Annotated in this window: 113 protein-coding genes and 1 riboswitch (2 of these 114 cut by a window edge); of the genes, 56 read left to right on the top strand and 57 right to left on the bottom strand. The window is 61.3% G+C overall.

The window, feature by feature from the left end; all coding sequences use genetic code 11:
- The 4 genes from FAA97_RS11360 to modC all read left to right on the top strand — a co-directional run.
- Positions 1 to 1951 carry the 3' portion of a DUF1217 domain-containing protein gene (locus FAA97_RS11360; RefSeq protein ID WP_136598639.1) on the top strand. The gene continues 236 nt to the left of window position 1, outside the view, so only the last 1951 of its 2187 coding nucleotides appear in the window; its start codon lies beyond the left edge, outside the window; the stop codon is at positions 1949 to 1951.
- A 95-nt stretch (positions 1952 to 2046) separates the two neighbouring features.
- Complete coding sequence (gene modA / locus FAA97_RS11355; protein ID WP_136598638.1) at positions 2047 to 2835, top strand: molybdate ABC transporter substrate-binding protein; 789 nt, start codon at positions 2047 to 2049, stop codon at positions 2833 to 2835.
- Between the two features lie 34 nt (positions 2836 to 2869).
- Positions 2870 to 3562 (top strand): molybdate ABC transporter permease subunit, encoded by a 693-nt coding sequence (gene modB, locus FAA97_RS11350; RefSeq protein WP_136598637.1) that lies wholly within the window; start codon positions 2870 to 2872, stop codon positions 3560 to 3562.
- Positions 3562 to 4656, top strand: a complete 1095-nt coding sequence (modC, locus tag FAA97_RS11345; RefSeq protein WP_136598636.1) for a molybdenum ABC transporter ATP-binding protein — start codon at positions 3562 to 3564, stop codon at positions 4654 to 4656. Before modB ends, modC begins: the two co-directional genes overlap by 1 nt.
- A gap of 7 nt (positions 4657 to 4663) precedes the next feature.
- Here modC and FAA97_RS11340 read toward each other — a convergent pair whose 3' ends face one another.
- The 3 genes from FAA97_RS11340 to FAA97_RS11330 are packed head-to-tail and all read right to left on the bottom strand — an operon-like array spanning position 4664 to position 7516.
- Complete coding sequence (locus FAA97_RS11340) at positions 4664 to 5056, bottom strand: winged helix-turn-helix domain-containing protein (RefSeq protein ID WP_136598635.1); 393 nt, start codon at positions 5054 to 5056, stop codon at positions 4664 to 4666.
- Positions 5057 to 5060: 4 nt separating this feature from the next.
- Complete coding sequence (locus tag FAA97_RS11335) at positions 5061 to 6500, bottom strand: FAD-binding oxidoreductase (protein WP_136598634.1); 1440 nt, start codon at positions 6498 to 6500, stop codon at positions 5061 to 5063.
- A complete protein-coding gene (locus tag FAA97_RS11330; RefSeq protein WP_136598633.1) occupies positions 6497 to 7516 on the bottom strand; it encodes an L-threonylcarbamoyladenylate synthase in 1020 nt (339 codons plus the stop codon). Before FAA97_RS11330 ends, FAA97_RS11335 begins: the two co-directional genes overlap by 4 nt.
- 211 nt (positions 7517 to 7727) lie before the next feature.
- Between FAA97_RS11330 and FAA97_RS11325 the strand changes: the two genes are divergently transcribed.
- Positions 7728 to 8807 carry a GGDEF domain-containing protein gene (locus FAA97_RS11325; protein WP_136598632.1) on the top strand — a complete coding sequence of 360 codons (1080 nt, stop codon included), beginning with the start codon at positions 7728 to 7730 and terminating at the stop codon, positions 8805 to 8807.
- A 17-nt stretch (positions 8808 to 8824) separates the two neighbouring features.
- Here FAA97_RS11325 and FAA97_RS11320 read toward each other — a convergent pair whose 3' ends face one another.
- Positions 8825 to 9427: a DUF6656 family protein gene (locus FAA97_RS11320; RefSeq protein WP_136598631.1), complete on the bottom strand. Its 603-nt coding sequence runs from the start codon at positions 9425 to 9427 to the stop codon at positions 8825 to 8827.
- Positions 9428 to 9728: 301 nt separating this feature from the next.
- A riboswitch (cobalamin riboswitch) is annotated at positions 9729 to 9932 on the top strand.
- Between the two features lie 103 nt (positions 9933 to 10035).
- Between FAA97_RS11320 and FAA97_RS11315 the strand changes: the two genes are divergently transcribed.
- The 6 genes from FAA97_RS11315 to minE all read left to right on the top strand — a co-directional run bounded on the left by FAA97_RS11315 (position 10036) and on the right by minE (position 15174).
- Positions 10036 to 11280, top strand: a complete 1245-nt coding sequence (locus tag FAA97_RS11315; protein WP_136598630.1) for an aromatic ring-hydroxylating oxygenase subunit alpha — start codon at positions 10036 to 10038, stop codon at positions 11278 to 11280.
- Between the two features lie 2 nt (positions 11281 to 11282).
- Positions 11283 to 12368 carry an FAD-binding oxidoreductase gene (locus FAA97_RS11310; protein WP_136598629.1) on the top strand — a complete coding sequence of 362 codons (1086 nt, stop codon included), beginning with the start codon at positions 11283 to 11285 and terminating at the stop codon, positions 12366 to 12368.
- Positions 12369 to 12651: 283 nt separating this feature from the next.
- Positions 12652 to 13122 carry a BA14K family protein gene (locus FAA97_RS11305; RefSeq protein ID WP_136598628.1) on the top strand — a complete coding sequence of 157 codons (471 nt, stop codon included), beginning with the start codon at positions 12652 to 12654 and terminating at the stop codon, positions 13120 to 13122.
- Between the two features lie 185 nt (positions 13123 to 13307).
- Complete coding sequence (gene minC, locus FAA97_RS11300; RefSeq protein WP_136598627.1) at positions 13308 to 14072, top strand: septum site-determining protein MinC; 765 nt, start codon at positions 13308 to 13310, stop codon at positions 14070 to 14072.
- A gap of 29 nt (positions 14073 to 14101) precedes the next feature.
- Entirely contained in the window at positions 14102 to 14917 is an 816-nt protein-coding gene (minD, locus tag FAA97_RS11295; protein WP_136598626.1) for a septum site-determining protein MinD, read from the top strand.
- A complete protein-coding gene (gene minE, locus FAA97_RS11290; RefSeq protein ID WP_136598625.1) occupies positions 14914 to 15174 on the top strand; it encodes a cell division topological specificity factor MinE in 261 nt (86 codons plus the stop codon). The genes minD and minE overlap by 4 nt, the downstream gene beginning before the upstream one ends.
- A gap of 97 nt (positions 15175 to 15271) precedes the next feature.
- On the opposite strand, the gene FAA97_RS11285 is transcribed toward minE, so the two are convergent.
- The 3 genes from FAA97_RS11285 to FAA97_RS11275 form a co-directional block, all read right to left on the bottom strand.
- The gene (locus tag FAA97_RS11285; protein WP_136598624.1) at positions 15272 to 17185 is read right to left on the bottom strand and encodes a PhoX family protein; all 1914 of its coding nucleotides are present in this window, start codon (positions 17183 to 17185) and stop codon (positions 15272 to 15274) included.
- Positions 17186 to 17259: 74 nt separating this feature from the next.
- Positions 17260 to 18333: a ligand-gated ion channel gene (locus FAA97_RS11280; protein ID WP_246041433.1), complete on the bottom strand. Its 1074-nt coding sequence runs from the start codon at positions 18331 to 18333 to the stop codon at positions 17260 to 17262.
- Positions 18333 to 19451, bottom strand: coding sequence for a cache domain-containing protein (locus FAA97_RS11275; RefSeq protein ID WP_136598622.1), 1119 nt, complete (start codon positions 19449 to 19451; stop codon positions 18333 to 18335). Before FAA97_RS11275 ends, FAA97_RS11280 begins: the two co-directional genes overlap by 1 nt.
- A 268-nt stretch (positions 19452 to 19719) precedes the next feature.
- On the opposite strand from FAA97_RS11275, the gene FAA97_RS11270 reads away from it, so the two are divergent.
- From FAA97_RS11270 to FAA97_RS11255, 4 genes are all read left to right on the top strand, one after another.
- Positions 19720 to 21498, top strand: a complete 1779-nt coding sequence (locus FAA97_RS11270; protein WP_136598867.1) for an acyl-CoA dehydrogenase family protein — start codon at positions 19720 to 19722, stop codon at positions 21496 to 21498.
- A gap of 213 nt (positions 21499 to 21711) precedes the next feature.
- On the top strand, positions 21712 to 22473 hold the full coding sequence (locus tag FAA97_RS11265) for a crotonase/enoyl-CoA hydratase family protein (protein WP_136598621.1): 762 nt from the start codon (positions 21712 to 21714) through the stop codon (positions 22471 to 22473).
- A 208-nt stretch (positions 22474 to 22681) separates the two neighbouring features.
- On the top strand, positions 22682 to 24766 hold the full coding sequence (mcpU, locus tag FAA97_RS11260) for a methyl-accepting chemotaxis protein McpU (RefSeq protein WP_136598620.1): 2085 nt from the start codon (positions 22682 to 22684) through the stop codon (positions 24764 to 24766).
- 164 nt (positions 24767 to 24930) lie between these two features.
- Positions 24931 to 25233 (top strand): hypothetical protein, encoded by a 303-nt coding sequence (locus FAA97_RS11255; RefSeq protein WP_136598619.1) that lies wholly within the window; start codon positions 24931 to 24933, stop codon positions 25231 to 25233.
- Positions 25234 to 25263: 30 nt separating this feature from the next.
- Here FAA97_RS11255 and FAA97_RS11250 read toward each other — a convergent pair whose 3' ends face one another.
- Positions 25264 to 26514: a class I SAM-dependent RNA methyltransferase gene (locus tag FAA97_RS11250; protein ID WP_136598618.1), complete on the bottom strand. Its 1251-nt coding sequence runs from the start codon at positions 26512 to 26514 to the stop codon at positions 25264 to 25266.
- Complete coding sequence (locus FAA97_RS11245; protein WP_136598617.1) at positions 26511 to 27311, bottom strand: TlyA family RNA methyltransferase; 801 nt, start codon at positions 27309 to 27311, stop codon at positions 26511 to 26513. Before FAA97_RS11245 ends, FAA97_RS11250 begins: the two co-directional genes overlap by 4 nt.
- 416 nt (positions 27312 to 27727) lie before the next feature.
- On the opposite strand from FAA97_RS11245, the gene FAA97_RS11240 reads away from it, so the two are divergent.
- The 3 genes from FAA97_RS11240 to FAA97_RS11230 all read left to right on the top strand — a co-directional run bounded on the left by FAA97_RS11240 (position 27728) and on the right by FAA97_RS11230 (position 32891).
- A complete protein-coding gene (locus FAA97_RS11240) occupies positions 27728 to 28738 on the top strand; it encodes a DUF4424 domain-containing protein (RefSeq protein ID WP_246041418.1) in 1011 nt (336 codons plus the stop codon).
- 268 nt (positions 28739 to 29006) lie between these two features.
- Positions 29007 to 30833 (top strand): methyl-accepting chemotaxis protein, encoded by a 1827-nt coding sequence (locus FAA97_RS11235; protein ID WP_136598616.1) that lies wholly within the window; start codon positions 29007 to 29009, stop codon positions 30831 to 30833.
- 216 nt (positions 30834 to 31049) lie between these two features.
- Positions 31050 to 32891 carry a methyl-accepting chemotaxis protein gene (locus FAA97_RS11230; protein ID WP_136598615.1) on the top strand — a complete coding sequence of 614 codons (1842 nt, stop codon included), beginning with the start codon at positions 31050 to 31052 and terminating at the stop codon, positions 32889 to 32891.
- A gap of 86 nt (positions 32892 to 32977) precedes the next feature.
- Here the strand turns inward: FAA97_RS11230 and FAA97_RS11225 are convergent, their stop codons facing one another.
- The 3 genes from FAA97_RS11225 to FAA97_RS11215 form a co-directional block, all read right to left on the bottom strand.
- Entirely contained in the window at positions 32978 to 33235 is a 258-nt protein-coding gene (locus FAA97_RS11225; RefSeq protein WP_136598614.1) for a DUF2188 domain-containing protein, read from the bottom strand.
- Positions 33236 to 33241: 6 nt separating this feature from the next.
- On the bottom strand, positions 33242 to 33571 hold the full coding sequence (locus FAA97_RS11220) for a hypothetical protein (RefSeq protein WP_136598613.1): 330 nt from the start codon (positions 33569 to 33571) through the stop codon (positions 33242 to 33244).
- Between the two features lie 160 nt (positions 33572 to 33731).
- A complete protein-coding gene (locus tag FAA97_RS11215; RefSeq protein ID WP_136598612.1) occupies positions 33732 to 34334 on the bottom strand; it encodes a superoxide dismutase in 603 nt (200 codons plus the stop codon).
- 194 nt (positions 34335 to 34528) lie between these two features.
- Between FAA97_RS11215 and FAA97_RS11210 the strand changes: the two genes are divergently transcribed.
- Positions 34529 to 34864: a hypothetical protein gene (locus FAA97_RS11210; protein WP_168800982.1), complete on the top strand. Its 336-nt coding sequence runs from the start codon at positions 34529 to 34531 to the stop codon at positions 34862 to 34864.
- Between the two features lie 2 nt (positions 34865 to 34866).
- Here the strand turns inward: FAA97_RS11210 and FAA97_RS11205 are convergent, their stop codons facing one another.
- Both FAA97_RS11205 and FAA97_RS11200 read right to left on the bottom strand, forming a co-directional pair.
- Positions 34867 to 35208 (bottom strand): YkgJ family cysteine cluster protein, encoded by a 342-nt coding sequence (locus FAA97_RS11205; protein WP_136598864.1) that lies wholly within the window; start codon positions 35206 to 35208, stop codon positions 34867 to 34869.
- A 5-nt stretch (positions 35209 to 35213) separates the two neighbouring features.
- Positions 35214 to 36401, bottom strand: coding sequence for an MFS transporter (locus FAA97_RS11200; protein WP_136598611.1), 1188 nt, complete (start codon positions 36399 to 36401; stop codon positions 35214 to 35216).
- A 151-nt stretch (positions 36402 to 36552) separates the two neighbouring features.
- On the opposite strand from FAA97_RS11200, the gene FAA97_RS11195 reads away from it, so the two are divergent.
- Complete coding sequence (locus FAA97_RS11195; RefSeq protein WP_136598610.1) at positions 36553 to 36894, top strand: type II toxin-antitoxin system RelE/ParE family toxin; 342 nt, start codon at positions 36553 to 36555, stop codon at positions 36892 to 36894.
- On the opposite strand, the gene FAA97_RS11190 is transcribed toward FAA97_RS11195, so the two are convergent.
- From FAA97_RS11190 to FAA97_RS11155, 8 genes are all read right to left on the bottom strand, one after another.
- The gene (locus tag FAA97_RS11190; protein ID WP_136598609.1) at positions 36891 to 37202 is read right to left on the bottom strand and encodes a helix-turn-helix domain-containing protein; all 312 of its coding nucleotides are present in this window, start codon (positions 37200 to 37202) and stop codon (positions 36891 to 36893) included. The genes FAA97_RS11195 and FAA97_RS11190 overlap by 4 nt on opposite strands.
- Before the next feature lie 68 nt (positions 37203 to 37270).
- The gene (gene dxs / locus FAA97_RS11185) at positions 37271 to 39190 is read right to left on the bottom strand and encodes a 1-deoxy-D-xylulose-5-phosphate synthase (RefSeq protein ID WP_136598608.1); all 1920 of its coding nucleotides are present in this window, start codon (positions 39188 to 39190) and stop codon (positions 37271 to 37273) included.
- 90 nt (positions 39191 to 39280) lie between these two features.
- On the bottom strand, positions 39281 to 40207 hold the full coding sequence (locus tag FAA97_RS11180; RefSeq protein WP_136598607.1) for a pirin family protein: 927 nt from the start codon (positions 40205 to 40207) through the stop codon (positions 39281 to 39283).
- A gap of 80 nt (positions 40208 to 40287) precedes the next feature.
- The gene (locus FAA97_RS11175; RefSeq protein ID WP_136598606.1) at positions 40288 to 40695 is read right to left on the bottom strand and encodes a DUF1850 domain-containing protein; all 408 of its coding nucleotides are present in this window, start codon (positions 40693 to 40695) and stop codon (positions 40288 to 40290) included.
- Positions 40692 to 42803 carry a TRAP transporter permease gene (locus FAA97_RS11170; protein WP_136598605.1) on the bottom strand — a complete coding sequence of 704 codons (2112 nt, stop codon included), beginning with the start codon at positions 42801 to 42803 and terminating at the stop codon, positions 40692 to 40694. Before FAA97_RS11170 ends, FAA97_RS11175 begins: the two co-directional genes overlap by 4 nt.
- A 173-nt stretch (positions 42804 to 42976) precedes the next feature.
- Complete coding sequence (locus tag FAA97_RS11165) at positions 42977 to 43933, bottom strand: TAXI family TRAP transporter solute-binding subunit (RefSeq protein ID WP_425467419.1); 957 nt, start codon at positions 43931 to 43933, stop codon at positions 42977 to 42979.
- Between the two features lie 101 nt (positions 43934 to 44034).
- The gene (locus FAA97_RS11160) at positions 44035 to 44289 is read right to left on the bottom strand and encodes an exodeoxyribonuclease VII small subunit (RefSeq protein WP_136598603.1); all 255 of its coding nucleotides are present in this window, start codon (positions 44287 to 44289) and stop codon (positions 44035 to 44037) included.
- 2 nt (positions 44290 to 44291) lie between these two features.
- A complete protein-coding gene (locus FAA97_RS11155; protein WP_136598602.1) occupies positions 44292 to 45227 on the bottom strand; it encodes a histone deacetylase family protein in 936 nt (311 codons plus the stop codon).
- 172 nt (positions 45228 to 45399) lie between these two features.
- Here FAA97_RS11155 and FAA97_RS11150 point away from each other — a divergent pair, with 172 nt between their 5' ends.
- On the top strand, positions 45400 to 45801 hold the full coding sequence (locus FAA97_RS11150) for an acyl-CoA thioesterase (protein ID WP_136598601.1): 402 nt from the start codon (positions 45400 to 45402) through the stop codon (positions 45799 to 45801).
- Positions 45802 to 45838: 37 nt separating this feature from the next.
- Here FAA97_RS11150 and FAA97_RS11145 read toward each other — a convergent pair whose 3' ends face one another.
- From FAA97_RS11145 to FAA97_RS11130, 4 genes are all read right to left on the bottom strand, one after another.
- The gene (locus FAA97_RS11145; protein ID WP_136598600.1) at positions 45839 to 47563 is read right to left on the bottom strand and encodes a methyl-accepting chemotaxis protein; all 1725 of its coding nucleotides are present in this window, start codon (positions 47561 to 47563) and stop codon (positions 45839 to 45841) included.
- Positions 47564 to 47700: 137 nt separating this feature from the next.
- Entirely contained in the window at positions 47701 to 48267 is a 567-nt protein-coding gene (locus FAA97_RS11140; RefSeq protein WP_136598599.1) for a biotin transporter BioY, read from the bottom strand.
- 27 nt (positions 48268 to 48294) lie between these two features.
- On the bottom strand, positions 48295 to 48900 hold the full coding sequence (locus FAA97_RS11135; protein ID WP_136598598.1) for an energy-coupling factor transporter transmembrane component T family protein: 606 nt from the start codon (positions 48898 to 48900) through the stop codon (positions 48295 to 48297).
- Entirely contained in the window at positions 48894 to 49574 is a 681-nt protein-coding gene (locus FAA97_RS11130; RefSeq protein WP_136598597.1) for an energy-coupling factor ABC transporter ATP-binding protein, read from the bottom strand. The genes FAA97_RS11135 and FAA97_RS11130 overlap by 7 nt, the downstream gene beginning before the upstream one ends.
- Positions 49575 to 49742: 168 nt before the next feature.
- Here FAA97_RS11130 and FAA97_RS11125 point away from each other — a divergent pair, with 168 nt between their 5' ends.
- The 4 genes from FAA97_RS11125 (at position 49743) to FAA97_RS11110 (ending at position 52592) form a co-directional block, all read left to right on the top strand.
- Positions 49743 to 50948, top strand: a complete 1206-nt coding sequence (locus FAA97_RS11125) for a winged helix-turn-helix domain-containing protein (RefSeq protein WP_136598596.1) — start codon at positions 49743 to 49745, stop codon at positions 50946 to 50948.
- A gap of 13 nt (positions 50949 to 50961) precedes the next feature.
- A complete protein-coding gene (locus tag FAA97_RS11120; RefSeq protein WP_136598595.1) occupies positions 50962 to 51393 on the top strand; it encodes a GNAT family N-acetyltransferase in 432 nt (143 codons plus the stop codon).
- A 71-nt stretch (positions 51394 to 51464) separates the two neighbouring features.
- Positions 51465 to 51896 (top strand): antitoxin Xre-like helix-turn-helix domain-containing protein, encoded by a 432-nt coding sequence (locus FAA97_RS11115; protein WP_136598594.1) that lies wholly within the window; start codon positions 51465 to 51467, stop codon positions 51894 to 51896.
- Positions 51897 to 52592 carry an RES family NAD+ phosphorylase gene (locus FAA97_RS11110; RefSeq protein WP_136598593.1) on the top strand — a complete coding sequence of 232 codons (696 nt, stop codon included), beginning with the start codon at positions 51897 to 51899 and terminating at the stop codon, positions 52590 to 52592. It begins immediately after the preceding gene.
- Between the two features lie 17 nt (positions 52593 to 52609).
- Here FAA97_RS11110 and ribB read toward each other — a convergent pair whose 3' ends face one another.
- The 3 genes from ribB to FAA97_RS11095 form a co-directional block, all read right to left on the bottom strand.
- Positions 52610 to 53710 carry a 3,4-dihydroxy-2-butanone-4-phosphate synthase gene (gene ribB / locus FAA97_RS11105; protein WP_136598592.1) on the bottom strand — a complete coding sequence of 367 codons (1101 nt, stop codon included), beginning with the start codon at positions 53708 to 53710 and terminating at the stop codon, positions 52610 to 52612.
- A gap of 13 nt (positions 53711 to 53723) precedes the next feature.
- Positions 53724 to 54818: a chorismate synthase gene (gene aroC, locus FAA97_RS11100; protein ID WP_136598591.1), complete on the bottom strand. Its 1095-nt coding sequence runs from the start codon at positions 54816 to 54818 to the stop codon at positions 53724 to 53726.
- A 166-nt stretch (positions 54819 to 54984) separates the two neighbouring features.
- Positions 54985 to 57942: a bifunctional diguanylate cyclase/phosphodiesterase gene (locus FAA97_RS11095; protein ID WP_136598863.1), complete on the bottom strand. Its 2958-nt coding sequence runs from the start codon at positions 57940 to 57942 to the stop codon at positions 54985 to 54987.
- Positions 57943 to 58313: 371 nt separating this feature from the next.
- On the opposite strand from FAA97_RS11095, the gene FAA97_RS11090 reads away from it, so the two are divergent.
- Positions 58314 to 58574, top strand: a complete 261-nt coding sequence (locus tag FAA97_RS11090) for a DUF1344 domain-containing protein (RefSeq protein ID WP_136598590.1) — start codon at positions 58314 to 58316, stop codon at positions 58572 to 58574.
- A gap of 22 nt (positions 58575 to 58596) precedes the next feature.
- Here FAA97_RS11090 and FAA97_RS11085 read toward each other — a convergent pair whose 3' ends face one another.
- From FAA97_RS11085 to FAA97_RS11070, 4 genes are all read right to left on the bottom strand, one after another.
- Positions 58597 to 59187, bottom strand: coding sequence for a histidine phosphatase family protein (locus tag FAA97_RS11085; protein WP_136598589.1), 591 nt, complete (start codon positions 59185 to 59187; stop codon positions 58597 to 58599).
- Between the two features lie 15 nt (positions 59188 to 59202).
- Positions 59203 to 60021, bottom strand: a complete 819-nt coding sequence (gene fabI / locus FAA97_RS11080) for an enoyl-ACP reductase FabI (protein WP_136598588.1) — start codon at positions 60019 to 60021, stop codon at positions 59203 to 59205.
- 258 nt (positions 60022 to 60279) lie between these two features.
- Positions 60280 to 61554 carry a DnaJ C-terminal domain-containing protein gene (locus FAA97_RS11075; protein ID WP_136598587.1) on the bottom strand — a complete coding sequence of 425 codons (1275 nt, stop codon included), beginning with the start codon at positions 61552 to 61554 and terminating at the stop codon, positions 60280 to 60282.
- A 216-nt stretch (positions 61555 to 61770) separates the two neighbouring features.
- On the bottom strand, positions 61771 to 62226 hold the full coding sequence (locus FAA97_RS11070; protein WP_425467417.1) for an RT0821/Lpp0805 family surface protein: 456 nt from the start codon (positions 62224 to 62226) through the stop codon (positions 61771 to 61773).
- Between the two features lie 65 nt (positions 62227 to 62291).
- Here FAA97_RS11070 and pdxH point away from each other — a divergent pair, with 65 nt between their 5' ends.
- On the top strand, positions 62292 to 62906 hold the full coding sequence (pdxH, locus tag FAA97_RS11065) for a pyridoxamine 5'-phosphate oxidase (protein WP_136598585.1): 615 nt from the start codon (positions 62292 to 62294) through the stop codon (positions 62904 to 62906).
- A 13-nt stretch (positions 62907 to 62919) separates the two neighbouring features.
- On the opposite strand, the gene FAA97_RS11060 is transcribed toward pdxH, so the two are convergent.
- The gene (locus tag FAA97_RS11060) at positions 62920 to 63966 is read right to left on the bottom strand and encodes a polysaccharide deacetylase family protein (RefSeq protein ID WP_136598584.1); all 1047 of its coding nucleotides are present in this window, start codon (positions 63964 to 63966) and stop codon (positions 62920 to 62922) included.
- A gap of 45 nt (positions 63967 to 64011) precedes the next feature.
- Positions 64012 to 64236 carry a hypothetical protein gene (locus FAA97_RS11055; protein ID WP_136598583.1) on the bottom strand — a complete coding sequence of 75 codons (225 nt, stop codon included), beginning with the start codon at positions 64234 to 64236 and terminating at the stop codon, positions 64012 to 64014.
- 322 nt (positions 64237 to 64558) lie between these two features.
- On the opposite strand from FAA97_RS11055, the gene FAA97_RS11050 reads away from it, so the two are divergent.
- Entirely contained in the window at positions 64559 to 65866 is a 1308-nt protein-coding gene (locus FAA97_RS11050; protein ID WP_136598582.1) for a D-alanyl-D-alanine carboxypeptidase family protein, read from the top strand.
- 55 nt (positions 65867 to 65921) lie between these two features.
- Here FAA97_RS11050 and FAA97_RS11045 read toward each other — a convergent pair whose 3' ends face one another.
- The 3 genes from FAA97_RS11045 to FAA97_RS11035 form a co-directional block, all read right to left on the bottom strand.
- Positions 65922 to 66338 (bottom strand): bleomycin resistance protein, encoded by a 417-nt coding sequence (locus FAA97_RS11045; protein WP_136598581.1) that lies wholly within the window; start codon positions 66336 to 66338, stop codon positions 65922 to 65924.
- Positions 66335 to 67750, bottom strand: a complete 1416-nt coding sequence (tldD, locus tag FAA97_RS11040; RefSeq protein WP_136598580.1) for a metalloprotease TldD — start codon at positions 67748 to 67750, stop codon at positions 66335 to 66337. Before tldD ends, FAA97_RS11045 begins: the two co-directional genes overlap by 4 nt.
- 122 nt (positions 67751 to 67872) lie before the next feature.
- A complete protein-coding gene (locus FAA97_RS11035; protein ID WP_136598579.1) occupies positions 67873 to 68409 on the bottom strand; it encodes an invasion associated locus B family protein in 537 nt (178 codons plus the stop codon).
- Between the two features lie 328 nt (positions 68410 to 68737).
- Here FAA97_RS11035 and coxB point away from each other — a divergent pair, with 328 nt between their 5' ends.
- The 10 genes from coxB (at position 68738) to ispH (ending at position 76770) form a co-directional block, all read left to right on the top strand.
- On the top strand, positions 68738 to 69622 hold the full coding sequence (gene coxB, locus FAA97_RS11030) for a cytochrome c oxidase subunit II (RefSeq protein ID WP_136598578.1): 885 nt from the start codon (positions 68738 to 68740) through the stop codon (positions 69620 to 69622).
- Between the two features lie 14 nt (positions 69623 to 69636).
- Positions 69637 to 71304, top strand: coding sequence for a cytochrome c oxidase subunit I (gene ctaD, locus FAA97_RS11025; protein WP_136598577.1), 1668 nt, complete (start codon positions 69637 to 69639; stop codon positions 71302 to 71304).
- A gap of 103 nt (positions 71305 to 71407) precedes the next feature.
- Complete coding sequence (locus tag FAA97_RS11020) at positions 71408 to 72364, top strand: heme o synthase (protein ID WP_136598576.1); 957 nt, start codon at positions 71408 to 71410, stop codon at positions 72362 to 72364.
- On the top strand, positions 72364 to 72498 hold the full coding sequence (locus FAA97_RS21385; protein ID WP_136598575.1) for a hypothetical protein: 135 nt from the start codon (positions 72364 to 72366) through the stop codon (positions 72496 to 72498). Before FAA97_RS11020 ends, FAA97_RS21385 begins: the two co-directional genes overlap by 1 nt.
- 13 nt (positions 72499 to 72511) lie before the next feature.
- The gene (locus FAA97_RS11010) at positions 72512 to 73120 is read left to right on the top strand and encodes a cytochrome c oxidase assembly protein (protein ID WP_136598574.1); all 609 of its coding nucleotides are present in this window, start codon (positions 72512 to 72514) and stop codon (positions 73118 to 73120) included.
- Positions 73121 to 73178: 58 nt separating this feature from the next.
- On the top strand, positions 73179 to 74054 hold the full coding sequence (locus tag FAA97_RS11005; RefSeq protein WP_136598573.1) for a cytochrome c oxidase subunit 3: 876 nt from the start codon (positions 73179 to 73181) through the stop codon (positions 74052 to 74054).
- A 136-nt stretch (positions 74055 to 74190) separates the two neighbouring features.
- A complete protein-coding gene (locus tag FAA97_RS11000; RefSeq protein WP_136598572.1) occupies positions 74191 to 74574 on the top strand; it encodes a DUF983 domain-containing protein in 384 nt (127 codons plus the stop codon).
- Between the two features lie 49 nt (positions 74575 to 74623).
- The gene (locus FAA97_RS10995; RefSeq protein WP_246041429.1) at positions 74624 to 75325 is read left to right on the top strand and encodes an SURF1 family protein; all 702 of its coding nucleotides are present in this window, start codon (positions 74624 to 74626) and stop codon (positions 75323 to 75325) included.
- A gap of 70 nt (positions 75326 to 75395) precedes the next feature.
- On the top strand, positions 75396 to 75761 hold the full coding sequence (locus FAA97_RS10990) for a DUF1304 domain-containing protein (protein WP_136598570.1): 366 nt from the start codon (positions 75396 to 75398) through the stop codon (positions 75759 to 75761).
- 4 nt (positions 75762 to 75765) lie between these two features.
- Positions 75766 to 76770 (top strand): 4-hydroxy-3-methylbut-2-enyl diphosphate reductase, encoded by a 1005-nt coding sequence (ispH, locus tag FAA97_RS10985; RefSeq protein ID WP_136598569.1) that lies wholly within the window; start codon positions 75766 to 75768, stop codon positions 76768 to 76770.
- 25 nt (positions 76771 to 76795) lie between these two features.
- Here the strand turns inward: ispH and FAA97_RS10980 are convergent, their stop codons facing one another.
- The gene (locus tag FAA97_RS10980) at positions 76796 to 78505 is read right to left on the bottom strand and encodes a putative bifunctional diguanylate cyclase/phosphodiesterase (protein WP_246041417.1); all 1710 of its coding nucleotides are present in this window, start codon (positions 78503 to 78505) and stop codon (positions 76796 to 76798) included.
- Between the two features lie 227 nt (positions 78506 to 78732).
- On the opposite strand from FAA97_RS10980, the gene FAA97_RS10975 reads away from it, so the two are divergent.
- From FAA97_RS10975 to FAA97_RS10965, 3 genes are all read left to right on the top strand, one after another.
- Positions 78733 to 79698 carry a homoserine kinase gene (locus FAA97_RS10975; protein ID WP_136598568.1) on the top strand — a complete coding sequence of 322 codons (966 nt, stop codon included), beginning with the start codon at positions 78733 to 78735 and terminating at the stop codon, positions 79696 to 79698.
- Positions 79695 to 80162, top strand: a complete 468-nt coding sequence (gene rnhA / locus FAA97_RS10970; RefSeq protein WP_136598567.1) for a ribonuclease HI — start codon at positions 79695 to 79697, stop codon at positions 80160 to 80162. Before FAA97_RS10975 ends, rnhA begins: the two co-directional genes overlap by 4 nt.
- A gap of 99 nt (positions 80163 to 80261) precedes the next feature.
- Positions 80262 to 80570 (top strand): Dabb family protein, encoded by a 309-nt coding sequence (locus tag FAA97_RS10965; protein ID WP_136598566.1) that lies wholly within the window; start codon positions 80262 to 80264, stop codon positions 80568 to 80570.
- Between the two features lie 62 nt (positions 80571 to 80632).
- Here FAA97_RS10965 and FAA97_RS10960 read toward each other — a convergent pair whose 3' ends face one another.
- Both FAA97_RS10960 and FAA97_RS10955 read right to left on the bottom strand, forming a co-directional pair.
- A complete protein-coding gene (locus FAA97_RS10960) occupies positions 80633 to 81118 on the bottom strand; it encodes a peroxiredoxin (RefSeq protein ID WP_136598565.1) in 486 nt (161 codons plus the stop codon).
- A gap of 69 nt (positions 81119 to 81187) precedes the next feature.
- Positions 81188 to 82000: a protein-disulfide reductase DsbD domain-containing protein gene (locus tag FAA97_RS10955; RefSeq protein ID WP_136598564.1), complete on the bottom strand. Its 813-nt coding sequence runs from the start codon at positions 81998 to 82000 to the stop codon at positions 81188 to 81190.
- Between the two features lie 187 nt (positions 82001 to 82187).
- On the opposite strand from FAA97_RS10955, the gene FAA97_RS10950 reads away from it, so the two are divergent.
- Positions 82188 to 82787, top strand: coding sequence for a YqgE/AlgH family protein (locus FAA97_RS10950; RefSeq protein ID WP_246041416.1), 600 nt, complete (start codon positions 82188 to 82190; stop codon positions 82785 to 82787).
- 84 nt (positions 82788 to 82871) lie between these two features.
- On the opposite strand, the gene FAA97_RS10945 is transcribed toward FAA97_RS10950, so the two are convergent.
- The 4 genes from FAA97_RS10945 to thrC form a co-directional block, all read right to left on the bottom strand.
- Positions 82872 to 85754, bottom strand: a complete 2883-nt coding sequence (locus tag FAA97_RS10945; protein ID WP_425467416.1) for an EAL domain-containing protein — start codon at positions 85752 to 85754, stop codon at positions 82872 to 82874.
- A gap of 29 nt (positions 85755 to 85783) precedes the next feature.
- Positions 85784 to 86392, bottom strand: coding sequence for a GNAT family N-acetyltransferase (locus FAA97_RS10940; RefSeq protein ID WP_136598562.1), 609 nt, complete (start codon positions 86390 to 86392; stop codon positions 85784 to 85786).
- Positions 86393 to 86453: 61 nt separating this feature from the next.
- Positions 86454 to 87752, bottom strand: coding sequence for a M16 family metallopeptidase (locus FAA97_RS10935; RefSeq protein WP_136598561.1), 1299 nt, complete (start codon positions 87750 to 87752; stop codon positions 86454 to 86456).
- Between the two features lie 17 nt (positions 87753 to 87769).
- A complete protein-coding gene (thrC, locus tag FAA97_RS10930; RefSeq protein WP_136598560.1) occupies positions 87770 to 89167 on the bottom strand; it encodes a threonine synthase in 1398 nt (465 codons plus the stop codon).
- A gap of 300 nt (positions 89168 to 89467) precedes the next feature.
- Between thrC and FAA97_RS10925 the strand changes: the two genes are divergently transcribed.
- Positions 89468 to 90034 (top strand): hypothetical protein, encoded by a 567-nt coding sequence (locus FAA97_RS10925; RefSeq protein ID WP_136598559.1) that lies wholly within the window; start codon positions 89468 to 89470, stop codon positions 90032 to 90034.
- Positions 90035 to 90143: 109 nt separating this feature from the next.
- Positions 90144 to 91061, top strand: coding sequence for a diacylglycerol/lipid kinase family protein (locus tag FAA97_RS10920; protein ID WP_136598558.1), 918 nt, complete (start codon positions 90144 to 90146; stop codon positions 91059 to 91061).
- A gap of 57 nt (positions 91062 to 91118) precedes the next feature.
- On the opposite strand, the gene FAA97_RS10915 is transcribed toward FAA97_RS10920, so the two are convergent.
- The 4 genes from FAA97_RS10915 to FAA97_RS10900 all read right to left on the bottom strand — a co-directional run bounded on the left by FAA97_RS10915 (position 91119) and on the right by FAA97_RS10900 (position 93629).
- Entirely contained in the window at positions 91119 to 91808 is a 690-nt protein-coding gene (locus tag FAA97_RS10915) for an HAD family hydrolase (protein WP_136598557.1), read from the bottom strand.
- 114 nt (positions 91809 to 91922) lie between these two features.
- Complete coding sequence (locus tag FAA97_RS10910) at positions 91923 to 92513, bottom strand: TetR/AcrR family transcriptional regulator (protein ID WP_136598556.1); 591 nt, start codon at positions 92511 to 92513, stop codon at positions 91923 to 91925.
- Positions 92513 to 92857: a DMT family transporter gene (locus FAA97_RS10905; protein WP_136598555.1), complete on the bottom strand. Its 345-nt coding sequence runs from the start codon at positions 92855 to 92857 to the stop codon at positions 92513 to 92515. Before FAA97_RS10905 ends, FAA97_RS10910 begins: the two co-directional genes overlap by 1 nt.
- Before the next feature lie 85 nt (positions 92858 to 92942).
- Positions 92943 to 93629, bottom strand: coding sequence for an ArsR/SmtB family transcription factor (locus FAA97_RS10900; protein WP_136598554.1), 687 nt, complete (start codon positions 93627 to 93629; stop codon positions 92943 to 92945).
- Between the two features lie 184 nt (positions 93630 to 93813).
- Here FAA97_RS10900 and FAA97_RS10895 point away from each other — a divergent pair, with 184 nt between their 5' ends.
- The 6 genes from FAA97_RS10895 to FAA97_RS21080 are packed head-to-tail and all read left to right on the top strand — an operon-like array spanning position 93814 to position 95778.
- Positions 93814 to 94143: an NIPSNAP family protein gene (locus FAA97_RS10895; RefSeq protein ID WP_136598553.1), complete on the top strand. Its 330-nt coding sequence runs from the start codon at positions 93814 to 93816 to the stop codon at positions 94141 to 94143.
- Positions 94140 to 94484: an antibiotic biosynthesis monooxygenase family protein gene (locus FAA97_RS10890; protein WP_136598552.1), complete on the top strand. Its 345-nt coding sequence runs from the start codon at positions 94140 to 94142 to the stop codon at positions 94482 to 94484. The genes FAA97_RS10895 and FAA97_RS10890 overlap by 4 nt, the downstream gene beginning before the upstream one ends.
- Positions 94485 to 94539: 55 nt before the next feature.
- Positions 94540 to 94785: a type II toxin-antitoxin system ParD family antitoxin gene (locus FAA97_RS10885; protein ID WP_136598551.1), complete on the top strand. Its 246-nt coding sequence runs from the start codon at positions 94540 to 94542 to the stop codon at positions 94783 to 94785.
- A complete protein-coding gene (locus FAA97_RS10880) occupies positions 94772 to 95086 on the top strand; it encodes a type II toxin-antitoxin system RelE/ParE family toxin (protein WP_136598550.1) in 315 nt (104 codons plus the stop codon). Before FAA97_RS10885 ends, FAA97_RS10880 begins: the two co-directional genes overlap by 14 nt.
- A 60-nt stretch (positions 95087 to 95146) precedes the next feature.
- A complete protein-coding gene (locus FAA97_RS10875; protein WP_136598549.1) occupies positions 95147 to 95569 on the top strand; it encodes a DUF1284 domain-containing protein in 423 nt (140 codons plus the stop codon).
- 59 nt (positions 95570 to 95628) lie between these two features.
- Positions 95629 to 95778 (top strand): hypothetical protein, encoded by a 150-nt coding sequence (locus FAA97_RS21080; RefSeq protein WP_168800966.1) that lies wholly within the window; start codon positions 95629 to 95631, stop codon positions 95776 to 95778.
- Positions 95779 to 96611: 833 nt separating this feature from the next.
- Here the strand turns inward: FAA97_RS21080 and FAA97_RS10865 are convergent.
- Complete coding sequence (locus tag FAA97_RS10865; protein ID WP_136598547.1) at positions 96612 to 97658, bottom strand: IS110 family RNA-guided transposase; 1047 nt, start codon at positions 97656 to 97658, stop codon at positions 96612 to 96614.
- Positions 97659 to 97778: 120 nt separating this feature from the next.
- Here FAA97_RS10865 and FAA97_RS10860 point away from each other — a divergent pair, with 120 nt between their 5' ends.
- A complete protein-coding gene (locus tag FAA97_RS10860; protein WP_246041415.1) occupies positions 97779 to 98018 on the top strand; it encodes a hypothetical protein in 240 nt (79 codons plus the stop codon).
- 53 nt (positions 98019 to 98071) lie between these two features.
- Here the strand turns inward: FAA97_RS10860 and FAA97_RS10855 are convergent, their stop codons facing one another.
- Together FAA97_RS10855 and FAA97_RS10850 are read right to left on the bottom strand one after the other, a co-directional pair.
- Positions 98072 to 98362, bottom strand: coding sequence for a type II toxin-antitoxin system RelE/ParE family toxin (locus FAA97_RS10855; protein ID WP_136598546.1), 291 nt, complete (start codon positions 98360 to 98362; stop codon positions 98072 to 98074).
- Positions 98355 to 98612, bottom strand: coding sequence for a type II toxin-antitoxin system ParD family antitoxin (locus FAA97_RS10850; protein WP_136598545.1), 258 nt, complete (start codon positions 98610 to 98612; stop codon positions 98355 to 98357). Before FAA97_RS10850 ends, FAA97_RS10855 begins: the two co-directional genes overlap by 8 nt.
- A 184-nt stretch (positions 98613 to 98796) precedes the next feature.
- On the opposite strand from FAA97_RS10850, the gene FAA97_RS10845 reads away from it, so the two are divergent.
- Positions 98797 to 99927 carry a site-specific DNA-methyltransferase gene (locus FAA97_RS10845; protein ID WP_136598544.1) on the top strand — a complete coding sequence of 377 codons (1131 nt, stop codon included), beginning with the start codon at positions 98797 to 98799 and terminating at the stop codon, positions 99925 to 99927.
- Between the two features lie 230 nt (positions 99928 to 100157).
- Here the strand turns inward: FAA97_RS10845 and FAA97_RS10840 are convergent, their stop codons facing one another.
- On the bottom strand, positions 100158 to 100769 hold the full coding sequence (locus FAA97_RS10840; protein ID WP_136598543.1) for an HAD family hydrolase: 612 nt from the start codon (positions 100767 to 100769) through the stop codon (positions 100158 to 100160).
- 11 nt (positions 100770 to 100780) lie between these two features.
- The gene (gene mutY / locus FAA97_RS10835; RefSeq protein ID WP_136598860.1) at positions 100781 to 101866 is read right to left on the bottom strand and encodes an A/G-specific adenine glycosylase; all 1086 of its coding nucleotides are present in this window, start codon (positions 101864 to 101866) and stop codon (positions 100781 to 100783) included.
- Between the two features lie 65 nt (positions 101867 to 101931).
- Here mutY and FAA97_RS10830 point away from each other — a divergent pair, with 65 nt between their 5' ends.
- Complete coding sequence (locus tag FAA97_RS10830) at positions 101932 to 103131, top strand: O-antigen ligase family protein (RefSeq protein ID WP_168800980.1); 1200 nt, start codon at positions 101932 to 101934, stop codon at positions 103129 to 103131.
- Positions 103115 to 103618, top strand: a complete 504-nt coding sequence (locus FAA97_RS10825; RefSeq protein WP_136598541.1) for a DUF721 domain-containing protein — start codon at positions 103115 to 103117, stop codon at positions 103616 to 103618. The genes FAA97_RS10830 and FAA97_RS10825 overlap by 17 nt, the downstream gene beginning before the upstream one ends.
- A gap of 45 nt (positions 103619 to 103663) precedes the next feature.
- On the opposite strand, the gene FAA97_RS10820 is transcribed toward FAA97_RS10825, so the two are convergent.
- The 3 genes from FAA97_RS10820 to FAA97_RS10810 are packed head-to-tail and all read right to left on the bottom strand — an operon-like array spanning position 103664 to position 109820.
- Complete coding sequence (locus FAA97_RS10820) at positions 103664 to 105877, bottom strand: CHASE2 domain-containing protein (RefSeq protein ID WP_136598540.1); 2214 nt, start codon at positions 105875 to 105877, stop codon at positions 103664 to 103666.
- On the bottom strand, positions 105877 to 108420 hold the full coding sequence (locus FAA97_RS10815) for a FecR family protein (protein WP_136598539.1): 2544 nt from the start codon (positions 108418 to 108420) through the stop codon (positions 105877 to 105879). Before FAA97_RS10815 ends, FAA97_RS10820 begins: the two co-directional genes overlap by 1 nt.
- Before the next feature lie 11 nt (positions 108421 to 108431).
- Complete coding sequence (locus FAA97_RS10810; RefSeq protein ID WP_136598538.1) at positions 108432 to 109820, bottom strand: tetratricopeptide repeat protein; 1389 nt, start codon at positions 109818 to 109820, stop codon at positions 108432 to 108434.
- 515 nt (positions 109821 to 110335) lie between these two features.
- Between FAA97_RS10810 and FAA97_RS10805 the strand changes: the two genes are divergently transcribed.
- Both FAA97_RS10805 and FAA97_RS10795 read left to right on the top strand, forming a co-directional pair.
- A complete protein-coding gene (locus tag FAA97_RS10805; RefSeq protein WP_136598537.1) occupies positions 110336 to 111016 on the top strand; it encodes a DsbA family protein in 681 nt (226 codons plus the stop codon).
- A gap of 360 nt (positions 111017 to 111376) precedes the next feature.
- Positions 111377 to 111479, top strand: partial view of a chromosome segregation SMC family protein gene (locus tag FAA97_RS10795; RefSeq protein WP_136598536.1) — the start only. Its footprint extends 3362 nt past the window's final position; the window shows 103 of its 3465 coding nt (coding positions 1-103); it begins with the start codon at positions 111377 to 111379; its stop codon lies beyond the right edge, outside the window.

Genomic DNA, 111479 nt, shown 5'->3' with positions numbered 1-111479 from the left:
AAGCGATCTTTCCGACGACAAGAGCTTCGCCAACCAGCTGACCGACGAGCGCTACAAGACCTTTGCACAGGCCTTTCAGTTCAGCCCGGCGGAAGCGGACGCGCAGTCAAAAGTCCAGGAGACTGCCTTTCTCAAGCAGTATGATGGCGCGCTTGCCGCCCAAAGCGATGCGCTGAAGACGGAAAGCAACTTCTACAGCGCGGCGATTGACAATGTCACCAGTGTCAGTGGCATCGTCAACAACAGCCGCATGCGTGACTACGTTCTCAGTGCCTTTGGCATCGACGGTACCTATTACACGAAGGATCATCTGACCAAGGTGCTGACCAGCGATGTGTCGGACCCGAACAGCTACGTCAAGCAACTGGTCGCCAAGGGATCGAAGGACGCGGTCGCCTTCTACAAGATGGCCGAAGCCTTCAATTTCAACGCCGATGGCAGCCTTTCCGCTGCGACCGCCCAGACCGCTGCGCAAAAGGATGCCACGATCAGCCTCTATGTCGAGGAGGAGCAGACTTACGTTACCGACTTCTATCGGCAGCGCGAGCAGGCCTATTACGAGCAGAAGATGGCGACCGTGACGAAGGTCAGCGACATCACCTCGGACTCGCGCCTGTTCAACTATGTCAAGGCGGCCTTCGAGCTGGATTCCACCGTCACGGCGTCGAAATTTGCGGAAATCGTCAAGAGTGACACCAGCCAGTCGGGAAATTTTGCCGAGGTCAATGGCGGTGCTGCCTGGGTCAATGTGGCGGATGCCTTCAACTTCGCCAGCGATGGCACGGTTGCCGCCGGCTCTGCACAAAACACTGCGCAACTTGCACTCACCACCAACCGCTATTCCACGCGCTATGATGATGCGGATGAAAGCAAGAAGACGGCACTCACCGATCTCTACATCGCCAAGATGGCCAAGGTCGAGAAGGTCGACGACATCCTCAAGGATTCGTCCCTGATGCTTCTGTTGCAGAGGACGATCGGTTTCGAAGCCGGCGAGTTCAGCAAGGACGAGCTGACGAAGGCGTTGACCAGCGATTTCACCGACCCGGCAAGCTATGCCAATCGGTCTCGGGATGATCGTCTCGTGCAGCTTTCAAGGATGTTCAACTTCGACGCCGAGGGCAAGTCGTCGGCCCCCTTGCAGGCGCATGACACTCTGACGGCGACGACGATTGCCAAGCAGTATGTCATCAATGAAATCCGCTTCCTGGAAGGGGATGAAAGGACAGCCGCGAAAGACAAGGCCACGGCAGAGGCTGCGAAATATCAGGAAAAGATCCAGTCGATCGACAGCGTAGCGGCGCTTCTGAAGGACCGCGAGATCCTGGATGTTGTCATCAAGGGCTTCGGGCTCGACGCAGAGGCGGCGACCGATGATTTCCTCAAGCAGATCTTCACCTCGGACCTCGCCGATCCCAAGAGCTTTGTCTTCGAGCAGAAGGACAATCGCTGGGCCGAAATGGTCGCTTCCTTCAACTTCGACAGCGAAGGCAAGCTCGCCCGTGCAGGTGGGACAGGCATCCAGCAGCGCGGCGAAGTGATGGAGACCGTCAACAAGTATCTGCGCCAGACACTCGAGGAAACCGAAGGCGAGAGCAATCAGGCTGTGCGCCTCGCCCTCTATTTCCAGCGGGCAGCACCCAACATTACGGACGCCTACGGCATGATTGCCGACGACGCGCTGATGGAAGTGTTCCGCGTGACCTTCGGTTATTCCAGCGACTTCTCCAGTATGGATGTCGATATGCAGGCCAAGGTCATCAAGGATAAGCTCAACCTTGCCGATCTGCAGGATCCGAAGAAATTGGAGCGCCTGCTGCAGCGCTTTACAGCGATGTACGACATTGAGAACACCAGCTATGCGGGGTCCGCTCTGACCGTCCTTACCGGCGGCGGTGGAGCAGGTGTCTCTGCCGATCTCTTGATCAGCCTTGCCCAGTTGAAGGCCTGATCGGACCTGAACCATATGCATCCGCCGCTCTTGCTGGCGGATGTTTTTTTGACTATCGATATATCCCAGTGAATATATCGATAGGGAGAGGTCGTATGCGTCGCATTGGAACCATTGCCAATGTCCTGCTGGGACTGTGCGCGCTGCTTTTCCTTGGCACGCCGCAATCCCGGGCTGGTGAACAGATCACCGTCTTTGCCGCCGCAAGCCTCAAGGAGAGCGCCGAAGCCGTGGCCGAAAAATGGGAGGCCGAGACCGGCAATGCGGTCACCTTGTCTTTTGCCGGCAGTTCGACACTGGCCAAGCAGATCGAGGCCGGCGCGCCGGCTGATCTCTTTCTCTCGGCCGACCAGCGCTGGATGGATTACCTCTCCGAAAAGGGCCTCATCGACCCGGAAAGCCGCATCGATCTCCTGCGCAACCGGCTGGTTCTGGTGGCGCCGAAGGCGGACGCAAAGCCTGCCGATATCGCGCCAGGCTTTCCGCTCGCAACCCTCCTCGGCGAAAACCGGCTTGCCATGGCCAATGTCGATGCGGTGCCAGCCGGCACCTACGGCAAGGCGGCGCTGGAGAGCCTTGGCCTCTGGGACGGCGTGAAGGACAGGGTGGCCCAGGCGGAAAACGTGCGCGCAGCGCTTCTCCTCGTATCGCGCGGCGAAGCGCCTTACGGCATCGTCTATGAAACGGATGCAAAAATCGATCCATCGGTCGCCATCGTCGGGCGCTTCCCGGCAGCCAGCCATCCGCCGATCATCTATCCGGCAGCCCGCCTGCTGTCGTCGAAAACACCGGCGTCGGCGTCCTTCCTCACCTACTTGCAGGGGCCGGAGGCGCATGCAATCTTCATTGGTGCCGGCTTCAGCGTGATGGCGAAAACCGAATGAAAACAGGGCTGTTGCAGCGTCGGGAGATGACGGATTGAGCCTGACCGATGAGGAACTGACCGCGCTTTTGCTCAGTCTCAAGGTAGCAGGGGTCGCGGTCGTGTTTTCGCTGCCCGTCGGCCTGGCGGTCGCGTGGCTCCTGTCGCGGCGCGATTTCCCTGGCAAGACGGTGCTGAACGGCCTCGTGCATCTGCCGCTCATCCTGCCGCCTGTGGTCACCGGTTATCTGCTCCTCCTGTCCTTCGGCCGCAAAGGGCTGATCGGCGGTTTCCTGGAACAAAGCCTCGGTCTGGTCTTCTCCTTTCGCTGGACGGGCGCAGCGCTTGCCGCAGCCGTGATGGGCTTCCCGCTTCTGGTCCGCTCGATCCGCCTGTCGCTCGACGCCGTCGACGTCAGGCTGGAAGACGCAGCGTCCACGCTTGGCGCAAGTCCGGTCCGGGTGTTTCTCACCATCACGCTGCCGCTCATCCTGCCCGGCATGCTGGCCGGCTCCATCCTTGCCTTCGCCAAGGCAATGGGAGAGTTCGGCGCAACGATCACTTTCGTCTCCAACATTCCAGGCGAAACACAGACCCTTGCCTCCGCCATCTACACCTACACGCAGGTTCCAGGCGGCGATCTTGCCGCCATGCGCTTGACCCTGCTCTCCATCGCCGTTTCGCTGCTTGCGCTCATCGCATCGGAGGTTTTTGCCCGCAGGCTTGCCGCACGGATGGGGACGACCTGATGCTTTCCGTGTCCGTCCGCCACGTCCAGGGCGCCTTCACCCTCCATGCCGATCTTCAGCTCGACGGCGGCCTTGTCGCGCTGTTTGGTCCCTCGGGCTCGGGCAAGACGACGCTTGTCAACATCCTGGCCGGTTTGATCCGGCCGAGCCATGGCAAGATCGTCTTCGCTGGCGAAACATGGGTCGATACCGATCGGAAGCTTGTCATCCCGCCGCACCACCGCCGCATCGGCTATGTCTTCCAGGAGGGGCGGCTTTTCCCGCATCTCACTGTCCGGCAGAATCTGCGCTATGGCGAGATGCTGCTTGCGAGAGAGGCACGGCGTGAGAACCTTGACCGCGTGGTCGAGATGCTCGGGCTCTCGGCGCTTCTTCCCCGTTTGCCCTCGGCGCTTTCTGGCGGGGAAAAACAGCGCGTGGCCTTGGGGCGTGCGCTCATGGCAAGCCCAAGGCTGTTACTGATGGATGAGCCGCTCTCGGCCCTGGACGATGCATTGAAGCAGCAGATTCTCCCTTACATCGAGCGCATCCGCGATGAAGTGGGTGTTCCCATTCTCTATGTCAGCCATGCCAGAGATGAGGTCGCCCGGCTTGCCACCGGCCTCGTTCTCTTCGAGGCGGGCAGGGCAACCGCCATCGGCGCGCCGGGCGCCATTCTGGAAACCGTGGCAAGGCCTATGGCTGGCCTGCCCGCCGGCAATTTCATCGAAGGCGTCATCTGTCGCCATCATGAAGACGATGGTTTGACGGAGGCGCGCTCGCCCGGCGGCCCGCTTTTCCTGCGCAAGACGGATTTGCCCGAGGGCACACGCGTGCGGGTCTTTGTGCCGGTCTCCGATATCGTCGTTGCAACAGGTCCTGCCGAGGGATTGTCGACGTTGAACCGGATGCAGGGGCCGATCGTGGAATGCAGCGAGGAGGGCGACGGTATGCGGCTGCGCGTCAATTGCCAGGGTCAACTCATGATCGCCGATGTCACGCGCCGCTCGGCGCAGCATCTGGGGCTTGGGGCAGGGCGCCAGGTGACGCTGCTGTTCAAGACGGTATCAATCGCGCCGCAGGGTGTCTTCCATAAGGCGCAAGGCGAAAGCTGAAGCCTGCCTAGTCCGGCTTGTCCTTGCCGGTCGGCTTCTTTGCTGGGGCAAGAGCGGATACCGTGTGCGCCGAGAGCCAGTCGAGCTCAACCGACAAGGCCTTACGGCTCACCTCATCCATCCGCATGCAGCAGGCCAGCAAGTCCTGGCCAAACGGGGTCAGCGCCGCACCGCCGCCGGATTTGCCGCCATGCTGTGTTGCGATGGAGGGTTCCGTGAACATGCGGTTGATTTCATCGGCCAACAGCCAAGCACGCCGATAGGACATGCCCATCGCCGCTCCCGCCGCCCGGATCGAGCCGTGTTCCTCAATCAGCGCCAGAAGCTTCGCCTTGCCCGGTCCCAGCCGCGCGCCGTTCGCAAGGTCAATCCGCAGCGAAAGGCGAGGGGAGCCGGCCATGGTCTCAGCCGATCACCTTGCCAGGGTTCATGATCCCTGAGGGGTCGAAAGCCTGCTTGATCCGCCGCATCAGCTCCGTCTCGATGGCAGGCCGGCTTGCGGCAAGCTCGTCGCGCTTCAGCTGGCCAACCCCATGCTCTGCCGAAATCGAACCCTGGTGCCTATGCACCACCGCATGCACCACGGCATTGACCTCGCGCCAGCGGGCAATGAAGGCGGCCTTGTCGGCGCCAACGGGCTGGCTGATATTGTAGTGGATGTTGCCGTCGCCGAGATGGCCGAAAGCGCAGATACGCGCATCCGGCATCAGCGCATGGACCGCGGCGTCAGCCTCTTGGAGAAAGGAAGGCACGCGCGAGACCGGCACCGAAACATCGTGCTTGATCGAGCCACCCTCCGGCTTCTGCGCCTCCGACATACTTTCGCGCAGGTGCCAGAAGGCATCCTGCTGGGCAAGCGAGGCTGCAATCGCTGCGTCGTCAACCAGTCCCGCCTCGAACGCCTCTTCGAGCAGGCCATGCATCATGGCTTCGGCCGTCTCGGCGGAATCCGAGGTCGAAATATCGATGAGTGCGTACCAGGGATGAACTGAAGTCAGCGGATCGCGAACGCCCGGAATATGGCGGGTGGTGAATTCCACTCCGATCCGCGGCATCAGCTCGAAGCCGGTGAGGGCGGAGCCGCAGCGTTGGGCCGCCTTATCGAAAAGGGCAAGCGCCGCATCAGGAGAGGCAAGGCCGGCATAGGCCACCTGCCGCCCGCGCGGCCGCGGCACCATTTTCAAGACGGCACCGGTGATCACGCCAAGCGTGCCTTCCGCACCGATGAAAAGGTCGCGCAGGTCGTAGCCGCTATTATCCTTCTTCAGCCGTCGCAACCCGTCCCAGATTTCGCCGGTCGGCAGAACGACTTCCAGCCCCAGGCAAAGCTGGCGCATGTTGCCATAGGCAAGCACGGCAGTGCCGCCCGCATTGGTGGCGAGATTGCCGCCGATGCGGCAGGAGCCTTCCGAGCCAAGCGACAGCGGAAAGAGCCGGTCGACTGCTTCTGCGGCCTTCTGCACATCGGCGAGGATCGCCCCGCCATCGACGATCATCACGTCGGCCACGGCATCGACTTCGCGAACGCGGTTCATCCGCTCCAGTGAAAGCAGAATGTCCCGGCCGTCCTCACGCGGCACCTGACCGCCCACAAGCCCGGTCCGCCCGCTGACGGGAACGACGGGGGTTCCGGTCTCGCTTGCAAGCTTGAGAATGGCAGACACTTCCTGCGTGGACGCAGGCTTCAGCACCAGCGAGGAGCGACCGTGGTAAAGCCCACGGTTCTCGGTCAGATAGGGCGCGATATCGCCGTCTGTGGTCAGAGCATTGGCCGGGCCGACGATCTCTGTGAACGCGGAAATCACCTCGGAAATCGGTGCGGAGGAGAGCGTGGCAATTGTCATGGATCTGATCCTTCTTCTCGAGGGTCCCCACCCCGGGGCGCTGCCGCCCGCACCAGCCGGTCGTTGATCGCTTCGCCCAGACCCTCGTCGGGAATGGGTGTCACGGCAATCGCGGATGCGCCGCTTTGATCTGCCTGCTTGAGATAGGCAAAGAGGTTGCTCGCGGCTTCTGCGAGATCGCCCGTTGGGCTGAGGTCGAGCACGAGCGTGGCCTCTCCGATGCCTTCCACCGCTTCACCAGCGAAACGCAGCACTGCTTCGCCAGGTGCGACGCTTCGCTGATTGAGCCTCACCGGGCAGTCGGGTGCATAATGCGAGGCCAGCATGCCCGGCGCCTCGATCGCTGCCGTGCCCGAAGGCTTGAGGCGCTCGACGCTGAGACCCGTCACTCGCTCGATCGCTTCGACGGGAATGCCGCCCGGCCTGAGCAGCCGTATGCGGCCCTCCTCCACCTTGAGGATGGTCGATTCCACACCGACGGGGCAGGCGCCGCCATCGACCACCAGATCGATGCGGGAGCCGATGTCTGCTGCCACGTGATCGGCGGTCGTCGGGCTGATACGGCCAGAGGAATTGGCGCTTGGTGCTGCCAGCGGGCGGCCATAGGCGCGGATGAGTTCGCCGGTAAAACCACGCGGCACACGGATGCCAACGCTGTCGAGACCGGCGGTTGCGAGCGGATGGATCGTCGAGCCCGCTGCAAGCGGCAGAACGAGGGTAAGCGGTCCCGGCCAGAAGCTTTCAGCCAGCAAGCGGGAGATCGGGTCGAAGACGGCATAGCGCTCGGCCATGGCGAGATCCGACATATGGCAGATCAGCGGATTGAAGCGAGGACGCCCCTTGGTCTCGTAGATGCTGGTGATCGCCTTGGCATCGCACGCGTCGGCGGCAAGGCCATAGACGGTTTCCGTCGGCACCGCGACAGGGCGGGCACGGCTGAGAACCGAAACAGCTCTCGCAATTGCGTGCTTCCGATCTGCGCTGGCATCGCTGCCAATTGCTACCCTGTCTGCCATCAAGCCGGTCCGCGTTTGTTTCTCCGTCCTTAGCGCGTTCAAACCACAGGGATCAAACGGGATTTTGTCTCAATCGCGTCGCGTGGGATACTTTCGGTCACAAGCGGCGGGCTATCCTTAAAATTTTAACCAGCCCCGTAACTGAAAGAAAGAAAACTTCTGTCAGTTTTGCAAACAAGGGAAACTTTGCCACAAGCCGGGAACCTCATAGATGCAGCCAGTCAAAAACCCAGCCGCCAGCATTGCACTTCGCGTGGCAACCGCCATGCACCAGATGGGCATAGACGGCCTGCCGCGCAACTACGAGCTGGTCTACGAGGCCTATTCCGGCAACAATCCCGAACTCGTCCGTGATTTCATCGCACTCGGCAAGGTGAAGACGCAGGAAGCGCTGGATGAGCTGGGGCGCAAATATCTGCCGCACCACCACGAAGATGGCATTCTCGCCCGTCAGAATGGCCAGGTTCGCGCCGAAATGAGCAGTTTCATCAGCCTCCTGAATGAGGAAAAGATCTCGCTCACCGATTATGGCCGCGTCATTGGCCACGCCTCGCAGACCATCATGACGGAGGCCGATCTGGAGGGCACTCCGCTCGGCCAGTCGATCAAGATGCTGAAAGCCGCCACCGAAAAGCGTGCCTACCAGAACAGCAACGTCGTGCGCGCCGTCGTCGACAAGACCGCATCGCTTGCCGACATGCAGCGCGAAGCGGATGATGCCGAAGCCGCGAAGTTCGTTGATCCGGTGACCCGTCTTGCAAGCCGCCGTGCCTTCAACAAGGCCGTGGCCAAGATCTATTCCAATGCCGAAATGCCGGTTCTGTGTGGCGTGGCGATCGGCGAGATCGACGACTATACCCGCATCCAGGAGCAGCTCGGCTCGACGGTCGCCGAGCGCTTCCTCCTGCAGGTCGCCAAGGTCATGGATGCAGTTTCCGGCGGTGGAGACCTCGCCTGCCGCTTCGATGGCGGCCGCTTCGGCCTGCTGCTCTATACCTCGGATCGGGAAGAGGTCTCGCGCGTCGTCGATCTCGTCCGCGCCAAGCTCAAGGCGAGTGCACTTGTCGGATCGAATGGCGGGCGCAGTTTCGGCCAGCTCACCATGTCCTTCGGCATCTGCTTCTCGGAGCAGGCGCCCAACGCCTTCGACTTCACCAACTTTGCAGATAAGGCGCTCGCCACCTCGAAGGCCGCCGGCGGCGATACCGTCACCGTCTACGGCACCTCTGACATCGTCTCCAAGGACTGGCTGATCTACAAGAAGAAGCCGGTCGGCGGCTTCGGCGCCTGATCCAGAAGGCTGGCGCCTCAGAGCTTCGCGATGATCTTGCGAAGCTCGGCATTGCGCGCGCCGAGCATCAGCACGTTGCGCAGCGCTTCCTGCGGGTCCTGCGTGGCAAATAGCAGACCGTTCTCGCGCACGGTGCGGTCGATGGTCATCGCCCGGCTGTCAGCATCCGGTTTCATGGCAACGGCAAAGTACATCCGGTCATACTGCTGTCGGATATGGTCGAAGAACGCCTCGTCCCCGCCGAGCTCCGCCACGAAATTGGCGATGTAGAAAGCCCAGCGCACATCGGCGTATCTTGCGAAATTCGCGCGTGCTGCCGTCACATGGCAGTAGCCAAGATGCGGGCTGTTATCCAGGGTCCGATGGAAGATGAGCTTCGGGAAACGGATGTCGCGATGCACGGCGCTGAGCCGCGCATGGGTCGTCTCCGCCGCTGCCTCCAGCCGTTTGCCGGTCCGTTCCGCCACTTCTGCATAGGTCAGGTAGCGGCGTTCGTCGGGAAGCCAGTCATCGCGATGGCGCGAAATGCGCCCGGTGCGCAGAAATTCCGTGTGCTTGACCTTGGCAAGCGCGCTCGGGTCGCTCTTGCGGGGTGTCGCGTAGTATCTCAGTTTCTGCATGTCCAAGGTCCCAGCCGGTGCGATCGCGCCCGAACGGGCTCCCGGCACGGTTGATGGCGATCTTTCACGAGTATGCACGGAAGAGATTTCCCGAACCTTGCCAAGGTTAACGGCATTTTTAATCAAGACTTCTGTCCGGTTTGCGCCGCAAAGTGCGGCTTTTCCGAATGCGGCGCCCATTAGCGCTCGGGAAAACAAACGGAAATGATCGAATGCTGTGCGACTGGCGAAATTGCGACATGTCGCAAACGTCTTGGGCCGTGTCGTATCGCAGTGCGGCAAGCCTGCAAGGCTGTGATTAGATAATCGTCAAGCTCGAGGTGCTGCTCCTCTAGGGAGGGCGGAAAATCGGGAAGCCGGTCGAAATCCGGCGCTGCCCCCGCAACGGTGGTGGAGAATGCGTATCGGCAAAAATGCCACTGGGGGCAACCCTGGGAAGGCGCCGGCGCGGTCCGCAAATGGACCACTCCTCAGCCCGGAAACCAGCCTCGGGACATGAAACATTCAAGGTCGCGGAGGGCGACCGGAGATGCGCCCGCCGCCATCCTCGTGAAGGGGAGGGAGCGATCGTTCTCCCACGTCTTCCGTCAGCGCTAAACGAGGACGACATGGATCTGCAGGCGACCGTACTGCGGCAGCTCAAGAACCGCCGCGAGGGTTTCTCCCTTGAGCAGCCCTTCTACATCGATCAGGACTATTTCAAGCTGGATATGGAAACGATCTGGTATCGCGACTGGCTGTTCGTTGGCCATGATTGCGAGATCCCGCGTGCCGGCAATTATTTCACCGCCCAGATCGGCGATTACCCTGTCGTCATGGTGCGCGGCAAGGATCAGGTCATCCGCGCCTTCCACAACACCTGCCGCCATCGCGGCCACCGCGTCTGCACCCAGGCGCGCGGCGCCTCCGCCAAGCTCGTCTGTCCCTACCACCAGTGGACCTACGACCTCGACGGTTCGCTCGTCTTTGCCCGCCAGATGGGCGAAACCTTCGACAAGAGCGAGTTCGGTCTAAAGACCGTGCATTGCGAAAGCGTCGCCGGTTACATTTTCATCTGCCTTGCCAATGAAGCCCCCGATTTCGCCCCCGTGCGTGCCTCGATCGAACCCTATATGAAGCCGCACCGGCTCTGGGAGGCCAAGGTCGCCCACCAGAATACCATCATCGAGAAGGGCAACTGGAAGCTCGTCTGGGAAAACAACCGCGAGTGCTATCACTGCGCCGCCAATCATCCCGAACTCTGCCGCACCTATCCGGAAGCGCCGACCGCAACCGGCGTGCAGGGGGCAGGCGACGATCCGTTCATTGCCGAACACTGGGCCCGTTGCGAGGCCGCCGGCCTGCCGTCAGAATTCAAGATGGACCCCACCGGCCAGTTCCGAACGGCCCGCATGCCGCTGATCCAGGATGCCGAAAGCTACACCATGTCCGGCAAGCCGGCTGTCAGGAAGCCGCTCTCCTCCGAGGTCCCGATCAGCCATATCGGCACCATGCTGCTGTTCCACTACCCGACCACCTGGAACCACATCCTGGGGGATCACGCGATTTCCTTCCGCGTGCTGCCGATCTCGGCCGAGGAAACGGCTGTTACCACCACCTGGCTGGTCAACAAGGATGCGGTCGAGGGCGTCGATTACGACCTCGAGGAACTCACCCATGTCTGGAACATGACCAATGACCAGGACCGGTCGATCGTCGAGGAAAATGCCTTCGGCATCCGCTCGCCGGCCTATGAGCCTGGTCCCTATTCGGTCGGTCACGAAGGCGGCGTCATGCAATTCGTCGAATGGTACACGACCTTCATGATCAACCGGTTGCAGGGCGACAAGGCCCGCCTGACGGCGGTGGCTTGACCATGAACATTGCCGTTACCCAGTATCGCCATGTCGACGAGATGCGCCCCTGGTCCGACCGGGAGCACCTCTTGGAATGCGTCGCCGTCACGCCGGAAGCCCCCGACGTGATGACCTTCACCTTCAAGCCGAACAAGCCGGGCCTCTGGTTCCGCTATCTGCCCGGCCAGTTCGTCACGCTGGAAATCCCCGTCGGCCCCGAGCCGGTCATGCGCACCTATACGCTGTCGTCGAGCCCATCTCGGCCTTACACCGTGGCCATCACGGTAAAGGCACAGGCCGACAGCATCGGTACGCGCTGGATGTTCGATCACTTAAAGCCCGGCATGGCCCTGAAGGCCATCGGTCCGCTCGGCGACTTCTCTTATGCGCGGCATCCGGGAAAGAAGTATCTCTTCATCTCCGCCGGCTCCGGCATCACGCCGATGGTGTCGATGACGCGGGATCTCGGCGACCGTGCACCCGACAGCGACATCACCTTCCTCAATTGTGCCCGCTCGCCCGACGACATCATCTTCCGCTGGGAGCTGGAGGCGAGGGCGCGCGAGATGCCGAACTTCCAGCTCGGCTTCATCATCGAGCAACTCGGCCGTGGCCAGCTCTGGTCGGGCCTGAAGGGCCGCATCGACAAGGCCAAGATCGCGTTGCTGGCGCCCGACTTCCTTGATCGGACCGTGTTCTGCTGCGGTCCTGCACCCTTCATGGCAACCGTGCGCGAAGCGCTTGAGGGCGCGGGCTTCGACATGAAGCAGTATCACGAGGAAGCCTTCCAGCCGGTCAAGCCGGACCTGCCGATCGTGGTCGCCGACCATTCGGATGGCGAGGCGGCAACGAAGGTTACCTTCGCCATGTCCGGCAAGGACGGGCTCTGTGCGCCCGGCCATACCGTGCTTCAGGCGGCCCGCGCCGCCGGCGTGCGCATCGGGGCGGCCTGCGAATCCGGGCTCTGCGGCACCTGCAAGGTAATGAAGCTCTCCGGCGAGGTCGATATGGACCACAATGGCGGCATCCTCGATGACGAGATCGACGAGGGCTATATCCTCGCCTGCTGCTCGCGCCCCAAGGGCGATATCGAGATCGAGGCCTGATCGAGAAGGCGTTGGCCTGGCAGTCTCAGACGGGCTGTCGGGCCCTTTCGTCTCTGTGCGAAACGTCACAGAAAGCCTGCATGACAGCGGTTCCCGATGGAACTTTAAACCCCTCGTTCCGTTAAGTGGGACTGGCGCCTGCCGGGTTCGTGATCAGCCGTGAAAACCGGTGATTGTGGTGTTAATCCAAGGTTCATGCAGTGGTTTGTAGCCTTGGGTCAAGATCAACACGGAGCCTTAAGCGAGCGTGAAGATCGACCGAAACATGCAGGGAGAAAATGTCATGAAGACTGCATTGAAGCACACCGCGGCCATTGCACTGGCCTCCGTCATGGCTCTGACAGGGCTCGCCCCGGCTCAGGCCTCCATGGTCGTTCGCCCGAACGCACCGGCTCAGGTAACATCTGATGTTACGGATGTTCAGTACCGCCGTGATCGTCACGACCGTTGGGAGCGCCACGGCCGCTACGAAAACCGTCGCGGCTGGTATCGCGGTCACCGCGGCTATCGTGACCGTCGTGCGGGCTATCGCTACCACAACGGCTATTGGTATCCGCTGGCGGCCTTCGCAGCCGGTGCCATCATCGGCGGCGCTGTTGCTGCCCCGCCACGCCGGGTGATCACGTCGGGGGCGCTTCCGGCCAGCCACTACAGCTGGTGTGAGAACCGCTACCGTTCTTACGACGTCGGCACGAACTCGTTCCAGCCGTATAACGGTCCGCGTCAGCAGTGCGTCTCCCCCTACTATCGCTAAGGGGAGCGACCACGCCGTAAGCTCGGCGCAGGCTTGATATCATCTACTTGAAAACCGCCCGGAGTCGTCACTTCGGGCGGTTTTTCTGTCGCCGGATCTTGAGCATTTCCTAACGCTCCGACCCCGATATTAACCATTTGTTAACCATGGGAGCGTTACTCATGGTCAACGATTTGTTTACGTAGATGACCAAAGTGCTAACCGAACCACGCTCCATTCGCATCAAAGGCAGATCCTTCCTGGCCGTCGTCCTGACGCCGGACCTTCCGTTCGCCGACTGGCTGACGCGTCTGGACGATCTGGCAGCCCGGTCGGCTGGGTTCTTCCTCGGAAGGCCCGTCGTTCTCGATATCTCCGAGATCGATACCGACCGCACGCAGCTGAAAATGCTGATCGCCGAACTTGCGTCTCGCAATGTCAGCGTCATGGGCATTGAGGGCGGTCGGCCTTCGCTGATCGAGCCGGGAATGCCGCCGGCCTTGAAGGGCGGTCGCGCTGCTGCCGACTACGAAGTACCGGAAACGGATGCGGCAAGCGACGCGGCTCAGACCAAGTCTTCCAAGAAGTCGGAAAAGGCAGCGGCAACGCCAACACCGGTCGTGGTCGAGGCACGCGAGGCGACGCCGTCGCTGATCGTGCGCGAGACGGTCCGGTCTGGTCAGTCGATCATCTATACCCAGGGAGACGTGACCGTGATCGGTTCTGTTTCGTCTGGCGCGGAAATCATCGCCGGCGGGTCCGTGCACATCTATGGCGCGCTGCGCGGTCGGGCTTTGGCCGGCTGTGTCGGCAATGCCGATGCGCGGATCTTTTGCCGAAAATTTGAATCCGAACTCGTGGCGATCGACGGCGTCTATGCCATGGCCGACGACATGAGTTCAGAACTGCGAGGTCATCCCGTTCAGCTCTGGCTGGATGGCGATGCCATCAAGGCGGAGACGATGCAGTGACACACAGCGGGGATCAACAGGAGACGAACATGGGTAAGGTGATCGTTGTTACATCAGGCAAGGGCGGCGTCGGCAAGACCACGTCGACCGCAGCCCTCGGCGCCGCGCTGGCCAAGCGCAACGAAAAGGTCGTGGTCGTGGATTTCGACGTGGGCTTGCGCAATCTCGATCTGGTGATGGGGGCCGAGCGCCGCGTCGTCTACGATCTGGTCAATGTCATCCAGGGCGATGCCAAGCTGCCGCAGGCGCTGATCCGCGACAAGCGGCTCGAAACCCTGTTCCTGCTGCCGGCCTCCCAGACCCGCGACAAGGACAACCTGACCGCCGAAGGCGTCGAGCAGGTCATCAACGAGTTGAAGAAGTATTTCGACTGGATCATCTGCGATAGCCCGGCGGGCATCGAGCGTGGCGCAACGCTTGCCATGCGCCACGCCGATATTGCTGTCATCGTCACCAATCCGGAAGTGTCCTCGGTGCGCGATAGCGACCGCATCATCGGCCTGCTCGATTCCAAGACGCTGAAGGCCGAACGCGGCGAGCGGATGGAGAAGCACCTGCTCCTCACCCGCTACGACACCAACCGCGCCCAGCGCGGCGACATGTTGAAGGTCGAGGACGTGCTCGACATCCTGTCGATCCCGCTGATCGGCATCATCCCGGAAAGCATGGATGTGCTGCGCGCCTCCAACATCGGTGCTCCGGTGACGCTGGCCGACGCACGCTGCGCCCCGGCTGTGGCTTATTTCGAGGCTGCCCGTCGCCTGGCGGGCGAGCAACTGCCTGTCACCATTCCGGGTGAAAAGCGCAGCCTTCTCGAGAAAATCTTCGCACGGAGAGCTGCATGAGCATCTTCTCCCTTTTCCGCAAGCAGCACTCGGCGCCTCTGGCGCGAGAGCGGCTTCAAGTTCTGCTCGCTCACGAACGGGCAAGCACGGGCACGGATCTGGTGGCTGTGCTGCGCGAGGAAATCCTGGCCGTCATCGCCAAGCATGTTGAGGTCGATTCCGACCGCGTCAACGTGAAGATGGATCGCGACGAGCACATGACGATCCTGGAGATCGACGTGGAAATTCCGCTCAACGCATCGCGCATGGCAGCCTGAGCGCCGCGCAGATACGAAAACCAGAAAGGCCGCCGACGAAACCCGTCGGCGGCCTTTCTGCATGGCGTATAGGGGCGGCGTTGCCGCCCCGAGATGATCAGCCGACCAGGGCCTTGTCGTCGCGCTTGACCGCAACGATCGTCGATCGCGGCAGCGCGCCTTCGCCATCCGGGAACGGCGCAGAAGGATGCTGGATGCCGACAAACATGGTGCGCTTGTCGGAAGCCCAGGTCATGCCGGTCACTTCGCCGCCCTTCGGGCCGGTCAGGAAGCGCTCGATGCGGCCCGTTGCCGGATCGCCTGCCAGCATCTGGTTGTTGCCCTGGCCGACGAAGTCGCCTTCGTTGGAATCCTCGCCATCGGTCTGGATCCAGAGGAGACCGGTGGAATCGAACATCATGCCGTCAGGCGAGTTGAACATGTTGCCGGAATTGATGTTCGACGAACCCGCATAGGGACCGTCCTTGTGCACATCCGGGTTGCCGGCCATGACGAACAGGTCCCACTTGAACTTGCCGTCGGCATGGTCGTCATTCTCGGGATACCAGCGCACGATCTGGCCAAACTCGTTGCCTTCGCGCGGATTGGCGGCATTGAGTTCCATCACGTCGCCGCCGGCATTGGTGCGCATCTTGCCATCCTTCAGAACGGCGCGGTGCGAATTGTTGGTGAGCGCGCAATAGGCTTCGATCGCAACCGGGTTGACCGCGACCCATTCCGGACGGTCCATCGTGGTCGCGCCGACCTTGGATGCGGCCTGGCGGGTGAAGACGCAGATCTCGTCCATCTTCATGCCCGTCGTCTCTTCGGTCAGTGCCAGCCATTCGCCGGTGCTGTCGTCGGAGAACTTGGCGACGTAAAGCGTGCCCTCGTCGAGCAGCTTCGAGGTGTCGCCACCCGGAACGTAGATGCCGTTCGAGACAAACTTGTAGAGGAACTCGCCACGCTCGTCGTCGCCCATATAGACGACCACGCGACCGTCACGGGCAATCACGACAGCCGCATTTTCATGCTTGATGCGGCCAAGTGCCGTGCGCTTGATCGGCGTCGAGGAAGCATCCGATGGATCGATCTCGACGACGTAGCCGGCGCGGCGTGGCTCGTTCGGGTTCTTCGACACGTCGAAGCGCTCGTCGAACTTCTCATAGCCATAGCGGGTCTCGGCCGCGATGCCGTAACGCTTGTAGTCGTCAGGCATCTTGAACTCGGCATTGGTGGAGCCGAAATAGCCGTTGAAGTTTTCCTCGCAGGTGAGGTAGGTGCCCCACGGCGTGCGGCCGGCGCCGCAATTGTTGAACGTCCCGAGACAGTCTATACCAGCAGGATCGGCAGAAGTCTTGACGAGTTCGGAGCCGGCGGCAGGACCGGAAAGCTTCATCGGCGTGTTGTGGTGAATACGACGGTTGAACGGGCTGTCGAGCACGATCTCCCAGCCGTTTTCACCTTCCGCCACTTCCATGACGGTGACGCCCTGCATGTTCTGCAGGATCTTCACGTCATCGAGCGACTGAGGCATGCCTTCCGGCGCGTGCGGCAGGTTGGTCTCGTTGTTGACGTATTCGTGGTTGACGGCGATCACCTGATGGTTGCCGATCTGGAAGCTTTCCATGCCGTCGGTGTTTTCACCAAACACCTTGTCGGAGGCTTCAAGCGAAACGCCCTTCACCGGGTCGATATCGGCAACGTTGGAAAACAGCGGCTGGCCCCATTTGGCAAGCGGCTTCCAGTTGTAGCCTTCGGGAACGTGGATCGTGGCGTCCGTCTGGGCGGCGATCGGCTTGAACGGGAAACGCGTGGCTGCGGCGTCCTGGGCGACAGCCGAGGTCGAGGACATCAGATTGCCGACAGAGCCCATGGCAACGGCTGCCGAGCCCATGGCGAGGATCCCGAGGAAACCGCGGCGCGAAACGGCGCGTTCGACCACCAGGTCGAAATCAGTGACGGCCGGGGGCGGGTTCTGCAGTTCGTCCCACTCGTCCCACGAAAGGTGGTTCTTGTTCGTGTCGGTCATCGATCACTCCTTGGTTTGAAGAATTCCAGGAGGTGAGGTAGTCGCGGCCCATTACAGTCTTGTGACGGATTGCGTTAAGTCAGTGCATTGAATGCAACCGAGAGGCATATCAGCAGGAAGATGGCGGGGATTGCGAGGCGTATATACGCCCGGATTTCGGGCTCCAGATGCGGATATCGCTGCTTGCCCGGATAATCGGCATAGATCAGCACGATATCGGTGAGCAGCACGGCGATCAGGTAGAAATATCCGAGCGACACCATGACGGCGATCGGCGAATTCATCGAGATAGAGCCCGGAAAGCTCGATTCATAGGTGAAGCTGAGGGCCGCTAGCGCCAAAAGCGCGGAATAGGTGATCGGCGCCTTGTCACCGATCAGGCTGACCCGCGCCCAAAGGATGAAAACGGCAACCGAGGTGACGGCGAGGAACGGTACGAAGAGCGGCAGCACGTAATACTGCCAGGCGCGTTCGACCTCTGCCATCGCCTTGACCCGGACGAAGGGCCGCGCATTCCAGCCGTGGTAACGCTCCATCACCACCGACAGACGCTTGCCGGTCCAGTTTGATGCCGAGACATCGGTTTCAATCGACGACATTTCCCGGTCGAGATCGTTCATGACATAGATCACTTCGTCGGCCGCATGGCGTGGCGACACCATCGACAGCGTCAGATCCTGATGGTCGAAGGGAAAGGATGTCATGTCGATATCGACGCGAAAGTCCGCATCGATTCGGCGAATGCGGGTGACGGTGCCATCAGCACGAACGGATACCGAGGTTGCTTCCGTGCGCGCCGTGGTGATCTGGTTTTCAATCTCGGTTCCGGGTGTCCACATGCTGGACAGTGTCTGGACAGCTTCGTCGCCGACCGTGTCGATGCGTCCGAAGCCGCTCACCTTCGGATCAAAGGCGAGCGCGGGATTGCTCCATCGTTCCGTCAGCTCGACCATCATCGAGGCTTCCCCTTCGGTCGCGGCAATACGCGACACATTGAGAATGCGCACGGCGACATGGACCTGGATCGGCAGAAAAACGCCGCTGGGCAAAGGGGCCGGTGTCGCCGCAGCGCCAGCGCGCGGCAGACTGCAAAGCGAAAGGGTGATGAACAGGAGACAGGCCAGGCGCTTCAACGCGCATAGAGCCATCACGACGGCCTCCCTGAGGCGCCGGGCAACAGTGCCGCGAGACGGTGCATCGCCTGGCGAAGAGCGACAATCTCGTTCGCGTTGCCGACTTCCGGTTCGAGTGTCGAATGCGGATTTTCGGCCAGAACCTGCCCATGGCGGGCAAGCTCGCCGAGCGGTCGCAGGATGATGGCGCGGATGGCGACCAGGACGATCCCGTAGCACAGCAGGAAACCGACAACGCAAATCGTCAGGGCTGTGACCAGAGACCGATTGAACTGACTGCCGAGCGTGGTGATGTCTCGGGCGATCACGATGGTGCCGATCATCCGGCCGGAATAGTCCAGCAACGGTTGCGACAAGGTGGCAAACCGCTGACTGTCCAGGCTGAACTCTCCCTCGACAGGTTCGCGCTGCAAGCCGATCTCGCCGGCCGCAAGAAGCTTTTCAAACAGGGCGGTGTCCGTCGAGGACTCGATCAGAAGCGCGCTACTGTCTTTCGAGACGGCCTTGTCCTTTGGCACATAGCCGGACATGGCTGGGCTGAGAAACAGGGCGAAATCGGCGCCGGATGCCGATTTCGCCAGATCCATCAGCGTCTTCAGTTCGATGCCCACTTCAAATGTGGCAATCAGCGTTTGGCCGTCCAGAACGGGTGCGACCGCTCGCAGGCTGAGACCCGCAATGCCCACCTCCAGCCCCTTCTGCAGCTTGCGGCTGCGATTGGCCGCAAGGATCATCGGACGGAAGCCGGACAGATCCTGGCCAAAATTCTCCGGGTCCTGAACGCGCAGATAGCTCTTGATGTCGGGGGTATGGAAGTGAAGCATGTTGACGCCCGCTTCGCTCGCCAGCGCCTCGTAGCTGGGCTTCAGGTAGGCGGCAAGCGCTGCCCGGTCCTGCGCCTTGAGATAGGCAATCACCTGGGCATCGCGGCCAATCTGCACAGCCTGGGTGGCCGAAAGGCTCGCGGCCTGCCCCATGGAGGAGGTGAGCAGAAGCGCGGTTGCCTGCATCTCCTGCCGCTTGCCCTCGGCCAGCTGTTGGCGGCTGCCCAAAATCACCACGGTCGCGGCAACAGCAAGCACAAGGGCCAGGCAGGCGGCGGTGGCCAGAGCAAGGCTTCGATCAAGCGTCATGGGGCAGGGTTCCGGATGCCAAGGTTTTCCGGTGGTAAGCCAGTCCGGCCCGGCTTGTATCGCCCAAGTTTGGGCGCATACTCCGGTCGCCTTTGGGGGTGTCAAACGAGCGGTGGTCCTCTCGTTTCAAGAGACGTCCAAGCGGCGCGGGAACCCAAAAAGATTTGACGTTTACGTAAAAATCAATTAGCCAGAAGGCACAATGGCCGCGCCTCCTGGGTGGAGACTGGGCGTGGCCAAGAGCATACGTTCGTTGGAGGAGAAGGTCATGTACAAGGCGCCCGTAGAAGAGATCGCGTTCACGCTCAAACATGTGGCAGGCCTGAGCCAGGCCATCGAGGACGGCAAGCTCGGCGACCTCAGCGACGACCTTGTCGACGCCATCCTCTCTGAAGCCGGACGCTTCGCCAGTGATGAAGTGGCGCCTCTTGCCGAGATCGGCGACCGGCAGGGCGCTCGTTTGGTGGATGGCAAGGTGGTCGTGCCCGATGGCTGGGATACCCTTTACCGCGCCTGGGCCGAGGGCGGCTGGAATTCGCTGACGGCATCGGAAGATTTCGGCGGGCAGGGGCTTCCCCATATGCTCAATGTCGCAGCCCTCGAGATGTGGAATTCCGGCTCCATGGCCTTTGCGCTCGGACCGACGCTCACCATGGGTGCTGTCGATGCCGTCACTGCACACGGTTCGGATGCCCTGAAGGCGATCTATCTGCCGAAGATGGTGGCGGGCGAATGGACCGGCACGATGAACCTGACCGAGCCGCATGCCGGCTCCGATCTCGGCGTGATGAAATCACGCGCCGAGCGCCGCGACGACGGCACCTACCGCATTTTCGGCCAGAAGATCTTCATCACCTGGGGTGAGCACGAGATCACCGAAAACATCATTCATCTGGTGCTCGCCCGTCTGCCCGATGCGCCGGCCGGCACGCGGGGCATTTCGCTCTTCCTCGTGCCGAAGTTCCTGGTCAACGCCGATGGTTCGCTCGGTGCCCGCAACGATCTCCACTGCCATTCGCTGGAGCACAAGCTCGGCATCCACGGCTCGCCCACCTGCACCATGATCTATGGCGACGGCAAATTTGGCGATGAGCCGGGCGCCATCGGCTATCTGATCGGCGAGGAGAACAAGGGCCTCGCCTGCATGTTCACGATGATGAACAATGCCCGCCTTGCCGTCGGCATGCAGGGCGTTGCCATCTGCGAGGCCGCCACCCAGAAGGCCGTGCAATATGCGAAGGACCGCACGCAGGGCAAGGCGCCGGGCTGGGCAGGATCCGGCATGAGCCCGATCATCGAACACCCGGATGTCGCCCGCATGCTCGCGACGATGAAGGCGCTGACGCAAGGCTCGCGCGCCATTTGTTACGTTTGCGCCCACGCCACCGACATGAGCCATCATGAGCAGGGTGAGGTCGCCCGCCACTGGGCCGAGCGTGCGGCACTTCTGACCCCCATTGCCAAGTCCTTCGCCACCGATGCCGGCGTCGAAGTGGCCTCGCTCGGCATCCAGACCCATGGCGGCATGGGCTTTATCGAGGAGACCGGTGCTGCCCGCTTCTGGCGCGACAGCCGTATCGCCCCGATCTATGAAGGCACCAACGGCATCCAGGCCGCCGACCTCGTCACCCGCAAGCTGCCGCTCTCGAATGGCGATCACGTGCGCGGCTTCATTGCCGAGCTGAAAGACATCGTCGGTGCCGTCCGCGCCTCCAATCTCGATGGCTTCGGCGAAACCGCCGATCGGCTGGAAGCAAGCCTCGACGATCTCGAGGAGACGACGGAATGGCTGCTGACGCAGCTCGCTGATGGCAATGCCGCAGCCGCCCTTGCGGGTGCCACGCCGTATCAGCGCCTCTTCGGCCTTGTGTTGACAGGCGTTTATCTCGCCAAGGGCGCCCTGGCGGATGAAGAGCACGGCCGCGACAACCGCCTCGCCCTCTGCCGCTTCACCGCCGAAAACATCATCGCCGAAACTGCAGCACTGAAGGACCGCGTAGTCTACGGTGCCGCCAGCCTTGAGGCGGCTCGGACGCTGTTTGCATGAAGTAGCTTCGCCGAAGACGCTGCCCCTCATCCCCGGCGCAACAGCATTGCGCCTGACCTGCCGGCACCTTCTCCCCGCAGGCGGGGAGAAGGGCGAAGGCCGCAGCGCTTCTGGTTCCCCTCGCCCCGTTTACGGGGAGAGGGTGCGCCGAGCGAAGCGGAGGCGGGGTGAGGGGCTAGTCCAGTGACTGAGACAAATCAAAGAGGGACAAGCATGACCGACCACATCCTGATTACCCGACCTGAAGCCCATCCCGGAGTCCTCGTCCTGCGTTTCAATCGGCCGGACAAGAAGAACGCCATCACGCAGGCCATGTACGAGAAGCTCACCGCGGGGCTCCTGGAGGGCGAGGCGGATGAGGCCGTTCGCGCCATCGTTTTCCTCGGCTCGGAAGGCTGTTTCTCGGCCGGAAACGACATGGCCGATTTCCTCGGTTTCGCCATGGCCGGTGCCGTGGGCGAGCCGGCCGCTTTCGGCCTCCTCAAGGCGCTGACGGAGGTCACCAAGCCGCTCGTCTCCGGCGTCGATGGCCTGGCGATCGGCATCGGCACCACGCTCCACATGCATTGCGACCTCACCGTCGCCTCCGATCGCAGCCTGTTCAAGACCCCCTTCGTTGATCTCGCGCTTGTGCCGGAGGCAGCCTCCAGCCTGATTGCGCCGCGCGTCATGGGCCACCAGCGCGCCTTCGCCATGCTGGCCGCCAGCGAAGGCTTTTCCGCCGAACAGGCCCGCGAGGCAGGCCTGATCTGGAAAGTGGTCGCGCCGGATCAGGTGGAAGCCGAAACGCTGAAGACCGCATCCTCGCTTGCCGCCAAGCCTCCGGCCGCGATGAAAATCGCCCGGGCCCTGGTCAAGGGCAGTGCGGATGAGGTGCGCGATCGCATGCAGGAGGAACTCGTGCACTTCGTCGCGCAGCTGAAAAGCGCCGAGGCCCGCGCTGCCTTCGAGGCCTTCATGAAGGGGCGCGGCTGACATTCGTCAAATTCGACTAAGATAATATGTGAAAATTCGACTTCCTGAATGGGCTTAAGCACCCATTAAAATTTACTGGATAATTTGCCGATGAGAGGCGGTTTGTCAGTCAGTCGTGCCAGCCACGGCGCGCGGCAGACTGTCTTCATGCCAGAAATTGTCCAGTCGCAGCCATCGCGCTCCGGTGGCAGCCCATCAGGAAGCTTCAATGCAGTCTCGTGCGAATCTCATGTCCAAGATCCTGGTGGTCGCCTCCCTCGTGGTGGTGGCCGCCTTGTCCGGCTTTTCCGTCTACATCGACAGCCTGCAACGCAGCGCCACCGATACTGCGGTGAAGAGCGAGATCCAGTCCTCCGGCCTTCAGGCCTCGCAGAGCATCGCCAACTGGCTCAGCGCCCGTGTCATGCTGACGGAACTGGCCGGCAATGCCGCCGCCAAAGCGCCAGACGCGGCCGCCATTACCGCCGCCTTCGACAATCCGGTGCTGATCCGTGAATTCATGTCGACCTATGTCGGCGACGAGCAGGGCGTCTTCACCAGCGTGCCTGTGCAGCCGCTGCCGGAAGGATATGATCCACGCAAGCGTCCGTGGTATCAGGAGGCCGTCAAGGCCGACAAGATGGTGCTGACCGACCCTTACAACGACGCCTCGACAGGCAATCTCATCATCAGCGCCGCGATTCCGGTGAAGAAGGACGGCAAGCTCTTTGGCGTGGCTGCTTCCGACTTCTCGCTCACCTCGCTGGTCGAGATGGTGAAGTCCGTCGACATGGGCGGCAAGGGCTCGGCATTTCTCGTCAAGCAGGATGGTACCATTCTCGTCCACCGCGACGGCAATCTTGTCACCAAGACGCTGAAGGACGCCTTCCCCGAGGCAACGCCGGCGATCGGCCCCGGCATCAGTGAAACCACCTTCGCTGATGCCAATGTTCTCGTCAGCTTCCTGCCGATCAAGGGCCTGCCGCGCGAGGACTGGTATCTTGGTGTCCAGATCGACCGTGACCTCGCCTTTGCCGCCATCGGCGAGTTCCGCACCGCCGCGGCCGTTGCGACCGTGAACGGTGTCGTGGCGATGATCGGCATCCTCGCCGCGCTCCTGTCGCGCCTCGTCGTTCGCCCGGTCGTCGAAATGACCGGCGTCATGGGCAAGCTCGCAGGGGGCGACGTCTCGGCGAAAATCCCGGGCACGGAGCGTCGCGATGAAATCGGCCAGATGGCCGCAGCCGTCGCCGTCTTCCGCGACAACATCATCGAGCGCGGTCGCCTGTCCCGCGAGGCGGATGAGACGCGCAGCCTCAGCGAACGCGAACGCCGCGAGCGCGAAGAGGCCAGGGCAAGGGAGGCCGAGCAGGTGGCCTTCGCGGTGGAATCGCTTGCCGATGGTCTCGGTCGTCTGGCAAATGGCGATCTGGTCACCCGCATCGAGACCCCCTTTGCCGGCGATCTCGACCGTCTGCGGACCGACTTCAACGCTTCACTCGACAAGCTGCATGCAGCACTCGCCATGGTGGGTCGCAATGCCCGCGCGATTGATGGCGGGGCTGCCGAAATCCGGTCTTCCGCCGACAATCTGGCCCGCCGCACGGAGCAACAGGCTGCCTCGGTCGAGCAGACGGCTGCAGCGCTTGAAGAGATCACCACCACGGTCAAGGACAGCGCGCGTCGTGCCGAAGAGGTCGGGCAGCTCGTGTCGCGTGCCCGCACCGGAGCGGAGAAATCAGGCGAGATCGTCGAGCGGGCCGTCAGCGCCATGCAGGGCATCGAGAAGTCCTCGGGTGAGATCTCCAACATCATCGGCGTCATCGACGAGATCGCCTTCCAGACCAATCTCCTGGCGCTGAATGCCGGTGTCGAGGCAGCCCGCGCTGGGGAAGCTGGCAAGGGCTTTGCTGTCGTTGCCCAGGAAGTCCGCGAACTGGCGCAGCGCTCGGCGCAGGCAGCCAAGGAGATCAAGGCGCTGATCAATGCATCTGGCGATCAGGTGAGAAGCGGCGTCGATCTGGTCAACCAGACTGGCGAGGCGCTGGAGGTAATCGTGCGCGAGGTGCAGGAGATCAACGGCCACGTCAATGCCATCGTCACCGCCGCGCGTGAACAGTCGACCGGGCTGCAGGAGATCAACACTGCCGTCAACACCATGGACCAGGGCACGCAGCAGAACGCTGCCATGGTCGAGGAGCAGACGGCTGCCAGCCACGGTCTGGCGGCTGAAGCTGCGGCACTGTCGGCACTTCTCGATCAATTCCGCATCGATGATCGCATGGCCGCCGCCAATACGCGCCGCGCCGCCTGATTGAAATCATCAAACCACCAACGGCGCCCCGGGGGCGCCGTTTTTGCTTGGCTGCGTTTCATCTGCGGCAGTTCAGTATCCGTTCAGGCTTTTTGGACTAGCTTGTGCAACCTGATGGCGTCTTGTCCGTTGCGCTGTTACCCATTTCGATCTGAGGATATTCCATGATGCGTTTGTTCTGTGTCGCATTCACCCTTCTTTTCAGCAGCGTTGCCGTCCAGGCAGGGACCGTCCAATCGGATGCGCCGCCTTATGTCCTGATCAACGATAGCAACGACATCATCACCGAGCAGTCAGGCCGTCCGGACCGGCCGCGCATCCGGCCGCAGCGTTACATCTGCGTGGTGGACCAGTCGGGCAATATCGGTGGTGGGGGGCAGGTTACGTGTCCTGCAAAACCGGCCCGTGTCGGTGGTCGTTGCCGCTGCGCCAACGTTACCGGTTCGGGCACGCTTCACACATATTGATGAGACTGCGGGCTGATCCGTGCCCGCAAATCATCCCTTCGTCAGAACGGCAACCGCTTCGACATGCGGCGACCAGAGAAACTGGTCGATCGGCGTCACGCGCTCGACGCGGTAGCCGCCCGCGATCAGGATCGACAGATCCCGCGCCAGGGTCAGCGGATTGCAGCTAACCGCGACCAGTTTCTTCACCTGCGATTTCGCAAGCTCCCGGCACTGTTCTTCCGCGCCCGCGCGCGGTGGGTCGAAGACCACGGCATCATAGCCTTTCAGCTCGAACGCCATCATCGGCCGGCGAAACAGATCGCGTCGCTCTGCCGTCACCGGTTTGAGCCCTTGCGTGTTGCGAGCGGCGAAATCCAGCGCCTTGATTGCCTTCTCGTCGGATTCAACGGCATGCACGGACATCTTGCGCCCGAGCCTCAACGCAAAGGTGCCGACACCGGCAAAGAGATCGGCGACCTTCTTCGCCTTGCCGATATGCTCTGCTGCCAGGCTTGCCATATGGGCTTCCGCCTCCAGCGTTGCCTGGGTAAACCCGCCCGGTGGCAGCACGACGCGCGCGCCGTCGAAATCGAGCAGCGGCTTGTGCGGCTCTATGACGATTTCGCCATTGGCTGATACCCGCGCAATGCCCTTGAGCTTCAAAACGGCATTGGTCACGTCCCGCCGCGCCCTGTCAGCAAGTCCGCCGCGCAGACCGTCCAGCGAGATATCGAGCCCGGTCATGGTCTCCGTTACCGTGATGCGGAAGTGATCGGCCCCCGCTGCCCGCGCCAGGATCTTCAGCGTCTCCAGATGCGAGACAAGACCCGGCGAGGCGATGGGACATTCCTCGACCACCACGACATGGTGGGTTTCGGCCTGCATGAAGCCAATGACCATGTCGTTGTCGCGGCGCCGGGCGGAAAACACCAGGCGGCGGCGCTGATGCGGATGCGCCTCGAAAATCTCGCCGACGGGCGCCTCGATGCCCTTCGATTTCAAGGCATCAATCAGGATCTGCCGCTTGAAGGCATTGTAGGGTGCTGGTGCCAGATGCTGCAGCGAGCAGCCGCCACAAGTGCCGCCGACGCCATCGGGGCCGAAATGCTTGCAAGCCGGCGCGATCCGGTCGGGCGAGGTGGAGGCAAAGGACATGATCGTGCCCTCGTTCTTCACCCGCGCAACCGCAACAGTTTCACCCGGCAGCGCAAAGGGCACGAAGATCGGGCCCTTTGCGCCATGCGCCACGCCATCGCCCTTGGCGCCGAGGCTGGAAATGGTAACGGTCTCGGCGCTCATGCTTCGTCCTCGCCCTCGTCGCCCGAGAGGTCGTCGTCGTCAGACTGCGGCTTGATGCCGGCCAAAAGGAACTCCTCGTTGCCATCCCCGCCGGCAATCGGCGAGGGGATGAGGCCGAGGCTCGTCCAGCCCATGTCTTCGGTCAGCCAGCGCTCCAGCTCGGCGGCAACGGCGGGGGCTGTCTCCGGCTCCTTCAGCAGGCCGGCCTTGCTGATCGCCTCGCGTCCGGCCTCGAACTGCGGCTTGACCAGCAGCAGACAGTGGGAGCCGGGTTCCGCCAGCTCAAGTGCGGGCGCAAGTGCGAGCTTCAGCGAGATGAAGGACACATCCGAAACCAGGAAGTCGAAGGGCTCGTCGTCGAGATCCTCTGCCTCCAGATAGCGGGCATTCAACCCCTCGATATTGGTCACGCGCGGATCGGCCGCCAGGCGCGGATGCAGCTGGTCATGGCCGACATCGATTGAGAACACGTGCGCTGCGCCACGCTTCAGCAGCACTTCGGTAAAACCGCCCGTGGATGCGCCGACATCGAGGCACACGCGCTCTGTCGGATCGAGGCCGAAATGGTCGAGCGCTGCAACGAGCTTGAGGGCCGCACGCGAAACATAGTCCTGCGCCGGATCGTCGATCTGGAAATCGTGATCGGCACTGAAGACGAGGCTCGGCTTGCTCACCACCTTGCCGTCGATCTTCACCGTACCGCGCTGGATGGCATCGCGGGATCGGGACCGGCTGGCAAAGAGGCCGAGGGCGACCAGAAGCTGGTCGAGACGCTGGGGTTCGGGACGCTTTTTCATGCCCCGTCAATGATGGCTGTCAGCGCTGCGTGCAAGCTTTTTGTTTGGCTGGCGCATTTCCGTCCGGGCTCTGCGACCTTTTTTGGTTGAAGGCTTGCTTCATTAGTTATGAATTAATCATTCGTTCCTAATCTTCAGGTGTCACCCGGGCGGTCTCCTTCCCCCAGATATCCCGGTGATACGCTGCAGCCCTCCTCCCTCCAATGCTGCAGGAGAACAGAAGCCCTCCGGATTCGGGCCCGGAGGGCTTTTGTGCGTTTGGCGCAAGCATCCGGGCTGAGCCGCATCCCGGCGCGTGTGTGACAGGTCAAGAATTGGCCGGTCTGCCCCCATTGACCGCAGATGGCGCTTCCCCGCACAAATGATGGACGCGACGGGATACCCCGTCTGAGCCGCGAGCAGGAGAGGGCAAATCGATGCAAAAAGGTCCGCTTTGGGGAGCGATGATCGTTATGGCAGGGCTGCTCGGCCACAGCGCCCATGCCAACGATACGATGGCGGTGCTTGGCGCCGGAGGCCTCTCGTTCACCCGCACGGACCAGATCAGCATGGTGGAGGAGGATCTCTATATCTCGCCGTCAAAGGTCGAAGTGAATTATCTGTTTCGCAACATGAGCGATCGCAACCTGTCAACGATCGTTGCCTTTCCCATGCCGCGCATCGGCGGCAGTTCGGATTTCATGGCCGGTGTTCCCGACACGGAGAAGGACAATTTCATGGATTTCACCGTGGAACAGGACGGCCATGCGATTGCGCCCCAATTGCAGCAGCGTGCCCTGGTTCAAGGGATCGACTTTACCGAGGAGGTGAAACGTCAGGGCATTCCCCTGATGCCTCTGAGCGAGGCCACCACCAAGGCCATCGCAGCCCTTTCGCCGGATGTGATCAAGGACTGGCAGGTCAAGGGCTTGATTGTCGATGTCAACGCGTCCGAAGAATTTGGCGGCGAACCGCAATATGTCGCCACCTGGGAACTGGATACGGTCTATTTCTGGGAAACCGTCTTTCCGGCCGATCGCGATGTGAAGGTCAAGCACACCTACAAGCCAAGCCTGGGAGGGACGACAGCCATGGTCTTCGTTCAGAACGGTCAGCCGACGGATACGTTTGAGGAGTACGAGGAAAAATACTGCATTGATGACGCCTTCATGAAGGTCGCAACGCGGCTGGAGAAGAACCAGGCGGCAAATGCCGGTCCCTATTACTTCGAGCAATGGCTCTCCTACATCCTCACCACTGGCTCCAACTGGTTCGGCGCGATCGAGAAGTTCCGCCTTACCGTCGATAAGGGCAGCGAGAAGAACTACGTCAGTTTCTGCGGTGAAGGTCTCAAGAAGTCAGGCCCGACAACCTTCGTGATGGAAGCCACAGATTTTTATCCCGAGAAGGATCTCGACATCCTGCTTCTGGTTCCTTCAAGCCAATGAAAACATGCCGGGTTTTCGAAGGTAGCGGCAGCCGGATAGGGGGCGAAAGGACGCCGATGAAAGCGCGACCATTGGTCGAATTGACCATGCCAGGGTAACGGCTTGTCAACGCGTTTGCGACACGTTCCGGCTGATCGGTAAAGTCTGGCTTCCCCCTGCGCGTGCTATGACGGCTACGCAAACCCCGGATGGATCATGCACCATGTCCTGTTCCTGCGAGGCGGCCAATGCCGGCTGCCGCGGGCCTGTGCGTCCTGAAAGAATAGCAATGAAGCTGAACAATCTCTCCCTGAGCCACAAGCTGATCCTGACCTTCTGCACCATCATGGCCGGATGTTTCCTCGCCTCGCTCGTGGTTTTCGTTCAAGCCTATAATGCAAAGCTGCTGCTGGTGGAGCAGGACATCGCAGACCGGATCGATAGCCAGCTTGAGACGGCCACGGGCGCCATGTCCGAGCAGATCGCCCGTCATCAGGCCTATCTTCTGTCCGCTGACAATGCCGAGCGGGCCGCCAGCGCAGTAGCCTATGCAGGCCTCGTCAGCGCATTGGACAATGCCGCACCCTTGGCCGCAGACGATGCCGCCCTGACGGGAGCCTTTGAACGCATGCGCGCTGCTGCGGCCCGGTACCGGCAGGCCGTGATAGAGCCGCAAACCGTGTCGCTGGCCGAGGGCAAGGCTGCGGAAGAAGTCGCCAAACTGGGGGCTGCCGATCGGGCAGGGGCTGTCGATGGTTTCCGCAAGGCCGCAACAGATGCCAAAGCCGCGCTGTCGGCAACCGTCGTCGCCGTGAAGGCAAAGCTGCAGACGGCGCATGCGTCGCTGGAAATCGCGCTGATCCTCGGCGCGGTCGTTGCCGGCATCTTCGCTGTTGGCCTCATCTGGCTCCTGGCGCGATCCATCGTGACCCCGATCACCGGCATGACAAACGCCATGGGGAAACTCGCCGCAGGCGATCATGCGGTCGAAGTGCCGGCGGTCGAGCGCGGCGACGAGGTGGGCCGCATGGCCAAAGCCGTGCTCGTTTTCAAGGAAGCGGCCATCGAGAGTGCGCGCATGTCTGAAGAGCGACGGGCCATGCGAGAAGAGGTCGAGACGGAGCGGCAGCGCACGGAGACCGAGAAGGCGCGTGAAGCCGATGAGGTGCAGTTCGCCATGGCCGAGCTTGCGGGCGGTCTGGCGGCTCTTGCCACCGGTGACGTCGTCGTTCGGTTGCAACGCCCCTTTGCGGAGCGCCTCGACAGCCTGCGTGGCAACTTCAACGATGCGCTGTCCAAGCTGCAGGAAGCACTGCGCTCCGTTGGCGCGAACGCCCATGCCATCAATGCCGGTGCTGCTGAAATCCGCGCAGCCGTGGACGATCTGGCCCGGCGCACCGAACAGCAGGCAGCGTCCGTGGAGGAAACGGCTGGCGCCGTTGAACAGGTGACCGCCACGGTGCGCGATACCACGAAACGGGCCGAGGATGTCGGTCAGCTGGTTGAAAGCACGCGCATGGGGGCGGAGCGTTCCGGCCAGGTGGTGCGCAATGCCGTGACGGCAATGAACGAGATCGAAGCCTCATCGCAATCCATCTCCAGCATCATTGGCGTGATCGAGGATATCGCCTTCCAGACCAATCTTCTCGCCCTCAACGCGGGTGTTGAAGCTGCGCGTGCCGGCGATGCGGGCAAGGGGTTTGCCGTGGTGGCGCAGGAAGTGCGCGAGCTTGCACAGCGCTCGGCAAACGCGGCCCGGGAAATCAAGGCGCTGATTTCCCGCTCGAGCGCCCAGGTCGGCAGCGGTGTGGCGCTTGTCGGCGAAACGGGGGCCGAGCTCGAAAAGATCGTTGCGGCCGTTCAGGAAATCAGCCGCCATGTGCAGGCCATCGTCACGGCTGCGCGCGAACAGTCTTCCGGCTTGCAGGAGATCAACATCGCCGTCAGCGCCATGGACAAGGGCACGCAGCAGAATGCGGCCATGGTGGAAGAGCAGACTGCGGCGTCCCATACGCTCGCCAGCGAGGCCGCCGCGCTGGACCGCCTTCTGGCACAATTCCGCCTGCGGGAAGAGGCGGCACGGAATGCCTCGCTGCGAAGCCAGAGAGCAGCCTGATGGCGGCTGTCGCTGCGGCCTGCACAATTGGGTAGGCCGCCGCCGCTTTGAGCGTTTGGCGTTTAATCAGATTGTTCAACCTGGGCGAAAAGCGATCAGGCGGGGCGGTTCGCAGGCGAATGGACCTTCTCAAAGCTCGGTTTAGCAATCGCTGCATTAACCATGCGGATTTAAAGTTCGAAGGCAAATTGCTCATCCCGCACTTCGGATATAAAAATGTTGAAATCGTTGAATAAAATGCCCTTGTCCCTGCAGATGGTGCTGGGGATCGGGCTGGCCGTGGCCGCCATTCAGACTTCGCTTGCAGTTTATGAAATTTCCGAAGAACGGCTGAGCCTGACCGAGAAAGCTGCCAAGCGCGGGGATGCCGCTCTCGACATGCTGGAATCGGTCCACACCCAGGCGATGCTGAACCGCAAGGCTGTGGGAGAAGACGATCCGGCCATCGAAACCCTGGATGGGACAATGGAGCAGTTCTCCAATTCGGGCGGCAGCGTCAAGATCTGGCTCGTGATGGGACCCAAGGTCATCGGCTTCCAGAAGTCTCAGGGCGAAACCGAGTTTGAGGATGCACGCGATGCCCTTGATCAGCAGGCCATCGCCAAACTGCAGACGCTGAACCAGCTGGAAGGCGAGACCTTCCGCATGACCCGTCCCGTCGTCCTTGGACAGGGCAGTGCAAGCGATGAGAAATGCGCGGCATGCCATACGGCGCAGATGGGCATTGCCCCCGGCGAGGTGATCGGTCTCTACAGCGCGGCCGTTGATCTGGCGCCAGAACTTGCGGCCTCTCGCGCCCATATGTGGAGCCGTGTTGGTCTCGGTGTCGGCGCGATCACTCTGATGGTGTTGCTGGTGGCTGGCTTGCTGCGGGTAACCGCGATCACCCCGCTCAGGACGCTGGCCAAGGCAACCAAGAGCCTTGCCGATGGTCATCTCGATGTCGAAGTCGGCAGCAGCGGCCGCGCTGATGAGCTCGGCGTGATGGCGCGAGCGCTTGAAGTGTTCCGCGACGGTCTACGCCGGACGCGGGAGCTTGAAGCCGAGGCAGAGACGGCCCGCCAGAAGGCGGAAGCGCATCGACTGGAAGTGGAGCGTCGTGCTGAAGCCGACGCAGCCGAAAAACTGGATTTTGCCACGGCAGGTCTTGCCAAAGGGCTCCGTCGCCTGGCTCAGGGCGATCTCGATTTCCAGATCGATGTGCCCTTCGCCGAAAACTTTGAAGCGCTTCGTCACGATTTCAATGCCTCGCTCAGGGAGCTCGCCGGCACGTTGTCGACGATCAAAACGGCGGCTGCCGCAATCGATGACGGAAGTGCAAACATTGCAGCTGGTTCGCGCGAGCTTGCAATGCGCACCGAAAGCCAGGCGGCCTCGCTCGAACAGACCGCAGCATCGCTGAAAGACATAACAGCCTCCGTGACTGCTGCGAACCAGCGTGTTGCCGAAGCCCGTGATGTGGCCAAGAAGGCAAATTCCACCGCCATGACATCCGGCAAGGTGGTCACCGAAGCCGAAGCGGCGATGCGTGAAATCGAGACGAGCGCGCAACAAATCTCATCAATCATCGGCGTGATCGACGAGATCGCCTTCCAGACCAACCTTCTCGCCTTGAATGCAGGCGTCGAGGCGGCACGCGCCGGCGAGGCCGGCAAGGGGTTCGCGGTTGTTGCCCAGGAAGTGCGCGAACTTGCTCAGCGCTCGGCCAATGCTGCCAAGCAGATCGAGACGCTGATCAAGACCTCGACTGCCCAGGTCGAAAACGGCGTTCGCCTTGTCCATGGAACCGGCGAAACCCTGCTTGAGATCGGGTCTCTTATCGAAGGTATCAACAAGCATATGGATGCGATCGCGGATTTTACCCGGGATCAGACCAGCAGCGTCCGCGATATTGGTGCAGCCGTCGACAATCTCGATTCCGTTACCCAGCAGAATGCCAGGGTTTCAGACACCTCCAGTCAGCAGGCAAAGACACTTGCAGAAGAGGCAGCTGCCATGCGCATGATGATCGAGCGTTTTCGTTTGTCGAACAGTGCACCGGTCAGAAGGGCTGCCTGACCGGCTTTTGCAGAGCGCCGCAAAAGTTGCACACACGAAAAAAGCCCGCAGCGTGAGCCGCGGGCTTTTCCGCCTGGGAGCCAGGCTTATCGAGCGTCCTCGACATCGTCGACAACACTCGCCATGGGGCGGTCCGCACCGTCCGCATGTTCGAATTTCCAGTCACCGTTCGCATCCTGCCAGCTGATCTCGGCATCGCTGCCGGAAAGCTGCTGGGCGGAGGCTGCCGCCCGCGCGGCGGACAGAGCCTCATCATGCGTCGGGAACGGCTCTGAGTAGACGTCACCCAGACGATAGGCAAAGCCCTCGTCATGCGTCACGACATGATACGTCACCCTGTCCATATCGGATCAGTTCCAGCCCCAGCGCGAATGGCGCTGCGGCGGCGTCGAGGTGGCGATGAGATAGCCGATGAGGCCACCGATGACGCCGAGGGTCAGAAGAGCCGTCGAGGCCGCTGCGGCCGGATGGCGACGGGCAGCCGAAGCGACGGTGTCGGCACGGTCACGGGCGTAATCTGCAACCGCACCGGCGGCATGCGAAGCACCTTCGAGCGCCTCGGAGGCACGATTGCGCAGATCGTAGCTGCCGCGGCTCGCCTGACGGTTCAGGGTCTCCTTAAGCGCGCTCATCTGTTCGCGGAGTTCTCTCAGTTCTGCCTGCAGATTGGACGTAGCCATGGATCTTCCTTTCGGTTTGTGTTCATCGGTGTTGCCAGACAAACGTGACCAACGGCATATAGTTCCATCGCTGCAAACGCTGTCGCAGAGCGCGAGGCGGGGACAAAAAAAGCCCGGGATGCTGCCATCCCGGGCTCCGCTGATGAACCGTGACACCGTCTTACTTGGAAGCGGCTTCGTACATTTCGAGGACGTAGTCCCAGTTGATCAGGCTGTCGACGAAGGCTTCGAGATACTTCGGACGAGCGTTGCGATAGTCGATGTAGTAGGAGTGCTCCCAGACATCGACGCCGAGGATCGGCGAGGCGCCGTGAACCAGCGGGTTTTCGCCGTTCGGGGTCTTGGAGATTTCGAGCTTGCCGTCCTTGACGGAGAGCCAGGCCCAGCCGGAGCCGAACTGGGTCGTTCCGGCGGCAACGAAATCGGCCTTGAACTTGTCATAGCCGCCGAGGTCGCTGTCGATGGCAGCCTGAAGCTTGCCCGGCAGCTTGGTGCCGCCGCCGTCCTTCTTCATCCAGTTCCAGAAGTGGATGTGGTTGTAGTGCTGACCGGCATTGTTGAACAGGCCGGCATTCTTGCCATAGGACTGCTTGACGACCTCTTCGAGCGAAAGATCAGCCATGCCGGCTTCGGCGGCCAGCTTGTTGCCGTTGTCTACATAGGCCTTGTGGTGCTTGTCGTGGTGAAACTCGAGCGTTTCAGCAGACATGAACGGCGACAGAGCGTCGTAGGCATAGGGCAGTTCGGGCAATTCGAAGGCCATGGTAAGATCTCCTCTTGGCAATAGATTGCGTTTTGGCAGGTGACGGGAACATAGGTGCGGAAGTGGTGGGAGGCAACCGCAAGAGTTTCAAAATCAGACCCACAGGCGAAAGAATTCTCCTGCAATTTCACTCTTGAAGACGCCTTGTTTGCGCCCGATCTTGCCTATCCCTGATCTTGTACAGAAGGTGCCTGATGCACAACGCTCTCCGCCTGCTCACCGCCGCGATCTGCCTCCTGCCGCTCGGCGCGATGCCGGCCTCCGCCTCATCAGCGGATGCCTGGGATGACTTCGCCAAGGATGTTGCCGCCACATGCACCACGCTTGCCGAAGGCCGGATCGAAAAGCCCCAAGTCGTGGTTGATCCCTTCGGCACGGAAAGCTACGGCGTCGCCATTTTGACCGGCAAGGCGTTTGGCGCGGATGCGGTGGTGAGTTCGATCTGCGTCTATGACAAGAAGGCAAAGACCGCCGAGATCGGCGGAGAACTGACTGCGGATCAGGTAATGATCACGGTTCCAAAGCCCTAAGTTCAGGCCTCGTAGACCTCCGGTTCCGGCAGGCCTTCCAGGCTGAAGCCGAATTCGGCGCGTGCAATCTTGCACTCTTCGTCGCCGGGCATGCAGGTGCGACAGACATGCGGCCGCACCAGATAGACGGCACAGCCGACATGTTTGCCGACCTCGCCGGTAAGGGCTGCGCAGCGACCGCCCTCGAACTTCATGCCGCTTTCATCCTTGGCGATCATCGCCTCAGGGATCGCGGCGATCTCTTCGTCGGTTTCCAGCGAAAAGCGCGGCCAGTCGGCAGAATACGCACAGCAGGCACCGCAGGCCTGGCAGTCGAAAATGTCGGGCGGCGAGGTTTCCAGCATCGTGCTCATGCCCTTGCTCCGCGCCGGCGCAGGAGATCGACGCCAAAGAAGGTGGTGACGATCAGCATGACCAGGCCAACGGATACCGGGCCGGCATCGACCGAAACGAGATCCATCGTCACGCCGGTGGTGCCAGAGCCCGCGGCACTGCCAATCGCATAGGCGAGCGCAAAGACGGCGCTGCCGGACACGAGAAGCCCGCCGCGAAAGCGCTCGCCAAGCAGGGTCAGGGCGGCCGTATAAAGCGAGAAGCTGGCGGCCCCGAGGATCGAGACCGTCAGCAGCAGACCAGCTTGTGATGTCATCCACGGCAGGGCGAGGAAGGCAAGGGCGGCAATCAGCGAGCCGGAAACGGCAATCATCGGCCGCGACACCCGGTCGAGCAGCCAGCCGACGAAAGGCTGCGCCAGCGCCGTGGGCAGCGCCACCATGGTCACGACGAAGGCCGCGAAATTCTGGGTGTAACCGCGCTCGACGAAATAGAGCGGGATCATCGAGATCGCCGCGATATCCGAAAAGCCGAAGGCGACCACCATCAGGGTGAGGATCGGCGCAATCCGGATGAAGGTAACGAGCCCGCCCGCCTCGGAGGCTTCCGGCCGGGTGCGTGCATAGCGCCCGAGCATGACCGAGGCGAAGGCCACGAGCGCCACATAGGCGGCCGTCAGCGCAAAGGCAAAGCCGCCTTCGATACCGATCAAGGGGATGGCGAGCGGCCCGGCAGCGAAGCCGCCGCACATGCCGGCACTATAGGCGCCCGAAACCCGGCCGCGCAGCCGATCTGGACAGGCCGTGTTGAGCCAGGCTTCCGACACCGTGTAGATGATGCTGGTGCAGAAGCCGAGCAGGAAGCGGGCGGCGAACCAGACGGAGAGATCATCAAAGGCGGAGAACGTGGCGAGCGAAACCGAGACGCCGCACAGGGAAAGCACGATCAGCCTGTCCCCGCGCAGGAGCTGCGTGAGACGGCCGATCAGCAGAGTGGAGGAGGCAAGGCCGAGCGCAAACACGCCGGCATTGAACCCCGCCATGCTCGAGGACACGCCACGGCTTTCCAGGATCAGTGCAATCAGCGGATAGGTCAGCCCCTGGCCGACGGCAAAGGCCGTGACGCCAAGGATCACCACGGCAATGGCTGCCCAGTCGGGGGCAAAGTCGGAGGCGAAATCTGCCGTCGTTTGAGCCGTTTGCATAGGGCCTCCCGGCGCCCATGAGCGCCCGCTGATCTGAGCGAGGTCTAGCGGGGAGGGAAGGGGAAGTCCAGCCGGGCAGGGTTGCCGTTCGGGTGACTATGTGTAGGAATGCAATCTGGGGTAGATTTCGGAATTCGACGCATGGCCACGGATGAAGAGGTTTGTTTTCGTCAATGAGGCTGCCAAGCGCGCCTTTCTGGATTTGCCGAAAGAAATGCAGCGTCAGTTCGGTGCGGATCTGCAGGCGGTCCAGCGCGGCGAACCTCCATTTTCCCGCTGGAAGCATTTGACGGAAAGTGTTGGACCGGGAGCCATCGAGTTGATCGAGAATGCAGCGAACGCCTACCGGGCCATCTACTGCGCCAAATTTTCCGATACCGTTTACATTCTGCACGCCTTCACCAAGACGACCAACGGCGTGGATTGGCATGCGATGAAGACGGCGAGTGAACGTTACAAGCTGATGATGTCATCCGTTTCCGGCAAGCGCTAGGCGGCCTGTACGACCTCGCAGATCACGCGGCCGCTGGCATCAACAGATGGTCGCAGTCGAACATCAAGACGCGCGAGAAGTCCGATCAGCTTGTCGGCAGAGAAAAGATCAATCTTACCCCGCATCAACTCGCTCACACGAGGCTGGGAGACACCCAGTGTTTCGGCAATCTCGGCCTGACGCCAGTTCCGCTCTACCAGCAGCTTTCGAAGCGTCAGCATGAGATCGGTCCGAAACTGAAGATCTGCAGCTTCAGCCGGATTGTCAGCCACCACATCAAAGATGTTGTCATAGTCAAGCTGCTGCATGTGACGCTCCGAAGATTATACGGTATTCCGTATAATCCTCTCGTGCCGGATGTTTGTCAACGCAGCCCTCAGCCCGCCGCCGTTACCTCAGGAACATCCTGCCCCAGCGCCGCAAACACCGTCTTCAGGATGCCCGCTGCATCCAGCCCGGCCTTGGCATACATGGTTTCCGGTTTTGCCTGATCCATCCAGATGTCGGGCAGCACCAGCGAGCGGACCTTGAGGCCATTGTCGAGCAGGCCCTCATTGACGAGGAAATGCACGACCTGGCTGCCGAAGCCGCCGACGGCGCCTTCTTCGACGGTCACCACCACCGCGTGGTGACGGGCAAGCTGGCGGATCAGGTCATGGTCGAGCGGCTTGGCGAAGCGGGCATCGGCAACCGTGGTCGAGAGGCCGGCGGCATCAAGATCTTCCGCCGCCAGCAGACAATCGGCAAGTCTTGTGCCGAAGGAAAGCAGCGCCACTTTCGAGCCCTGCTTGACGATGCGGCCACGGCCGATCTCGAGGATTTCGCCGCGTTCCGGCAGTGCCACGCCCACGCCTTCGCCGCGTGGATAGCGGAAGGAGATCGGGCCGGCGTCGTAAGCGGCGGCCGTGCGCACCATGTGCTTGAGTTCCGCCTCATCGGCGGCCGCCATCACAACGAAGCCGGGAAGCGAGGCGAGGAAGCCGGTATCGAAGGAGCCGGCATGGGTCGGCCCGTCGGCGCCGACAAAGCCGGCACGATCGATCGGGAAGCGGACCGGCAAGCCCTGGATCGCCACGTCATGCACGACTTGGTCGTAACCGCGCTGCAGGAAGGTGGAATAGAGCGCGCAGAACGGCTTGTAGCCCTCGGACGCGAGGCCCGCAGCAAAGGTCACCGCATGTTGCTCGGCAATGCCGACATCGAAGGTCCGCTCGGGGAAAACGTCCTGCAGCTTGTCGAGGCCGGTGCCGGACGGCATGGCGGCGGTGATGCCGACGATCTTCTCGTCATGCCGGGCTTCCTCCACCAGCGCTTCGCCGAAGACGGCGGTGTAGGACGGCGCATTCGGCTTGGCCTTGGCCTGCGTGCCGGTGATCACGTCGAACTTGTTGACGCCGTGATACTTGTCGGCGGCGGCCTCCGCCGGCGGATAGCCCTTGCCCTTCTGCGTCACCACGTGGATGAGCACGGGTCCCTTTTGGTTGTCGCGCACATTGCGCAGCACCGGCAGGAGATGCTCGAAGGAATGCCCGTCGATCGGGCCGATATGGTAGAAACCGAGCTCCTCGAACATGGTGCCGCCGGTCACGTAACCGCGCGCATGCTCCACCGCCCGGGTGATCGCCCGGTCGACGCTCTTGCCGAGATAGGCCGTCAGTTTCTTGCCGAAGTCGCGGAAGCCCATATAGGTGCGGCCGGAGGCGAGCCGCGCCAGATAGGCGCTCATCGCGCCGGTCGGCGGCGCAATCGACATGTCGTTGTCGTTGAGGATGACGATCAACCGTGCATCGAGCGCGCCGGCATTGTTCAGCGCCTCATAGGCCATGCCGGCCGACATTGCGCCATCGCCGATGATCGCAATCACCTTGCGGTCGGTCTTCGACAGATCGGCCGCCACCGCCATGCCGAGGCCGGCGGAAATCGAGGTGGAGGAGTGGGCCGCGCCAAAGGGATCGTATTCGCTCTCGGCGCGCTTGGTGAAGCCCGAAAGCCCGTCTTCCTGGCGCAGTGTGCGGATCCGATCCCGCCTTCCGGTCAGGATCTTGTGCGGATAACACTGGTGGCCGACATCGAAGATCAGCCGATCGTCGGGCGTATCGAACACCTTGTGGATGGCAATTGTCAGCTCGACGACGCCAAGGCCGGCGCCCAGATGGCCACCGGTCGTCGACACGGCATCGATCATCTCGTCGCGCACTTCACGGGCGAGCTGCGGCAGGTCGCGGTCCTCGATGCTTTTCAGATCGGCTGGAAACTTGACCTGATCCAGAAGCGGCGTATCGGGCAGGGATGTCACGGAGCTCTTGCCTTTTCCATTCGTTCGGGTGCGCGATAGCATCCCAACGCGAACTGGGCAAATATTCGGCACCAGAAAACTATATAGTCTTCATCGCCCTTCCGGCAAAGGCACGAATTCCTCTTCGTCACCCGGCACGATGTCGAAGCGGCCGGTTCTCCACTCCTCTTTCGCCTGTTCGATGCGCTCCTTGGAGGAGGAGACGAAGTTCCACCAGATGTGTTTCTTGGTGTCCATGGCAGCGCCGCCGACCAGCATGACGTGGCAGCCTGCCGCGCCACCGATGAGCGTGATGGCGTCGCCCGGCCGGAAAACCAGCAGCTGGTCGGCGGCAAACCGGTCGCCGGCGATCTCGATCTCGCCCGAGAGAATATAGAGCGCCCGCTCCTCTGCCGATGCATCGAAGGGAAAGCGGGCACCGGCCTCAAGCGTGAGATCGACATAGAGCGTGTCGGAATAGGTTTTGACCGGCGAGCGCATCCCGCCCATCGCCCCGATCACCAGACGGCCCGAGGCGCCGCCATCGTTGAAAACCGGAAGCGCGGATTTGGCGGTGTGACCAAAGGCCGGATCGATTTCCTCCATCTGGTCGGGCAGCGCGATCCAGGTCTGCAGGCCGGACATCGACAGCGGATGGCCGCGCAGGTTTTCCGGCGTGCGTTCGGAATGCACGATGCCGCGCCCCGCCGTCATCAGATTGATGTCGCCGGGCGCGATCACGAGTTCAGTGCCGAGACTGTCGCGATGCTTGATCTCGCCGTCGAAGAGGTAGGTGACGGTGGACAATCCGATATGCGGATGCGGCTTCACATCCAGCGCCTCGCCGGCCTTCAGCACGGCAGGCCCCATCCGGTCGAAGAAGATGAACGGACCGACCAGCCGGCGGCGCACGGAGGGCAGCGCCCGGCGCACGGAAAACCCGCCGATATCGCTGGAGCGCGGAATGATCAGATGTTCGATGGCATCGCAGGCAAAGGCATCGCCGGGGGTGGGATCGTTGCCGGGAAAAAAGGACATGGGGTGCGCCTCGCTTGATCATTCGTTTGCAGCCAAGACTAGCATGGACGAATGGCAGAGGAACCCGCCTGATGTCGTCCTCAGGGTGACGCTGTGTCTTCGCCGCCGCCCCTGTTTCGCTCACCAGGGGCCTCACAAGCGGAAATCACGCTCTCGTCGCCCGGTGTGGCCCCCAAGGTCATGCAGCCACGGGCGTGGCAGAGTTCCCAGCCGCTTGGCGTGAGGCCGGAAGCGGCAAGCCTGATTGAAGGCAGGGGAGGGACGGTGGGTGACCACTGCCACCAGCCATCCTTGAAAACGGCATCTTCACCGGGTTCCATGCCGGCCCCGGATCCCTTCACGCGCGCCAGCTTCAGTTCAAGGCCGGCTGGCGTCACCACCCAGTCCTCGCGCCACTCGATCTTTTCCACCGAATGCACCCAGGACAAGGAAAAGGCCGTGATGGGAACCATCACGACCTTTGCGGCGATTGTTATGCAGAGGCTCATGGGCCGGCTGGGGCGGCGCGCAGGCTACGCGTCTGCCACCAGTGGAAGGCAATGAGCGCAAAGCCGAGCGCGAAGCCGATCTCGTCGGTCCAAGGCAGGGCGAGCACAACCGAAAGGCCGGCCACGAAGGCGATCAGCCGCTCGACGATGGACAGCCGTGCAAACAGGAAGCCGACAACCGCGACGCCCCAGAGCGCGATGCCGAAGCAGGCCTTGAACACGACATAGGCGACTTCGACCGGGTAACCCCAGGCCGCCGCCATCGGGCCTGCATCCTGCAGCATCAGGGCCGGCGTATAGACGGCCATGAATGGCACGACGAAGCCGGCCGTGGCCAGTTTGGTTGCCTGCAGCGAGATCTTCAAGCCGGACGTCTTGGCCATCGGTGCCGCCGCAAAGCAGGCGAGCGCCACCGGCGGCGTCAGATCCGCCATGATGCCGAAGTAGAAGACGAACATGTGGCTGACAAGCAGCGGCACGCCGAGTTCCAGCAAGGCGGGACCGGCGAGCGAGGAGGTGATGATGTAGTTCGGGATCGTCGGGATGCCCATGCCAAGCACGAGGCAGGTGATCATGGTCAACAACAGCGATAGGAAGAGGTTGTCACGACCGATATCGATAACCGCGCCGATGAAGGTGGAGGCGATGCCCGTTAGCGTCAGCGTACCGATGACGATGCCGACGATGGCGCAGGCAATGCCGACCGGAAGCGCGTTCTTGGCACCTTCCGCCAGGGAATCGCGGCAGATAGCAATCGTTTCGCGACCGCCTTTGAACAGCGCGCAGGCCAGGACGAGTGCGATGATCACGATGGCGAGGACATTGACGCCGAATTTCAGGAAAGCGGCGGAGGCGAGGCCAAGCGCCAGCCAGAACACCAGTCGGAAGGCGAAAGGTCCAATAAGCGCGGCCAGCGGCGTGCCGAGAATGAGGACGACGACGAGGGCAAGGCCCATGGTGCCGGCAAAGATGGGCGTGAAACCTGCAAACAGCAGATAGACAAGTGCGCCAAGCGGCAGAACCAGCGGCCAGTGCTGCTTGACGGCTGCCCAGGGGTTGGGAAGTTCGGACTTTTCGAGGCCCTTCAGGCCTGCCTTACCGGCTTCCAGATAGACCATCCAGAAACAGACCGCGAAGTAGAGGAAAGCCGGAATGAGAGCCGCCTTGACCACTTCCGCATAGGGCACATTCAGCGTTTCGGCCATGATGAACGCGACAGCACCCATGACCGGTGGCATGATCTGACCACCCATGGATGAGGTCGCCTCGACGCCCCCTGCAAAGGCGGAGCGGAAGCCGAAACGCTTCATGAGCGGAATGGTAAACTGGCCACTCGCCACCACATTGGCAACGCCAGAACCCGAAATCGTACCCATCAGCGCGGAGGAAAGAACGCAGACCTGTGCCGGTCCGCCCTTCCACGAGCCAACGAGGCCCAGCGCAAAGTCGTTGAACAGGTTGAGCATGCCGGCGCGTTCGAGGAAGGCGGCAAAGACGACGAAGATGAAGATATAGGCCGCCGAGACGTAGACTGGCGTGCCGTAGATGCCTTCCGTACCGAAGGCGAAATGCTCGACGATCAGTTCAAAGTCATAGCCGCGATGCGACAGCGGCGAGGGCAGATGTTGGCCGAAGAAGCAGTAGGCGAGAAAGAGGCCCGCAATGATGGTCAACGGCAGGCCCATGAGACGTCGCGCAGCCTCGAACACCAGAACGACGACCAGACAGCCCATGGCGAGATCGAGATGGGTGAGGAAGCCCGACCGGAACAGGAGTTCGTCGTAGAACACCCAGTTATAGATGCCGGTGAGGAAACCGAGAATGCCGAGCGACCAGAACCAGATCTTGCCGGCCGCGCTTTTGGCGACGAGGTTGCCGAAGAGCGAGAAGCCGAGCAGCAGCAAAAAGCCGACATGCATGGCGCGCACGACCTGGCTCGGCAGCGTGCCATAAGCAGCTGTCCAAAGCTGGAAAAGCGCGAATAGGAGCGCAATGCCGAATGCAATCCGCCCGGAGAAGCCGGTGCCGAAGCCAGACGGCAGGCCCTCGATCGCTTCTTCAGCAGAATGCGGCGTGCTCGCAACGGAGGGAGTGAGGGTCTCGCTCATGGGGTCTCCTGAGGCAGAAGTGCCGAACTTCGAGAGGCTTGCTCAAAACGAGCGATGAAGGTCCGGCTGCCGAATTCACGACAAAAGTTGAAAATGTAGGTCCTAAACGAAACTTCTCCCCGCATGCGGGGAGAAGTGTGCGGTCATCGGCAAAGACGAGCGCGAAATGGCGCTTACTTGAGAACGCCGATTTCCTTGTAATAGCGTTCGGCGCCCGGATGCAGCGGCACCGGCATGCCTTCGATCGCCTTCTTGACGTCGATGTCCTTGGCAGCAGAATGGGCTGCCGTCAGAGCGGGCACGTTTTCAAACAGAAGCTTCGTCATCTGGTAGGCGAGTTCGTCGGAGACGCCGTCATGAGTGATCAGGAAATTGCCGACTGTCACGGTCGGAACATCTTCGGTCTGCCCCTCGTAAGTTCCAGCCGGAATGACGGCGGCAGCGTAAGGAGAGCCCAGCTTTTCGGCGACATCTGCCGGCACCGCGACGACCGTGATCGCCTGCGACGTGGAAAGATCCTTGAGTGCCGCATTGCCGAGGCCCGAAGACTGCAGGGTCGCATCCAGCTGGCGGTTCTTGATCAGCTCGACCGATTCTGCGAAGGGCAGATATTCAAGCTTGCCGAGATCTTCGTAGCTCATGCTCGTCGCACCGAGAATGGCGCGTGCATTAAGTTCGGTACCGGACTTTGCAGCGCCGACCGAAAGGCTCTTGCCTTCCAGATCGGCAACCGTCTTCACGCCGGCTTCCTGCGTGGCGACAATCTGGATGTAGTTCGGATAGATCGCCGCAATGCCGCGCAGCTTGTCGAGCGGGCCACGGAAGCCCGCTTCCGCATTGCCTTCGGCTGCCATCTTCACGCTGTCGCCGAGTGAAAAGCCGAGTTCGCCCTTGCCCTGCTGCAGAAGGTTGAGGTTTTCAACCGATGCCTTCGTTGCCTGCACCTGCGTACGGGTCTCAGCGATGTTGTCGCCGTAGATCTTGGAAAGTGCGACGCCGAGCGGATAATAAACGCCCGAGGTGCCGCCGGTCAGGATGTTGATGAATTGTTCGGAGCGAGCGGCCGTCGCTGCAAAGGCAGTCGAGGCCACGAGGGCGCCGATGAAAAGAACGTTTTTGGTACGAGACAAAGCCACTTTGTCCTCCCTGAATTGGTTAAAGGCGCCGCATCATGCTGAGGAGGGGGTGGGGCGTCAACCTCGCGGTGACGCCGATCTCACTGAGTTGTGATTTATGACCTGTCGAGTGGCTCGGTGCCTGCGGCATTGCCCTGACGGTCGAGGCGGATCTTTTCGATGCGGTTTTCGGCTGCGTTGAGCAGCGTTTCGCAATGCTTCTTCAAACGTTCGCCACGCTCGTAGATCGCAATGGACTCATCGAGCGCCACGTCGCCGCGTTCGAGCCGGGCAACGATGCTTTCGAGTTCGGCTACGGCCTTTTCGAAGGAATAGCCGGTCAAATCGGCGGTATCGGCGGCGTCGGACATGGTCAACCCTTCATCAGTCTTGCGATATGCAGGCCTGCCGATTCGGCGAGGCCTTCGAGATCATAGCCGCCTTCGAGCAGGCTGACGACCCGGTTGTCGGCAAAACGCCCCGCAAGCTCCATGAGCCGTCCTGTCGCCCAGTCGAAATCGTCGCCAATCAGGTTGAGCTGGGCGATGGGGTCGCGGTGGTGCGCGTCGAAGCCCGCCGATATCAGGATAATATCTGGGGAAAAATCGGCAATCGCGGGTAGCACCCGGGACTTGAAGGCGTCGCGGAAATGATCGGAGCCATTATGCGCAGAGAGTGGCGCATTGACGATGGTGCCGTGGGGGCCCGTCTCGTTCTTGGCGCCGGTGCCGGGATAAAGCGGCATCTGGTGTGTGGAGCAATAGAGAACCGAAGCATCGTCCCAGAAGATGTCCTGGGTGCCGTTGCCGTGGTGGACGTCCCAGTCGACGATCGCAACGCGCTCCAATCCATGCGCCTTCTGCGCGTGGCGGGCCGCAATCGCGATGGTGTTGAACAGGCAAAATCCCATGGCTTTCGCGCGCTCGGCATGATGCCCCGGTGGGCGGGCGGCGACAAAGGCATTGTCGGCCTTGCCGCTCATGACGTCATCGATGGCGGCCGTCGCGCCGCCAATGGCCGTCAGGGCGGCCTGCAGCGATTTCTGCGATGCGAACGTGTCGTTCTCGATCTGCGCGATGCGATCCTCTTCTTCCGGGATCTGCCGCATGACAGAAAAAAGGTGGGCCTCCGAATGCGCCAGCGTCACCAGATCTTCATTGGCCATTTGCGCTTCGATACGCTCAAGTGGAGCGAAGTTCGGATGTTCCAAGGCAATGTTGAGGGAGCGCAGACGATCCGCTCTCTCGGGATGACCGGGCGGTGTGTTGTGCTCCAGAAAGAGCGCGTTCTCATAGAGCCGTGTGGTCATGGATGCTTGTCCTTCATTGCAAAAACATATCGCGGCGGCCAAAATCGTCCAGCCCAGACGCGCATGATCGGTCAGATGGCGGGTGTCCTGCCCTACATCCTCACGGCCTGCTTGTTAAGGCAGCACCACTTCCGTTAGATGACGACGAGTTTGACCAAAACGGGACCAATCCATGGATGAAATCGAGCGCGTCGAAGGCAGCGAGCTGATTGTTCCCTTTCGTGACATCGCCGCAACGGGTGAAATGCACAGCTATGCCTATGTCGTGCACGCGGAAGAAGCCCTGCATCACTTCTGGCGCTATCGACCGCCGCTGGAGGATGAGCCGCGCTTTGTTGTGTCCAAGATAGAACTGCGCCTGGCCGCGCCCTTGCGTGAAGGGGATCGGGTTCACCTGACGGTCCGGGTCGACAAGATCGGCGGGAAATCGGTCGGGTTCGAGGTGGAGATGCTGCGGGACGGTGCGCGTGTGGCGGTGGTCGAGGTCGCCTGGGCAGCGCAGGACCCAGAAACGGCGGCACCGGTGGCCTTGCCCGAGGATATGCGCGACTGGCTCTACCGCTATCTGCCTTGATGACAGTACCCTGCCGGGTGTCCCGGCAGGGGAGGGCTCAGGCCACCAGTGACTGCGCGCTGCGCTGCGCGGCCACGGCATTCGTGGCGGCAGAGCCGGGCTCGCGCGGGGTCTTGCGGCGGTTCAGCTTGAACATGTCGACCAGCGCCTTCATCTTCTCGGCCCCGCCGGCCATCACATCGCCGGCAACGCTGATATTGGAAACAAGACCGGCATTGTGCTGGGTTGCCTGATCGAGCTGGTTGACCGCATTGTTGATCTCGCCGAGGCTCGATGCCTGTTCGTTGGCGCCCGTGGAGATGGCATCGACATTGGCGTCGATATCATTGACGAATTTTTCAATCCGCGACAGCGAGACGCCCGTCTCGTTGACCAGTCGTACCCCTTCGGCAACCTGCGTCGTTGAGTTGAGGATAAGGGCCGAAATCTGCCGGGCGGCGCCCGCCGATCGCTGCGCCAGCTCGCGCACTTCTTGTGCCACCACGGCAAAACCCTTGCCGGCCTCTCCGGCACGGGCGGCTTCGACGCCCGCATTGAGTGCCAGGAGGTTGGTTTGGAAGGCGATCTGGTCGATCACATCGATGATGCTGCCAATCTCGTTCGAAGCGGCCTCGATCCGTGAGATTGCCTCTACGGTGGAGCGTACCACCTGAACCGAGTCACTGGTTGCCGATCGTGCCTGCTTGACGATCTCGCGCGTTTCTCGCGTTCTGACGGAGGCTTCCTTGACCGTGGCGGTGATCTGTTCGAGGGCTGCGGAGGCCTGTTCGAGCGCTGCTGCCTGCTGTTCCGTCCGGCGCCCCAGGACGTCGGCATCGCTCTTCAGGCTGGCGCTTGTATCGGCCAGACTGCCGGTCTCACCCAACACGCTTTCCAGCGTCTTCTGGAACTCGGCCATCGCCGTGTTGAAATCCTTGCGCAGCCTTTCGAATTCCGGGATGAAAGGATCGTCGATGGTGACGCGGATATTGCAGTCCGACAGGCGCTGCAGCCCGGCGGCAATCGCATCGACGGCCCTGACGCGGCCCGTCACATCGGTGGCGAATTTGACCACCTTGATCACCTGACCATCCTCATCGAAGACAGGATTGTAGGATGCCTGAATGAAGATCGGCTCACCGGCCTTCGTCAACCGGGTGAACTCGCTCGACTTGAAGGAGCCGGAACGCAGATCCTGCCAGAACTGCTGGTAGTCGGGGGAACTGGCATAGGCCTTTTCGCAGAAGATCTGATGATGCTTGCCAACGATCTCATCAAGCCGGTAGCCCATGGCATGGAGGAAATTGTCGTTTGCCGTCAGGATCGTGCCTTCAGGCGTGAATTCGATCGACGCCTGCACCCGCGACAAAGCGGTCAACTTGCCGCGTGAATCGAGTTCGGCAAGCTTGCGTTCGGTGATGTCGGTGGCGAACTTGACCACCTTCTGGACTTTGCCGTTCTTCAGGACGGGATTGTAGGAGGCTTCGATCCAGACAACCTTGCCGCCCTTGCCAAAGCGCTTGTACTGGGCGCTGAAGAACTCGCCCTTGGCAAGCCTTGTCCAGAAGTCCCTGTATTCAGCCGATTGGGCAAAGTCTTTTGCCACGAATAGGCTGTGATGCTTTCCGACGATGTCTTCGAGCGGGTATCCCAGCGTTTTGCAGAAGTTCTCGTTGGCGCCGAGGATCTTGCCGGTCGGATCGAATTCGATCACCGCCTGAGATTTGTCCAGCGCCGCAAGCACGGCACGCGAATCGCTGGCAAACAGGGAAAGGATGGACATGGTTGAACCTCTGGGGGTGATGTATCCCCAAAGTTTAGGAGGGCATCCTATATAATTGGTTACTAAGGTAGGCGAGATTCAACCAAAAGCAGGTGTCGGGATGGCTGCGGCCAGAAGCGACAGCAGCCATTGCCGGATCAATGCGTCTTGGCAGGAAGCAGCGGATAGCCAACGATGACTGCGCGGGCGGCAAGGGTCGCAATGGCTGCCTTTACGAGATCGCCCGGAATAAAGGCGAGCGAACCGAAGAGAACGGTATTGAACGGTGTGCCGGCGACAAACGAAAGCCAGGGCATGCCGCAGAGATAGACGACGCCAATGCCACCGACGACGCTTGCGATGAAGAAGCCCATCATCTGTCGCGCGGCGCTTTGACCTTCGCGCACCAGCTTTTCGGCGATCAGACCGGTGACGAAGGTGCCGATGATCCAGCCGAAGATGTAACCGCCCGTGGGGCCGACCAGGACGTTGAGGCCGCCACGACCGCCCGAAAGCACCGGCAGGCCGACAGCCACCAGCACGACAAGCAGGGTATAGGCGAGCGCACCGCGCTTGGCGCCGATGATGCAGCCGGCCAGCATGACGCCCATGGACTGCGCGGTGATCGGCACGGGAATGAGCGGGATCGGCACGGCGGGAATGAAGCCGAGCACGATGATGATGGCGGTAAAGAGCGCCGCGAGAACGAGATCTCTGGTGGTCATGGTTTCCTCCGACAAATAACGCCGACGTTACTGACCTCTAATGCCCCGTGCGTCAATCGCCTCGGCGATCCGGTCCGCATCGCGAAGGGTGGCGATGATCAACGGCCCGAGCATGCGTGACAGCCTGACGGTGATCCCACGCGCCGCATGTGCCTCCTTCAGCGCTTCGTAGCGTGCGGCGATCTCCGGCACGAAGCGCAGAACCAGACCGAAGGCAAGCCCGATATCCGCAGCCTTGAGGAGACCGAGCCGTTCCAGCGGCCGTGCAAGCGCTGTGATCGTCGCGATGAAGGCGCCGATCTCCGTACTGGCGGTCACGGCCGCTGCCAGAAACAGGATGGCAAGCAGTCTGAGCGTGATCTCCAGTGCCTCGCCGGGAGAAAGGAAGAGGATATTGACAAGGCCGAGAAAGGCGATGGTGAAGAGCACCGGCTTCAGCCGATGATATGCGTTTGACGCCCCGATCCCGGTCGAGAGATAGAGGAGGCCGGTCATCACCATCCCGAAGAAAAGCACGATGGGGTTCTCGACGAGGTAGAGCGCGAGACCCCAGACAAGCAAGGCAAGCAGCTTCAGCTTCACCGGTATCCGGTGCAAAAGGCTGTTTCCCGCGACATGGAGACTGGTCAGCATCCTGCAAGCTCGCGGTAGCGTGCCACGGCTTCATGGCCCGGACCATCATGGGCAAGCCGGCTTTCATGGAAGACCAGAACGCGGCCGTAGTCGCTGATCAGGTCAAGGTCATGGCTGATGACGACAGCCTGTTCGGGCAGCGCCTCGATGGCGGCTTTGACGATGGCGCGGTTTTTCAGGTCAAGCTGGTTGGTCGGCTCGTCAAAGACGATCAGCTCCGGCTGATTGACGACGACGGCGGCCAGGGCGGCCAGCTGCAATTCTCCGCCGGAAAGCTCATGCGGGCGCCGCTCCGCCAGGTGGTGGATGGCAAAGCGCGAAAGGACCGCCTCGACTGCGGCATGGACCGCATCCTTTGGCAGTCCTCGGCTTTCGACGCCGAGCGCGATGTCGTCGCGGATGATTGGCAGAATGATCTGGTTGCCGGGGTTCTGGAAGATGAAGCCGGTCTTCTGCCTGATGGACTTGATATCCTTCACCGTGTCGAGCCCATCAAGGGTCACACGTCCCAATGTCGGCGCAACGAGCCCGGTCAGAAGCCGGGCGAAACTTGTCTTGCCCGAGCCATTCAGTCCGATCACGCCGATCCGCTGATCGTCGAGATCGAGCGTCAACGGCTGAAGGGCCACGCGCGCGCCATAGCGCAGTTCGGTCTGGTGAAATTGGATATGCACCGGCGGTCGCTCTCTGATCTCGTCGCTGCTCTATAGACGCAAAGCCTGGGTGAGGGGAATGGCCAGACTGCGAAGGTCTCGGCGGCTTGTTCCCGCCACCGAAAAATAGGTGCGAAATTCTCCCGACGGATGGTTGAACAAAGAGAGAACATTGGTTAGCTTGCAGCCATGGTCACGCATCTTTCCAACCCGCAGGCTCGCCGAATCTTTCTTCAGCGTCAGGGGCTCTCCCGTTCGCCGTCGTCGGGCCTCAGCCGTGCTGGCTTATATGATATGGTGCATGATCTCGGTTTCGTGCAGCTCGATAGCATCCAGTGGGTGGAGCGTGCCCATCACCACATCCTGTTTGCCCGCAACCAGACCTACAAGATCAAGGATCTGAGCCATCTCGTTGAAAAGGATCGCCTTCTTTTCGAGCACTGGACGCATGACGCCTCGATCATTCCCTCTGCCTTCTTTCCCTATTGGAAACACCGCTTCCGCCGTCGCGAAGCGCGGATCCGCGAGAACTGGGCGAAGTGGCAGGGAGAGAGTTACGAGGCCGCGATTGAGGAGACCTATGCGCGCATCCGCGATCATGGCCCCGTCATGGCGCGTGAGGTGAAGGCTGAGGATCACAAGTCCGGCGGTTGGTGGAACTGGCACCCCTCGAAGACGGCGCTCGAATATCTCTGGCAGACCGGCAAGCTTGCGATTGCACGGCGCGAAGGCTTCCAGAAGGTCTATGACCTTGCCGAGCGGGTCATCCCCGCGCTGCATCATGCCGATGAGGTCGACCATAATGCCTTCGTAGACTGGGCCTGCCGCTCCGCCCTGACTCGGCTCGGGTTCGCGACGGCCGGCGAGATTGCCGCCTTTTTCGACCTCGTCACAATCGAGGAGGCCAAGGCCTGGGTCTTGGCGAACCGCGAGGAACTGGACGAGGTGACGCTTGCGACCATCGACGGCAAGGCGCGCAGTTCCTTCGCCTTCGCCGAAGACCTGCCGAGCCTGACCGATACGACCGAGCCGCCATCGCGGGTGCGGGTGCTTTCGCCATTTGATCCGCTGATCCGCGACCGCAATCGCAGCGAGCGGCTTTTCGGCTTCTTCTATCGCATCGAAATCTACGTGCCTGAGCCAAAACGGCAATATGGCTATTATGTCTTCCCGCTTCTGGAGGGCGACCGGCTGATCGGCCGCGTCGACATGAAGGCAGAGCGCAAGGCCGGTACCCTCTCCGTGCGCAAGCTCTGGCTCGAGCCGGGGGTAAAGGCGAGTGCAGGACGGCTTGAGCGGATCGAAGCGGAATTTCAGCGCATCGCCCGCTTTGTCGGCATGCAGGAGGCAAGTTTTGCCGAAGGCTGGTTGGCCGAGGCGGAGACGTCGACATGAACAAGGACATCTGATGACATTGGACAACAGCGCCTATCGTATCGAGCATCGCGTGCCCCAGGTGGACGATTATCTGAAGCTGAGGCGCGAAGCCGGTCTGTCGCCCTTTTCCCGCGAGGCGGCCGAGCGCGGTTTGCCGAACTCCATCTTCGCGGTAAGCCTGATGCATGGGGGAGAGACCGTCGGCATGGGCCGGATCATCGGCGATGGCGGCTGTTTCTTCCAGGTGACCGATATTGCAATCCTGCCGGCGCATCAGGGCAGGGGGCTCGCCAAATGGATCATGCAGGCCCTGACCGACTACATCAACGAGGCGCTACCGAAGACGGCCTATGTCAGCCTGATCGCCGATGTCCCTGCCAACCGGCTTTATCAGCAATTTGGCTTCGCCGAGACGGCGCCGCGGTCGGTGGGCATGTCGAGGGTGTTGAAGTCTGAGAGCTGACTATCCGTCGATGACTTGAAAATCGCCGTCAAATGACGTATATACCATCCATCATTTGACGGAGGTCAGTCATGCTGAACCATCACCGCATCGAGGATGCCCCATCTGTGCGACCTCAGGGGTTTGCCAATGAGGGCGAGCGCGAACGCCTTTCGGCAACAGCGCTGAAAGCCTATCGTCGTTTGGTTGGCCAGTGGGATCTCACGGGCCAGCAGGCGGCGGCTCTGCTGGGCGTCTCCCTCAGCACCTGGGAGCGGCTGAAACCTGACGCTGCAGAAAAATCCCTGACCCAGGACCAGATGACCCGGATTTCGGCGCTGGTCGGCATTTACAAGGCCCTGCATCTTCTGTTTGCCGATGGCATGGCCGACCGTTGGATACAGCTTGCCAACAATGGGCCACTGTTTGACAGACGCACACCGGTCACGGCCATGATCGAGGGTGGCATCCCGCATATGCTGGAGGTCCGCCGTTATCTCGACGCCGTGCGCGGGGGATTGTGAGTGCAGGTCGCAGGTCTCCCCGTCGCCACGCTTGCCTATCCCAAAACGGTGCGATTGGTCTCGACGGCAAGATTGCGCGAGGCGGTGCTGGCGAGCCTCGTTGATACGGCGGAGGAATTCGCCGAACTGGCCGAAATCGAAGCGGCGACGTCGAGCCGCATCCATGCCCAGGCCACCGGTATCTCGGGTCTTGCTGCCAACGAACTGGTCTATGACGTCCCGCATGCGCATTTCATCAACGCAAGCTTTGCCTATGCCAAGCCGCGCGAGCCGAACCGTTTCAATGGTGAAAATCGCGGCGCCTGGTATTCCGCGCTTGAGGTGCAAACCTGCCTGGCCGAGATCGGCTTTCACATGACGGAGTTTCTGGCGCGCACCGGGGTCTATGAAGCGGTCGTCGATTATGCCGAGATGTTCTCGAGCGTTTCGGGCGATTTCCTTGATCTGAGGGCAGAGCCGGCGCATCCCGCGCTGTCGCCCAACAAGTCTGAAGGCTATCCTGCCGGCAATGCGCTGGCGGCGGAGGCCCGGGCAGCGAGCCTCAATGGCATTATCTATCCCTCTGTCCGCCATGAAGGCGGCACCTGTTTTGCGGTGCTGCGCCCGGCAGCTGTCCAGTCCGTCCGCCAGGGCGATGTCTGGCGGCTCGCCTGGAAGGGGAGCCCAACGCCGGTGATCGACGGCCCGATCCTCTGACGTGTCGAGGAAATCGCTCAGACGATCTCCGTGCCGGCGATGCGGATGCCAAAGCCCTCGAGCCCGACATAGTGGCGCTCGCGCGAGGAAAACAGGCGGATCGAGGTGACCCCGAGATCCTTCAGGATCTGCGCGCCAAGCCCGATTTCCAGCCACTCGCTTTCGCGCGCCTGTGCTTCCGAATGCGCCTCGCGCTCATGCTTGGCCATGCGCGCCGTCGTCGATGCGCCAACGCCGACGGATCCTTCGCGAAGATAGACGATGACTCCACGGCCCTTCTCGGCAATCCGCTTCATGATGTCGTCAATCTGCCGGGTGCGCCCGAAGACATCCTTGCCGACATGCTCGAGGTGCAGGCGAACAGGAATGTCCTCGCCATCCCGGATATCGCCGAAGACGACGGCGAGATGTTGCATCGGGTCCCAGGGCAGGGAATAGGCATAGGCCTTTGCCGGGCCATAGGGTGTGTCGAGATCGAATTGCGAGGCCAGCTGGATCAGCGTTTCCTTGCGCTGACGGTAGGCGATGAGATCGGCAACCGACACCTGCTTCAGGCCATGCTGCTCGGCAAAGCTTGCCACCTGCGGCCCGCGCATCACCGTACCGTCGTCATTGACCAGTTCGGAAATCACACCGATCAGCGGCAGGGAGGCAAGCCGGCAGAGGTCGACGGCGGCTTCCGTATGGCCGGAGCGCATCAGCACCCCGCCTTCGCGCGCCACCAGAGGGAAGATGTGGCCGGGCCGGACGAAATCGGCGGCGCCGACATTGGGATTGGCGAGATTGCGCACAGTGAGCGTGCGGTCGTCGGCCGAAATGCCGGTTGTCGTGCCGTGCTTGAAATCGACCGAAACGGTAAAGGCGGTCGTATGGGCGCTGTCATTGTCGGCGACCATGGCCGAGAGATTTAGCCGCTTGGCCTCTTCCTTTGGCATCGGGGCGCAGACGATGCCGGAGGTGTGGCGCACGATGAAGGCCATCTTTTCCGGCGTGCAATGCACTGCCGCCACGATCAGATCGCCTTCGTTTTCCCGCCCGTCGTCATCCATGACGACGACGATTTCACCGGCCTCGAAGGCTCGGATGGCTTCAACGACGCGTTTCTGGTCATAGCTCATGGCATGGGCATCCCTATCGCGTGCGGCCGTTCTGACCACGGTCTCTCAAGATATGATCGAGGATCACGCAGGCAAGCATTGCCTCACCGACAGGCACGGCCCTGATTCCGACGCAAGGATCATGACGCCCCTTTGTGCGCACGTCCACCTCGTTGCCGTCGGCATCAATGGAGCGCTTCTCGGTCAGGATCGACGAGGTCGGCTTGATCGCAAAACGTGCGACGATCGGCTCGCCGGTCGAAATGCCGCCCAGAATGCCGCCGGCATGGTTGGACAGGAACATCGGCTTGCCATCCGGCCCGATCCGCATCTCGTCGGCATTTTCCTCGCCGGTAATCTCGGCCGCCTGGAAGCCATTGCCGACTTCCACGCCCTTGACCGCATTGATCGACATCAGCGCCGAGGCGATGTCCTGATCGAGCTTGCCGTAGACGGGCGCGCCGATGCCGGCGGGCACGCCTTCCGCGACCACCTCGATCACGGCGCCGACGGAGGAGCCGCCTTTGCGAATGCCGTCGAGATAGTCCTCGAAGACCGGAACCATTGCGGCATCCGGGCAGAAGAACGGGTTTTCTTCAACTTGGGCCCAATCCCAGTTGTCGCGGTTGATCTTGTGCACACCGATCTGCGTCAGCGCGCCGCGAATGGTAATACCCGGCATCGCAAGGCGTGCAAGCGCTCCGGCTGCAACACGGGCAGCCGTTTCGCGCGCCGACGAACGGCCGCCACCGCGATAGTCGCGAATGCCGTATTTCAGATCATAGGTGTAGTCGGCATGGCCGGGGCGGTAACGCTTGGCGATGTCGCCGTAATCCTTCGAGCGCTGGTCCGTGTTCTCGATGAACAGCGAGACCGGCGTTCCCGTCGTGATCATCGAGCCGTCTTCTTGCGGCATAACGCCGGAGAGCACCTTGACGATATCGTCTTCCCGCCGCTGCGTGACGAAGCGCGACTGGCCGGGCTTGCGCTTGTCCATGAAGACCTGGAGATCCTCCTGCCGGAAGCGGATGCCGGGCGGGCAGCCATCGACGACGGCGCCCAGCGCCGGGCCGTGGCTTTCGCCCCAGGTCGTGACGCGGAAGAGATGACCGAATGAGTTATGCGACATGGATCAGGTACCGTTTCCTTTGCGCCCGGCAGATCGCCATCCGCCCGGCCTTTTCAGGGATGGCGTCACTCATAGAGCAAATCTGCGAGGCTTGAGAAGCGCTTTTGCGCCCGAAGGAAAAATCCGTTCGGGCGCGCCGGTTGCAATGTAGTTGCCGAAACCCCGGTCAGGAGGCTTTTCGCTGGGGCAGCTTGCCCATGAAGCGGGTGAAGTCGTCAAAGGAGAGCGGTTTTGCGAAGTGATAGCCCTGCAGGAAATCGCAGCCGATCTCGCGCAGGATCGTGGCATGGGCTTCCGTCTCGACACCTTCAGCCACTGTTTCGATCCCGAGCGAACGGGCAATTTCAACGATCGAACGCACCATGTTGCGCTCCTGCGGCTGGGTCGTGAGCGGCATGACCAGTTGGCGGTCGATCTTCAGACGCTTCGGTTTCAGCTTCAACAGGCTGACGATCGAGGTGTGGCCGGTGCCGAAATCATCGATTTCGATGTCGATGCCGAGCGATTTCAACTTGTCGATATTGTCGACAGAGACCCCATGGCTGTTATCGAGGAAGATCGATTCCACCAGCTCGAAACAGATCGTGTCGGGCATCAGGTTGAGCTTCTGCAACTGGGCGATCAGCGTCACGTCATGCAGCCGCTTCGACGAAACGTTGACGGACACCTTGGGCGTTCTGAAGCCGAGCGCCGTCCAGCGCATCTGGTCCTTGAGCGCTGTCTGCAGCACGATCTGGTCGATCCGCGCCATCACATTGAGGTCTTCGGCCACGCGCAGGAAATCATGCGTCGCGACGATCCCGCGCTGCGGGTGGCGCCAGCGCACAAGCGCTTCGGCGCCGCACATCTGCATGGTGGTGGCGTGAAATTGCGGCTGGTAGTGGACGGTGAATTCATCCCGCTCAAGCCCGTTCAGGATATCGTCGGCCATGTGCTTCTTGGCGATGATATTAGCCTGCAGGTCGGGGGTGAAGAAGGCAAAGCCGTTCCGGCCCTTCTCCTTGGCCTGGTAGAGCGCGATGTCGGCATTGATCAGGATCTTGCGCGGATCCGGCGACGCGCCCATCGCCTGGGCAATGCCGATCGATACGCCGCAGCGGCAGGTGAAGCCCTCGAAGTCGATAGGCTGGTGCATTTCCTCAATGATCTTGGAGGCAAGACGGCTGAGGTCCTGTTGGCTCGTGGCTGAATGCGAGAGAATGACGAACTCGTCGCCACCGATGCGGGCCACCAGGTCGCCGCGCGCGACGATCCGGTTCAGCACCCGCGACGCATGCACCAGCATGGCGTCGCCCGCAGCATGGCCGAGCGTGTCGTTGATCTCCTTGAAGCGATCGAGATCGAGATGGAGGATCGCATATTTCTCGCGTTCGCGCGACTTGCCGAGCGTATCGAGGACCTGATCGAACTTTCGCCTGTTGGCAAGCGACGTCAGCGGGTCATGCAGGGCATTGTATTCGATCCGGTTCTTGGCCAGTTCAAGCTCGATATTGCGCATATCGGCCTCGGCCTTTGCCGATCTCAGCTGTTCTGCCAGCATGACGTCGGCGGTGACATCGAATGCGATGCCGATCAGCTTCTTGCGTCCGTCCCGGTCGATATGATTGCGCCCGACGGACCGGATGAAGCGGACCTCGTTGTTGGGCAGCAGGACTCTTTGCGTGGTGTGCATCAGGTTGTCGAGATTGCTTGCGCGTTTGGCGGCAAGCACCACTAGGCTGCGGTCTTCGGGATGAAGGGATCCCAGCCACTGGCTTTCGGTCACCGGACGGTCGGAATAGGGCAGGCCGTAGAGCTGGTGCATCCGCTCATCCCACATGGCGGTCTTGGTGATCGGATCACCTTCCCATGTCCCGCAATTGTAAGAACCGAGCGCCATGTCGAGGCGCTGCGAGAGTTCTGTCAGCTGGTGTTCGCGCGAGGATAGCTCTTCCAGCGCAAGTTCCAGCTCGGCGTTCTTGATATCGCTATCTTGCTTGTCTTTGCTCAAGCGCTGATTGACCAGGGCCTCGCTGGTGACATCGCAGACGATGCCGGTCAGAAGTCCGATCTCGGAGCGGGCGCCAACACAGCGAAGATGCCGGACGGCCCCGTTCTTGAGGATGATCCGGTAGGAAAAGTCGAGCCTGTCCTGGCTGTTGGCCACGGCAAAATCGTAAAACAGCTGCTCCGCGCGCTCCCGATCATCCGGGTGAATGGCACAGTACCACTCGTCCAGCCGTTCTGGATGGGGTTCCGTGTTGACGTCGCGCCCGTGCAACAGGGCGGTACGCTCGTCCCAAACCAGTTCACGCGTTGATGGGTCGACCTGCCATATGCCGGTTTTCGAGGTCTCGAGCGCCATGGTCAAGCGCTTCGACAGCTCGCCAAGACGGGCTTCGCGCGCAGCGAGGCGGGCGACGTTGAGATTGCGCTCGCGCAGAAGATAGATCGCGCCAAACGTGGCCACCATCATCGTGACGATGCCGGCAAGCAGGAACAGTCTGCCCACCGGACTGCGCGACATGGCAGCGCCCCAGCCGTCCTGTGGTACGGCGTAAAGTTCGAATTGGCTGCCTGCGACCGACAGATCGAGCCTTTCCGGCTCAAGCCCCAGAACCTCCGCATCGCCCAGCAGCACCTTGCCGTTGTGAACGACGGCAAGCGTCAGCGGGCCATCCACCAGGCCGCCTTCATGTGTGCCGAGGTCGGTTATCCTGGCGGATTGCAAAAAGGCCGCCTTGTCGATCTCGGTGACCATGGATTGCCATTGCTTGGGCTGCGCCCATGGCATCGGCGGTATCGGGATATCGACGACGATGTGCTGCCCCTGGCTCACAATCATCGGCGTGAAGGCCATGCGCGTCTGATCGGCAAGCGGCTTGAAACTGATCGCGCGAAAATGCGGATTGTCTGCAAGGGTCGCGCGGATCGTCCGGTTCAGTTCGGGAGGCGAAAGCATCGGATCGTCGGCAATGTCGTCGGCAATCGCATTGAGCAGTCCGAGCGTGTTGTCAAAGTGCTCGGCAAGCGATCTCTCGGTCATCTGCGCGGAATAGCGGACAGCCTGCTGCACCCTCAGTTTTTCCTGAAGGCCGGTATTGCGGTCGATGAAGAAACCGGTTGCCAGAATGATCGCGCTCATTGAGGCGCCAGCAATCAGCCAGAAGGTGCTACCGCCCCAGTTTTTAGAAGATCCGTTCGGATCGATCGTCTCGTAGCGCAACTGCCAGCCACCCCATTCCTGATGTGATCAGTTAAAGGGTGCCCGGTTAATTTAGCATTTCGTATCGGACCTTACGCACGAATGCGGCAACCCGCAAAAGCCGATTATTGCTCAGATCGCGTGACAGGTGAGCAGTGACCGCTCAAAAGCGTGGAGTTTCTACCCCTGACACGCCTTGCATTCGTTGCGAATTTCCCCAAAACTTGTCGGCAGAGCGGGCAAATTCTGCCACATTTGGAGGGCCTATAATGTCTTCATCCTATTTGATTCATGGTTTGAAGGTGGTTCGCATGCGTCTGATGATTACTGTTCTGCTTGCCACTGCCAGCCTTCTGGCCCCGATTTCTGCGATCGCGGGAAGCAGCGATGTCGAAGGCACCATTCGCTCCGTGAATGTCGAAGGCATGAGCCTCCAGCTCGATGACGGCAAGACCTATGACGTGCCGGCAGAGTTCAACTTCGACGGGCTCGAGTCCGGTCAGAAGGTGCTGGTGTTCTTCACCGAAGTCGACGGCAAGCGCGTAGTTGAAGACCTGGAAATCATTCAGTAAATTTTGAAGTGGCGGCGGCGCTTTAAAGCCAGCCTATGCTGCCGCCGTCGCGATCGATTTTCAGGATGCGGTCCTGTGGGATGTCAAGCGCGCAGGCCTCGTCCGGGCTCACGCCGGCGACGAGGCGGAAGCAGGCGCGAATGACGCCGCCATGGCTGACGCAGACCGTTGGTTTCACCAGAGAATTCAGCCAGGCTCCGATCCTCCATGAGAGGATCTCATAGCTTTCGGCATCCTGTCCGGGCGGAATGAAGTCCCATTTGTTGAGACCGCGTTCATCGACCCGCTCGGGAGAGATCGCGGCCAGTTCGGCAAGCGTCGACCCTTCCCAGTCGCCAAAGGATACTTCCTTCAGCCGGTCGTCCATCCGATAGTTTTCCGGTGTGAGCCCCATGGCAGCCCGGACGCGCTCCATCGTGTCGCGGGTGCGTCCAAGCGGAGAGCTGACAAAATCGAAATCCCCTGCCGTGTCGCCGAGGATATCCGCGAGCTTGCGCCCGTTATTGGTCGCCTGAGACCGGCCCCTGTCGTTGAGGCCGATGTCCTTCTGGCCCTGCATGCGGCTTTCGGCATTCCAGTCGGTCTGGCCGTGGCGGATCATGTAGATGAGCACGGCAAACCCCTCTGATCAGTCCTTGGCAACCGAGATGTCGGGCGCATCGACCGACTTCATCCCGACCGTGTGATAACCGCAGTCGACGTGGTGCACTTCACCGGAGACGCCGGTCGAAAGATCCGACAGGAGATACATGCCGGACGAACCGACCTCGTCGGTGGTGACATTGCGCTTCAGCGGCGAGTTGAGCTCGTTCCACTTGAGTATATAGCGGAAGTCGCCGATGCCCGAAGCGGCCAGCGTCTTGATCGGGCCGGCCGAAATCGCGTTGACGCGAATGCCGCGGGCACCCATGTCGACGGCGAGATAGCGCACGGAGGCTTCCAGGGCCGCCTTTGCCACGCCCATCACGTTGTAATGCGGCATGACCTTTTCCGCGCCGTAATAGGTCAGCGTCAGAAGCGAGCCGCCGTCGTTCATGATTTTCTCGGCGCGCGCTGCAACGGCCGTGAACGAGAATACGGAGATGTCCATGGTCTTGGCGAAGTTGTCGCGCGTCGTCTCGATGTAGCGGCCGGTCAGCTCGTCCTTGTCGGAGAAGGCGATGGCGTGCACGACGAAATCGATCTTGCCCCACTTGGCTTCAAGATTGGCGAACACGGCATCGATGCTGTCGAGGTTGGTGACGTCGCAATCGCCGGCCATGAAGGCATCGAGTTCCTGGGCGAGCGGCTCCACGCGCTTCTTCAACGCGTCGCCCTGCCAGGTCAAGGCGATCTCGGCACCCTGGTCGCGGCAAGCCTTCGCGATGCCCCAGGCGATGGAGCGATTGTTGGCAACGCCCATGATGACGCCGCGCTTGCCTGCCATGAGGCCGGAACCCTGTACCATATCGAGACCCTTCGAGACTTTCGTTGGAGAGCCTATGGCATAGGCCGTTCTGGCGTTCAAGATTGCGAGAGCACATCTGCAACACGGTCCCGAACTATGTCCGGCCCGATCACCGGCAAAGCAGATGTGTCGTCAAAAACGGGTGGCAAGGGCAGGGGGATGCGGATCGCGGCGAGCGGTCGGCGCGGCACCTCAGAGCAATTCCAGCCGAAGCGGGATCGCTTCGGCGTCGGACAATGCGGCAAAATCAGAAATTCTCTAGACGTAAAGGCCTTCGCGCATCAGGCGCATCAGGTCGGTGACTTTTTCGTCGGGCTTGTCCCACAGCATGACGCGCAGCTCGACGACAAAAGCACCTCGGCCCCCTTCGCCATTCGGCAGGCCAAGCTCTTCGATGCGCAAAACCTGATCGGAATTGGACCAGGCCGGCACCGTGATCGATACCTTGCCCTCGGGTCCTTCGACATCGAGTTCGCAGCCGAGAACCGCGTTCTCGAGCGTGATCGGCAGCACGGTGCGAATGTCGAGGCCATCGACGAGGAAGCGTTCGCTACGCGCAACCCGGATGGTCACGGCGACATCGCCCCGCTGCATCCCCGGCAGGCGAAGTCCCTGTTCGCGCAGGCGTACGACATGGCCGTCGGTGACGCCACGCAGCGGCACCTTCACCTCCCGGCCATCATTGAGCGTTAGGGGCACATTGCGTTGCTGGAGGAGGTCATCGATGGCAACCACCGCTTCTGCAAACACATCCGGTGCCTTTTCCGGCAAAGGTGGTGCGGGGCCGCGAAAGATCCTGACGAGAGACGTAAACAGCTCAAGCGGCGAAAGGATGGAGCCAGTCCCCGCCTTGGAGGCCGCCTCGCGCTCGCGGCGCAGACTTTCGGCGGCAGCCTCGGCTTCCGGTCCCTCGCCAAAAATGCGCGAAACCATCTCTTCCGGGCTTTCGGCCCGCGCGTGGCCGCTGTCCGGCTCAGCCTTTCCGGCCTGCGGATCGGGTGCCCCAGCCTTGGGGCGCTCGGTTCCGTCGCGCCCTTCATCAACGGACTTTCCTGATTTTTCAGAGGCAGCACCCGGCGCCGTGGCTGCCGCTGCCTGCTCGGCGGCAGCTTTCGCAGCGGCTGCCTTGGCAGCGCGAGCGGCGTGCACCGCCTGCGCGGCCTCGGTGACGGCGGCGTCGGCTTTCAGCTTTTCGGCCTCTGCCCGCGCCAGCTCTTCCATCACGCGTTCAGCCCGTTCCTTGGCCTGCTTGGCGCGTTCGGCGGCGGCCTTTGCCGCTTCGCGCTGGGCCATGATCGTGTTGTCGCGCTCGAAGCCGTCGAGCTTGATGCGCTGCTGATCATAGCGTCTGCGCTTGGCCGGATCTTTCAGGATATCGTAGGCCTGGCCGATTTCCGCAAATCGGTTATGGGCCAGCGGATCGTCCGGGTTCTGATCGGGATGGGCGGATTTCGCCTGCCTGCGCCACGCAGCCTTGATCTCTTCTGCGCCGGCATTGCGCTTAACGCCAAGAATTACATAGAAATCACGCATAGATCACCGAAACCAGAACTGGCGGCAAAGGCGCTCAACATGCCTTGCCCGCGTATACTCAATACCGTACCGCCTTACATGGCAGCCGCGGGTTAAATTGCGAGGCAAGGTCGCACGAAATTTGCTAATTGATGGTTACGCTGTCAGGAGCGCTGCGAGGCGATTTCTTGCGGTTTGCTTAAGCAATTCTTTCAAATGCCAGCGTTGACATTCGTATCAGGACCGTTTGTCGAAGCTCATCAACTGCCAGTTGCCGCCGCCATCGGTGCAGGTCTTGCCGGAGAAGTAGGCAATGCCTTCATAAGAGTGGCGCGTGGTCGAGAAGTTGCGGCAGATGTAGCCGTTGCCCTTTTCTTCCTGGATGGCCGTCACGACGCCGGCACTGCCGGTCGAAGCATTGGCCCAGGGCAGGGGATTGGCGCCCGTACGGTCAAGATCGGCAGAGGATACCGCGCTCTGCACTGTGAGTTCGTCGGAACGGCTCAGCGGATTGCCAGTCCGATTGACGGTGCTGGTGGAGATCGAGCTGTCGACCTTGTCCTCGCCGAACAGATCCATGCTGCTGCCGAAGCATCCGCTGAGCGGAAGTGCCGCAGCCAGACAAAGGATCAACTTGGATTTCAGCATGCACCTACCCATTGTACGCACGAATGACTTTGCTATGTCTTCCAAAGGGCCATCCATCCGGTGCTTCGCCACGAAGGGCCAATATGCAGATTGGGAGCAATTGAGACAATATGTCAGAAATCGGGTTAACAAATGATGACTTCACCGAGGAAAGCGAACCCCTCGGTCTCTTTGCCGCCTGGTTGAAGGACGCGCAGGCGTCCGAGCTCAACGACCCCAACGCGGTTGCGTTGGCGACGGTTGATGCCGATGGTTTGCCGAATGTGCGCATGGTCTTGCTCAAGGGATATGACGCCCGGGGCTTCGTTTTCTACACGAATTTCGAAAGCCAGAAAGGACAGGAACTTCTCGGCCAGAAAAAGGCAGCAATGTGTTTTCATTGGAAAAGCCTCCGCCGTCAGGTCCGTCTGCGCGGTCCTGTGGAGGTCGTTTCCGATGAGGAGGCCGACGAATATTTTCAGTCGCGTCCGCTCGGAAGCCGCATCGGCGCCTGGGCTTCCAAGCAGTCCCGGCCGCTGGAGGGACGGTTCGCGCTGGAAAAGGCAGTTGCTGAATACACGGCCAGATATCCGCTGGGCAATGTGCCACGCCCCGCGCACTGGTCAGGTTTTCGTATCCTGCCGCAATCCATCGAATTCTGGCACGACCGGAAATTCCGCCTGCATGACCGCATGGAATTCAGGCGCCAAGGTGACGGCTGGGAAAAAGTCCGGATGTATCCGTGATCCGAGCCGCCCGTCAGCGGCCTGAAAGGCGTGACGGGATGCCGGAGGCGAGCGCTTTGACATAACGCGCGGCCTGATAATGTCCGTTGAGGGAAATGCGCGGGAGGAGGTGCGCCTTCTCCAGCGAAGCATCTGAAAGCGTGCCGGCGCGGGTGGTGACGGAGAGCTCGAAGCCCGCCCATTGCGCATAGGCGGCCGTCCTGTCTGTCGCACTGCGCTGATCGCCATAGGGGTACGCAAAGACCCGCGGTCGCTTGCCTGTGAGCGAGGCGACATAGTCGGCACTCTGGTTGAGTTCGTCGAGGATTTCATCATCGGACAGACGCGCCAGGCCGCGATGGCTGACGGTATGCGCGCCGAGCGTCAGGAGAGGGTGGGCGGCAGCCTTGCGCAATTCGCCGCCGTCCATGATGTTTTCGGCAACGATGGCGTAAGGGTCGACGCCCACGGTATAGGCGGCAGCGTTCAGCCGCTCAATGGCAAGGGCCTCATCCTCTGCGGCGATCATTGTCGCAATTCTTGCAAAGGCTTTGTGTTTGTCGGCCAGCGTCTGGCAAGCAAGCCGCATCGGTCCGTGATCGGTCTCGATGGCAAGCGTGCGGCCCTCGGCAATCATCGCGGCTGCGGTTTCCCACCACATGGTGTGACTGCGCTCCGAAAAACCCCGGCAGGCAAAGATGGTAAAGGGTACGCCATGGCGGTCAAACACCGGAAGCGCGTGGTCGACATTGTCACGAAAGCCGTCGTCGAGCGTGAAGACCGCAAAGGGCTGGGAAGACGAGGGCGTCAGCAGTTCCCTGCGCACCATATCGGTGGAAATGAAGCGGTATCCGGCCGCCTTCAGCGTCAGGATGGCCTTTTCCAAGAAATCGGGCGAGATCTCCAGATGCCGGTTCGGAGCAAACGCGTCCGACCCCAAGGGCCGGACGCGGTGAAGGGTGAAGATGACGCCCGAACCACGCAGGGACGGGAAAAGACCGAGCGCTGCCATGGCGGCCGAGACCTCCAGTGCCCCCCGAATCGCCGAGATTTTCAGATCCTTGATCATCTGGCCTGCCATCGCCCATCGTCTCCATCACACTGCAGGCAAGCTAGCCGCCAAGACTTAACTGAAGCTCAATGGATCATCACCGGTTGCGGGTGCGAGGTGTACTCCCTTTCGCGCATCTCTTGCTGTTCGCCCCTCGGCTTTGCGCCGAAACAGCCGCGAGAAGAGGGCAGCCAGTGATCGCTTGCTCTTGCCGCGGGCGCGCAAAACGCCCTCTGGATGGCGAGGGATGGTCGTGTCGTCATCACCGAGGATGTCGCGTACGAGATTCGGCTCGTGCATGGTCTGCTCCACATGTTTTAGGGAGCAGGAACGATGGAAGCTCAAGTGCCGTTGAGGTCAAGACGCGCGGCGTGAGAAATGCGACCGAGTTCAAAAGCGCCCTAGTTTTAGGGGGTTAGGCCTCTGTGCTGAGATCTTGGCTGTCCGCGTTAACGTGATCCTAACCATGCCCGCAGCAGTTTCCGCTGACAAATTGTTACAAACCATGACAGTTGGCAGATTGTCGCCCCATTCTTGGCCTAAGGGCTGTCGGGCCGAAGGCTTTCCTGGGTTCGCAGGAAGGCGGCGGGCCGATGAAATAGCGTAAAATTCCGGAGTCGTAATGAGCAAGTTCTTGGTCCTGTTGTCGTTTTGTGTGACGCTCCTGTCTCTTTCGACAACTGCCCAGGCCGGTAGCGCCCAATTGCTGCTGGATGCCCGCACGGGCGAAGTTCTCGCTTCTGAGAACCCTGATGAGCTCAATCACCCGGCATCGCTGACCAAGATGATGTCCGTCTACATGGTGCTCGAAGCCATCAAGTCGGGCAACCTGACCTGGGACAGCAAGGTGCCGTTCTCCAAATACGCTTCCGCCCGCCCGCCGACAAAGCTTCGCGTGAAAGCCGGCGACGAAATCACTGTCAAGGAAGCGGTTTTGGCCATGATCGTGCTGTCGGCCAATGACGTTGCCGCAGCCGTGGGCGAAAAGCTTGGCGGTACCGAACGCAATTTCGGCAACATGATGACCCGCAAGGCGCGCGAACTCGGCATGGTCAACACGACGTTCTACAATGCGTCGGGCCTGCCGCATCCGGACCAGTTCACCACCGCGCGCGACATGTCGACGCTTGGCGTGGCGCTGATCCGTGATTTTCCAAAGGATTACGCGCTCTTTTCTACCAAGAGCTTCGAGTTCCGTGGCCGCACCATCAATGGCCACAACAACCTCATGTATCGCTACAAGGGCATGGACGGCATCAAGACCGGCTACACCAATGCCTCCGGCTTCAACCTCGTCAGTGCTGTCGAGCACGATGGTCGCCGCGTTGTCGGCGTCGTCCTGGGTGGGCGCACCGCCGCCAGCCGCGACAAGATCATGGAAAAGCTGATCGACGCCCATATCGGTAAAGCCGTTGCCGGCGAGGAACTGATGGTCAGCCGCGAAATCAAGCAGAATGTCGATGTTGCGCGCATCTCTGGCCAGTCGTCCGAAGATGGCGGCGGCGAAGACGCATTGTCTGCGCTCCAGAAGCTTGCAGGTATCACCGCAGCCGATGAGCCGAAGGTTGCAGCCGCCTATGCGCCGGCCCGCCAGAACTACAAGGCCGTCGCAGCGAATGCGCAGGAGCCGCTTCAGGTCCAGACACCGGCCGCGCCCGTCGCCCAGGTGGCTATCATGGACAAGTGGCAGGTTCAGATTGCCGCCTCCGACAGTGCCCAGGGCGCCATGCAGATCCTCAAGGAAGCCCGCGAGAAGATCGGCGCACCGCTTGAGAACCTCGACACCTATACCGAAGCCATGACGAACAACGGCGTGACCTATTACCGCGCCCGCTTCACCGGATTTGAAACCAAGGACAAAGCCCGCGCGATCTGCGAGCATCTCGTGCGTCAGCGCTACGACTGCGTGCTGATGCCGGCACGGGGCTGAGGCTGGAGTTTGCCAGCATCAAGGCATTGGCTGATACCCTGCCGGGGGTAGGGGCCTAGCGGCTGCCGAGATCCTCAAAACAGCGCAGCAGGTAACCATCGGGATCGGCGACGACGAATTGTCGATTGCCGACATGGTGGTCATCGCGCCGATACCAATTTTCCTCGAGCGGCAGGTAAAGCTCAATCTTGGCCGACGCCAGGCGCGACAGGATCATCTGGACATCGACAATCCTGATCTGCAGGTTGAGACCACGACCGAAGGGGCGATGCAATGCTGCGCCGTCGAGGTCGAAAGTGCGGCCCAGTCCGATCTGGTCGATCATCAACTGGGCATCACCGAGTCTCAGAAAGCTGAAGCCTTCCTCGGGCCGCTCATAGACGACGTCGAATCCCATGAGATCGCAATAGAAGGCGCGGCTCGTCCGCCAGTCGCTTACCGCAAGTTCGGGGACGAGCGCGTTTGTCTTCACGCCTTGGTGCCGCCCACCGTGATCTGGTCCATCCTCAGATGCGGCTGGCCGACCCCGACGGGCACCCACTGGCCGGCCTTGCCGCAATTGCCGATGCCGGTGTCGAGCTTCGAGTCATTGCCGATCAGCGAGATGCGCTTCATCGCGTCAGGCCCGTTGCCGATCAGCATGGCGCCCTTCACCGGTGCGCCGATCTTGCCGTTTTCGATCAGATAGGCCTCGGTGCAGCCGAAGACGAACTTGCCCGAGGTGATGTCCACCTGGCCACCACCGAAGGAGACGGCATAGATGCCCTTCTTCACCGAGGCGATGATTTCTTCCGGAGTCTTGTCGCCCGACAGCATGTAGGTATTGGTCATGCGCGGCATGGGCTGGTGCGCATAGCCCTGCCGGCGGCCATTGCCGGTCGCCTTCATGCCCATCAGGCGGGCGTTCTGGCGGTCCTGCATGTAGCCGACGAGGCGGCCGTTCTCGATCAGCACATTATAGGCAGACGGCGTGCCTTCATCGTCGACAGTGATCGAGCCGCGACGGTTGTCGATCGTGCCGTCGTCGACCACGGTGACGCCGGGAGCAGCCACCATCTCGCCCATCAGCCCGGCAAAGGCCGAAGTCTTTTTGCGGTTGAAGTCGCCTTCAAGCCCGTGGCCGACGGCCTCGTGCAGCATCACGCCCGGCCAGCCATTGCCAAGCACGATATCCATCGTGCCGGCCGGCGCTTCCTGCGCCTCGAGATTGACCAGCGCCTGGCGCAATGCCTCGTCCGCGCCGCGCTGCCAGCTTTCGGTCGAGAGAAAATCGTCAAAGCCTTGCCGGCCGCCAATCCCAAAGGAACCACTTTCCTGGCGGTCGCCGGCGCCGGTCACCACAGAGACATTGATCCGCGTCATCGGCCTGATATCGCGCACCCGGTGGCCATCGGCGCGCAGGATCTCGACCACCTGCCAGCTGGCGGCAATCGAGGCGGTCACCTGGCGCACCTTGGGGTCCTTGTCGCGCAGGTAGGCATCGATTTCCGAGAGCAGCTTCACCTTCTCCTCGAAGCTCGGAGAGCCGATCGGATTGCCGTCGCCATAAAGCTTGGCATTGGTCCGCTGCGGCGCTGCCGCATAGGAGCCGGAATGGCCGCGCGTGACGGCTCCCACGGCATCCGCTGCGCGGGAGAGGGCAGACAGCGAGAGTTCGCCGGCATGCGCGTAACCGACGGCTTCACCAGCCACCGCGCGCAGGCCAAAGCCCTGGTCGGTGTTGAAGGATCCGCCCTTCAGCCGGCCATTGTCGAAGGTCAGCGATTCTGCCTGGGCGTGCTCGATGAAGAGTTCGCCGTCGTCTGCTCCCTTCAAGGCATCGGCAACACGCTGTGTCAGCGTGGCTTCATCGCAATCGAAGAGGGAGAGAAGGTCCTGGGTCATGCTGGTCTCCTTGGCCGTTGCCCCTGCATGTAGGCGTCGAACGAAAAAGGGGCAAGCCCGGCAGGCTCACCCCTTTGATCTAAAGCTTCACGATCAGGCGAGGGGATGCCTCGCCACAGGCATCAAGGCAGCTGGTCGTAACCTTCGCCGAAGCCGGCAAGTTCGATCGGAATGCCGACGCGATCCTGATCTGCCGATTCCCTGAGCGCAAAGACCGCGGCCTTGCCGGCGCGCAGGATCTTCATCAGCTCGTCGTCGATTTCGACCTCGACATAGCAGCCCTCGGAGAAGCAGCGGGTGAAATAGGCCCGGCCGATATTGTTGCCGTCGACAAACAGCTCCATGCCATCTTTCAAGAGAACGCCGAGCGGCGCGAGGATGCGCAGGATGCGTGCCTTGCGGTCGGCCGTCTTCAGAATGACGACGGACAGGCCAACTTCCGGCCGGTCGTCGGCAATGACGTTCTGCATCAGCGCGCATTGCTCGGTGGCAGCCCCTGCCGGCTGGTCGCAGATGACGGCCCATGCGCCATGGTTTGATCGCACCGAACCGGGCTGCTGTGGGGTTTGCTGTGCCTGTGCCTGTGCCGGGACGGCCAGCGCGCCAATCAGGACGGCGCCTAAAGCCAGGCTGGTCCGGGCAAGTCGTGGAAGACCCATGAATACCTCTGGAAAACGAATCATCCCGCGCATTCTTGGCGCCGGGGTGGGGAAATGGGAAGCCCCATGCCCTCTATTATGAGTGACTGCGGCATAATTGGGACTCGCAAACGCATCAGATGCGCCGGAACGGGACCTCAAGTCACACGACCGGAAGGAAACTCACAGCCCTTGGTCGCATCTGCTTGATGAAGCGCAAAAATGCCGCACCGGCTATGCCTGCGGCGTATTGCGATTGCGGCCAATCTATGATTTGAAACGGCGACACTAGCATGATTTTTGCGCTATGGTTTGACCTGGATCAAGCGCTTGTGGGAGACCAACCGTGATGAAGAGAACCTATGCAGCCCTGGCCGCGCTGGCCTGTCTGCTTTTCGCTTCTGTCAGCTTCGCCGATCAGCCGAAGCCCTGGCAGATGGGCATGCAGGAGCCGGCAACCTCCATTATGGAGTTCAACAGCTGGTTTGAGCAGTACACACTGTGGTTCATCGTTCCGATCACCATCTTCGTTCTGATTCTCCTGATTCTCGTCGTGGTGAAGTTCCGCGCGAGTGCCAATCCGGTGCCGTCGAAGACCAGCCACAACACGACGATCGAGATCGTCTGGACCGTTGTGCCGGTCCTGATCCTGTTTGCGATCGCCATTCCGTCCTTCAATCTTCTGACCTATCAGCTGAAGATGCCGGAAAACCCTGACATCACGATCAAGGCGACCGCGACGCAGTGGCTGTGGTCCTATGAATATGAAGGCGAGCAGGCCGTTTCCTTCGACAGCTACATGCTGAAGGAAGAAGACCGCGCTGCCGCTGGCAAGGAAGACGCCGCGCGCTATCCGCGCCTTCTGGCTGTGGACAACGAAGTCGTCGTTCCCGTCGGCAAGACCGTTCGTCTGCTGGTCACGGCCGCGCCGACCGACGTTATCCACGCTTTTGCCATGCCGGCCTTCGGCATCAAGATCGACGCCATTCCGGGCCGTCTGAACGAAACCTGGTTCCGCGCCGACCGCGAGGGTCTTTATTACGGCCAGTGTTCGGAGCTGTGCGGCAAGGACCACGCCTACATGCCGATCGCCATCCGCGTTGTCTCGGATGAGCAGTATAACGGCTGGCTGCAGGCGGCGACGTCTGACCTGAACGGTGCAAACCGCGCGCTTATGGCGTCTGTCGACGGCGCTCCCGCCGCCGTCCAGACCGCTGAAAACACCACGAACTGAGAGGAGTGAGGACGATGGCTGGTTCTGTTGCCCACGACGAGCATGCGCACGATGCGCATCACGACCATAAGCCGAGCTTCTTTGCCCGTTGGTTCCTGTCGACCAACCACAAGGACATCGGAACGCTGTACCTGATCTTCGCGATCATGGCCGGCATCATCGGTGCCGCCCTTTCGGTTGCCATGCGCGCCGAACTGGAGCAGCCCGGCATCCAGATCTTCCACGGTCTGGCTTCCATGGTCTACGGCTTTGAAGGCGATGCTGCCATTGATGGCGGCAAGCACATGTACAACGTCTTCACCACCGCGCACGCGCTCATCATGATCTTCTTCATGGTCATGCCGGCGCTGATCGGCGGTTTTGCCAACTGGATGATCCCGATCATGATCGGCGCTCCGGACATGGCCTTCCCGCGCCTCAACAACATCTCCTTCTGGCTCATCGTTCCGGCGTTCCTGCTGCTCGTGCTCTCGATGTTCGTCGAGGGACCGGCAGGCGCCTACGGCGTCGGTGGCGGCTGGACGCTCTATCCGCCGCTTGCGACCTCGGGTCAGCCCGGACCGGCGGTTGACCTTGCGATCTTTGCGCTCCACGTCTCCGGTGCGTCCTCGATCCTCGGTGCGATCAACTTCATCACCACGATCCTCAACATGCGTGCACCTGGCATGACGCTGCACAAGATGCCGCTCTTTGCCTGGTCGGTTCTGGTTACGGCCTTCCTGCTTCTGCTGTCGCTTCCGGTTCTCGCAGGTGGCATCACCATGCTGCTCACCGACCGCAACTTCGGCACGACCTTCTTCTCGCCGGAAGGCGGCGGTGACCCGGTCCTCTACCAGCACCTGTTCTGGTTCTTCGGTCACCCGGAAGTGTACATCCTGATCCTGCCCGGTTTCGGCATCGTCAGCCACATCATCTCGACCTTCTCCAGGAAGCCGGTCTTCGGCTATCTCGGCATGGCCTATGCGATGGTTGGCATCGGTGCCGTCGGCTTCGTCGTCTGGGCGCACCACATGTACACGGTCGGTCTGTCGCTCCAGGCGCAGCGCTACTTCCTCTTCGCAACCATGGTCATCGCGGTGCCGACCGGCATCAAGATCTTCTCGTGGATCGCAACGATGTGGGGTGGCTCGCTGACCTTCAAGACCCCGATGGTCTGGGCGATCGGCTTCATCTTCCTCTTCACCGTCGGTGGCGTCACGGGCGTTCAGCTCGCAAACGCCGGCCTCGACCGTTCGCTGCACGACACCTACTACGTGGTTGCCCACTTCCACTACGTTCTGTCGCTCGGCGCCGTCTTCGCGATCTTCGCCGGCTGGTACTACTGGTTCCCGAAGATCACCGGCTACATGTACAACGAGTTCGTCGGCCAGCTGCATTTCTGGGTGATGTTCGTCGGCGTGAACCTGATCTTCTTCCCGCAGCACTTCCTCGGTCTTGCCGGCATGCCGCGTCGTTACATCGACTATCCGGATGCATTCGCGGGCTGGAACTATGTGTCGTCGATCGGTTCCTACATCTCGGCCTTTGCCGTCCTGATCTTCCTCTTTGGCGTCTTCGAAGCGCTGGCCAAGAAGCGGATCGCTGGCAACAACCCCTGGGGTGAAGGTGCGACCACGCTGGAATGGCAGCTGTCTTCGCCGCCGCCATACCACCAGTGGGAGCAGCTGCCGAAGATCAAGTGATCGGCGCTAACCACAACTGACAAACGGGCGCCGCGGTCCAGAGGGATCGCGGCGCCACGATCCCAAGGGCCATCAAGGCCGATGGAAGACGGAAAGCCAAAGCATGACGGTCATCGACAACAGCGACGTATTCGGCATCGAGGGCGATGTGCGCCTTTCGGAAGCCGGCCCGCGCGATTTCTTCGCGCTCCTGAAGCCGCGTGTCATGTCGCTTGTGGTGTTCACGGCCTTTGCCGGCCTCATTCTCGCGCCCGGTCAGATCAACCCGATCCTGGGCGCCATTGCCATTCTCTGCATCGCAGTCGGTGCGGGCGCCTCGGGTGCGCTCAACATGTGGTACGACGCGGATATCGACGCCGTCATGAGCCGCACGGCGAGCCGCCCTGTGCCCGCAGGTCGCGTCACTCCGCATGAAGCACTGGCCTTTGGCCTTGTGCTCTCCGTGTTCTCGGTCGGCATTCTTGGCCTTGCGGTCAACTGGTTTGCCGCCGGCCTGCTTGCCTTCACCATTTTCTTCTATGCCGTCGTCTACACGATGTGGCTCAAGCGCTCGACCCCGCAGAACATCGTCATCGGTGGTGCGGCGGGCGCCTTCCCGCCGATGGTCGGCTGGGCCTGCGTGACCGGTGGCGTCTCGCTCGACAGCGTCATTCTCTTCATGATCATCTTTCTCTGGACGCCGGCGCATTTCTGGGCGCTCGCTCTCTTCAAGATGAAGGACTATGGTGCCGTTGGCGTGCCGATGATGCCGAATGTCGCGGGCATCCCCTCGACCAAGCGCCAGATTGCCGTCTATGCCGTACTGACCGCCGTGACCGGCGTCCTGCCGACCGTGACGGGTCTTGCGTCGATTGGCTATGGCGTCATTGCTGGTCTGCTCGGCCTCTATTTCGTCCACTGTTCCATCGCCGTCTGGCGCATGGCCGACGGCGACGAGAAGATGGTGCCAGCCAAGAAGCTGTTTGCCTATTCGATCTTCTATCTCTTCGCCATTTTCTCGGCCTTGATGGTCGATTTTTACCTCGCGTCGTTCATCGGCTCGTTCGGAGGTGCTGTCTGATGGATACCGTCGAGCTGAACGACAAGCAGAAAAAATCCCGCCGTGGTCGCAACATCGCGCTTGGCGTGGTCCTTGCTGCTCTGGTGGTGCTGTTTTACGTCGTAACGATCATCAAGATCGGCAATGTCGGTTGAACGAGGCCCTGGCATGAACGCTCCCAATCCAAATTCGACGGCATCGCGGGGACGCAATCTGGGCGTCGCCACAGCCTGCGTCGTCTTTGTTTGCGGCATGGTGGGCATGAGCTTCGCAGCCGTGCCGCTTTACCGGCTGTTCTGCCAGGTCACCGGTTATGGCGGCACGACGCAGCGTGTCGAGCAGATGTCGGACGTCGTCCTTGATCGGAAGATCAACGTGACCTTCGACGCCAATGTGTCTTCCGGTCTCAACTGGGACTTCCGTGCCGTCGACAAGAAGGTCAATCCGAAGATCGGCGAGACCGTCGAGATCCGCTATGAAGCGGTGAACAAATCCGACAAGCCGGTGACGGGTGAGGCGGTCTTCAACGTCACGCCGGGCGAGGCCGGTGCCTACTTTAACAAGGTGCAGTGCTTCTGCTTCACCAAGACCACGTTGCAGCCGGGCGAAAAACTGGAAATGCCGGTCGTCTTCTTTGTCGATCCCGCCATCGTCGATGCGGAAGAGACGAAGGACATCGGTACGATCACGCTGTCCTACACCTTTTACCCGAAAGACGACGAGGCGCCGGTCGCGGCCCTTGCCACCGGGGAAGACAAGGTACAGCCGAAACTGTGAGAGAGGGGGTCCGGTTCGCCGGGTCTCGTAGTGAAATTGACATTCGGGGATTGCTGAAATGGCCGAAGCGCACCAGAAGAACCACGACTACCACATCATCGATCCGAGCCCCTGGCCGCTTCTGGCCGCGATCGGCGCCTTCGTTCTCACCTTCGGTGGCGTGGGTTACATGCGCTATCTGAACGGCGGTTCGTTCAACCTGTTCGGCGTCGATCTGGCCACGCCATGGCTGTTCTACATCGGTCTCGCGATCACGCTCTTCACCATGTTTGCCTGGTGGGCTGACACGATCAAGGAAGCGCATGCGGGCCACCACACCCGCGTCGTGTCGCTGCATCTGCGCTATGGCATGATCATGTTCATCGCGTCCGAAGTGATGTTCTTCGTCGCCTGGTTCTGGGCCTTCTTCGACGCCAGCCTCTTTGCCAATGAGGCAATCCAGGCAAGCCGCGTCGAGTTCACCGGTGGTCAGTGGCCGCCTGTCGGCATCGAGGTTGTCGATCCCTGGCACCTGCCGCTCTACAACACCGTCATCCTGCTGCTTTCCGGCACCTGCGTGACCTGGGCGCACCACGCGCTGCTGCACGATGACCGCAAGGGCGTCATTGCCGGTCTGTCGCTGACGGTTGCGCTCGGCATCCTGTTCTCCTTCGTGCAGGCCTATGAATACATGCACTCGCCGTTCGACTTCAAAAACTCGATCTACGGCGCGACCTTCTTCATGGCCACGGGCTTCCACGGCTTCCACGTTCTGGTCGGCACAATCTTCCTGATCGTCTGCCTGTTCCGCGCGCTTGCCGGCCACTTTACCCCGCAGCAGCACTTCGGCTTCGAAGCGGCTGCCTGGTACTGGCACTTCGTTGACGTCGTCTGGCTCTTCCTCTTCTTCGCCATCTACATCTGGGGCGACTGGGGTGCGCCGCTCGCGCACTAAGCGGGTGACGACAAGGTTTCAAAAGGGCGGCGAAAGCCGCCCTTTTTCGTTGGGCCTGCGACGATCCGGCCCTAGGAGCGCAAGCCCGATTGGTCTAAGGCTGGGAAAAGGCCTGACGCCCCGAGGAGCCGATACCATGCAAGACGACCATGCCCAGTTTCCGCCCACCGAACCGTTGAAAACGGCCCTGTCTGCATCCTGCCCTCGCTGCGGTCACGGCAAGCTCTTCGATGGCCTGACCAAGCCAAAACCACGCTGTGCCTCCTGCGGGCTCGATTTTTCCTGGATCGATGCCGGTGATGGCCCGGCGATTTTTGTCATTCTGATTGCCGATCTTCTGGTGGTCGGCCTGGCGCTCTGGGTGGAGTTGAACTACCAGCCCTCAGTCTGGCTGCACATTCTGGTCTTTGCCCCGCTCGGCGTCGCCTTCACCCTCTGGCTGATGCGCTTCCTGAAAGCGCTCCTGATTGCGCTTCAATACAAGCACAACGCCTCGCAAGGGGTGATCGATCGTGACTGACGGTACCAAGCTCGCAGCTGTCGGTCGCAGGCGTGGCTGGCGCCTCTGGCTGGGACTGGTCTTCGTGCCTGTAGCGCTCGCCATTCTGCTGACACTCGGCACATGGCAGGTCAATCGCCTGTATTGGAAGGAGACGCTGCTGGCGCAGATCGAGGCGCGCCGCAATGCGCCGCCCGCGGATATCGCGGCCATCGAGGCGGCCGTTTCTGCGGGAGACGACATCGATTATCGCCACGCGCAGGTGAGCGGCACCTTCCTGCATGACAAGGAACGGCATTTTCTCGCAACGTTTGAAGGCCAGTCAGGCTTCTATGTCTATACGCCGCTTCAGCTGACCGATGGCCGTTTCCTGTTCGTCAACCGAGGCTTCGTGCCCTATGATCGCAAACTGCCGGAAAGCCGTCCGGAAAGTCAGCCACCGGGTGACCAGACGATCACCGGTCTTGCCCGCGCGCGATTGGCGGCGAAACCATCCTCACTGGTGCCGGACAATGATGAGGTGGCCAACATCTTCTACTGGAAGGATCTCGACCGAATGACCGCCTCTGCCGGTCTCGAAGGCGGTGAGGTTTTGCCCTTCTTCCTCGATGCCGATGCAACCCCCAATGCCGGCGGCCTGCCGAAGGGTGGCGTGACGCAGATCGACCTGCCCAACAACCACCTGCAATATGCCATCACCTGGTATGGCCTCGCCTTCGCCCTGGTCGCCGTCACGATTGCCGGTCTGCTGCGGCGCAGATCAGACGCGTAGTGGTCAGCGGATTTTTCCTTTATGCAAAGGGACGTCAGCATGCCCCTCGTGATCGATGAACGGAGTGTCCATGTCCTATCTCGCCTCGACCCTGGTTGCGCTTGTCGCGCTCGAGCATATCTACATTCTGGTGCTGGAAATGTTTCTCTGGACCACGCCCGCCGGTCGCCGCGCCTTCGGCATGAGGCCCGATCAGGCCGAAGCAACGAAGGTCATGGCCGCCAATCAGGGGCTCTATAACGGCTTCCTCGCCGCCGGCCTGATCTGGGGCCTCTTGCACCCCGATCTTTCCGTCGGCTTTCAGATCCAGCTGTTTTTCCTTGGCTGCGTGCTGGTCGCTGGCCTATATGGGGGGATGACGGCAACGCGGAAAATTCTCTATATCCAGGCATTGCCTGCTGCCATTGCCATCCTTTTTGTTCTGATTGCCGGCTGACACGATGACCTTGCAGACCAACCGCCCCCCTTTGACGATCCGCCTCTGCGGCCCGCGCGGCTTTTGCGCCGGCGTCGATCGTGCGATCCAGATCGTCGTTCTCGCGCTGAAGCGCTACGGGGCTCCCGTCTATGTGCGCCACGAGATCGTGCACAATCGCTATGTCGTGGAAGGGCTGGAGGCCAAGGGTGCGATTTTCGTCGAGGAACTGAACGAGATCCCCGCCGAGCACCGACAGCAGCCGGTGGTGTTTTCCGCCCATGGCGTGCCGAAATCGGTGCCGGAAGACGCCGCAAGCCGCAATCTCTTCTATCTCGATGCTACCTGTCCGCTCGTCTCGAAGGTCCACAAGCAGGCCATGCGCCACCAGCGCCTCGGCCGTCACGTCATCCTGATCGGCCATGCCGGGCACCCCGAGGTGATCGGCACGATGGGACAATTGCCGGAAGGCACGGTCTCGCTGGTCGAAACCGTCGAGGATGCGGAGGCCTATCAGCCTGTTGATCCGGACAATCTCGGCTTCGTGACCCAGACAACGCTCTCCGTCGACGATACGGCCGGTGTCATTGCCAAGCTCAATGAGCGCTTCCCCAATCTCACGGCGCCTTCCGCCGACAGCATCTGCTATGCCACCACCAACCGCCAGGAAGCTGTGAAGGCGGCAGCGCCCGGTTGCGATCTCTTCATCGTCGTCGGCGCACCCAATTCGTCAAACTCCAAGCGGCTCGTCGAGGTGGCGCTGAGGGCAGGGGCAACGCGCTCGCTGCTCGTCCAGCGCGCCGCGGAAATCGACTGGGCCGAAATTGGCGAGATTGGGACGCTCGGTATTTCCGCCGGTGCCTCGGCGCCCGAGGTGATCGTCGACGAGATCATCGAAGCCTTCCGCGAGCGGTTCGACGCGAAGGTCGAGCTTGCCATCACGGCGGAAGAAAACGAGCACTTCCTGGTCAACCGGGAACTGCGCGATGTCGAACTGACGCGCGAGGACATGGCCTGGGTCAACGGCTGACCTGCCGCCGGGTCCCGCGTGCGCTCTATTGGGTTTTAAACGATGCCGAGCGCAGTTGCCGTGTCTCCGATTGCTGGGCGCAGGCAATCGCGTCGTTCATCGGCATCGGACGCCCATACAGGTATCCCTGACCTTCCTCGCATCCCAGCGATCGGAGGAAGGCGGCCTGGCTCTCGGTCTCGATGCCTTCAGCTACGGTTCTAAGGCCCATCTCGCGGCTCATCGTTACCAGTGCTCTGGTGATGGCAGTGTCAGACTTTCGTGTCTGGATATCGCGAATGAAACCACGGTCAATCTTGAGCGTGGTCAGAGGGAAACGCTGCAGTGAACTCAGCGAGGCATAACCCGTGCCGAAATCGTCGAATGCGACGCCGACGCCGATGTCACGGATGGCCATCAGGGTCTGCATGCTTGCCTCATCGTCATTCAGGGTCACCTGCTCGGTGACTTCAAGCTCAAGGCAGTCGGGACGCAGATGATGGGCGTTGAGAGCGGCTTTCACTCTGTCACTGAGATTGCTGGCGCGAAACTGCTGCGTAAACAGATTGACCGCAATGCGATAGCGCGCGCCTTCTCCGTTGACTTTTGCGGCCATCCGGCACGCCTGATCGATGGTCCACCAGCCGATTTCCGTGGCAAGTGAACTCTGCTCCAGGGCGGGCAGAAAATGCCCGGGCAACAACAGGCCCTTGCTTGGGTGGTTCCAGCGGATAAGCGCCTCGAAACCGACCACGGACTGGTGGACGAGATCGACCTGGGGCTGGAAATAGAGTTCCAATTCGCCGTTGCGAAGCGCAAGACGCAGCTCGTCCAGCATGTCGCGCCTGGCCTGCGTTTCATGGCGCATGGCTTCATGGAAGACGAGGGCGCGGCGTCCGCCGACTGCCTTGGCGCGGCTCAACGCGAAATCCGCCGAGGCGATCAGCATTTCCGCATCCGTCCCGTGTTCCGGCGCAAGTGCGATACCGATGCTCGCGCCGACATTGAGCTCCAGTCCGCCAAGGCTGAAGGGTTTTCGGAAAGCCGCGACAATGCTGTTGGCGCGCGCCTGCGCCTCTCGCGCATCCTTGGTGTCTTTCAGCAGGCAGGTGAATTCGTCGCCGCCCAGTCGCCCGATGGCCAAGGAATCGCCCAGGAGATAGCTAAGCCGAACGCCGACGGCCTGCAGAACGCTGTCGCCGATCAAATGCCCATGGATGTCGTTGATCTCCTTGAAACCGTCGAGATCCATCAGTGCCAGAGCGCCGCGTTGCCCTGTCTGCAGCCAGTCTTCGAGGCGGCTGACGAATTCGTGCCGGTTCTGCAGCCCCGTCAGCGTGTCCTGCGAGGCCAGTCGCATCAGGCGTGCGTCGCGCTCGCGCCGTTCCGAAATGTCGCGGATGGTTGCGCCTGCCCAGAAATTGCCGCCCTCATCCTTCCAGGTCGAAACCGCAATCTCGATCGGGAACTCGGCACCGCCGGCCCGCAGCGCGCTGACCTCCACGGCCCGACCGCTCAAACCCGGTTTTGCCCCTGCACTGACATTGGCCATGCCGGCAATATGCGCGCCGCGCAGTCTCTCGGGCACGATCAAAGTGACAGGCTTTCCCAGTATGTCCGCCTGGGAATAACAGAACATCTCACAGAAGGCCGGATTGACGAACCGGATGAAGCCAGCCGCATCCGCAACGATCAGGGCGAGGTTCATCACCTCGGTGAATCGCTCGGTGACAGTTGCTGGTGAGACGGCGGTCATCTTTATCTTTCGGTGGGTGCGGTTATCCTAAAGTAGAGGAATGAGATTAGAAAGAAGTAAAGGTCATGTCCGCAATCGAACCTGTTTCTGTGTGTCACTTAAGGCCCTGATGGTCCGGCCGAATGCCTTTCGGATTTCTGTGGCCGGTGTCGTTGCAGGGCTGGTCGCCTGTCATCACTCGTTATATGCCTTGGACCCGGGCTCAACAGTGACAGGGATCAGGGAACTTGGCCGTTTACACGGATATCAACGAGCAGGATCTGACGGCGTTTCTGGCGCAGTACGATGCGGGTGAACTCCTGTCCTACAAGGGCATTGCCGAAGGCGTGGAGAATTCAAACTTTCTCCTGCACACCTCCAAGGCGCCGCTGATCCTGACGCTCTACGAGAAGCGTGTGGAAAAATCGGATCTTCCGTTCTTTCTCGGCCTGATGCATCACCTGTCCGAGGGCGGGCTGAACTGCCCCCTGCCATTGCCGCGCAAGGATGGCGCGCTTCTCGGCGAACTTTCCGGCCGCCCGGCCGCCCTCATTTCTTTCCTGGAAGGCATGTGGTTGAGAAAACCGGAAGCCCAGCACTGCCGCGAGGTGGGGGCCGCGCTTGCCCGCATGCATGTGGCTGGCGAGGGCTTTGAGCTGACCCGTCCGAATGCCTTGTCGCTGGAAGGCTGGCAGACGCTCTGGGTCAAATCACAGGATCGCGCCGACGAGGTTGAGCCTGGCCTGGAAGCCGAAATCGGCGCCGAGCTGGATTTCCTGGCAGCCCATTGGCCGAAGAACCTGCCATCGGGCGTGATCCATGCCGATCTCTTCCCCGACAACGTCTTCTTCCTCGGCGATCGCCTGTCGGGCCTCATCGATTTCTATTTCGCCTGCAACGACCTTCTGGTCTACGACCTCTCGATCTGCCTCAATTCCTGGTGCTTCGAGAAGGACGGCGCCTACAATATCACCAAGGGCAAGGCGATGATCGAGGGCTATCTCTCGGTGCGTCCGCTCTCCGGCGATGAAATCGAGGCTTTGCCCATTCTCTGCCGCGGTTCAGCGCTACGTTTCTTTCTCACCCGGCTCTACGACTGGCTGATGACGCCGGAAGGGGCGCTGGTGGTGAAGAAGGACCCGCTCGAATATCTGAAAAAGCTGCGCTTCCACCGCGCTGTTACCAATGCTTCGGAATACGGACTGATTTCATGAAACATGTCGATATCTTCACCGACGGCGCCTGCTCGGGCAATCCGGGCCCCGGCGGCTGGGGCGCCGTGCTGCGCTACGGCGAAACCGAAAAGGAACTCTGCGGCGGCGAGGCGGATACCACCAACAACCGCATGGAGCTGCTGGCCACCATCACCGCGCTCAACGCGCTGAAGGACCCTTGCGAGGTCGATCTCTACACCGACAGCAAATACGTGATGGACGGCATTTCCAAGTGGATCTTCGGCTGGAAGAAAAACGGCTGGAAGACCGCCGACAAGAAGCCGGTGAAGAACGGCGAACTGTGGCAGGCGCTCGATACCGCCAACCAGCGCCACAAGGTGAATTGGCACTGGGTCAAGGGCCATGCCGGCCATCCGGAGAACGAGCGCGCCGACGAGCTCGCCCGCAAGGGAATGGAGCCCTTCAAGAAATCCGGCTATACGGGCTCACTCCTGGTGAAGTGATCCGCACCTCCGTCCAGATACTGAGCGCACCACGGCCCGCTTGCCCTTTTGCCCATTCTCCCTATGCTCGCGGCAAAAGCCGGAGAGGGAGAAGTCTGTATGATAAAGCACTGCGTGTTCCTGCGCTTCAAAGCTGCTGTGCAAGAGGCTGAAAAGAATGCGATTTACGCAGCGATTGCCGAGTTGAAAGACGTTGTGCCGGGCATGCTGGATATCAAGAGCGGTCCCAATGTCTCGCCCGAAGGCTTGAGCGGCGGCTACAATGACGGCTTCATCGTCACGTTCGAGGACGAGATGGTGCGCGACTACTACCTCAAACACCCAAAGCATGTGGAAGTTGGCGAACGTATCGTCGGCGCCACCGATGGTGGCCTCGCCGGCATCCTGGTCTTCGATCTGGCTTATTGAGCTGGCATGGAAAAAAGCCGCCCGCGTTGCGGACGGCTTCAAGTCTTGAAATGCTCAGGAAATCAGAGCTGCTCGATCATCGTGGCGGCGGACGAGACTGTTGCCTGGCCCGGATTTTCCTCGATATTCAGGCTCTTGACCACGCCGTCTTCAACCAGCATCGAATAGCGCTTGGAGCGCACGCCAAGGCCGCCGGCGGAAAGATCTGCATCAAGGCCAAGCGCCTTGGTGAAGGAGGCATCCCAGTCGGCGAGGAAGTGGATCTTGCCCATGCCGCCGGTATGCTGGGCCCAGGCGCCCATCACATGCCAGTCATTGACCGACACCACGGCGATGTCATCCACGCCGCGCTCCTTCAGCGCATCACGGTTTTCCAGATAACCGGGCAAGTGGTTCAGCGTGCATGTGGGCGTGAAAGCGCCCGGCACGGCAAAAAGCACGACCTTCTTGCCCGAGAACAGCTGCTCGGTGGAGATTTCCACCGGGCCGTCTGCCGTCTTCTCCTTGAAGGTTGCCTGTGGCAGTCTGTCGCCGATTGCAATGGTCATGGGTCCCTCGTTCCGCTTATGGATGGCAGCATGCCCGCTCATCCGATCGAGGGCGAATATAGGCAGGCCTTATTGAAAGGCAAGCGGCGCTTCCATGGCCCGACCCCCTGTAATCACGAGCAAATGCCACTTTTTCCCGGCAAGCGTGTAGGTCTTTGGCAGCTTGCGGATCGGCACACTCAGCACCGTCGTCTGATCCGCACCGGCGGTGAATGTTCCGTCGAGGAACACATAGCCGCTGGGGCCCTGCAGGAAGAAGCCGTTGGGGGGGTGGCCTGCAGGAATTTTCAGGCTGATATCGAGGCGCTTCCGGTTCGGCTGCATGGTGAAACCAGTGACCGAGAAATCCGCTGACGGCGCTTCCGGCAACCGGGCGCGTGCGGTATCGAGAAGGCCGGTCTCGTCCATCGCCGCCTCGTTCGACGGCGTGACGGTGAGGTCCGCCTGAAACGGAATGCAGATGTTGAGGCAAACGCCGATGAAGACGTGAAGCGTAACGGGCGTCCCGTCTTCAGTACCCGAGAGGCTGAATGGCAGGGTCACCGGCCCGTCGTAGCCGACATCACGCATGCCGCCGGCATTGAGCAGTTTCGGAACGGGGAATTCGACACGCGTCACGGCATAGGCAGCCCCCTTCGGCGTGGTCAGCGATGGCGGAATGCCGACATCGCCCGGCTCCTTCCAATAGGTCACCCAGCCCGGCCGCGGTTCGATGACGAGCGCACCGTCGCGCGATCCGTCGGGCTTGGCAGGCAGAAGCACAAGCCGCATGCGACCGCCCTCGTTCTCAGCCCAGGAGCTGCTGGCGGCGAACGCAGGCAGCGCAAAGAGACAGGGGAGGAGAAGGTAGAAAACAGAAAACGCGATACGAAACAGGCTCATGGACAGACGAATTCCTTTGGCGAGGTTTTCGCTCTAGAAGATAGACAGGCGTGTGGCCAGTCACGCTTCAGTATTTGTGATCATTTTGGGTTGATCATGCGGCTCTTCTGCCCCATCCTCTTATCAGAGGTCTTTAAAAAACCACGCAGCGAACCGGCTGCCGCTTGGCGGCCATATGGAGGCAGGCATGGCATCGAAGATGGAATTCAAGGGACGCGGATTGCTTGACGGCCAGTTGCTGATCGCCATGCCAGGCATGGAAAACGGCGATTTCGCCCGTTCCGTCGTTTACATTTGCGCCCATTCCGACGCGGGTGCCATGGGCTTCATCATCAACCGCCCGCAGCCGGTCACCTTCGCGGATCTATTGCTGCATCTGGAACTGATCGACCGCAACGATGCGATCATGCTGCCGGACCACGCCCGCCAGTTTCCCATCCAATGCGGTGGCCCGGTCGATCAAAGCCGCGGCTTTGTGCTCCATTCAGATGACTATCTCTCCGACAGCTCCATCCCTGTCAGCGACGATATCTCGCTGACCGCCACGCTGGATATCGTCCGCGCCATTTCCGACGGTCGTGGCCCGCGCCACGCCACGATGATGCTCGGCTATGCCGGCTGGGGCCCGGGCCAGCTGGAACAGGAGATCGCCCGCAACGGCTGGCTCCATTGCGCTGCCACCGAAGACCTGATCTTCGACCGTTTCCTGGATGATAAGTATGACCGCGCACTCGCCATGATGGGCATCAACCCGGCGATGCTGTCGATGGATGTCGGGCACGCGTGATAATCTTCCGGTGCGCTGAAGGCTGTCGGGGCGCTTGGCGCTCCCGCACTTGCTCTTCATTAGTCCTGACAGCCGCCGATCGGCTCAAGCCCGCTTCATCAGCGGAAACCGTTCCTTGAGCAGGCGCACCACGGAATCTGATCCAAGCGGCGGGCCGAACAGATAGCTCTGGCCGAATTCGCAGCCCATCATGGCGAGGTCCACCGCGTCCTGCTCGGACTGGATGCCTTCGGCAACGACGGCCATGTCGAGCCCGCGCGCCATCGAGACCACCGAGCGCAACAGAACGGAGCGCTTGTCGGACTGGTCGCAGACCAGCGCCTTGTCGAGCTTGATCGTGTCGAAGGGGAAGCGGGTGAGGTAGGAGAGCGAGGAATAGCCGGTGCCGAAGTCGTCGAGTGCCAAGCTGATGCCGGTCGCCTTCAGCTTTTCCAGCATCAGGCGGGCCTGTTCTGGGTTTTCCATGACGACGGATTCGGTCAGCTCCAGCTTGATCCGGCTCGGATCGCACTGGGTCTTGGTCAGCATGGCGCGCACGTCGTTGTAGATCTCGCTGGAGATCAGCTGCGCCGACGAAAGGTTGACCGAAATGAAGATCGGCAGTTCGCCGGTCTGCTTTTCCCAGTCCATCAGGTCGGAGGAGGCGCGCTCCAGCGCAAACATGCCGAGCGGTCCGATAAGATCGGTCATCTCGGCAATCGGGATGAATTCCATCGGCGGAATGTTGCCGCGCTTCGGATGCTCCCAGCGCATCAGCGCCTCGAAGCCGGCAATCTCGCCACTCGCCAGCTTGACGATCGGCTGATAGGCGATCGACAATTCCTGGCGCTCGATGGCGCGGCGCAGGTCCGTTTCCAGCTGCAGGCGGTCGGTGCTGACGGTGCGGAAGGCCGGGCGGAAAGGCTCGACCCGGTTGCCGCCGGCGCGCTTGGCCCGGTACATCGCAAGCTCGGCATCGGCAAGCAGGCTCGCTGCGCTTTCCTGCTGGTCGATCCAGGACACGAGGCCAATGGAGGCCGTGAGCTCGATTTCGCGATTGGCAAAATTGAGCGGCACCATGATCGCCTTGGAGATCGCATCGGCGAAATCGGCGATCTTGGCCGGGTCGCGCTCGGATACGAGGATCAGGCCGAACTCGTCGCCGGAAAGGCGGGCAAGCGTGTCCTGCGGCTTCAACAGACGGCGCAGGCGCCGGGTGATGGCGATCAGGATATTGTCGCCGGCAGCGATGCCGAGCAGCTCGTTGACGGCCTTGTAGCGGTCGATATCGATGGCGAGAACCGTCGGGCGCACCGCTTCGGTGGTGCCGGCAATCGAGAGGATCGCCTGCAGCCGGTCGAGGAAGACCTCGCGATTGGGCAGCCCGGTCAGGTTGTCGTGCATGGCGTCGACCAGCAGGCGATCGATCGAGTTGCGCTGCTCGGTGACGTCGATGATGGTGCCGACGCAGCGGATCACTTCGCCGTTGGAGCCGAGCACGGGCCGTGCCCGGATCTTCAGCCAGTGGTAATGGCCATCCTCGGCGCGAATGCGGAATTCGTGGGAAAGCCGGCCCTTGCGATGCTCGAGCAGCACGTCGAGCGTGGCGCGGAAGCGGTCCCGGTCGTCGGGATGCAGTCGCGGCAGCCAGTTGCGCGCCGCACCGTGCATGGTGCCGGGCGAGAGGCCCAGGCGCGAGGAGATATCCGGGCTCGTCACCATGCGGTCGCGCGCCACGTCCCAGTCCCAGACGGTATCGCCGGAGCCGGTCAGCGCCAGCGACTGGCGTTCGAGATCGGAGAACAGGCCCTGCTGATAGGCGCCGCCGGCAAAGGCGTGCTGCATGACGGTGAAACCGATCAGGAGAACGATGAGGACGAGGCCGCCGCCGAGCGCCGGCTGAATGATGTCGTTGTCGAGCTGGCCGGTCACCGTCATCCAGCCGCCAAACAGCCAGACGAGGATCAGCGCCCAGGTTGGCACCAGAAGCACGGCGCGGTCATAGCGGTTGATGCCGAGATAGATGATGAGGCCGATGCCCGCCACCCCCGTTAGCGCAAAGGAAAGGCGCGCGATGCCGGCGGCGATGGAGGGGTCGAAGATCGCGACCCCGAACAGCACGCCAAGCCCGAGCATCCAGGCAAGCGTTGCATAGCCGAGATGCACGTGCCAGCGATTGAGGTTGAGATAGGTGAAGAGGAATATGACCAGCGAGGAGGCGAGTGCCACCTCGGCTCCGGCGCGCCACACCCGGATATCGCTTGCGGTCAGCGTGATGAGTTTTTCGAGAAAGCCGAAGTCGACGCAGATATAGGCAAGCACCGCCCAGGCAAGAGCGGCTGCCGCCGGCAGCATCGAGGTGCCCTTGACCACGAAGAGAATGGTGAGGAACACCGCAAGCAGGCCGGCAATGCCAAGCACGATGCCGCGGTAGAGCGTAAACGCGTTGACCGTGTCCTTGTAGGCGTCCGGTTCCCATAGATAGATCTGCGGCAGGTTCGGCGTCGAGAGCTCGGCAACGAAAGTGATGACGGTGCCGGGGTTGAGCGTGATGCGGAAGACATCGGCATCGGCACTTGCCACACGGTCGAGCGCGAAGCCTTCGGATGGCGTGATCGCCATGATGCGCTGCGAGCCGAGGTCCGGCCAGAACATCTTCGAGCCCGACAGACGGAAATGCGGTGCGACGATCACGCGCTCCAGCTGCTCGTCGGAGACATTGGCGAGCGCGAAAACAGCCCAGTCGCCCTGGTGTTCGGGCTGGCTCGAGCGCACTTCGATGCGCCGGCGGATGCCGTCCGTTCCCGCTGCGGTCGAAACCTGGAAGGCCTCGCCCTGATTGGTGTAGATCTCGGTTGTCGCGGTCAGGTCGAGCGCGTTGTCATCGCGGGCAATCTTGACCGGCTCGACCGCCTGCGCCAGCGTTGCCGTCAGCGAGAAGCCAAGGGCCATCAAGCCGAAGAGCATGTGGGAAATGAGACGTGGCATCCGGTATCCTGTGCTGCGCAAACCCGCCATCACACGGATTTGCTTTGGCGCGAGGGGGCGCTGTTCAGCCGCGAAAACATCAGGTGGTCGCGCCATTCCCCGTTTATCTTCAAATAGTCCCGCAAGAGGCCTTCTTGCTCGAAGCCTGCTTTCTCAAGCAGGCGACGGCTGCTGATATTGCTGGGAATACAGGCTGCTTCGATGCGGTGCAACTCAAGAACCCCAAACATGTAGGGTATTGCCAGCTGAAGTGCGGCAAACATGTGGCCTTGCCCTGCATGACGCTCGCCAATCCAATAGCCGATCATGCAATTTTGTGCGGCGCCGCGGCGGATAAGGCCGACTGTCAGCCCGCCCAGCAATTCCTCGTTACTGCGGCGGAACAGGAAGAGCGGAACGGCAAGGCCGTTGGCATATTCCTGCTCGTTGCGCAGCACGCGCTGGCGAAAGGTGCGTTCGGTCAGGTCGTCGGCGCGCCATGTCGGCTCCCAGGGCTGCAGGAAGCCGCGGCTCTCGCGCCGCAACTGGTGCCATTGCTCGAAGTCGCGATAGCGGGGCAAACGCAGGAAGACGCTTTCCCCGGACAGGATCGGCAGGTCAGGTTGACGCGCGAGAAAGCGAAACACCGAGCGTGTCATGGCTCCATCCCGTCCTGTCTCCTTGAGCGGTGTGGCCGGGCGACCATGACACAGCCGGCTTTCAGCGTGCGGCCTTGCGGACTTCGCCGGTCTGCCGGCTCAGCTGTCCCGCAATTTCGTCAAGCGATACGAGTTGGTCGACCGGTCCGATGGCCGAGAGCGTCGGTGCGGTGTCGAAGAAAAGCCGTCCTGCCAAGTCGGTCAGGCGATCCGTGGTGATGCCGGCAAGACGGTCCATCATCTCCTGATTGGGGATGGTGCGACCATAAAGCATCATCTGCCGAGCGATCTGGCCGGCGCGTGCCGCCGGGCTTTCCTGGCCCATCAGAAGCTGCGCCCGGATCTGGGCACGCGAGCGCTCGATCTCCTGCTGGTCGATCTGTTCGGAGGCCTTGCGCAGTTCCTCGAGGATCACAGGCACCAGTTCCGGCAGGTTCTCGCCACCGGTCGCGGCATGGATGCCGAAAATGCCGGTATCGGAAAAGCCCCAGTGGAAGGCGTAGACCGAATAACAGAGGCCACGGATCTCGCGCACTTCCTGGAAGAGACGCGAGGACATGCCGCCGCCGAGAATATTGGCGAGGATCTGCGAGCAGTAGAAGTCGCGCATGTGGTAGGCCTTGCCCTCGAAGCCGAGCAGCACCTGCGTGTCCATGAGATCGCGTTCTTCGCGCGCTTCCCCGCCGGTGTAACGGGCAACATCCATCACGGGCGGCGAGGAGGGCTGGGTCGGCAGAGAGGCGAAACGCTCTTCAACCTGCCGCACCAGGGTATCGTGATCGACGGCGCCGGCGGCGACCACGAACATGCGGTCGGTGGTGTAGTTGCGCGAGAGATAGGCGCGGATCTGGTCGCTGGTGAAGGATTTAACCGTCTCCGGCGTACCGAGAATGCTGCGACCGATCGTCTGGTTCTGGAAGGCGCGTTCTGAAAAGCGGTCGAAAACCACATCGTCGGGCATGTCGTCGGCAGCGCCGATTTCCTGCAGGATGACGTGCTTTTCGCGCGCCAGCTCTTCCTCGTCAAAGACCGAATCCGTCAGGATGTCGGTCAGGATGTCGACGGCGAGCGGCAGGTCATCCTTCAAGACGCGGGCATAGTAGGAGGTTGTCTCGGTCGAGGTGGCTGCGTTCAGTTCGCCGCCGACATTCTCGATTTCCTCGGCGATCTGGCGAGCGGAGCGCCGCTTCGTGCCCTTGAAAGCCATATGCTCGAGCAGATGCGCAATACCGTGCTCGTTTTCCGTTTCGTTGCGGGAGCCGGATTTGATCCAGGTTCCCAATGCCACACTTTCCAGATGCGGCATGGTTTCCGTAACGACAGTCAGCCCCGATGGAAGCCGGGTGCACTCAACACTCATGGTTCGTCTTTCTGCGCTTATTCGGCAGCCCTGGAACGCTGGCCGACGAAAGTCTCGACGGTCTTCAGATCGGCTGACAGAATTTCGAAGCGCTCCTCCCTGGTCATCAGGTCAGCAAGCCATGTCGGAAGCGCGGGGTCAATACCGCAGGCTGATTTTACTGCGGCGGGGAATTTCGCCGGATGGGCGGTGGAGAGCACCACCATCGGGCTTTGCGGCTTCTCGAATTTCTTGGCGACATGCACACCGACGGCGGTATGCGGGTCGAGCAGATAGCCGGTCTCATCGAGAACGGCCTTGATCGTCTTGGCGACGTCCTTCTGGGTCGCCCGCCCGGCGCGGAAATCCTTGCGGATGAATTTCAGCGCCTCTTCCTTGATCTCGAAGGCGCCCGATTGTTTCAAGCCCTCCATCGCGCTGCGGATGGCGCTGGCATCGCGGCCATAGGCCTCATAAAGCAGGCGCTCGAAGTTCGAGGAAATCTGGATGTCCATCGAGGGCGAGGTCGTGGCATGCACGCCCTTCATCTCGTAGCGGCCGGTCTTCAGCGTGCGGGCGAGAATGTCGTTGTCATTGGTGGCGATCACCAGCTTGTCGATCGGCAGGCCCATCTTCTTCGCCACATAGCCGGCAAAGATGTCGCCGAAATTGCCTGTTGGCACGGTGAAGGAGATCTTGCGATCCGGGCCGCCAAGGGCGACCGCTGCGGTGAAGTAGTAGACCACCTGCGCCATGATGCGGGCCCAGTTGATCGAGTTGACGCCCGAAAGCTTCACGCGGTCGCGGAAGGCGGCGTCATTGAACATCGCCTTCACCAGGCTCTGGCAGTCGTCGAAATTGCCTTCGACGGCGATCGCATGCACGTTCGCCTCGGTCGACGTCGTCATCTGGCGCTGCTGCACCGGCGAGACCTTGCCATGCGGGAAGAGGATGAAGACATCGGTGCGTGCGCGGCCGGCAAAGGCGTCAATGGCAGCGCCGCCGGTGTCGCCCGAGGTCGCGCCGACGATCGTCGCGCGTTCGCCGCGCTTTTCCAAGACGTGATCCATCAGCCGCGCGATGAGCTGCATGGCCACGTCCTTGAAGGCAAGCGTGGTGCCGTGGAAGAGTTCGAGCACGAAGGCGTTTGCGCCGGTCTGGACGAGCGGTGCGACGGCCGGATGCCGGAAGGTGGCATAGGCCTCATCGATCATGCCGCGGAAGGTTTCCGGCTCGATCTCGCCATTGGTAAAGGGCAGGAGAACCTCGAAGGCCACGTCCTGATAGCTCTTGCCGCGCAGACCGCGGATCGCCTTCTTGGAAAGCTGTGGCCACTCGCGGGGCACATAGAGCCCGCCGTCGCGAGCCAGGCCCGCCAGAAGCGCGTCACAAAAGCCGAGGCTTGGAGCCTCACCGCGGGTCGAGATATATTCCACGTCGCTATCCTCGAATTTGACCGGTCGGAGCTTAGGCCCGACAAACCTACGGGGTTTCCGATAAAGAGGTTTGCCCTTTTGCGCCAGCCCGCAGGCCGGAATTTCGCAAATCGAGGCGGCAAAACCGGACCGGGCGTCCCACGCGACAGCCTCTCTTGCGCGCAATCGAATTTCCGCGCAAATTGCCGTCAGCCAATCGATTTTTTGCCGCACCGCTGCTATAGGCGTCTCAGCCGGGCGAAAGATCCCGGCAATTGGAACGATTTTTTGGCCTTGCGGGGCCAAGCATGCGGAAGGTGGATGCACGTGTCTCTAGTCGTGTCGCGCGGTGTTTTGGCCGTCTCGCTCCTGATGGTCCTGGCTGGCTGCAATGCCGGCAATCCGGTCTCCGGTCTCCTGCCGCAGTCAACGCCGGCAGCCCAGCCGGTTGCCGCAAGCGGCGAACCCTTCGTCCAGGGTTTTTGCCCGCAGGTAAACCTGCGTGACGGCTCTGCCTTCCACCGCGCCTATACCCGCGGCAAGGAAGAGGATGCCGCCCACGTGATCTACCAGGCCTCGATTGCCGATACGACACGTTCCTGCTCGCGGACCGAAACGACGCTGACGGTCAATGTGCTCGCGCAGGGGCGGTTGGTCTCCGGCCCGCAGGGCAAGGCAGGCACGATCACCGTGCCGGTGCGCATCACCGTCACCGATGGCGATCAGCAGGTCTATTCGGAAGTCGAGCCATTCAGCGTCACTGTCGCGGACGTCAATCAGCCGACCCAGTTCATCTACAGCCGTGCCGTTACCATTCCCGGCAATGTTTCCGGCATGACGCGCGTTCATCTGGGCTTCGACGACGGCAAGGCGAAGAAGAAGAAGTAAGCCTCCGATCCTGCAAGCCCGTGCCGCTTAAGCCTTATTCAAAGGCGGCAGTGCCTGGCATCGTGCGGGAGAGGTGCGGTCTTGTGGCGAAGCCTCTTGGGGGATGCGGATGGGCGTCGTGATCATCAGGAACCCCGTGGCCGGCGGGGCGAGGCATCGATCGCGCTGGCCGTCGGTGCTTTCAGCCTTTCAGCAAACCTTTGACGATCTTGTCGTTCAGGAGAGCCGGTCCGGAGTCGACGCCCGCCGCCTCGCGCTGGAGGCGGCCAATGCGGGCGCAACGCTTGTCATTGCCGCGGGCGGTGATGGCACGATCAGCGACGTGGTGGACGGTATACTGTCCTCAGACCGCCCCGATTCGCCGCTTGCCTTTTTGCCGCTCGGCACCGGCAGCGATTTTGTCCGCAACTTCGACCTGCCGCAGGATCCGCAAGTCCTTGCCGAAAGGATTGCCGCGGCCCGGCCCCGGCAGATCGATGCGGCACGCCTGATCGCGTCGAGCGCCGATGGCAAGGAAGTCCGGCGCCATTTCGTCAACATCGCCAGCCTCGGCATTTCCGGCGAGATCGTCGAGTGCGTGAATGCGCCGGGGGCACGCTGGCTGAGCGGTCCCGCCCGCTTCCTCGTCCATTCGCTGCTCGCCATCCTCCGCTACAAGCCCTACCGCTTCGAGGTGCTGGTGGATGGTCACAAGGTGCACACGGGGTCCCTGGCACTGGTGGCGATAGCCAATGGCGGCTGGTTCGGCGGCGGCATGCATGTGACGCCGGCAGCCGATCTGACCGACGGCCTGTTCGATGTCGCCGTCATGCGAGAGGAGAGTGTCTTCGGCCTGATCGGCCTGCTCCGCAGCCTTTATTCGGCCGGCCATATCGGCCACCCGCAGCTGAGTTTCCATCGCGGCAGGCAGGTGGAATGCCGGCCACTCGATCCGGCCCGGTTTCCCGTCGAGGTGGATGGGGAGCAACCGATCACAGGCGCATTCGTCGCCGAGATCCTGCCCGGCGCCCTGACGATCAAGGTTTGACGGGCAAGCTCTGATGTTCAGAAACAGGGCCAGGCGGTCTGCCTGCCCTGTCGCTTATCAGAATGCGCCTTCCCACTCGGCCATCGCGGCCACCACGCCGGGAAGGTCGGTCATGCGCGAGATCACGGTTTCCGCACCCGCATCGGTCAGCTTGTCGGCATGCGACGGATAGGTATGGGAGGCGCCGGTAAAGCCGACGACCCGCATGCCGGCGGCGCGGGCCGCGTGCACGCCATGCACCGAGTCCTCAACGACGAGGCACCTGCCGGGGCTGACGCCGAACTGGCTTGCACCATGCAGAAAGATGTCCGGCTTCGGTTTCACCCGGTCGGCACCGAGATCCTTGGCCGAATAGATATGTGGCGCAAATGCCTGCTTGAGGCCGACCTTGGTCAGCATCATGTCGAGCCGGTGCGCGGAAGAATTGGAGCAGATGCAGCGCGGCGCGTCGAGCCTCGCCAGTGCAAAAGCCACACCTTCGATGATCTTCACCTCGCGGGCCAGCCGCTGGTCGAGCAGCTGCTCCGACTTGTCGATCAGGCTTGCGGAAAGCGGAATGTCGACTTCCTGTTCGATCGACAGGAGGATGTTCTTCCAGGTCATGCCGGCGAAGCGTTCGCCCATTTCCTCGACCGAAATCGGATAGCCGGCCTCGGTCAGCAGCTTCGATTCGACCTTGGCGGCGATGATTTCGGAATCGACGAGCACGCCGTCGCAATCAAAGAGGATAAGGTCGAAGCCGTTCATGGAAACATCCGTCATGGGGTCCAGGGAAAGTCGCTCCCTACACGATCGGGAAGGTAAGGACAATCGCATGTCATGCATGGCTGGCCTGCCGTGCTTTCCGATGTCATTTCGGAACTAGCCGCCTGCCATCGCCAGCAGCACCGCTTCGAGATTTTGCGGATATCGTTGCAGTCCGCCGGTTTTGTCCATGATGTCGGCGAGCCAGATGCCGTCGGCGGCAAGACGAACGGCCGTCAGGTTCGGATCGCTGTCGGTGTCGAAATGCCGTTGCATTCGGCCGTCGATCCAGTTGAGCCAGAGCGATCGCAGCGCAGGCTCGGACACGCCGGCAAGAGACAGGGCGGCCCAGAGGCTTCGCTCGCCGAGCAGTCGGTCGGAAAAGCAGGCACGCACATAGGCCCGCGTGAAGCGGCCCCGCGCCACGGCGTCCGTGGCCATGGAGCGGTCGATCTCCCGGTCCATCTGCTCGAGCAGGTCCGAAAAGACGGCCGCGAGCAGGGCCTGCTTGCTGTCGAAGTGGTGCAGCAGTCCGCCCTTGGTGACACCGGCCCCTGCCGCCACCGCCTGGATCGTGATGGCATGGGCTCCCTGTTCAGCCGCGATCTGAGCAGCGCAGTCGAGCAGTGCCCGCCGCACCTGTTCCGGCTGCTTCTTGCGGCGATGCGCCGAGGGCGCACCGTTTGCGGGGGAGGGGGCCGCAACCATCAGTGCGACACCGTGCCGGACAGGGTGTTGATGACCACGACGCCCGCGACGATCAGCGCAATGCCGGCAAGGGCCGCTAGGTCGAGGCTTTGCTTGAGGTAGAAGACGCTGATCAGCGCCGTGAGGACAATGCCGAGCCCGCCCCACATGGCATAGGCGACACCGAGCGGCATGCCTTTGAGCGCCTGGGCGAGGAGATAGAAGGAGGCGACATAGAACATGACCATGCCCGCCGTCGGCAAGAGTTTGGTGAACTGCGCCGACTTCTGCAGAAGCGTCGTTCCGATCACCTCGAGCACGATCGCGGCGGCCAGCGCGCCATAGGCGGTGAGTGTGGGGTTCATGACGGATGGTTCCTCGGATACACTGACAAAACATACCGTGCGGTCGGTATCTTTTCAAGAGCCTTCCGACGTCGCCTGAATCCGGTCAATCGATCAGGGGAAACAGGGCAAGAAACTGCCGTTCGCCTTCGGGTGAAAACCGGATGATCCGGCTTTCCGCGACGCGCCGCGCATAACCACGATCGAGAAATTGCGAAAGCAGCGCCGCCCCGAGCGTGCCGGCAAGATGCGTGCGTCGCTCGCTCCAGTCCAGACAGGCGCGGCAGAGCGGCCGGCGTCTGGCCCTGAGGCTGTCGATGTCGAGACCCAGGTCGCGCAGCAGGCGGTCACCCTCGGTGGTCAGCGTCAGGGATTCGTCTTTAGCCGCGATCGCCCCTTGGGCCACCAGGCTGTCCAGCATGCGCACACCATAGTCGCCGGCCAGGTGATCGTAGCAGATCCGTGCCTTGCGCAGTTCCGGTTCCTTCGGTCCCGTGCGGTGGCGCAGATGTCCTCGGCTCGCCGAAAAGCTCATCAGGCTCTCGATCATCGCGCCGACCTGGTCGTCGGCCAGCGCAAAATAGCGGTGCCGCCCCTGCTTGCGGTGCTTCAAAAGCCCGCCGTCCTCGAGCTTCGACAGGTGCGAACTCGCCGTCTGCAGCGTGACGCCGGCCGCGCCTGCAAGCTCGGTCGCCGTCAGCGCCTTGCCGCCGGCGAGCGCCAGCAGCATGTTCGAGCGGGCCGGATCGCCGATGAGTGCGGCAATGCGGGCGATGTCTGGACCTTCTGCCATGGAAACCTCGACCTGAGATGGGACAGGGGCAATTGTCTGGCAAAAGCCTAGCACATGCTTCGATCCCGATCGAACTATCGTTCGATCACGGACGAACTGTGCTGCACAAAGCTTCGATCGGCGTCGAAGCTTCGCCTGGTCCCGCCATGGCACAACCGCCTCGCAAACCACGAGGAGCCCACCCATGATCACCTGCATCATCCGCTACCGCATCGATCCCTTCGCTCAGGACGATTTCGCAACTTACGCCCGCAATTGGGGCGAGGCGATCCCGCGCTGCGGTGCCGATCTCATCGGCTATTTCGCCCCGCACGAGGGATCGGCAACGACGGCCTATGGCATTTACAACATCGACAACCTCGCCGCCTACGAGGCTTATCGGGCAAGACTGTCAGCCGATCCGCTCGGGCGGGAGAATTATGACTTTGCCGCCAAAAAACGCTTCATCCTCGCGGAAGACCGGCTCTTCCTCAAAAACGTCTCGGCCCCGCATGCGCCAAGGATCGCACCGTGATCGCCGTCATCTTCGAAGTCCTGCCCTTTGCCGGCGAGCGGCATCACTATCTCGACCTCGCCGGTGAGCTTCGCGCCCATCTCGAAACCATGGACGGCTTCATCTCGGTCGAGCGTTTCGAGAGCCTTTCCGTGCGCGGCAAGCTCCTGTCGCTCTCCTTCTGGCGTGACGAGGAGGCGGTGCGCCAGTGGCGCGAGACCGACGAACACCGGGCAGCCCAACGGGCAGGGCGGGCGCAGGTCTTCGCCGACTACCGTCTGCGCGTTGCCCATGTGCTGCGCGACTACGGCATGAAGGAGCGCACCGAGGCGCCGCAGGATAGCCGGGCGGCGCATGGGTGATGGGCGTTTGACAATCTTTGCCATCCGTCTCATTCTGGCACCACAGGAGGGCCAGATGGCAACGATGAACGTTTCACTTCCGGATCAGATGAAGGCTTGGGTGGAGCAGCAGGCTGAGACCGGTCGCTATGGCAATGCAAGCGATTATGTGCGTGATTTGATCCGCAAGGATCAGGAGCGCCAGCGGGCGTTCGATACGCTGCAGGCAGCAATCACCGAAGGCATTGAAAGCGGCCCCGCTGAGCCATTCGATATTGAGGTTTTCAAGCGACGCATGCGCGAAACCCATGGGGCAAGGTAGCCGAACATTCACGCTTGCGCCGCGCGCGATACGAGATCTTGAAGAGATCTGGGCCTATGGTGCTGACACCTGGTCAGTTGCACAGGCGGACACGTATCTTGATGGTTTGAACCAAGTCTTCGAGGTCATTGCCGGATCGCCCCTGCTGTTTCGATTGCAGTCGGAATTCGACCCACCGGTCCGCGTCCATGTTTACCAAAGCCACCTGGTTATCTTCGTATGCGACGATCAGCATGTCACCATCGTCAGGGTGCTCGGCGGACGTCAAAACTGGCAGGCTCTTCTGCATGCACTCGACTAAAGCGGGTCGTCATCGCAAAACCGCTGCACACTTTTGCGCGATATGCTTTAGTCCCCGCCAATGACCATCCGTCTTCGCCCCCATCACCTGCTCTGCATGCTGACTTACGTCGGCAAAGGCTATTCGCCCGCTTTCGTCGCAAACTATGAAGCCATCGCCGCAAGACTGTCGGCAGGTGAGGACATCGAACTGGTCGATGGCCCGGACGATATCTGCGCGCCTCTGACCGACGATCCCTCTGCCCATTGCCACGGCGCGAGCGTTATCGACCGCGATGCTGAGGCACAGGCGGCTGTGGCTCGGATGCTCGGCAGCCCGATCGGCTCAGGCGCGCGGATTACGCCGACAGCAAGCCTGCTGTCTCGGATGCGCCAGAACTTTGCCAAAGGCGAGATCCGCACAGCCTGTTCCGGCTGCGAATGGGCGGGCCTGTGCGATCAGGTTGCGGAGGAGGGCTATGTCGGGGCACGGGTGGTGCCCTGAAGGCAGCGGTCGATGACAGGCGGCGAAACCTCTGGCACACTCCTTGCGGGAGGCCCGTCATGATCACACTCGACACAATTCGCCAGATCATCCTCACTTTGCCGACGACGGAGGAAACCACCCCCTGGGATGCCGTCTCCTTTAAGGTCAATGGCAAGGCTTCTCTAATCGGCGGTGTGAGGTCAAGCGTCTTTCGTGCTTTTCCCTAACAAGACGATGCAAGAATCCGTCCGCAGTCTGCCCGAACCTGCCATCCCAGCGCCGGACTACACATGTCTGAAATAGGGTGATTGACAACCAATCGCCGAGCCGGAAATTGTTACAACAGTGTCCTGCGACAGGTTCTGTCGCAGCCAGAAATGACGAGAAATAACATGGCGTCGAACGAAAGCGAATTTCAGGCCCGGGTTCATTCTTGGATGTTGCGGTGCTTTGGCAACAAACTCACGCAGGATAGAGAGGAGCGTAATAGGCGATTCTTAGAAGAGGCTTTGGAGCTCGTGCAGTCGTTGGGATGCAGCAAAGAGCAAGCATCGAGCTTAGTAGCCTATGTGTTCGACCGTCCCAGCGGCGACCCAGGCCAAGAGGTTGGAGGCGTTGCCGTAACTCTGGCTGCCCTTTGTCACGCGAACCAATTGGACATGTGCTCCGAAGCTACCAAGGAAATCGTGCGGATAGAAGACCCCCAGATTACAATCAAGATTAGGGAAAAGCAGTTGAGGAAGCCGACTCATTGACCAGTTGAGCCAGAAGCGGCCGTCGCCGATGAGGGTACCCAATGGCCGAGACGGGGTCGAAACAGGTCCTGCTTGTCTAGCGTTCAACGTCTTTTCGCGGCCCGCGCTTCTCTCCGGGATCGGCACTCGGCCCTCCCATGATGGGGTCCAGTAGATGAAGTGGTCCAATCTATGCTGCATCCTGATGACGAATCATCGGTATAAGCGACGCCGCGAACTCACATCACCATCGTCCGCGAAGGACGTTTTCCGCTGCTACACGGAACCTTGGATTCGAATGTCTCTCTCGTCTCTATAGCCGACCGTCATCCCGCGACCGTTGAGACGGTGTCCTCCCTTGTCCAGCGGAACTCGGTGCCATCCACCCACATGCGGTGCATGACGACCGCGAGACGACGGGCCAGCGCGACCTTGGCTTTCTTGCTGCCATGGCGCTTGGCAATGTTCATGGCCCATGCCTTCAGCCAGCACCATTTTACCACACGCGTCATCATCGACTGGGCGGCCTCATAGAGCAGTCGCCGCATCATGGCGTCCCCGCGTAGAGAAACATGGCCAACCCGGCTCACTTCGCCGGATTGTTTCAAAACGGGGGTGAGACCCAATATCGCTCCTACCGAACGCGAATGACGAAACCTGCTGGGAATATCGATCGTCGAGACATAGGCGAGCGAGACTATAGGTCCAACGCCAGGCACCGTCATTAGCCGCCTGCAAACGTCGTCCTGTTTCGCCTCGGCCAGAACCCTCTTCTCCAGTTTGGCAAGACCTTCTCGCAACTTGCGCCGTCCGGCGAGCAACGGCTCCATGATTTCCGCAAGCTCAATGTCGTGTTCGACGAGCTCGAGTATTCTTCTCTCGAATATGCCGCCCGAGGCATGGCCAACCTTCAGTCCGAAGTTGCGCAGCAGCCCACGCATCTCGTTCTCCAGGTCGATCGCCTTTTCCTGCAGCAGCGAACGGGCCGTTAGCAAGGCGCGACGCTTCTGGCTGGTGAGCGTCTTCACATGCACGTCCTTGAACAGGCCGACCCGCATCATGTGGGCGATGCCACGTGCATCGTTCCTGTCGCTTTTATTCTGTTGAAGGGCATCCAGGAAAGCTTTGGTGTGCCGCGTCTCGATGCAGAAGATGGGCAAGCCCGCTCTTGCGAGTCCTTCAAACAGCCATTGGGACAAGGGGCCCGCCTCAACTCCTACCCTTTCCAAGCTGAACGAGGGATCGCTGAGGATCGCGACAAGGTCCTCCGGGTGAGATGCCACCTTCCGTTCGCGGCATAGTTTCCCGCTTTCATCGACAATACAGACGCTCGTTTCTTTGACCGAGACATCGAGGCCGGCATAATGTTTCATGGCTGCGCTCCTCTGCATGATGGTTGTGCCTGTTCCGACAGGCGACTTTATCAACGGCAGTGCGGGGCAGCCCCTGGCTCCCTACGGATGGGATGGGGCACGAAGCCGATTAGCCCATCTATGCTGTTCTGGAACCCGACGCATGACTGCCCGGTGTTCAAGGTGCCTTTCGAGGAGCGCGACCATCTGATCGAGATGGACCCCGATACCTACTTCACCACAGACCACCATCGACCCTATCCGATGGTGCTCGCCCGCCTGGACCGGGTCGATGTCGGATGGGTGCGCGAAAACCTCACGCGTGTGTGGCGTGCGCAGGCGAAGAAGGCGGTGGTGAAGGCCTGGGATGCGGGGCGGTGAGGGGGCTCTTTTCCGCAGCGGGGAGAGAGGGGAGCGGATACAGACCAGCGTGGCTACTCCAGCCAGCTCTCGATGTCGCGCGATCCGTGAACGATTGCCACGACAAAGATTCCATAAGGCATCGGCTCGTAGATCGTTATATAGCGCCCTTCAATCAGGAGGCGCGCAGTAGGGCTGAGTTCGGGTCGCAGTGATCCCATGTGTGGGTGGTCAGCGGCGAGAGAGGCCTTGTTCAATATCCGTCTGACCAAGCCATCGGCCGCGCTCTCGTTGTTTGCAGCGATTGTTCGCCAGATGAGCCGAAGATCCTGCTCGGCGCGTTGGCTCAGGATATATTTAGCCACCAGCGTGCGCTTCGGCCTTCAGTTCCGCCAAAAGCGTATCGGCGCTCACATCCCGACCGATCCCGCTCGCCATGCCCTCATCATAGGCTGTCTTGAGACGGTCGAGGTCAAGCTTGCGAAGCTCTTCTTGCTGTTCCAGGAGCCGCAAACCGTCTCTCATGACTTCGCTTGCGCTTGAATAGCGACCGCTATGTACAAGCTCGCGAACCAGGCTTTCGTAACGCGGTCCAATATCAAAGTTGGCTGCCATCACACTCCCTTTCATCTATTTAACAATACCAGATGTCCCCACCGGCGCCAAATGTTGGAGGATAATTTTGCGACCTCTCAAGTTAGTTCGTTCGTTTTCGGTACGCTCTTCACCCTTTGGTAACCAAGTTCGGTAACCATACGCCTCGTACCCCGTGATGCGTCAGCGTAAGAGTGAGTAACCCATGGCTTCCGTATTTCCGCTTGCCGAACTCCGTCGTTCATCCGATCCCTTTGCCTGGGTCGACAGCATCATCAAGGGGGATTGCGTTGCAGCGCTCGATGCTCTGCCGGACAAGTCCGTTGATGTCATCTTTGCCGATCCGCCATACAACCTGCAACTCGGCGGCGCCCTGCATCGGCCGGACCAGAGCCTCGTTGATGCCTGCGACGATCACTGGGACCAGTTTGCCTCCTTCGAAGCCTATGATGCCTTCACCCGCGCCTGGCTGCTTGCCTGCCGCCGGGTGCTGAAGCCGACCGGCACGATCTGGGTCATCGGCTCCTATCACAATATTTTCCGCGTCGGCGCGACGCTGCAGGATCTGAACTTCTGGATCCTGAACGACATCGTCTGGCGCAAGACCAACCCCATGCCCAACTTCAAGGGCCGCCGGTTCCAGAACGCCCATGAAACGATGATCTGGGCTTCGCCGGATCCCAAGGCCAAGGGCTACACCTTCAACTACGATGCGCTGAAGGCCTCGAACGACGACGTGCAGATGCGCTCCGACTGGCTTTTTCCGATCTGCTCTGGCGGCGAGCGCCTGAAGGGCGACGACGGCAAGAAGGTTCATCCGACCCAGAAGCCGGAAGCGCTGCTCGCCCGCGTCATCATGGCCTCCACCAAGCCGGGCGATATCGTCCTCGACCCGTTCTTCGGCTCCGGCACCACGGGAGCCGTTGCCAAGCGTCTCGGCCGTCATTTCGTCGGCATCGAGCGTGAGCAGGACTATATCGACGCGGCCTCCGCCCGCATCGAAGCCGTCGAGCCGCTGGGCAAGGTCGAGCTGACGGTGCTGTCGGGCAAGAAGGCAGAGCCGCGCGTCGCCTTTAATGCGCTGATCGAGGCCGATCTCGTCAAGCCTGGCCAGGTGCTGACCGATGCCAAGCGCCGGTATTCGGCAATCATCCGCGCCGATGGAACGCTGACAGCCAATGGCGAAGGCGGCTCCATCCATCGCCTCGGCGCGAAGGTGCAGGGGCTCGATGCCTGCAATGGCTGGACCTTCTGGCACTATGAAGACAATGGCGCGATTCGCCCGATAGACGACCTGCGCAGCGTCATACGCTCGCGCATGGCGGGTCTTGAATAGAGATGTGCACGCCAAGGTGACGTGAGAGCGGTCACAACATCTAACAAAACACCCGGTGCGCAAGCGCCGGGTGTTTCATTTTGGGCGCAGAGTGCGCAACCTCACATACGCGTGAACAGTTTCGTGCAAGATGGACGCTCTAAGGCACACACACATCGGTCGTTTACGATCGATCTGGCGCGGGCCGGGGTCCGCCAACCCCACCCGCGCCAGTGCCTTAGGCATAGCTCTTAGAGCGAAACGCCAAGTGCTTGAAGATCCGCTTTCAGCTTTTCAGCGCCGGTAAAGTGCACCGCCTGCCAGCCGGCCGCGCGCGCCCCTTCCACATTCGCATAGCTATCGTCGATGAATACGGTGGCGGAAGGCTCAAGCCCGAAGTCCTGCGCATGCCGCTCGTAGATCGCGATGTCGGGCTTGAGCAGACCGATCTCGCCCGAGACCGTCACGCCGCGCGGCAGGGTAAGAAACGGATACATCATCTTCGCCTCGGCAAAGGTATCTGCGGCGAAATTGGTCAGCATCGTCACGTCGCGGCCGGCATCGATGAGGCCGGTCATGATGGCGACGCTGTCATCATAGGCATGCGGCACCATTTCGGCCCAGTGCTTGCGGAACGCGCGAATATGGTGCTCGCGATCCGGAAAGTCGGCAACGAGAAGCGCTTCCGCCTCGTCCCAGGATCGGCCGCGATCCTGTTCCAGGTTCCAGTCATGAGTGCAGATCCGCGCGAAGAAATCCGCCCTTTCGGCTTCGTCGGGAATGATCCGCGAAAATGGCAGATTGGGATCATAATGGATCAGTACCTTGCCGATATCGAAAACGATGTGGCGGATCTCGGTCATAGCGGTCTCATTCATCTGTTGGAGGTTGGAAAGGCGGTCGGAATAGCAGCGGCAATTGCCTTCTTCATGACGGTTGGCAGCGCCTGTCCGTCAAGTTCGGTAACCGGCACCCAGAAACCGTGATGGTCCGGTGGGGGATCGATCGGGCCGACCCGGAAGATCGACAGCCGCAATTCGAAATGGGTGAAGACATGGGAAATGCTGCCGGCTGGCTGCCAGTCGGCGGCAAAGGGCGCGGCCGAAATGTCTGTCACGCCATCCGCCCGCGCTGTCCAGCCGGTTGTCGGAACCTCGGTCATGCCGCCCAGCAGCCCGCTCTCCACCCGTTTGCGCAGGAGAATGCGTCCCTCCCGGTCCACCGCGATGAAGGCGGCGCCGAGACGGATGGGCTTTGCCTTTTTGGGCGCCTTTACCGGAAATCTCTCCGGCTCGTCGGTGGCGAGCGCCACGCAGAGCGCGTTGAACGGACAGAGCGCACAGGTCGGCCGCTTGGGCGTGCAGATGGTGGCGCCCAGATCCATCATCGCCTGCGCGAAGTCGCCGGGACGATCGGCCGGGGTAAGCTCCGCCACACGGGCTTTCATCAGCGGTTTGGAGCCGGGCAACGGCGCATCGATGGCGTAGAGCCGTGAGATCACCCGCTCGACATTGCCGTCCATGACGGCGGCCTGCCGGTTGAAGGCAATGGCGGCGACGGCGGCTGCCGTGTAGTCGCCGATGCCGGGCAGGGCGCGCAGACCCGCCTCCGTATCCGGGAAGATCCCGCCATGCTCAAAGGCCACGGCTTCCGCGCATTTCTTCAGATTGCGCGCCCGCGCATAATAGCCAAGCCCGGCCCAGGCGGCCATCACATCCTCGGTCGGCGCAGCGGCAAGATCCATCACGCTCGGCCAACGCTCGGTGAACTTGGCGAAGTACGCCTTCACCGCCGCCACGGTCGTTTGCTGCAGCATGACCTCCGACATCCAGATGTGATATGGATCGGGATGCGCGCCGCGTCTTGCCGCCGCCGGCGAGATCCTCCACGGCAGGTGACGATGATGCCTGTCGTACCAGTGGAGAAGGCGATCTGCGGCGGGTAAATGCTTGTTGTCCATCACGTTTGCGATTACCTCTGCACGGCTAATCCTGGAGCGCCCGAATGCATCTATTGCAACGATCGATGACAGCAAACAATCTTGCTGCGATCTATGTGTTTTTTATTCTGTCTGCACTCGGCGGTTCGGTGATGACAGGGCTGCTGACGGCATCGGCGGTCTGGGCAGCTTTCTACGCGACGATCGGACGAGTGAGGCCACGTTTCGATGGCGGTATCTCCATCCTGACGCTTGCCATCCTCGGTTATGTGGGCGTGAACAGCCTGTTTTTCACCGTCAATTACGGTGCAACCGACATGCCCCCCCTGATCGCTGCCGGCAAACTGGCCCCGCAATTGTTGTTCATCGGCACCATCCCGCTTATGTGGAGGCTGGCGTTCTCGTCCGGGGAAGATCTGTTGCGGGCAATGTCGCGGGCATCGGCCATCGGCGCAATTGCGGTTCTGCCGGTAGCTGCCTACCAGCTCTTAGTGCTTGACCTCCGGGCCGAGGGCGGCAGCGGCAATGCCATTCCCTTCGCCATGATTTGTGCTTTCCTCAGCCTCTCGTCTCTGATCAGTCTGCTCGATCAGGACAAACGCTATCGCGCACTCGCCCTTGCCGGTTTCGTCAGCGCGACGCTTTGCATATTTCTTGCCAAGACAAAGGGTCTGATGCCGGTATCGGTTCTAGGTGCCCTGCTGTTTCTGGTGGTTTTCTATCGCAAGAAGCTCAGCGCGGCCGAGATGACCACAGCCCTGGTAACCCTTGCCGCCCTGACAGCTTTGGCACTCTACATCACCGGCAGTCACGACCGCTTGCAGTCCATGGTGGAAGCCATGGAAAGCGGCGGGGGAGCAGGCGTTGACGCCTCCTATACCCACCGTCTCGATCTGTGGCAGCATGCTGTCCCAGCCATCAGCGATCATCTGTGGAGCGGTCATGGTTTGCAGAACCGCCGCGCCGTCATCCAGAGCTTCGGTTATGGCTATTCTCACCTGCACAACGGCTTCCTGACCGCTATGCTCGACAATGGCCTGTTCGGACTCGTATCGCTTCTCTGTCTCCTGTGCGCACCGCTGATCATTGCATTCAGGGCCGCGGCAGACAGCCTTTGGGCACGAAGACTGTTTCTCGCCTTCGCGCTGGTCTTCACCTATGCTATGGGCGGAATGACAAATTTCATTTTCGGCCACGACATCTACGATTCGCTCTTCCTGTGGGTCGCAGCCATCATCGCCGTCAGTGCCACTCCGGATCGGAAAGCCGATGAGTTCACGGCCTAGTCGCTACGGCGTCAGCCAGATTTCCGAGATCGCCAATGGCCTGGTCGATCCCGTTCTGGCAAGGCGGGCCGGTATCAACACGGCTCTTCTCGGGTCCTGGGATGAGATCGTCGGCGAAAATTTTGCCGATTGCACGCGACCGGAAAAAATTGCCTGGCCAAGGCGATCAGACCTTCCAGAGGATGGAGGCCATCGTCCGGGCGTTCTGACCATTGCCTGTGAAGGGGCAAGGGCGCTCTTCCTGTCGCATGCGCAAGGGGAGCTGGTTGCGCGGATCAACGGCTTCTTCGGCTATCCGGCGATCGGCCAGATCCGTATAGTGCAGAAGCCTGTATCAGCCCCTCAGCGACGCAGGCCGCCGCGCAAGCTTGAGGGCGAAAAGGCCCGCAGACTGGCCGAGATGGTGGAGGGGATCGAGAGCGACAAGCTGAAGCGTGCAATCGAGCGACTGGGAACGGCCGTCCTGCAGCAAAAACCGAAACGATAGGCGTCAGATAACAAGGCTTCGTTCCGTAAGCGAGCGACCGCCTGCCTATTTTCGCGTGGCCGTCGAGATCGCATCCCAGCCTTCAGGTCCTGCATCCGGCAGGTTTTCCAGACGCTCGCGATAGATGTCATGAGCCCCCAGCAGCAGCGATTTCGTCCGGCTGTCCGGCGCCTCAGCCAGGGCGGCGAGCTGCATCCGGGCATCTGCGAAGTCACCCTTGCGCCAGGCGGAGAGCAGGGCATCATGCAGCGTCAGAACATCGTCATCCTCAGCGCCGCATTCCTGCAGGCGTCCGGCAAGGGCAAACAGTCTGACCGGTGCTTGCCGCCCCACCACCCGCACGACATCGATCTCGATGAACTTCAGTTGCCGGGAGGCGTCAACAACCGCCTCGGTCACCAGAATGGGCAAATCGTAGACCTTGGTCAGGCCCTCCACCCGTGATGCGAGATTGACATTGTCGCCAAGGCAGGAATAGCTGAACCGCTGATCCGAGCCGAGATTGCCGACACAGGCTATGCCGGTGTTGAGGCCGATGCCGATTTTCAAGCTCATGCCGCGATCGCGGTTCAGCCTCTCGACCGCGTCAACCATCTCGAGCGCGGCAAGGCAGGCCTTGGCCGGATGGTCGGCGATCGCAAGGGGCGCGTTCCAGAAGGCCATGATGGCATCGCCGATATATTTGTCGATCGTCGCTTCCCGCTTCAGAAGCACGTCGGTCATCGGCGTCAGGAAGCCGTTGAGGAGGCCGGTCAGTTCCGTCGGATCGAGCGTTTCCGACAAGGCGGTAAAGCCGCGAATATCGGAGAAGAGGATGGTCAGTTCCCGGTCTTCGCCGCCAAGCCGCAGCCCTTCCGGGCTTTCCGAGAGTTTTTCCACCATGGCCGGCGCCAGATAGCGGCCAAAACTTTCGCGCACGAAACGCTTTTCACGATGGCTGACCATGAGCAGCAAAGGCAGGGTTGTCAGCATGATGGCGGCAATGCCGGTCAGCGGCTGCAGGGGATCAAACAGGATCAACTGCCGCGAAAAGGCACCCCAGGAGCCAAGCGCAACAAGTGTGGAAAGCAGGATTGCCGCAAGAGCACCCGCCGCCGGCGAACCGAGCCAGAGCACCAGCAGCAGAAGCCCGCCGGCAGCAATCGTTGCGCCGCGTTCTGCGCCCTTGATCCAGTCCGGCCTGTTGAGAAACACGCCGCTGACGATCTGGTCGATGATTTCGGCATGGACGCGCACACCCGGCATCACCGGATCGATAGGCGTGGCGACAAGGTCGCGCAGGCCAACGGCACTGGTGCCGACCAGGATGATGCGCCCATCCATGAGTTTAGCCATCTCTGCGCGCTTGGCCGAATCGAGAAGGTCGCCGGCCGAAATCACCGGCATCTCGGGCATGCCGGAATAATAGACCCAGAGTTCTCCATCAGCCGTCACGGGTACGGCCAGTTCGCCCACGCGCACGTCCGTCAGGGCGCTCGTCTTGCCGTTGCCCGTAGACCGCAGGATGTAGCTGCCGGCCTGTTGGGCAAGGCGCAGGGTTTCTAGGGAGAGCGCAGGGTGGAGTTGGCCATCGGCCCGCGAAACAAGGGGAAAGCTTCTGAGGATATTGTCGCTGGAAGGCGGGAAGGAAAAATATCCCATCGCGGTTGCCGCTTCCGTCAGCGCTGGAAGATTGGCGATTGCACCGGAATAATTGCGCAAGCTGTGAGCCGGGTCGGCGCCCAGATACGAAAAACCGATCCGCGGGGACGGAACGGTGGTCGCCTGCTCATCGGTCAGGGCAAAGCCGAGCACGACGGGGTTCGCAGCGATTGACCTTGCCAGTGCACGGTCTGGGTCAGGCAGAAGTTCGGCCGGCAGCGTCAGCAAGACGCCCTGGCGGCGCAAGTCCTCGGCAATCCGTTGGGGCGCGGTGCGATCCGCTTCCGAAAAGACGATATCGAAACCGATGGCAGAGGCACCTGCAGCGCTTGCCCGCTCGATCATGTCGGCGACAATCATGCGCGACCAGGGCCATTGTCCATATTGGGCAATCGACTTTTCGTCGATATCGACCACGGCAACCGGCGGGTCCGTCGCCTCGCGCGGCCGCAGTTCCTGGTAGGTGTCGAACACCAGGGAGGCCAGCCGCTGCACCTGCCGGTCGAGCAGCGCCTGCAGCACGAGCACGAGCATAAGCGCAGTACCGCCGATGACGATCGCGCCAAGCCGGCGGCGTTGCGCGCCCGTCAGCCGCTCGCGGAGGCGTGGTCGGCGCATCAGTGGGGCATGGTGCTAGGCTTGCTGCCGGCAAAGACGCCGCTGGCCGACCATCCGCCCTGTGTCGCCGTGAAGTTGCCCATCACACCCTTGACCGGATCGACGCCATCGGTGGCAAAACCGCCGTCTATCGAAGTCTGGCGAGTACCGGTGTCCGTTGCGCCTTTAAAGTTCGCAGTTCCTTCAACGAAGGAGACATCCTGCGAGAATGACTTACCATCAAAATTGGAGATGGAGACATTGCCTTCTCTTGCGCCAAAATTCATCGACGCCTGCATCGATCCCGTCGCGATATACTGCGAACCGTCATTGTTGACAGTGCCGACGGCATTGCCCGCATAGGTCGCCGTACCCGTCACGCCAGCGATCTGGGTTCCCGTTGCCTGCTGACCAACAATCCAGTTGCCCATATGCACGGACTTGCCGCTGTCGTCAGGCGCGCCGGTTCCCCACCAGCCCCAGGTCATGAAATCGCAGGAGGAGCAGATTTCGGTGCTGGTATTGCCGTTGAAAATCTTGACCGGGGCCACCTTCGAGGAGACCATGTAGCTCCCATCCTTCTTGGTGGCAGCCATGATCTGGTCTGAAAGATAGGCCGTGTCGTCGCTCTGTGAGAGCTCAACTCCGATCGCGCTGCCATCCGCACCGACAGAGATCGAGCCCGTGACGGTCCCCTTGGCCGCATCGAAGCTGAAATCGGTATGGCCGACCAACGCAGTTGCAGTGCTGCCATCGCTGCTGAGACCCGAGGCAAAGCCGGCCGTCGGCGCGCTGCCGTATAGTCGCGTCTTGTCCGTTGTCTTGTTTGTTCGGCCGGCCACATTCACGCCGTCATAGCCGTTGAACCCGGTCTCGCTGGACGAGGAGGCCGGATCCGTTTTGCCGGAGCCGATGACGAGATACTCACCGTTGTCGCCGAAGAACTGGTCCTTGCCCGGGGTCGAGCCAATGGTTTCGGCCAGCCCCTGGTTACGACCGGATACTCCGCTTGCCAGCTGATGCGATCCGGCAATCGAGCCGCTCAGCCCGTAGCCGCCACCCGCCAGCAGACCGACGGTGCCGGCAAAGACATTGATTGCGCTGCTCTGGTTGGCGCCGCTGCCATGGATCGAGATCGATGCCTGCAGCGACCGGCCGATGACGCCTGTCACGGGGTCGACGGTTACGCCGGCGACATAGAGGTCGCTCGACTTCGTCCGGTGCGAGAAATTGTCGTCCCCATCGGTAAAGGGCACAGCCACATCAAAGCAGTTCGTCAGCTCGTTCAGCGCATCCGGTTCCAGTCGGTAGCGCATGATTTCGCCGCTTGCCAGCGTGCTGACTGCGCTCGCCGGTTTTCCGCCAACCACCAGGAACGGTTGATCCTGATTGTTTTCAAGAAGATAGGCGACGAAATTTCCAGTGCCGGTGTAAGCAGCACCCGACACGGTTCCAAGCCCCTCGACCGAGCCGGTGACGTGGCGTTTGCTGAGGCTGCTGGTTCCCTCGAGAAGCGGAAGGGTAAAGCGTCCGGCCTCGCCATAGCTGCCACTGGCCTTCCCGTCATCCCCCTCGATGAAACTGCCCTGTGATTGGCGAAGGGTCCCGCCTGGTCCGCTTCCGGTCAGAACCGTCACGTCATGCCTGACAACGTCAGGCGGTGTCGGCGTTGGAGGCGTCGGCGGTGTTGTTGGCGGCGTTCCCGGCGTGGTCGGAGGAATGACCGGGCGAATGGTGTCACGCTGGCTGTCGCCCGCCAGCTTGTCCGGCGTGTTGTTGGCAATCGGCCGCGGTTTGGGAACGGGAATGCGGTTTTCATCCGGGGAAACGGCGGAGTTCTTGTTGTCCACCTGGCTGGTCGCGACGATCTGGTCGGTCGGTCTGTTCACCGATCCGCCGTTGAAGTCCGGCCGACCCGCAAGATATTGCTGCAGGCCGCTCACCCAGGCCTGCGGCGTGCGGTCCACACGGGTGCCTGCTCCCTCGGCAATGATGGAAAAGCCGGATTTGAACAGGCGCTGCGGCCGACCGCGACCGGTCAGCTCCACTTCCTTGCCGTAGACCAGCGACATATGCGGCGGCAGGGCGCGGCCTTCGGCGTCGGTGCCATTGAGATTGATGTCAACGACGGCGCCGCGAATGCCGGCCGTCCCGATCGGCGTGTTGATCTTGACATCGCCGCCCTTCTTGGAGGCTCTGCCACCGATGAAGCGCAAGGCTCCCTTGGTCATGGTCGCGCTCAGCGATGCGGTCTTGCTGGCGGGATCATAGATGAAGCTGTCAATCACGACGGAAGAGTTGGGGCCGACTGTAAACGCCGTGCCGTCGGCCAGGAGGATCTGCACCAGGCCTTGCGCGCTGGTCTCGATGCGGTGATTGCGGATGACGGGATCCCCGAGCGAGATCAGCTTGCCGCGTCCCTTGCCATCAATGGTCGAAGCCATGGGATTGACGGCAGTGGCGACGCCTGCGCGTTCGCCATCGGCTCGCGCCTCGATCGCCGAGATCATCAGGAGCGCCGTCGATGCGGCAAGCACGGTGCGGAAAGGGGTCGTCTTGTGCACGGTGTTCTCCCTCAGAAGGTGGACTGGACGGCGAGCGACAGATTGATGTTGTCAAAGGCCTTCAGATCGTAGTTCGACCAGACCTTGCGGTATCCGGCTTCGCCAACAAGCGCGAGTGTTTCGGTAAAGGGCAGGATGTGCCGCAGATTGATGGTGAGTTCGGTGTCCTGCTGCGCCTGCGCTGCATTGATCATCGCATCCGGATCGTCGTAATCGCGCTGCGCAAGGCCGGCATCGAGGGCAAGAATCCAGGCGGGGCCATCGCCAAACGGTGCCGTGTAGCGCCACGCGCCGCCAAGCACGCCGCCAACTTCCGTCGACGACAGATAACCGTCGCGCGCATCCTTGCGGGAGGCGAGCAGCTTGGCATTCAGGCTGAACTTTTCGCTGAGATAGCGCGAATAGGAAAGCTGGGCGTCAAACCGGTTGCCGCTCTGACGCTCCGCCGTCTGCCTGGATTTGGTATTGGCGTAGTCTTCATAGCGATAGGCCAGCAGGGCGCTGAGGTTGTCGACCGCGGACATCTGCCAATTGAAGGTCGTGGATGCCCCGACGGAGCCGAGATAGCGATCCCCTTCCAGGAGCACGCCGCTCGAAACCAGGAAAACGGACAGCGAGCGATCGTCGAGCCCGAACCGGGCGAGATCGAATGTCGGGCCAATGAAGAATTCCGCCGCTGCCGTGTTCAGCGAGTCGCGCTTGTCATAGCCTGCGGCATAGCCGGACGCGCCCGCCTCAAGGGCAACGCCCTGTTCGTCGAGGTCGCGGCGGTAGCGCACGGCGCCATTGGCAAAAGCGTTCACGTCTTCGCCGGCCGTCGTCTGGCCGTCGAGCACGTAAGGCAAGCCGTTCAGAATGACGATCGAGTTGGTCGGACCGGCATTGGCATTGCTCTGGTAGCGCACGCCTGTGCCGAAGGTGCCGGAAAAATCGGAGACCTTGCCCTGCCTGTCGATGGCCGCAAGATACTGACTGACGCGGGCATTGACTTCGGCGGGCACGCGCTCTGCCGTGCGGGTTGCCTCGAAATACTGCCGTGCGGTTTCGTAAGCGCCAAGGCGATAATAGAGAACGCCGAGTTCAAGCTGCAGGCGGGGCAGGCCAGGCGCGTAAATCAGCATGCGCTCAAGAGTTGCAATCGCGCCTTCCAGATCCCCGGCTTGAGACGAGAGGGCGGCATAGGCAAAAGCGACATCGAGGTCGTTCGGACGGTCGAGCATCACCTGGAACAACCGGTCCCGTTCTTCCTGGATCTGATCTTTTGAAACGCCGTCCGTACGCGGCGCAACATTCTCCGAGGACTGAGCCCATGTCGGGGTTGTGATGCACGTCACTGTCGCAAACAGGTTAACAAGTGCCGTAAGGGTAAGACGGGTAACGGCGGAGAGGTGCGGCGCCATAAGGACTACTCGGGTTACGGACTCATCGACTGCTGATACTGCAAGTTAAAGCTTTGTTAAACGCCTAGATTTCAGGGGTTAATGCCCAAGATCTGAAATACGTTTACGCCCTAATTTACCTTGGAGAGTGGCTACTTAAAGGCGCTATTATGGCAACGCAATGGCGCAACCTTCCGCTGCGTTAGCAATTCTCGTTCCTGTGGTTAATTGAGCGCAGTATGATCAAAGGACGCCCAAGATGAAGTGCATGAGGATGCAGTTGGAGATCATTGAGCGCTCACTTTTCGACTGGCTTAAATAAGGTGTCTCAAAATGAAACGCCGGTTGTCATCTCAATCCGTATTCTGGGTGCAGTTGAACTGACGATTCTCAAAGTAGTGCAATCGAAAATTGCGTTCAGCCTGTGTTAAGGGTCACACAACTTTGATGAGCGCAGATGAGCAGCGCCTTGTTTGCAGCGGGCGAGCGTTATAACGAGAAGCCAGTACAAGTCTTTTCCCAACAGGTAAGCAACTATGTCCATGTCTGAATTCACGATCACCAAGCGCCGCCTGCTGGGCGGTATCGCCGCTACCGCGATTGCCTCGACCTGCGTTGGCACATCGGCCTTTGCCGTCGACCTTCCGACGTCGGACCGCGATGTCGACATGGAGACGGCCCTGAAGCCTGGCCCATTGAAGGAAATGGCGCTCGGTGATCCGAATGCGCCGGTCAAGATCGTCGAATACATGTCGATGACCTGCCCGCACTGCGCGCATTTCCACGAGACGACCTTCGAGCCGATCAAGACCAAGTATATTGACACCGGCAAGGTCTATTTCGTGCTGCGCGAGTTCCCGTTCCCGCAGGACACCGCATCGCTCGCCGCTTTTATGCTGGCGCGCTGCACGAGCGAGGACAAGTACTTCCCCTTCGTCTCCATGTTCTTGAAGCAGCAGCGCACCTGGGCGGCCCCGGCTGACGGCGATGTGCGCAATGCCATGCTGCAGCTCTCCAAGCTCGGTGGTTTTACACAGGAGACCTTCGATGCCTGCTTGACGAATGCGCAGCTTGCGGCTGATGTGTCGGCGGTCCGCGATCGCGGCGCCCAGGAATTCGGTATCCAGTCCACGCCGTCCTTCCTGATCAATGGCAAGGCCTATTCGGGGGACATGTCGGTTGACTCAATGTCGGCCCTCATCGACAGCCTGCTCTGATCGACGCTCCGTTCTGACCGCGGGCGCCGTGCGCGCTTCATATCGCCCTTCTCCCCAGCTGCGGGGAGAAGGTGTGGGCAGGTCATTGAGAGTTGAGGGTTCGACGTCGTTCGCCGCGTTGCCCCCCTCTGCCCTGCCGGGCATCTCCCCCACACGGGGGGAGACCGGAAACACGCCAGCCTCTCGCTTACTTCTCCACGGTTCTGACGCCTGTACGCTTCAGGGTGTCTCCGCACGCCCCGCGCAGATGGCGGCCGCGGCCTTCTCCTCGCGCCGCTCTCCCCCCTTGTGGGGGAGATGCCCGGCAGGGCAGGGGGTGTCGTCGCCCGACGCCAATCGCCTGGACACGGCAGTGCCGCCATGAAGTTCAACCGTCTGCGCCTCCTCGGCTTCAAGTCCTTCGTCGAACCCTCTGAATTCGTGATCGAACGCGGACTGACCGGTATTGTCGGCCCGAATGGCT

Source organism: Peteryoungia ipomoeae (assembly GCF_004912165.1).
Lineage (GTDB): Bacteria > Pseudomonadota > Alphaproteobacteria > Rhizobiales > Rhizobiaceae > Allorhizobium > Allorhizobium ipomoeae.
Note: the sequence above shows the minus strand (reverse complement) of the source record. Positions and strands in the feature narration are given on the sequence as shown.

Excerpts from the sequence above, each read along its gene's own strand:
- modA (WP_136598638.1), top strand. The coding sequence starts at position 2,047 with ATGCGTCGCATTGGAACCATTGCCAATGTCCTGCTGGGACTGTGCGCG.
- modC (WP_136598636.1), top strand. The coding sequence starts at position 3,562 with ATGCTTTCCGTGTCCGTCCGCCACGTCCAGGGCGCCTTCACCCTCCAT.
- FAA97_RS11340 (WP_136598635.1), bottom strand. The coding sequence starts at position 5,056 with ATGGCCGGCTCCCCTCGCCTTTCGCTGCGGATTGACCTTGCGAACGGC.
- FAA97_RS11335 (WP_136598634.1), bottom strand. The coding sequence starts at position 6,500 with ATGACAATTGCCACGCTCTCCTCCGCACCGATTTCCGAGGTGATTTCC.
- FAA97_RS11330 (WP_136598633.1), bottom strand. The coding sequence starts at position 7,516 with ATGGCAGACAGGGTAGCAATTGGCAGCGATGCCAGCGCAGATCGGAAG.
- FAA97_RS11325 (WP_136598632.1), top strand. The coding sequence starts at position 7,728 with ATGCAGCCAGTCAAAAACCCAGCCGCCAGCATTGCACTTCGCGTGGCA.
- FAA97_RS11320 (WP_136598631.1), bottom strand. The coding sequence starts at position 9,427 with ATGCAGAAACTGAGATACTACGCGACACCCCGCAAGAGCGACCCGAGC.
- FAA97_RS11315 (WP_136598630.1), top strand. The coding sequence starts at position 10,036 with ATGGATCTGCAGGCGACCGTACTGCGGCAGCTCAAGAACCGCCGCGAG.
- FAA97_RS11310 (WP_136598629.1), top strand. The coding sequence starts at position 11,283 with ATGAACATTGCCGTTACCCAGTATCGCCATGTCGACGAGATGCGCCCC.
- FAA97_RS11305 (WP_136598628.1), top strand. The coding sequence starts at position 12,652 with ATGAAGACTGCATTGAAGCACACCGCGGCCATTGCACTGGCCTCCGTC.
- minC (WP_136598627.1), top strand. The coding sequence starts at position 13,308 with ATGACCAAAGTGCTAACCGAACCACGCTCCATTCGCATCAAAGGCAGA.
- minD (WP_136598626.1), top strand. The coding sequence starts at position 14,102 with ATGGGTAAGGTGATCGTTGTTACATCAGGCAAGGGCGGCGTCGGCAAG.
- minE (WP_136598625.1), top strand. The coding sequence starts at position 14,914 with ATGAGCATCTTCTCCCTTTTCCGCAAGCAGCACTCGGCGCCTCTGGCG.
- FAA97_RS11285 (WP_136598624.1), bottom strand. The coding sequence starts at position 17,185 with ATGACCGACACGAACAAGAACCACCTTTCGTGGGACGAGTGGGACGAA.
- FAA97_RS11280 (WP_246041433.1), bottom strand. The coding sequence starts at position 18,333 with ATGGCTCTATGCGCGTTGAAGCGCCTGGCCTGTCTCCTGTTCATCACC.
- FAA97_RS11275 (WP_136598622.1), bottom strand. The coding sequence starts at position 19,451 with ATGACGCTTGATCGAAGCCTTGCTCTGGCCACCGCCGCCTGCCTGGCC.
- FAA97_RS11270 (WP_136598867.1), top strand. The coding sequence starts at position 19,720 with ATGTACAAGGCGCCCGTAGAAGAGATCGCGTTCACGCTCAAACATGTG.
- FAA97_RS11265 (WP_136598621.1), top strand. The coding sequence starts at position 21,712 with ATGACCGACCACATCCTGATTACCCGACCTGAAGCCCATCCCGGAGTC.
- mcpU (WP_136598620.1), top strand. The coding sequence starts at position 22,682 with ATGCAGTCTCGTGCGAATCTCATGTCCAAGATCCTGGTGGTCGCCTCC.
- FAA97_RS11255 (WP_136598619.1), top strand. The coding sequence starts at position 24,931 with ATGATGCGTTTGTTCTGTGTCGCATTCACCCTTCTTTTCAGCAGCGTT.
- FAA97_RS11250 (WP_136598618.1), bottom strand. The coding sequence starts at position 26,514 with ATGAGCGCCGAGACCGTTACCATTTCCAGCCTCGGCGCCAAGGGCGAT.
- FAA97_RS11245 (WP_136598617.1), bottom strand. The coding sequence starts at position 27,311 with ATGAAAAAGCGTCCCGAACCCCAGCGTCTCGACCAGCTTCTGGTCGCC.
- FAA97_RS11240 (WP_246041418.1), top strand. The coding sequence starts at position 27,728 with ATGCAAAAAGGTCCGCTTTGGGGAGCGATGATCGTTATGGCAGGGCTG.
- FAA97_RS11235 (WP_136598616.1), top strand. The coding sequence starts at position 29,007 with ATGAAGCTGAACAATCTCTCCCTGAGCCACAAGCTGATCCTGACCTTC.
- FAA97_RS11230 (WP_136598615.1), top strand. The coding sequence starts at position 31,050 with ATGTTGAAATCGTTGAATAAAATGCCCTTGTCCCTGCAGATGGTGCTG.
- FAA97_RS11225 (WP_136598614.1), bottom strand. The coding sequence starts at position 33,235 with ATGGACAGGGTGACGTATCATGTCGTGACGCATGACGAGGGCTTTGCC.
- FAA97_RS11220 (WP_136598613.1), bottom strand. The coding sequence starts at position 33,571 with ATGGCTACGTCCAATCTGCAGGCAGAACTGAGAGAACTCCGCGAACAG.
- FAA97_RS11215 (WP_136598612.1), bottom strand. The coding sequence starts at position 34,334 with ATGGCCTTCGAATTGCCCGAACTGCCCTATGCCTACGACGCTCTGTCG.
- FAA97_RS11210 (WP_168800982.1), top strand. The coding sequence starts at position 34,529 with ATGCACAACGCTCTCCGCCTGCTCACCGCCGCGATCTGCCTCCTGCCG.
- FAA97_RS11205 (WP_136598864.1), bottom strand. The coding sequence starts at position 35,208 with ATGCTGGAAACCTCGCCGCCCGACATTTTCGACTGCCAGGCCTGCGGT.
- FAA97_RS11200 (WP_136598611.1), bottom strand. The coding sequence starts at position 36,401 with ATGCAAACGGCTCAAACGACGGCAGATTTCGCCTCCGACTTTGCCCCC.
- FAA97_RS11195 (WP_136598610.1), top strand. The coding sequence starts at position 36,553 with ATGAAGAGGTTTGTTTTCGTCAATGAGGCTGCCAAGCGCGCCTTTCTG.
- FAA97_RS11190 (WP_136598609.1), bottom strand. The coding sequence starts at position 37,202 with ATGCAGCAGCTTGACTATGACAACATCTTTGATGTGGTGGCTGACAAT.
- FAA97_RS11180 (WP_136598607.1), bottom strand. The coding sequence starts at position 40,207 with ATGTCCTTTTTTCCCGGCAACGATCCCACCCCCGGCGATGCCTTTGCC.
- FAA97_RS11175 (WP_136598606.1), bottom strand. The coding sequence starts at position 40,695 with ATGAGCCTCTGCATAACAATCGCCGCAAAGGTCGTGATGGTTCCCATC.
- FAA97_RS11170 (WP_136598605.1), bottom strand. The coding sequence starts at position 42,803 with ATGAGCGAGACCCTCACTCCCTCCGTTGCGAGCACGCCGCATTCTGCT.
- FAA97_RS11160 (WP_136598603.1), bottom strand. The coding sequence starts at position 44,289 with ATGTCCGACGCCGCCGATACCGCCGATTTGACCGGCTATTCCTTCGAA.
- FAA97_RS11155 (WP_136598602.1), bottom strand. The coding sequence starts at position 45,227 with ATGACCACACGGCTCTATGAGAACGCGCTCTTTCTGGAGCACAACACA.
- FAA97_RS11150 (WP_136598601.1), top strand. The coding sequence starts at position 45,400 with ATGGATGAAATCGAGCGCGTCGAAGGCAGCGAGCTGATTGTTCCCTTT.
- FAA97_RS11145 (WP_136598600.1), bottom strand. The coding sequence starts at position 47,563 with ATGTCCATCCTTTCCCTGTTTGCCAGCGATTCGCGTGCCGTGCTTGCG.
- FAA97_RS11140 (WP_136598599.1), bottom strand. The coding sequence starts at position 48,267 with ATGACCACCAGAGATCTCGTTCTCGCGGCGCTCTTTACCGCCATCATC.
- FAA97_RS11135 (WP_136598598.1), bottom strand. The coding sequence starts at position 48,900 with ATGCTGACCAGTCTCCATGTCGCGGGAAACAGCCTTTTGCACCGGATA.
- FAA97_RS11125 (WP_136598596.1), top strand. The coding sequence starts at position 49,743 with ATGGTCACGCATCTTTCCAACCCGCAGGCTCGCCGAATCTTTCTTCAG.
- FAA97_RS11120 (WP_136598595.1), top strand. The coding sequence starts at position 50,962 with ATGACATTGGACAACAGCGCCTATCGTATCGAGCATCGCGTGCCCCAG.
- FAA97_RS11115 (WP_136598594.1), top strand. The coding sequence starts at position 51,465 with ATGCTGAACCATCACCGCATCGAGGATGCCCCATCTGTGCGACCTCAG.
- ribB (WP_136598592.1), bottom strand. The coding sequence starts at position 53,710 with ATGAGCTATGACCAGAAACGCGTCGTTGAAGCCATCCGAGCCTTCGAG.
- aroC (WP_136598591.1), bottom strand. The coding sequence starts at position 54,818 with ATGTCGCATAACTCATTCGGTCATCTCTTCCGCGTCACGACCTGGGGC.
- FAA97_RS11095 (WP_136598863.1), bottom strand. The coding sequence starts at position 57,942 with ATGAGCGCGATCATTCTGGCAACCGGTTTCTTCATCGACCGCAATACC.
- FAA97_RS11090 (WP_136598590.1), top strand. The coding sequence starts at position 58,314 with ATGCGTCTGATGATTACTGTTCTGCTTGCCACTGCCAGCCTTCTGGCC.
- fabI (WP_136598588.1), bottom strand. The coding sequence starts at position 60,021 with ATGGTACAGGGTTCCGGCCTCATGGCAGGCAAGCGCGGCGTCATCATG.
- FAA97_RS11075 (WP_136598587.1), bottom strand. The coding sequence starts at position 61,554 with ATGCGTGATTTCTATGTAATTCTTGGCGTTAAGCGCAATGCCGGCGCA.
- pdxH (WP_136598585.1), top strand. The coding sequence starts at position 62,292 with ATGTCAGAAATCGGGTTAACAAATGATGACTTCACCGAGGAAAGCGAA.
- FAA97_RS11060 (WP_136598584.1), bottom strand. The coding sequence starts at position 63,966 with ATGGCAGGCCAGATGATCAAGGATCTGAAAATCTCGGCGATTCGGGGG.
- FAA97_RS11055 (WP_136598583.1), bottom strand. The coding sequence starts at position 64,236 with ATGCACGAGCCGAATCTCGTACGCGACATCCTCGGTGATGACGACACG.
- FAA97_RS11050 (WP_136598582.1), top strand. The coding sequence starts at position 64,559 with ATGAGCAAGTTCTTGGTCCTGTTGTCGTTTTGTGTGACGCTCCTGTCT.
- tldD (WP_136598580.1), bottom strand. The coding sequence starts at position 67,750 with ATGACCCAGGACCTTCTCTCCCTCTTCGATTGCGATGAAGCCACGCTG.
- FAA97_RS11035 (WP_136598579.1), bottom strand. The coding sequence starts at position 68,409 with ATGGGTCTTCCACGACTTGCCCGGACCAGCCTGGCTTTAGGCGCCGTC.
- coxB (WP_136598578.1), top strand. The coding sequence starts at position 68,738 with ATGAAGAGAACCTATGCAGCCCTGGCCGCGCTGGCCTGTCTGCTTTTC.
- ctaD (WP_136598577.1), top strand. The coding sequence starts at position 69,637 with ATGGCTGGTTCTGTTGCCCACGACGAGCATGCGCACGATGCGCATCAC.
- FAA97_RS11020 (WP_136598576.1), top strand. The coding sequence starts at position 71,408 with ATGACGGTCATCGACAACAGCGACGTATTCGGCATCGAGGGCGATGTG.
- FAA97_RS21385 (WP_136598575.1), top strand. The coding sequence starts at position 72,364 with ATGGATACCGTCGAGCTGAACGACAAGCAGAAAAAATCCCGCCGTGGT.
- FAA97_RS11010 (WP_136598574.1), top strand. The coding sequence starts at position 72,512 with ATGAACGCTCCCAATCCAAATTCGACGGCATCGCGGGGACGCAATCTG.
- FAA97_RS11005 (WP_136598573.1), top strand. The coding sequence starts at position 73,179 with ATGGCCGAAGCGCACCAGAAGAACCACGACTACCACATCATCGATCCG.
- FAA97_RS11000 (WP_136598572.1), top strand. The coding sequence starts at position 74,191 with ATGCAAGACGACCATGCCCAGTTTCCGCCCACCGAACCGTTGAAAACG.
- FAA97_RS10990 (WP_136598570.1), top strand. The coding sequence starts at position 75,396 with ATGTCCTATCTCGCCTCGACCCTGGTTGCGCTTGTCGCGCTCGAGCAT.
- ispH (WP_136598569.1), top strand. The coding sequence starts at position 75,766 with ATGACCTTGCAGACCAACCGCCCCCCTTTGACGATCCGCCTCTGCGGC.
- FAA97_RS10980 (WP_246041417.1), bottom strand. The coding sequence starts at position 78,505 with ATGACCGCCGTCTCACCAGCAACTGTCACCGAGCGATTCACCGAGGTG.
- rnhA (WP_136598567.1), top strand. The coding sequence starts at position 79,695 with ATGAAACATGTCGATATCTTCACCGACGGCGCCTGCTCGGGCAATCCG.
- FAA97_RS10965 (WP_136598566.1), top strand. The coding sequence starts at position 80,262 with ATGATAAAGCACTGCGTGTTCCTGCGCTTCAAAGCTGCTGTGCAAGAG.
- FAA97_RS10960 (WP_136598565.1), bottom strand. The coding sequence starts at position 81,118 with ATGACCATTGCAATCGGCGACAGACTGCCACAGGCAACCTTCAAGGAG.
- FAA97_RS10955 (WP_136598564.1), bottom strand. The coding sequence starts at position 82,000 with ATGAGCCTGTTTCGTATCGCGTTTTCTGTTTTCTACCTTCTCCTCCCC.
- FAA97_RS10950 (WP_246041416.1), top strand. The coding sequence starts at position 82,188 with ATGGCATCGAAGATGGAATTCAAGGGACGCGGATTGCTTGACGGCCAG.
- FAA97_RS10945 (WP_425467416.1), bottom strand. The coding sequence starts at position 85,754 with ATGCCACGTCTCATTTCCCACATGCTCTTCGGCTTGATGGCCCTTGGC.
- FAA97_RS10940 (WP_136598562.1), bottom strand. The coding sequence starts at position 86,392 with ATGACACGCTCGGTGTTTCGCTTTCTCGCGCGTCAACCTGACCTGCCG.
- FAA97_RS10935 (WP_136598561.1), bottom strand. The coding sequence starts at position 87,752 with ATGAGTGTTGAGTGCACCCGGCTTCCATCGGGGCTGACTGTCGTTACG.
- FAA97_RS10925 (WP_136598559.1), top strand. The coding sequence starts at position 89,468 with ATGCACGTGTCTCTAGTCGTGTCGCGCGGTGTTTTGGCCGTCTCGCTC.
- FAA97_RS10920 (WP_136598558.1), top strand. The coding sequence starts at position 90,144 with ATGGGCGTCGTGATCATCAGGAACCCCGTGGCCGGCGGGGCGAGGCAT.
- FAA97_RS10915 (WP_136598557.1), bottom strand. The coding sequence starts at position 91,808 with ATGAACGGCTTCGACCTTATCCTCTTTGATTGCGACGGCGTGCTCGTC.
- FAA97_RS10910 (WP_136598556.1), bottom strand. The coding sequence starts at position 92,513 with ATGGTTGCGGCCCCCTCCCCCGCAAACGGTGCGCCCTCGGCGCATCGC.
- FAA97_RS10905 (WP_136598555.1), bottom strand. The coding sequence starts at position 92,857 with ATGAACCCCACACTCACCGCCTATGGCGCGCTGGCCGCCGCGATCGTG.
- FAA97_RS10900 (WP_136598554.1), bottom strand. The coding sequence starts at position 93,629 with ATGGCAGAAGGTCCAGACATCGCCCGCATTGCCGCACTCATCGGCGAT.
- FAA97_RS10895 (WP_136598553.1), top strand. The coding sequence starts at position 93,814 with ATGATCACCTGCATCATCCGCTACCGCATCGATCCCTTCGCTCAGGAC.
- FAA97_RS10885 (WP_136598551.1), top strand. The coding sequence starts at position 94,540 with ATGGCAACGATGAACGTTTCACTTCCGGATCAGATGAAGGCTTGGGTG.
- FAA97_RS10880 (WP_136598550.1), top strand. The coding sequence starts at position 94,772 with ATGGGGCAAGGTAGCCGAACATTCACGCTTGCGCCGCGCGCGATACGA.
- FAA97_RS10875 (WP_136598549.1), top strand. The coding sequence starts at position 95,147 with ATGACCATCCGTCTTCGCCCCCATCACCTGCTCTGCATGCTGACTTAC.
- FAA97_RS21080 (WP_168800966.1), top strand. The coding sequence starts at position 95,629 with ATGATCACACTCGACACAATTCGCCAGATCATCCTCACTTTGCCGACG.
- FAA97_RS10865 (WP_136598547.1), bottom strand. The coding sequence starts at position 97,658 with ATGAAACATTATGCCGGCCTCGATGTCTCGGTCAAAGAAACGAGCGTC.
- FAA97_RS10860 (WP_246041415.1), top strand. The coding sequence starts at position 97,779 with ATGCTGTTCTGGAACCCGACGCATGACTGCCCGGTGTTCAAGGTGCCT.
- FAA97_RS10850 (WP_136598545.1), bottom strand. The coding sequence starts at position 98,612 with ATGGCAGCCAACTTTGATATTGGACCGCGTTACGAAAGCCTGGTTCGC.
- FAA97_RS10845 (WP_136598544.1), top strand. The coding sequence starts at position 98,797 with ATGGCTTCCGTATTTCCGCTTGCCGAACTCCGTCGTTCATCCGATCCC.
- FAA97_RS10840 (WP_136598543.1), bottom strand. The coding sequence starts at position 100,769 with ATGACCGAGATCCGCCACATCGTTTTCGATATCGGCAAGGTACTGATC.
- mutY (WP_136598860.1), bottom strand. The coding sequence starts at position 101,866 with ATGGACAACAAGCATTTACCCGCCGCAGATCGCCTTCTCCACTGGTAC.
- FAA97_RS10830 (WP_168800980.1), top strand. The coding sequence starts at position 101,932 with ATGACAGCAAACAATCTTGCTGCGATCTATGTGTTTTTTATTCTGTCT.
- FAA97_RS10825 (WP_136598541.1), top strand. The coding sequence starts at position 103,115 with ATGAGTTCACGGCCTAGTCGCTACGGCGTCAGCCAGATTTCCGAGATC.
- FAA97_RS10820 (WP_136598540.1), bottom strand. The coding sequence starts at position 105,877 with ATGCGCCGACCACGCCTCCGCGAGCGGCTGACGGGCGCGCAACGCCGC.
- FAA97_RS10810 (WP_136598538.1), bottom strand. The coding sequence starts at position 109,820 with ATGGCGCCGCACCTCTCCGCCGTTACCCGTCTTACCCTTACGGCACTT.
- FAA97_RS10805 (WP_136598537.1), top strand. The coding sequence starts at position 110,336 with ATGTCCATGTCTGAATTCACGATCACCAAGCGCCGCCTGCTGGGCGGT.